The organism is Streptomyces sp. NPDC048002 (assembly GCF_040653275.1).
Classification (GTDB): Bacteria; Actinomycetota; Actinomycetes; order Streptomycetales; family Streptomycetaceae; genus Streptomyces.
In genome coordinates, this window is the sequence record NZ_JBEZNL010000004.1 from 1 (window position 1) to 115,343 (window position 115,343).

86 protein-coding genes and 1 pseudogene (1 of these 87 running past the window's edge) are annotated in these 115,343 nt (G+C 72.2%); 37 read left to right on the top strand and 50 right to left on the bottom strand.

Features of this window, described 5'->3' with window-relative positions; all coding sequences use genetic code 11:
• A pseudogene (locus AB0E07_RS07555) lies at nucleotides 1-88 on the top strand (glycoside hydrolase); the annotation flags it as partial.
• Here AB0E07_RS07555 and AB0E07_RS07560 read toward each other — a convergent pair.
• The 5 genes from AB0E07_RS07560 to AB0E07_RS07580 all read right to left on the bottom strand — a co-directional run bounded on the left by AB0E07_RS07560 (nucleotide 76) and on the right by AB0E07_RS07580 (nucleotide 3,106).
• Nucleotides 76-1,020 (bottom strand): hypothetical protein, encoded by a 945-nt coding sequence (locus AB0E07_RS07560; protein WP_362247399.1) that lies wholly within the window; start codon nucleotides 1,018-1,020, stop codon nucleotides 76-78. The pseudogene AB0E07_RS07555 and the gene AB0E07_RS07560 sit on opposite strands and share 13 nt — an antisense overlap.
• A gap of 1 nt (nucleotide 1,021) precedes the next feature.
• Complete coding sequence (locus AB0E07_RS07565) at nucleotides 1,022-1,780, bottom strand: hypothetical protein (protein WP_362247400.1); 759 nt, start codon at nucleotides 1,778-1,780, stop codon at nucleotides 1,022-1,024.
• A gap of 17 nt (nucleotides 1,781-1,797) precedes the next feature.
• Nucleotides 1,798-2,085: a hypothetical protein gene (locus tag AB0E07_RS07570; RefSeq protein WP_362247401.1), complete on the bottom strand. Its 288-nt coding sequence runs from the start codon at nucleotides 2,083-2,085 to the stop codon at nucleotides 1,798-1,800.
• Between the two features lie 86 nt (nucleotides 2,086-2,171).
• Nucleotides 2,172-2,447 (bottom strand): hypothetical protein, encoded by a 276-nt coding sequence (locus AB0E07_RS07575; protein ID WP_362247402.1) that lies wholly within the window; start codon nucleotides 2,445-2,447, stop codon nucleotides 2,172-2,174.
• Entirely contained in the window at nucleotides 2,444-3,106 is a 663-nt protein-coding gene (locus tag AB0E07_RS07580) for a hypothetical protein (RefSeq protein WP_362247403.1), read from the bottom strand. The genes AB0E07_RS07575 and AB0E07_RS07580 overlap by 4 nt, the downstream gene beginning before the upstream one ends.
• Nucleotides 3,107-3,478: 372 nt before the next feature.
• On the opposite strand from AB0E07_RS07580, the gene AB0E07_RS07585 reads away from it, so the two are divergent.
• The 3 genes from AB0E07_RS07585 (at nucleotide 3,479) to AB0E07_RS07595 (ending at nucleotide 5,864) form a co-directional block, all read left to right on the top strand.
• Nucleotides 3,479-4,273, top strand: coding sequence for a lytic transglycosylase domain-containing protein (locus AB0E07_RS07585; RefSeq protein WP_362247404.1), 795 nt, complete (start codon nucleotides 3,479-3,481; stop codon nucleotides 4,271-4,273).
• 40 nt (nucleotides 4,274-4,313) lie between these two features.
• A complete protein-coding gene (locus AB0E07_RS07590) occupies nucleotides 4,314-5,147 on the top strand; it encodes a hypothetical protein (protein ID WP_362247405.1) in 834 nt (277 codons plus the stop codon).
• A gap of 171 nt (nucleotides 5,148-5,318) precedes the next feature.
• Nucleotides 5,319-5,864: a sigma-70 family RNA polymerase sigma factor gene (locus AB0E07_RS07595; protein WP_362247406.1), complete on the top strand. Its 546-nt coding sequence runs from the start codon at nucleotides 5,319-5,321 to the stop codon at nucleotides 5,862-5,864.
• Nucleotides 5,865-5,875: 11 nt separating this feature from the next.
• On the opposite strand, the gene AB0E07_RS07600 is transcribed toward AB0E07_RS07595, so the two are convergent.
• From AB0E07_RS07600 to AB0E07_RS07655, 12 genes are all read right to left on the bottom strand, one after another.
• Nucleotides 5,876-8,755, bottom strand: coding sequence for a BTAD domain-containing putative transcriptional regulator (locus tag AB0E07_RS07600; RefSeq protein ID WP_362247407.1), 2,880 nt, complete (start codon nucleotides 8,753-8,755; stop codon nucleotides 5,876-5,878).
• Nucleotides 8,756-8,818: 63 nt separating this feature from the next.
• On the bottom strand, nucleotides 8,819-11,509 hold the full coding sequence (locus tag AB0E07_RS07605; RefSeq protein ID WP_362247408.1) for a hypothetical protein: 2,691 nt from the start codon (nucleotides 11,507-11,509) through the stop codon (nucleotides 8,819-8,821).
• A gap of 6 nt (nucleotides 11,510-11,515) precedes the next feature.
• On the bottom strand, nucleotides 11,516-12,616 hold the full coding sequence (locus AB0E07_RS07610; protein WP_362247409.1) for a hypothetical protein: 1,101 nt from the start codon (nucleotides 12,614-12,616) through the stop codon (nucleotides 11,516-11,518).
• A gap of 5 nt (nucleotides 12,617-12,621) precedes the next feature.
• Nucleotides 12,622-13,695, bottom strand: a complete 1,074-nt coding sequence (locus AB0E07_RS07615) for a hypothetical protein (RefSeq protein ID WP_362247410.1) — start codon at nucleotides 13,693-13,695, stop codon at nucleotides 12,622-12,624.
• Nucleotides 13,689-16,244: a hypothetical protein gene (locus AB0E07_RS07620; protein ID WP_362247411.1), complete on the bottom strand. Its 2,556-nt coding sequence runs from the start codon at nucleotides 16,242-16,244 to the stop codon at nucleotides 13,689-13,691. Before AB0E07_RS07620 ends, AB0E07_RS07615 begins: the two co-directional genes overlap by 7 nt.
• The gene (locus tag AB0E07_RS07625) at nucleotides 16,241-19,852 is read right to left on the bottom strand and encodes a tubulin-like doman-containing protein (protein ID WP_362247412.1); all 3,612 of its coding nucleotides are present in this window, start codon (nucleotides 19,850-19,852) and stop codon (nucleotides 16,241-16,243) included. Before AB0E07_RS07625 ends, AB0E07_RS07620 begins: the two co-directional genes overlap by 4 nt.
• A 112-nt stretch (nucleotides 19,853-19,964) precedes the next feature.
• Nucleotides 19,965-22,220 carry a vWA domain-containing protein gene (locus tag AB0E07_RS07630; RefSeq protein ID WP_362247413.1) on the bottom strand — a complete coding sequence of 752 codons (2,256 nt, stop codon included), beginning with the start codon at nucleotides 22,218-22,220 and terminating at the stop codon, nucleotides 19,965-19,967.
• 410 nt (nucleotides 22,221-22,630) lie between these two features.
• Nucleotides 22,631-23,827: a hypothetical protein gene (locus AB0E07_RS07635; protein WP_362247414.1), complete on the bottom strand. Its 1,197-nt coding sequence runs from the start codon at nucleotides 23,825-23,827 to the stop codon at nucleotides 22,631-22,633.
• The gene (locus AB0E07_RS07640; RefSeq protein ID WP_362247415.1) at nucleotides 23,824-26,838 is read right to left on the bottom strand and encodes an AAA domain-containing protein; all 3,015 of its coding nucleotides are present in this window, start codon (nucleotides 26,836-26,838) and stop codon (nucleotides 23,824-23,826) included. Before AB0E07_RS07640 ends, AB0E07_RS07635 begins: the two co-directional genes overlap by 4 nt.
• Nucleotides 26,832-28,586, bottom strand: a complete 1,755-nt coding sequence (locus AB0E07_RS07645; RefSeq protein WP_362247416.1) for a hypothetical protein — start codon at nucleotides 28,584-28,586, stop codon at nucleotides 26,832-26,834. Before AB0E07_RS07645 ends, AB0E07_RS07640 begins: the two co-directional genes overlap by 7 nt.
• A 340-nt stretch (nucleotides 28,587-28,926) precedes the next feature.
• Complete coding sequence (locus AB0E07_RS07650; RefSeq protein ID WP_362247417.1) at nucleotides 28,927-29,721, bottom strand: DUF6338 family protein; 795 nt, start codon at nucleotides 29,719-29,721, stop codon at nucleotides 28,927-28,929.
• Between the two features lie 93 nt (nucleotides 29,722-29,814).
• Nucleotides 29,815-30,288 carry a hypothetical protein gene (locus tag AB0E07_RS07655; protein ID WP_362247418.1) on the bottom strand — a complete coding sequence of 158 codons (474 nt, stop codon included), beginning with the start codon at nucleotides 30,286-30,288 and terminating at the stop codon, nucleotides 29,815-29,817.
• A 126-nt stretch (nucleotides 30,289-30,414) separates the two neighbouring features.
• On the opposite strand from AB0E07_RS07655, the gene AB0E07_RS07660 reads away from it, so the two are divergent.
• The 4 genes from AB0E07_RS07660 to AB0E07_RS07675 all read left to right on the top strand — a co-directional run bounded on the left by AB0E07_RS07660 (nucleotide 30,415) and on the right by AB0E07_RS07675 (nucleotide 44,663).
• Nucleotides 30,415-33,165, top strand: coding sequence for a CHAT domain-containing protein (locus AB0E07_RS07660; protein ID WP_362247419.1), 2,751 nt, complete (start codon nucleotides 30,415-30,417; stop codon nucleotides 33,163-33,165).
• A 71-nt stretch (nucleotides 33,166-33,236) separates the two neighbouring features.
• Nucleotides 33,237-42,659, top strand: coding sequence for a hypothetical protein (locus AB0E07_RS07665; protein ID WP_362247420.1), 9,423 nt, complete (start codon nucleotides 33,237-33,239; stop codon nucleotides 42,657-42,659).
• A gap of 93 nt (nucleotides 42,660-42,752) precedes the next feature.
• Nucleotides 42,753-42,989, top strand: coding sequence for a hypothetical protein (locus AB0E07_RS07670; RefSeq protein ID WP_362247421.1), 237 nt, complete (start codon nucleotides 42,753-42,755; stop codon nucleotides 42,987-42,989).
• Between the two features lie 102 nt (nucleotides 42,990-43,091).
• Nucleotides 43,092-44,663, top strand: a complete 1,572-nt coding sequence (locus AB0E07_RS07675) for an IS1182 family transposase (protein WP_362247739.1) — start codon at nucleotides 43,092-43,094, stop codon at nucleotides 44,661-44,663.
• 109 nt (nucleotides 44,664-44,772) lie between these two features.
• On the opposite strand, the gene tnpA is transcribed toward AB0E07_RS07675, so the two are convergent.
• Entirely contained in the window at nucleotides 44,773-45,189 is a 417-nt protein-coding gene (tnpA, locus tag AB0E07_RS07680) for an IS200/IS605 family transposase (protein ID WP_362247422.1), read from the bottom strand.
• A 25-nt stretch (nucleotides 45,190-45,214) separates the two neighbouring features.
• Between tnpA and AB0E07_RS07685 the strand changes: the two genes are divergently transcribed.
• On the top strand, nucleotides 45,215-46,438 hold the full coding sequence (locus tag AB0E07_RS07685; protein WP_362247423.1) for an RNA-guided endonuclease TnpB family protein: 1,224 nt from the start codon (nucleotides 45,215-45,217) through the stop codon (nucleotides 46,436-46,438).
• A 150-nt stretch (nucleotides 46,439-46,588) separates the two neighbouring features.
• On the opposite strand, the gene AB0E07_RS07690 is transcribed toward AB0E07_RS07685, so the two are convergent.
• Nucleotides 46,589-48,142, bottom strand: a complete 1,554-nt coding sequence (locus tag AB0E07_RS07690) for a M20/M25/M40 family metallo-hydrolase (RefSeq protein WP_362247424.1) — start codon at nucleotides 48,140-48,142, stop codon at nucleotides 46,589-46,591.
• Nucleotides 48,143-48,358: 216 nt separating this feature from the next.
• Here AB0E07_RS07690 and AB0E07_RS07695 point away from each other — a divergent pair, with 216 nt between their 5' ends.
• Entirely contained in the window at nucleotides 48,359-48,955 is a 597-nt protein-coding gene (locus AB0E07_RS07695) for a TIGR04222 domain-containing membrane protein (RefSeq protein WP_362247425.1), read from the top strand.
• Between the two features lie 33 nt (nucleotides 48,956-48,988).
• On the opposite strand, the gene AB0E07_RS07700 is transcribed toward AB0E07_RS07695, so the two are convergent.
• The gene (locus tag AB0E07_RS07700; protein ID WP_362247741.1) at nucleotides 48,989-49,915 is read right to left on the bottom strand and encodes a helix-turn-helix domain-containing protein; all 927 of its coding nucleotides are present in this window, start codon (nucleotides 49,913-49,915) and stop codon (nucleotides 48,989-48,991) included.
• 132 nt (nucleotides 49,916-50,047) lie between these two features.
• Between AB0E07_RS07700 and AB0E07_RS07705 the strand changes: the two genes are divergently transcribed.
• Complete coding sequence (locus AB0E07_RS07705) at nucleotides 50,048-50,641, top strand: MBL fold metallo-hydrolase (RefSeq protein WP_362247426.1); 594 nt, start codon at nucleotides 50,048-50,050, stop codon at nucleotides 50,639-50,641.
• 43 nt (nucleotides 50,642-50,684) lie between these two features.
• Here AB0E07_RS07705 and AB0E07_RS07710 read toward each other — a convergent pair whose 3' ends face one another.
• The 5 genes from AB0E07_RS07710 to AB0E07_RS07730 form a co-directional block, all read right to left on the bottom strand.
• The gene (locus tag AB0E07_RS07710) at nucleotides 50,685-51,029 is read right to left on the bottom strand and encodes a hypothetical protein (protein ID WP_362247427.1); all 345 of its coding nucleotides are present in this window, start codon (nucleotides 51,027-51,029) and stop codon (nucleotides 50,685-50,687) included.
• A gap of 146 nt (nucleotides 51,030-51,175) precedes the next feature.
• Nucleotides 51,176-51,595 (bottom strand): SRPBCC family protein, encoded by a 420-nt coding sequence (locus AB0E07_RS07715; protein ID WP_362247428.1) that lies wholly within the window; start codon nucleotides 51,593-51,595, stop codon nucleotides 51,176-51,178.
• 49 nt (nucleotides 51,596-51,644) lie between these two features.
• Nucleotides 51,645-52,655, bottom strand: a complete 1,011-nt coding sequence (locus AB0E07_RS07720) for an aldo/keto reductase (RefSeq protein WP_362247429.1) — start codon at nucleotides 52,653-52,655, stop codon at nucleotides 51,645-51,647.
• A gap of 143 nt (nucleotides 52,656-52,798) precedes the next feature.
• The gene (locus AB0E07_RS07725) at nucleotides 52,799-53,722 is read right to left on the bottom strand and encodes a squalene/phytoene synthase family protein (RefSeq protein WP_362247430.1); all 924 of its coding nucleotides are present in this window, start codon (nucleotides 53,720-53,722) and stop codon (nucleotides 52,799-52,801) included.
• Between the two features lie 76 nt (nucleotides 53,723-53,798).
• A complete protein-coding gene (locus tag AB0E07_RS07730) occupies nucleotides 53,799-54,245 on the bottom strand; it encodes a DUF6086 family protein (protein ID WP_362247431.1) in 447 nt (148 codons plus the stop codon).
• A gap of 220 nt (nucleotides 54,246-54,465) precedes the next feature.
• Here AB0E07_RS07730 and AB0E07_RS07735 point away from each other — a divergent pair, with 220 nt between their 5' ends.
• On the top strand, nucleotides 54,466-55,377 hold the full coding sequence (locus AB0E07_RS07735) for a calcium-binding protein (protein ID WP_362247432.1): 912 nt from the start codon (nucleotides 54,466-54,468) through the stop codon (nucleotides 55,375-55,377).
• Between the two features lie 69 nt (nucleotides 55,378-55,446).
• Here AB0E07_RS07735 and AB0E07_RS07740 read toward each other — a convergent pair whose 3' ends face one another.
• Nucleotides 55,447-56,397: a sigma-70 family RNA polymerase sigma factor gene (locus AB0E07_RS07740; RefSeq protein ID WP_362247433.1), complete on the bottom strand. Its 951-nt coding sequence runs from the start codon at nucleotides 56,395-56,397 to the stop codon at nucleotides 55,447-55,449.
• A gap of 29 nt (nucleotides 56,398-56,426) precedes the next feature.
• Nucleotides 56,427-57,617, bottom strand: a complete 1,191-nt coding sequence (locus AB0E07_RS07745) for an FAD-dependent oxidoreductase (protein WP_362247434.1) — start codon at nucleotides 57,615-57,617, stop codon at nucleotides 56,427-56,429.
• Nucleotides 57,618-57,838: 221 nt separating this feature from the next.
• Here AB0E07_RS07745 and AB0E07_RS07750 point away from each other — a divergent pair, with 221 nt between their 5' ends.
• Together AB0E07_RS07750 and AB0E07_RS07755 are read left to right on the top strand one after the other, a co-directional pair.
• Nucleotides 57,839-58,246, top strand: coding sequence for an antibiotic biosynthesis monooxygenase (locus AB0E07_RS07750; protein WP_362247435.1), 408 nt, complete (start codon nucleotides 57,839-57,841; stop codon nucleotides 58,244-58,246).
• A gap of 88 nt (nucleotides 58,247-58,334) precedes the next feature.
• Entirely contained in the window at nucleotides 58,335-59,174 is an 840-nt protein-coding gene (locus tag AB0E07_RS07755) for an aldo/keto reductase (protein ID WP_362247436.1), read from the top strand.
• Nucleotides 59,175-59,186: 12 nt separating this feature from the next.
• On the opposite strand, the gene AB0E07_RS07760 is transcribed toward AB0E07_RS07755, so the two are convergent.
• Nucleotides 59,187-59,687, bottom strand: a complete 501-nt coding sequence (locus tag AB0E07_RS07760) for a GNAT family N-acetyltransferase (protein ID WP_362247437.1) — start codon at nucleotides 59,685-59,687, stop codon at nucleotides 59,187-59,189.
• Between the two features lie 119 nt (nucleotides 59,688-59,806).
• On the opposite strand from AB0E07_RS07760, the gene AB0E07_RS07765 reads away from it, so the two are divergent.
• Nucleotides 59,807-60,685: an ABC transporter substrate-binding protein gene (locus AB0E07_RS07765; RefSeq protein ID WP_362247438.1), complete on the top strand. Its 879-nt coding sequence runs from the start codon at nucleotides 59,807-59,809 to the stop codon at nucleotides 60,683-60,685.
• Between the two features lie 24 nt (nucleotides 60,686-60,709).
• Here the strand turns inward: AB0E07_RS07765 and AB0E07_RS07770 are convergent, their stop codons facing one another.
• Both AB0E07_RS07770 and AB0E07_RS07775 read right to left on the bottom strand, forming a co-directional pair.
• The gene (locus tag AB0E07_RS07770; RefSeq protein WP_362247439.1) at nucleotides 60,710-63,442 is read right to left on the bottom strand and encodes a SpoIIE family protein phosphatase; all 2,733 of its coding nucleotides are present in this window, start codon (nucleotides 63,440-63,442) and stop codon (nucleotides 60,710-60,712) included.
• Nucleotides 63,443-63,561: 119 nt separating this feature from the next.
• Nucleotides 63,562-63,846 (bottom strand): pyrimidine/purine nucleoside phosphorylase, encoded by a 285-nt coding sequence (locus AB0E07_RS07775; RefSeq protein ID WP_362247440.1) that lies wholly within the window; start codon nucleotides 63,844-63,846, stop codon nucleotides 63,562-63,564.
• Between the two features lie 290 nt (nucleotides 63,847-64,136).
• On the opposite strand from AB0E07_RS07775, the gene AB0E07_RS07780 reads away from it, so the two are divergent.
• Nucleotides 64,137-64,802, top strand: coding sequence for a hypothetical protein (locus AB0E07_RS07780; RefSeq protein ID WP_362247441.1), 666 nt, complete (start codon nucleotides 64,137-64,139; stop codon nucleotides 64,800-64,802).
• A 30-nt stretch (nucleotides 64,803-64,832) separates the two neighbouring features.
• On the opposite strand, the gene AB0E07_RS07785 is transcribed toward AB0E07_RS07780, so the two are convergent.
• From AB0E07_RS07785 to AB0E07_RS07800, 4 genes are all read right to left on the bottom strand, one after another.
• Nucleotides 64,833-65,903: a polyprenyl synthetase family protein gene (locus AB0E07_RS07785; protein WP_362247442.1), complete on the bottom strand. Its 1,071-nt coding sequence runs from the start codon at nucleotides 65,901-65,903 to the stop codon at nucleotides 64,833-64,835.
• Between the two features lie 29 nt (nucleotides 65,904-65,932).
• The gene (locus AB0E07_RS07790) at nucleotides 65,933-67,009 is read right to left on the bottom strand and encodes a polyprenyl synthetase family protein (protein WP_362247443.1); all 1,077 of its coding nucleotides are present in this window, start codon (nucleotides 67,007-67,009) and stop codon (nucleotides 65,933-65,935) included.
• A gap of 87 nt (nucleotides 67,010-67,096) precedes the next feature.
• A complete protein-coding gene (locus AB0E07_RS07795; RefSeq protein ID WP_362247444.1) occupies nucleotides 67,097-70,933 on the bottom strand; it encodes a helix-turn-helix domain-containing protein in 3,837 nt (1,278 codons plus the stop codon).
• 325 nt (nucleotides 70,934-71,258) lie between these two features.
• A complete protein-coding gene (locus tag AB0E07_RS07800; protein WP_362247445.1) occupies nucleotides 71,259-72,812 on the bottom strand; it encodes a hypothetical protein in 1,554 nt (517 codons plus the stop codon).
• A 297-nt stretch (nucleotides 72,813-73,109) separates the two neighbouring features.
• Here AB0E07_RS07800 and AB0E07_RS07805 point away from each other — a divergent pair, with 297 nt between their 5' ends.
• The 3 genes from AB0E07_RS07805 to AB0E07_RS07815 are packed head-to-tail and all read left to right on the top strand — an operon-like array spanning nucleotide 73,110 to nucleotide 77,365.
• Nucleotides 73,110-73,892 (top strand): hypothetical protein, encoded by a 783-nt coding sequence (locus AB0E07_RS07805; RefSeq protein WP_362247446.1) that lies wholly within the window; start codon nucleotides 73,110-73,112, stop codon nucleotides 73,890-73,892.
• Complete coding sequence (locus AB0E07_RS07810) at nucleotides 73,889-75,661, top strand: hypothetical protein (RefSeq protein ID WP_362247447.1); 1,773 nt, start codon at nucleotides 73,889-73,891, stop codon at nucleotides 75,659-75,661. The genes AB0E07_RS07805 and AB0E07_RS07810 overlap by 4 nt, the downstream gene beginning before the upstream one ends.
• Before the next feature lie 60 nt (nucleotides 75,662-75,721).
• Nucleotides 75,722-77,365 carry a hypothetical protein gene (locus AB0E07_RS07815; protein ID WP_362247448.1) on the top strand — a complete coding sequence of 548 codons (1,644 nt, stop codon included), beginning with the start codon at nucleotides 75,722-75,724 and terminating at the stop codon, nucleotides 77,363-77,365.
• On the opposite strand, the gene AB0E07_RS07820 is transcribed toward AB0E07_RS07815, so the two are convergent.
• Nucleotides 77,310-77,840 (bottom strand): hypothetical protein, encoded by a 531-nt coding sequence (locus tag AB0E07_RS07820; protein WP_362247449.1) that lies wholly within the window; start codon nucleotides 77,838-77,840, stop codon nucleotides 77,310-77,312. The genes AB0E07_RS07815 and AB0E07_RS07820 overlap by 56 nt on opposite strands.
• 36 nt (nucleotides 77,841-77,876) lie before the next feature.
• Here AB0E07_RS07820 and AB0E07_RS07825 point away from each other — a divergent pair, with 36 nt between their 5' ends.
• The 5 genes from AB0E07_RS07825 (at nucleotide 77,877) to AB0E07_RS07845 (ending at nucleotide 84,224) form a co-directional block, all read left to right on the top strand.
• The gene (locus AB0E07_RS07825) at nucleotides 77,877-78,752 is read left to right on the top strand and encodes an AraC family transcriptional regulator (RefSeq protein WP_362247450.1); all 876 of its coding nucleotides are present in this window, start codon (nucleotides 77,877-77,879) and stop codon (nucleotides 78,750-78,752) included.
• A gap of 135 nt (nucleotides 78,753-78,887) precedes the next feature.
• On the top strand, nucleotides 78,888-79,760 hold the full coding sequence (locus tag AB0E07_RS07830) for an ABC transporter ATP-binding protein (RefSeq protein WP_362247451.1): 873 nt from the start codon (nucleotides 78,888-78,890) through the stop codon (nucleotides 79,758-79,760).
• A gap of 153 nt (nucleotides 79,761-79,913) precedes the next feature.
• Complete coding sequence (locus tag AB0E07_RS07835) at nucleotides 79,914-80,978, top strand: iron-siderophore ABC transporter substrate-binding protein (RefSeq protein WP_362247452.1); 1,065 nt, start codon at nucleotides 79,914-79,916, stop codon at nucleotides 80,976-80,978.
• Nucleotides 80,975-83,077 carry an iron ABC transporter permease gene (locus tag AB0E07_RS07840; protein WP_362247453.1) on the top strand — a complete coding sequence of 701 codons (2,103 nt, stop codon included), beginning with the start codon at nucleotides 80,975-80,977 and terminating at the stop codon, nucleotides 83,075-83,077. The genes AB0E07_RS07835 and AB0E07_RS07840 overlap by 4 nt, the downstream gene beginning before the upstream one ends.
• 37 nt (nucleotides 83,078-83,114) lie before the next feature.
• Nucleotides 83,115-84,224, top strand: coding sequence for a peptidase C39 family protein (locus tag AB0E07_RS07845; protein ID WP_362247454.1), 1,110 nt, complete (start codon nucleotides 83,115-83,117; stop codon nucleotides 84,222-84,224).
• On the opposite strand, the gene AB0E07_RS07850 is transcribed toward AB0E07_RS07845, so the two are convergent.
• The 8 genes from AB0E07_RS07850 to AB0E07_RS07885 form a co-directional block, all read right to left on the bottom strand.
• On the bottom strand, nucleotides 84,194-85,510 hold the full coding sequence (locus AB0E07_RS07850) for a xylan 1,4-beta-xylosidase (protein ID WP_362247455.1): 1,317 nt from the start codon (nucleotides 85,508-85,510) through the stop codon (nucleotides 84,194-84,196). The genes AB0E07_RS07845 and AB0E07_RS07850 overlap by 31 nt on opposite strands.
• A 35-nt stretch (nucleotides 85,511-85,545) precedes the next feature.
• Nucleotides 85,546-86,352 carry a polysaccharide deacetylase family protein gene (locus AB0E07_RS07855; RefSeq protein WP_362247456.1) on the bottom strand — a complete coding sequence of 269 codons (807 nt, stop codon included), beginning with the start codon at nucleotides 86,350-86,352 and terminating at the stop codon, nucleotides 85,546-85,548.
• Nucleotides 86,349-87,476: a GNAT family N-acetyltransferase gene (locus tag AB0E07_RS07860; RefSeq protein ID WP_362247457.1), complete on the bottom strand. Its 1,128-nt coding sequence runs from the start codon at nucleotides 87,474-87,476 to the stop codon at nucleotides 86,349-86,351. Before AB0E07_RS07860 ends, AB0E07_RS07855 begins: the two co-directional genes overlap by 4 nt.
• Before the next feature lie 24 nt (nucleotides 87,477-87,500).
• Nucleotides 87,501-88,571 carry a glycosyltransferase family 2 protein gene (locus AB0E07_RS07865; RefSeq protein WP_362247458.1) on the bottom strand — a complete coding sequence of 357 codons (1,071 nt, stop codon included), beginning with the start codon at nucleotides 88,569-88,571 and terminating at the stop codon, nucleotides 87,501-87,503.
• A gap of 11 nt (nucleotides 88,572-88,582) precedes the next feature.
• Nucleotides 88,583-90,016, bottom strand: a complete 1,434-nt coding sequence (locus AB0E07_RS07870; protein WP_362247459.1) for a lipopolysaccharide biosynthesis protein — start codon at nucleotides 90,014-90,016, stop codon at nucleotides 88,583-88,585.
• A gap of 14 nt (nucleotides 90,017-90,030) precedes the next feature.
• The gene (locus AB0E07_RS07875) at nucleotides 90,031-90,444 is read right to left on the bottom strand and encodes a hypothetical protein (protein ID WP_362247460.1); all 414 of its coding nucleotides are present in this window, start codon (nucleotides 90,442-90,444) and stop codon (nucleotides 90,031-90,033) included.
• Nucleotides 90,441-92,258: a glycosyltransferase gene (locus AB0E07_RS07880; protein ID WP_362247461.1), complete on the bottom strand. Its 1,818-nt coding sequence runs from the start codon at nucleotides 92,256-92,258 to the stop codon at nucleotides 90,441-90,443. Before AB0E07_RS07880 ends, AB0E07_RS07875 begins: the two co-directional genes overlap by 4 nt.
• 100 nt (nucleotides 92,259-92,358) lie before the next feature.
• Nucleotides 92,359-93,204 carry a glycosyltransferase family 2 protein gene (locus AB0E07_RS07885; protein WP_362247462.1) on the bottom strand — a complete coding sequence of 282 codons (846 nt, stop codon included), beginning with the start codon at nucleotides 93,202-93,204 and terminating at the stop codon, nucleotides 92,359-92,361.
• Nucleotides 93,205-93,579: 375 nt separating this feature from the next.
• Here AB0E07_RS07885 and AB0E07_RS07890 point away from each other — a divergent pair, with 375 nt between their 5' ends.
• A complete protein-coding gene (locus AB0E07_RS07890) occupies nucleotides 93,580-94,695 on the top strand; it encodes an AI-2E family transporter (protein ID WP_362247463.1) in 1,116 nt (371 codons plus the stop codon).
• 15 nt (nucleotides 94,696-94,710) lie between these two features.
• Here the strand turns inward: AB0E07_RS07890 and AB0E07_RS07895 are convergent, their stop codons facing one another.
• Nucleotides 94,711-95,556, bottom strand: a complete 846-nt coding sequence (locus AB0E07_RS07895; RefSeq protein ID WP_362247464.1) for a GntR family transcriptional regulator — start codon at nucleotides 95,554-95,556, stop codon at nucleotides 94,711-94,713.
• Between the two features lie 323 nt (nucleotides 95,557-95,879).
• Between AB0E07_RS07895 and AB0E07_RS07900 the strand changes: the two genes are divergently transcribed.
• From AB0E07_RS07900 to AB0E07_RS07920, 5 genes are all read left to right on the top strand, one after another.
• Nucleotides 95,880-97,145, top strand: coding sequence for an extracellular solute-binding protein (locus tag AB0E07_RS07900; protein WP_362247465.1), 1,266 nt, complete (start codon nucleotides 95,880-95,882; stop codon nucleotides 97,143-97,145).
• A gap of 3 nt (nucleotides 97,146-97,148) precedes the next feature.
• On the top strand, nucleotides 97,149-98,075 hold the full coding sequence (locus AB0E07_RS07905) for a sugar ABC transporter permease (protein ID WP_362247466.1): 927 nt from the start codon (nucleotides 97,149-97,151) through the stop codon (nucleotides 98,073-98,075).
• Nucleotides 98,072-98,926: a carbohydrate ABC transporter permease gene (locus tag AB0E07_RS07910; RefSeq protein WP_362247467.1), complete on the top strand. Its 855-nt coding sequence runs from the start codon at nucleotides 98,072-98,074 to the stop codon at nucleotides 98,924-98,926. The genes AB0E07_RS07905 and AB0E07_RS07910 overlap by 4 nt, the downstream gene beginning before the upstream one ends.
• 64 nt (nucleotides 98,927-98,990) lie before the next feature.
• Nucleotides 98,991-100,559, top strand: a complete 1,569-nt coding sequence (locus tag AB0E07_RS07915; RefSeq protein WP_362247468.1) for a beta-N-acetylhexosaminidase — start codon at nucleotides 98,991-98,993, stop codon at nucleotides 100,557-100,559.
• Between the two features lie 74 nt (nucleotides 100,560-100,633).
• Entirely contained in the window at nucleotides 100,634-102,064 is a 1,431-nt protein-coding gene (locus AB0E07_RS07920) for a cellulose binding domain-containing protein (RefSeq protein ID WP_362247469.1), read from the top strand.
• A 183-nt stretch (nucleotides 102,065-102,247) separates the two neighbouring features.
• Here the strand turns inward: AB0E07_RS07920 and AB0E07_RS07925 are convergent, their stop codons facing one another.
• Complete coding sequence (locus AB0E07_RS07925) at nucleotides 102,248-102,715, bottom strand: DUF6193 family natural product biosynthesis protein (protein WP_362247470.1); 468 nt, start codon at nucleotides 102,713-102,715, stop codon at nucleotides 102,248-102,250.
• A gap of 15 nt (nucleotides 102,716-102,730) precedes the next feature.
• The gene (locus AB0E07_RS07930) at nucleotides 102,731-102,985 is read right to left on the bottom strand and encodes a hypothetical protein (protein ID WP_362247471.1); all 255 of its coding nucleotides are present in this window, start codon (nucleotides 102,983-102,985) and stop codon (nucleotides 102,731-102,733) included.
• Nucleotides 102,986-103,064: 79 nt separating this feature from the next.
• Here AB0E07_RS07930 and AB0E07_RS07935 point away from each other — a divergent pair, with 79 nt between their 5' ends.
• The gene (locus AB0E07_RS07935) at nucleotides 103,065-103,955 is read left to right on the top strand and encodes an aminoglycoside phosphotransferase family protein (RefSeq protein WP_362247472.1); all 891 of its coding nucleotides are present in this window, start codon (nucleotides 103,065-103,067) and stop codon (nucleotides 103,953-103,955) included.
• 72 nt (nucleotides 103,956-104,027) lie between these two features.
• Here AB0E07_RS07935 and AB0E07_RS07940 read toward each other — a convergent pair whose 3' ends face one another.
• On the bottom strand, nucleotides 104,028-105,005 hold the full coding sequence (locus tag AB0E07_RS07940; protein ID WP_362247473.1) for a zinc-binding dehydrogenase: 978 nt from the start codon (nucleotides 105,003-105,005) through the stop codon (nucleotides 104,028-104,030).
• A 93-nt stretch (nucleotides 105,006-105,098) separates the two neighbouring features.
• On the opposite strand from AB0E07_RS07940, the gene AB0E07_RS07945 reads away from it, so the two are divergent.
• Together AB0E07_RS07945 and AB0E07_RS07950 are read left to right on the top strand one after the other, a co-directional pair.
• On the top strand, nucleotides 105,099-105,443 hold the full coding sequence (locus AB0E07_RS07945; RefSeq protein WP_362247474.1) for a helix-turn-helix transcriptional regulator: 345 nt from the start codon (nucleotides 105,099-105,101) through the stop codon (nucleotides 105,441-105,443).
• A gap of 97 nt (nucleotides 105,444-105,540) precedes the next feature.
• Entirely contained in the window at nucleotides 105,541-107,049 is a 1,509-nt protein-coding gene (locus tag AB0E07_RS07950) for a DUF4246 domain-containing protein (protein WP_362247475.1), read from the top strand.
• 86 nt (nucleotides 107,050-107,135) lie between these two features.
• Here the strand turns inward: AB0E07_RS07950 and AB0E07_RS07955 are convergent, their stop codons facing one another.
• Nucleotides 107,136-108,278: a S1 family peptidase gene (locus AB0E07_RS07955; RefSeq protein ID WP_362247476.1), complete on the bottom strand. Its 1,143-nt coding sequence runs from the start codon at nucleotides 108,276-108,278 to the stop codon at nucleotides 107,136-107,138.
• A 231-nt stretch (nucleotides 108,279-108,509) separates the two neighbouring features.
• On the opposite strand from AB0E07_RS07955, the gene AB0E07_RS07960 reads away from it, so the two are divergent.
• Nucleotides 108,510-109,469 (top strand): endonuclease/exonuclease/phosphatase family protein, encoded by a 960-nt coding sequence (locus tag AB0E07_RS07960; RefSeq protein ID WP_362247477.1) that lies wholly within the window; start codon nucleotides 108,510-108,512, stop codon nucleotides 109,467-109,469.
• On the opposite strand, the gene AB0E07_RS07965 is transcribed toward AB0E07_RS07960, so the two are convergent.
• The gene (locus AB0E07_RS07965) at nucleotides 109,466-111,061 is read right to left on the bottom strand and encodes a hypothetical protein (protein ID WP_362247478.1); all 1,596 of its coding nucleotides are present in this window, start codon (nucleotides 111,059-111,061) and stop codon (nucleotides 109,466-109,468) included. The two genes, AB0E07_RS07960 and AB0E07_RS07965, sit on opposite strands and share 4 nt — an antisense overlap.
• Nucleotides 111,062-111,222: 161 nt before the next feature.
• Between AB0E07_RS07965 and AB0E07_RS07970 the strand changes: the two genes are divergently transcribed.
• Nucleotides 111,223-111,957 (top strand): DUF429 domain-containing protein, encoded by a 735-nt coding sequence (locus AB0E07_RS07970; RefSeq protein WP_362247479.1) that lies wholly within the window; start codon nucleotides 111,223-111,225, stop codon nucleotides 111,955-111,957.
• Nucleotides 111,958-111,978: 21 nt separating this feature from the next.
• Here the strand turns inward: AB0E07_RS07970 and AB0E07_RS07975 are convergent, their stop codons facing one another.
• Complete coding sequence (locus AB0E07_RS07975; protein ID WP_362247480.1) at nucleotides 111,979-113,184, bottom strand: low temperature requirement protein A; 1,206 nt, start codon at nucleotides 113,182-113,184, stop codon at nucleotides 111,979-111,981.
• 218 nt (nucleotides 113,185-113,402) lie between these two features.
• Between AB0E07_RS07975 and AB0E07_RS07980 the strand changes: the two genes are divergently transcribed.
• Both AB0E07_RS07980 and AB0E07_RS07985 read left to right on the top strand, forming a co-directional pair.
• Nucleotides 113,403-114,233 (top strand): dienelactone hydrolase family protein, encoded by an 831-nt coding sequence (locus AB0E07_RS07980; RefSeq protein ID WP_362247481.1) that lies wholly within the window; start codon nucleotides 113,403-113,405, stop codon nucleotides 114,231-114,233.
• A 163-nt stretch (nucleotides 114,234-114,396) separates the two neighbouring features.
• Nucleotides 114,397-115,343: the beginning of an NB-ARC domain-containing protein gene (locus tag AB0E07_RS07985; RefSeq protein ID WP_362247482.1), read on the top strand. The gene runs 1,096 nt beyond the window's last position; 947 of the gene's 2,043 nt are visible here — the first part of the coding sequence; the start codon lies at nucleotides 114,397-114,399; its stop codon lies beyond the right edge, outside the window.

Sequence of the window (115,343 nt, forward strand, 5' to 3'; positions counted from 1 at the left end):
CGTCGCGACGTCCGCTCCCGCGAGCGGCAGCGTCGGCACGGTCATCGCCTTCCTCAAGGCGCAGTTGGGCGACGCCTACGTCATGGGGGTCGCACCCGACTGGCCGCCGGATCCGCCGCTGCCGCCACCGCCGCCGATCGAGCGGGCGCCGGTCGCCAGCGCGCCGCCGGCCGCCGAGATCGCGGAGCCCGCCGGGTTGCCGCCGCCGAGCGCGGCGGTCGCCGGCACCACGAGCTTCAGCAGCGCGGGCAGCGAGACCGCGGACAGCAGCATCAGGCCGATACCGGCGATGCGTTCGTTGATGTCACCGCCCTGACCGCCCTGGCTGATCATGGCCGACCCGGAGTACAGCACGAGACCGGCCGCGGGTTTGTACAACAGCCAGGCGATCATCCAGCCGATGTGCTTGCGCCACCAGCCCGAGCCCCAGTCGGTCATCGAGGCCGCCGCGGCCAGCGGCAGGGTCCCCAGGAGCAGGATCATCACACCGAGCCGGATGTACATCAGGATGGTGTGGATGATCCCGGAGATCAGCAGCAGGAACGCGAGCACCAGCAGCAGGAACGACTGCACGCTGTCACCGCTCTTGCAGGCCCCGACGTTCTGCAACTGCGCCTGCGCACCCGCGTTGAAGAGGTACGTGGCGTAGTCGTCGGCGACGGCCGCGGCCGCCGTGACGATGGTGGTGGCGGCACCGGAGACCACGATGACCCGCAGGATGCCCTTCAGCGCGGTCACGCCCGCGGTGCCCCGCCGCTCCAGCGCCATCCGGACCGAGGCGAAGATCAGCGAGCCGACGGCGAGATAGATCACCAGCCACTGCGTCTGGCTGCCGACGTCCTTCGCCGTCGCCGTCCCCGTCAGCGTCGGCACTCCGGTGATCAGGGCCCCGAACACCGCGATCGCGCCCGCGAGGATCGTGTTCGCGACCAGCTCGATGACGGTCCCGATCGGATTGCCGAGAAAGTCGAAGAAGCCCTTGATCAGATCGATGACCGGATTCCCGGTCGGGCAGTTCATGTCAGTCCCCCCACAGGGTGTAGCCGCTGGTGTTGCCCTGGACGGCCGTCACCGGCGAGTGCAGGGAGCCGTCCCCGCCCGGTACGACCTTCCAGTCGCCGCCGCTCCAGCGGAGCGCGATGGTGGTCGCCGAGTAGCCCTGCGTGGTCCGCAGGAGCAGCTTCACGTTCGCCGTCGTGCGCCGGTACGACGTCACCGTGAATCCGGCGTACGAGGCGACGGCCGTGTCACCGGTCCGCTCGCCGCTGTCGATGTCCTGGACGGTCGAGCGCTGGAACACGAACATGTCGCGTCCCGCCCCGGCGACGACCTGTTGCTCCGTCACGTCCCGCCAGCCCGAACCGCTCATCTGGGACGGGATGACGTGCGCCGCCAGCACGGCCCCGAGGGGCGTGCGGGCGAAACACCAGTGCAGGTCGCCCGTCGTACGGACGGGCCCCGCCGAGGCGGAGAACGGCACCCGGGTGACGCCGAGCGTCCGCCAGCGGATGTCCTCCGGCGGGGCCTCGGGCAGCGCGTCGCCGCCGCTGTCGTCCGTACTGCAGCCCGAGGGGCGGCCGTCGCGCAGGGCGGTGTCGCCGGACAGGGGGCCGGACTCCGACGCGCGCACGGGGTCCGCCCCGGTGTCCCGGCCGGACGTCAGCGCGACGATCCCGCCCAGCACCAGCACGACGGCGAGGAACCCCGCCGACCACTGCCAACTGCGCTGCTTCCAGTACGGCTCCGGCTCCTCGGCCCACCGCCTGCTGCGTGAGAACATCTCGACCGCCCGTCGGCTCAGGCGAAGACGAAGCTGACCAGCGGACCGGCGGTGGCCACCAGGACACAGCCGCCGAGGACCATGCCGAGCCGGCTCATGTGCTCCGAACTCTCGCCGCGCTTCAGGGAGATGGCCATCATCGCGCCGGTGATCAGCACACCGGCGACACCGGCGGCGGTGCCCGCCCAGGCCGCTATGCCGAGGACCGTGTTGACCTTGTCCTGGAGGACACCCGGGGCGTCGCTCTCAGGCTGGGGCACACCGGCGGCGATGACGTTGGACGCTTCGAGGAGCAGTGAGGACATGCGGTTCTCCGGGAAGTAGGCGCCGTGCGGTTGCGGCGGCGCGAGAGCGGGACCGGCCGGACTGGAGGCCGGGGACTGCGGGAGGTTCAGGGGCCCAGGAGCGACAGGTCGCCGAGGAACGCCACGAGGGGACCGGCCGACGAGGCGACCAGGCAGCCGAGGGTCACGAAGAAGACCCCGCGGAAGTGCGCGCCGCCCTCGCCGGGTTCACCCCGGTTGAGCTGGATGGCCATGTTCATCCCGACGATCAGCAGGCCGGCCACTCCGGCGGCCGTGGCGCACCAGGCGAGGATGCCGAGGATCTCCCCGGCGCCCGCGGGCGGGTTGTAGGCGCCGACGTACACGGCCAGGAACCGGCTCACGACGCGGCCCCTTCCTTGCGGCCCGCCCCCGCCACCAGCTCGCCCAGTGTGGCGAGTTGGCGGGGCGGGGACTTCAGCGGGGTGCCCAGGCGCCAGGCCGGGATCCACGGGACGCGGTGCACATGGGCGACGGAGCGCAGCACCCGGATGCGCCGCAGCAGGCGCAGCGGCAGCCGGCCGGGAGCGTCGGCCACGAGGACCACGCAGAGCAGGTCGAGACCCTGCGGGGCGTTGCCCTCCCGCAGCGCGCCCAACGCCTGGGACACGGAGCGCAGTCCGCCCGCGCTGGTGCGCCCGACGAGCAGGATCCGGTGCGGCTCGCCGCGCGTCGGCTGGGGCCAGCGGACGCCGAGGTCCACTCCGCCGAGCGCCTCGGCCAGGGAGGTCGCCCCGGCCCCGCCGTGCGCCTGCACCCAGCCGATCTCGCCGCGCGAGCCCCCGCGGCCGGTCGCCCCGCGCCGGGGCTCGCCCCAGGAGGGCTCGGCGGCGACGGGCGCCGTACGGCGGGCCGCGGCGGCGGGCGGGGAGACACGGGCCGCCGGGGCCGCGGCCCGCACCGGAGGGGCGGGGGCCGGTGCCGTGGGCCCCGGTGCCGCGGAGGCGGACGCGGCGGGGGACGGTGCCGCGGGGGCCGGGGCGGTGGTGCCGGTCGGTGACACCGGGATCGTGGCGGTACCGGTCCGCGGTGCCGGGGCCGTGGCGGTGCCGGGAGCGGCGGCCGCGCGGCCGTTCGGCCCGGAGGGCGCGACCGGCGCCGCCGCCGGCGTACCGCCCTGGGACGACTGCCCGTCCGGCCGGGGGGACTTCGGTCCCCGTACCCATCCTGACGGGCCCGACGGCGTTGCCGAAGGTGTGCCCATGTGCGCTCCGCCCCCCTCTTCGATCGTGCTCGGACTGCTCTGACTCATCTGGTTTTCCGGCGGTTTGAACTTATTTGCTCCCGGGCCCGTTTCGATCTGCCGAGCCCGTCGGACAGCACAACGGGCCGTCCGGCCGCAGCGGTTCAAGGTGAGGGGAAGAAGGCGCAGATCATGGGTTCCGCATCGGGAGACAACGCGGAGGGCGGCACGTCGACAGCCGTCCGCAACACCATCCTCGCCGGTACCGGCTGCGGCTGCCTGCTGTCGCCGGTCGCCCTCGTCGGCACCGTGATCATCGTGATCGTCATCGGCGGCCTCGGGGTGCTCCTGGCGCCGCTCATCGCGCTGATCCTGCTCTTCGGCGGCGGGGGCAGCGACTCCGACAACCAGAGCACCGCCGACGAGGTCATCGCCTCGCTCCAGGGCGACGGATCCGGCGAACTCGACCCCGACACGGTCCCCGACGACCTCGTCGAACCCATCGAGGACGCGGGCGAGTTGTGCGGGGCGATCGGACCGGTCGTCATCGCGGCGCAGATCGAACGGGAGTCGGGCTTCGACGCCGCGCTGGTCGGACCCGACGGCGAGCAGGGCATCTCGCAGCTCCCGCCCGACATCTTCACGCAGTACGGCGAGGACGACGACGACAACGACAAGGTCTCCGCCCTGGACGCGGAGGACTCGATCATGGCCCAGGGCCGCTACATGTGCGATCTGGCCGAAGAGGCCCAGCAGATGGTCGACAACGGCGAGATCATCCAGGGCGAGACCACCAACAGTGTCCTCGATCTGGCGCTGGCCGCCTACCACGTCGGCATGGACGCCGTCCGCGCGGCCAAGGGCGTGCCCAACACCAACGAGGCCCAGGGCTACGTCCTCGCGGTGCGGGCCCAGTTCGCCAAGTACGAGGGCATCGCCGCCCCGCCGGACGGCGCCACGCCCGGTGTCACCCCCGATGCCTCCTGACCGCCCAAGACCGTCCCCTTCCCGTACAAGGAGAGCAGCCATGGCCCACTTCGAGGTGCACATCACCGAGGAGGACCGCGCCGAGATCGACGGACACCCCCTCGTCCCCGAACCGGGACAGTCCGTGCACGACGCCGTACTGGACCGCCTCCAGCAGTACGCGCAGGAGCGGGAAACCGCCGTGCGGGCAACGGTCAACGAGGGCTACGACGCGGCCTACTTCGTGCTCCAGGTGCACCCGGACGGTTCGAGCCGCGTCCTCGACCCCGACGAGGTGCAGAACGAGGTGCCGGACGCGGACCTTCCGGACCTGGCCGAGCCGGAGGCGCCGGCGGAGCCCGCGCCGCGCCCCGTGTCGGCCATCGCCACCGCCGTCTCCCGGGCCCGCGCCCGCGCGACGGGCCCCGCCCCGGCCCCCGCACGGGCCGACCTGCCCACCGAGCACGCGGAACGGATCGCCCGCATCAACGCCCTCGCCACGACGGGCCGGCTCGACGAGGCGTACGCCGAGGCCGGAGCGCTGCGCGAGAGCCTGACCGGCGCGCTGGGCGCCGACCACCCGGACGCCCTGGAGGCCCGGTCGATGGAGGCGTACCTCGCCCATCTGCGCGGCGACCACCGGGAGGCCACCGTGCTCGCCCTGGGCGTGGCGCGCATCCGGTGCGGGGCCGGGGACGGCCAGGCACCGGCCGAGGTGGCCCGCGCCGCGGCGGCCTGGCAGCGCATCGACGACGACCGGGCCGCCTTCGTGCACGGACGCGAACTGCTGCACATGTGGGGTCAGTTGAACCTCAGGGGACTGTTGCCGCCCGCCGACGCCGCACTCGTCGGACAGGTGCGCAGACACGTCGACGCCCTGGCGGAATACGCCTGAGTCACCTGGCCGACCCCTCACGTTCACCCCCGCTGACCTGCGCGTCCATCGCGTCGTACAACCGGCGTCAAACGAACGTGCAACGCACCTGGCGACACTCCGTGCCCAGCAGACCCCCGGACCGCACAAGTCCGCGACGGGGTCGGTCATTTCACGGAGCGGGGAGCATCCATGAACACGACGGTCATCGGCTCGGCGGGCGCGACGTCCCAGGAGGAACGGGCCCTGCGCGCCCTGTACGAGGAACACGGCCCGGCGATCTACGCGTACGTGCTGCGCCTGCTGAGCGGGGACACGCACCGGACGGAGGACATCGTCCAGGAGACCCTGCTGCGCTGCTGGACCAAGCAGAACCTGGTCGACGACGAGGGCATGGCGGTGCGGCCCTGGATGTTCCGGGTGGCCCGCAACCTCGTCATCGACGCGCAGCGCACCCGCGCGGCCCGACCGCAGGAGGTCAGCGGCGCCACCTGGGTCAGCGAACTCGGCACCGAGGCCGACGACATAGACCGCCTGCTGTCGTCCATCGTCGTCCAGGACGCCCTGACCGTCCTCACGCCCGCGCACCGCGAGGCGCTCCGCGCGACGATCTTCGCCGACCGGACCACCCAGCAGGCGGCGGAGGCCCTGGGTGTACCCCAGGGCACGGTGAAGTCCCGCGTCTACTACGCCCTGCGCTGCCTGAGGACCGCACTGGAGGAGCGCGGGGTGCGGTAGTACCCGCCCGCCTAGCGGTCCAGCCCGTCCAGGTCCCGCCGTACCTCGTCCGCCTCGGCGTGACCGCCCGACTCCAGCAGGACGAGCGCCGCCTCCCACGCCTCGCGCGCCGCCTCCGTGGCGCCCGCGGCGTGCTGGGACTCCGCGAGGTGACGCAGCGTGTCGGCCTCCAGATAGCTGCTGCCGAGCTGCCGGTACAGCTCCACCGCCCGCTCGAACCGGGCGACGGCCGCGCCGTACGCGCCGAGATGATGGTGGGCGTAGCCGACGCTGTCCTGCGCGGACGCCTCGCCGTTGAGGTCTCCGGCCTCCTGCTGGAGCGAGACGGCCTTCTCGCAGTGCTCCAGGGCCTGTTGGTGGTCCCCGAGCAGGATGTACGTCCAGCCGATCTCGTTCATGACACCGGCCTCGCCGCTGCGGTGGCCGAGGGAGCGGTACAGCGCGCCGGCGTGCGCGTAGTGGTCGAGCGAGGTGTCGTGGCGCTTCGAACGGTTGGCCTGGTAGGCCAGGGCACGCCGGGTACGGGCCTCGCCGAAGGCGTCGCCCTCCCGACGGAACAGCTCCAGCGCCCGCCCCAGGTGGCGCAGCGCCTCCTCCTCGTGATTGAACCGGGTGTGGCCGAAGCCCAGGCTGCGCAGGGCGTGCGCCTGGCCGACGGGATCACCGAGGGCCCGGGAGGCGCGCAGCGCGGCCCCGCTGATCTCCATCAGGTCGTGCCAGTAGCCGAGCCGGTCGAAGTGCAGATCCAGGGCGTAGGCGGTGCGCCACGCGTGGTCGTGACGGCCGTGCGCGGTCGCGTGCTCCACGACCGAGCGCAGCACGAGGCGTTCGGAGCGCAGCCATTCCATCGCCTGCTTGCTGTCGTTGAACCGCAGCGGCTCGCAGTCCGTTGTGCCCTCCGCCAGGGTGATGGTCTCCCGGAACGGGGCGAGCACGGCGGAGGCGTGGTGGGCGGTGTGCAGATAGTGGTCGTACATGCGCAGCGCCACCGCCTCGCGCTCGGCCGCGCCGTCCTCGTGGGTGACGAGTTCGTGGGCGTAGGCGCGCAGCAGGTCGTGGAAGACGTACCGGCCGGGCGCGTGCTGGATGAGCAGGCTCGCCCCGCACAGCTCCGCCAGCAGCCCGCGCACGCGACGCCGGTCCACCCCGGCCAGCGCGGCCGCCACGACGGCACTGATGTCCGGACCGGGGTGCACGGCCAGGCGCCGGAAGAGCGCGGCCGCCCCCGGCGACAGCGCCTGGTACGACCAGGAGAAGACGGCACGCGCGTCGGAGCCGATGTCCTGGCCCCGGGCGAACGCGTCGAGACCACCCTGGCCGGCCCGCAGTTCCTGGGCGATGTCGGCGAGCCGGAACCCGGGGTGGAGGGCGGCCCTGGCCGCCACGATGGCCAGCGCCAGCGGAAGCCCGGCGCACCGGCCCGAGATGGCGGCGACCGCCTCCGGTTCGGCGGCGACCCGGGCACCGCCCAGCCGCCGCACCAGCAGCTCCCTCGCCTCCCCCTCGCTGAGCAGGCCCAGCGCGAACGGCCGCGCCCCGTGCCGGGCCACCAGGCTGGTCAGCCTGCTGCGGCTGGTGACGATGACGAGACAGCCCGACGAGCCGGGCAGCAGCGGCCGGACCTGCTCGGTGTCGCGGGCGTTGTCCAGCACGATCAGCACCCGGCGGTCCGCCAGCAGCGTGCGGTACAGCGCGGTCTGCGCGTCGAGCCCCTCGGGCACGGCCTGCGGAGCCACCCCGAGCGCCACCAGGAAGGTCGAGACGGCCTCGCCGGGATCCGTCAGCGAGCCACTGGGGTCGTAGCCGCGGAGGTTGACGTAGAGCTGGCCGTCGGGGAAGCGGTCGGCGACCTGGTGGGCCCAGTGCACCGCGAGGGTCGTCTTGCCGACACCGGCCATCCCGTCGATGACGCCGATGGCGCAGGTGCCGGGAGCGGGCGGGACGGTGCTCCCGCCGCCGTCGGTCAGCAGCGCGGCGACTCCGTCGAGTTCGGCATCGCGACCGGTGAACGTCGCCAGATCCGGAGGGAGTTGTGAGGGGCGAACCTTCAGGGCCCGTTCGCGGTCGGGCGGCGCGGCGGTGTTCGGCCCCGGCCGCCGAGCGGTGTCGTCTGGGGTGCCGGCGGAGGGGTCCAGCAGACGGGAGTGCAGGGCGCGCAGCGACGGCCCCGGTTCCAGGCCCAGTTCCTCGACCAGGGTGTGTCGCGTCCGCGTGTAGACCTCCACGGCCTCGGCCCGCCGCCCGCACCGGTCCAGCGCGACGATCAGGAGTTCGCTGACGCTCTCCCGCAGCGGGTGCCCGTCACGCAGCGCTTGCAGCTCCGGCACCACCGCCTCGTGCCGGCCGACCTCCAGTTCCATCCTGATCCTGAACTCGACCGCGCCGAGCCGCCGTTCGGCCAGATCGGCACGCGCGGCCTCGGCGAACGGGCCGGGCACCCCCAGCAGGGCCGGGCTCGACCAGTCCGCCAGCGCGGCGCTCAACGCGCGCAGCGCGAGGTCCGCCTCGCCGGAGTCGCGGTGCCGTTCCGCGCGCGTCACCGCACGCGCGCACGCGTCGAGATCACTGGAGAGCAGGTCCGTGCGCAGCGCGTACCCGTCCCCGGCCGAGACCAGGACCCCAAACGGCTGCCCCTTCTCCCGCTCGGGTTCGAGGAGCTTGCGCAGCCGGGACGCGTACGTCCGCAGCATCGCGACCGCGCGGGCCGGCGGAACCGGCCAGACTCCGTCGACGAGATCGGCCGAAGTGACCGCGTTCCCCCGCCGCAGCAGCAACATCGCGAGCACCGCGCGCTGTTGCGGCGAGCCGAGCGCCAGCTCCCGGTCACCGCGCCAGGCCCGCAAGGGCCCGAGCAGGGCGAACCGGAGGGGCCGTGTTTCTGTTTCCTCCACGGTCGTGGACCGTAGCGGTCGCGATTCCGAACGTCAGCTCGAACCGCCATTTCCCGCCACAGCTCACAGCAGCCACCAGATCAGCACGGGGAGAAGCACGGCCAAGGTGATCAGCGCGATGATCACCTTGCGGCTGTCGTCCGGTGGCGACCGGTGCATCGCGCCGGTGGCTCGCCGTTCATGGCCCGCCACGGGTCCGGCCGCTTCCGAAGGCGCAGGCACGGAAGGAGCCGGCACGGAAGGCGTCTCGGTCCCTGGTCCTTCCCAGGGGCCGAGACGGGCCAGCTCCCGCCAGACCGCCGCCGGGAGGTCCGGTGGGGTGTCCGCGGGCTGGAACGCCACGTGCCTCCAGAACCGGCGCGCCTCGCCGCCCGGTTCGTTCCCGCACGCCCGGACCACGGTGAGCAGGCCGGCCTTGAGGTGGGGCTCCCGGACGTACGGCTGCACGGCCCAGCGGAACATGCGGACCGCTCCCGCGGTCCCGCCGTGCCTGGTGTTCCCGTCGGCGTCGAGTGCGGCACGCCAGGAACGGTGCAGATACAGACGTTGCCCGAGCAGGCTCGCGGCCAGGTGCACGGCCTCGGTGAGCGTCCGCCACCTGGTGCGTTTCTCCAGCGCGGTCAGGATCAGGACGGCGTGCTCGGGGCGGAGAGCCTGGTCGTCGAGAGCCCTGCAGAGGTCCCGGTCGGGCATCCTCACCAGAATGTCCGCGAACTGTGCCGTCGTGACGCGTGAGGACCGGCCGTCGGGCCTGCGCATCTCCTCCAGGACCCAGTCGGCATCCTCGTGCGCACGCTGCCGCTGCCGGTACCACAGGGGTGAGACCCACTTGCCCAGCCTGCGCAACGTCCTCAGCCGGACCGGCAGTTGGACGAGGTCCAGGGGAGGAGCCGCGGGCTCCGCCCGCGGACCGGACGTGCCCCGGGCAAGCGGCGGAGGCTTGGCGGGCGGCCCTGCCGGGGAATCGAGAGGCGAGGCGAGGTGAACCGACGTACGATCCGCCGGGCCCTGCGCGGGGGCCGACGGCGGGGGAGGCGTGCCGGAAGCCGAGCCGCTGGGGGTGACCGGGCTCTGTGCAGACCCGGTCAGCCGCCCCCCACGAGCCCCGTAGGGGAAACCCCCGTAAAAGTCGGACGCCCCGGAGAGCGCGCCCAGTTCATCCCCGTCGGCCCGCCCCGGGGCTGCGACCCCGTCCTCCTGCGCCCTTCGGTGGGGCTGTCCGGCCGCGGATCGTGGCACGGACGCCGACTGATCCGCCCCGGCTGCGGGCGAAGGGGGCGGTTCTCCACCGAGGGAGGCGGGCGGTGTGTTCTGCCGGTGAGCCGAGCCGGGCGCGGGCTGCGACGGGCCGTCGGCGGCCCGAGCGGTGCCGGAACCGGCCAGGTCGGCTCGGTCCGGGGGCGGATCGGCCGGGAGGAGCGGTTCGGTCCACCGCTCGGGCGACTGCTCCGGCGGAGGAGACGTCTCGGGGGCGAGTGCCTCGGCCTCGTACGCGGTCGGTGACGTCGCGCTACCCGCGCCCGGGGCCTCGTACGCGGTCGGTGACGTCGCGCTACCCGCGCCCGGGGCCTCGACGGCGGGAGCGTGGCCCCGCTCGAACTCCTGGACGTCGGCCGCCGTCGGCGGCAGATCCCCGTACGGCCCCGACCCGGTCTGCCCCACGGGCCGCGCCGCGGGTCCTGCGGACCGCGGGATGGGGCCGGGCCGCTCGACCGGCCGGTGGAGCGGCCCGAGGCCGACGGGCCGGGCCGGCGCACCGGGGGGACGAGCGAACGGCGGATCCTCCTGCAGCCGGCCGGCGGCCGGCCCCAACCCTCCGGGCACCGCGGCGCGAGGCCCGGACAGGTCGCCGTTCAGCGCACGGGTCAGCGTGTCCAACCGGTCCCGCAGGCTGCGCGTGGACGGCGTGGGACACGTCCTGAGCACCTCCTCCAGACGGTCGGGACACGCCGGGTCGGCCAGGAACAGCGTGACCAGGTGGGCCGCCACCGTACGGGCCTGGTCCCGCACGGCGTCGTCGAACGTGATCCGCTGCGCCGCCGCACCGCCCACGGCCGAGCGCGGCCACTCCGGCACGCACACCAGCCGCAGCCCCGCGTGCTCCTGCGTGTCCAGACTCGCGAACGTGAACACCTCGTCACCCAGCCACGGCCCGAGCATCGAGCACAGGCCCCAGATCAGCAGCGCCGCGCCCCCCTTCTCCTCCGGGCCGCCCAGGTCCCGGCGCCGGAACGTCAGGCGATGGTTCGGCGTCCTGAGCAGCTGCGCGACCGCCACTTCGAGCTGGGGCGCGATACGCGGAACGCGCTCGACGTACCGGGGCAGCGCCGCCCGGGTCTGCTCCCGGACAGCCTCGACGGGGAGGGAGTCGAGCCCTCCCGTGGCGTCGTCGGGAACGTTCGTCCATTTCCAGTGGGACCACGCGAGGCTGATCGCCTCAGCTCCCGTCAGCAACGCGGGGCCGCCGACCAGAGCGTGCGAGACGGTGCTCTCCCGGCCCCGGGCGTCGTGGACGGGGCGACGGTGGATGAGCACCGTCTCCCGTGTGCCGGGCACCAGGCACCGCACCAGGCCGGCGTGTCGGCTGCCCGAGCCCTCCACCCGCAACAGCGGGGCCAGTAGCGTCCTGAGCTCCTCGGCCCGCTGCGCGTCGCACGAGTACGCCGCGGCGGCGATTCCGGTCACGTACTGGTTCTGATTGCCCTCCCAGCGGAACAGCAGCTGGTCGAAGGGTTCCGCAGAGGTGTCCGCCACCGCCGATCAGCCCCCCGCCGCCGCGGAGGACTGCCGGGCGTCCCTCGTGAGCATGCCGCACATCGCGAGCACCGACACCAGCGGGCCCAGGACCCGTCGCGACCGCACCCCGTGCGGGAACCTGCTGTCCTGGGCGCTGCCCCCGGTCGCCGAGGCGAAGTGCAGCGTGCAGCGCAGGGCGCTGTCGAAGGGACGCAGCCAGCCCGGATCGGCGTGCCGACGCAGGAACGCGTAGACGTCCCGGCTCTCCTCCTGGAGCAGACGCGGGTCGAACGTCGCGTTCGCCCCGTCGTCGGTGAGCCAGCGGTCCACGGGCGGCTCGAAGCGCAGCAGGTCCGCCTTGCCCACCACCAGGGCGGAGGCCACCTGGAGATAGCCGCCGCTGTGCGGCAGCCGGTCCAGGACCGTCTCGAACGCCGGGTCGTTGCCCGTGACCGTGAGCCGGGCCTGTCGGCGCGGCTCGTCGAACTGCGGCATACGCAGGGCCAGCAGCGGGTCCACCACGAAGATCAGGGCGTCCACACCGAGCAGGAAACGCAACAGGCTGTCCGTGCGCAGCAGATCCTCCCCGCCGAGGTCGAAGAAGGCCACCGGCCGCACCTGGCCGTCCGCGCCCGTGAGCAGCAGCGCCTCGACGAACTCCGCGAACGACGTCTGCCCGGTGGCCTCCAACTGGCGGCCCTGCCGCAGCCGCGCCACGCGCTCGCGCACGAACTCGGCGTGGTCCGCGGGGTTCACCGACTGCCAGCTCACTCCGTAGGGCTTCAGGCCGTTGTCGATGACCTCGGCCACCATCTGGGTCAGCAGATGGCTCTTGCCGCTGCCCGACGCGCCGATCATCGCCACGGTCAGCGGCCGGCCGTTCGTCAGATAGGGCACCGGAATGAAGTGCGGATCGGACTTGCCGTCCCCCGCGCAGCTCTGGAAGGCGCCACGCAGGATGTCGGCCCGCCGCAGCGGATTGGTCAGTTCGGAGGGGTCCAGCCGTTCGTACTGGAGGGTCTCCGAACGCCGGAACAGCCGTGCCTCGTCGTAGCGCACGGTCTCCAGGCAGAAGGGACACAGGATCTGCCCCGCCTCCGGCGTTGTCGCCGTCTGTGTCATCACGGTCCTCACTGTCCCCTCGTGTCACGGCCGCCGGCCGGCCCGCCGAGCCAGGAGGGTCTCCAGGCGCGGGTCTCCCGGGGTGGCGCGGCCGTACGGGTGCCGCCCGCGGCGGGCGCCTCGACCCCGTGTCCGTACCCGTACGGGCCCAGACCCGCGTCCCGGCGCTTGCGTTCCATCACCCGGTCGTAGTCCTGTCGGTGCGGTTCCAGCGGATCGGGCCGCGCCTCGACCAGGGCGGCCGGGTCCGGCCCCGGCATCAGCAGGGCGAGCACCTCGGCGGGCGCGGGGCGGTCCTCGGCCAGCGGCGCGAAGGCGGCGCCCAGCGGACGTTCCAGCGACCGGTAGGCGGACAGGTCGCGGGGCGGCCCCTCCGGATCGCCCTGTTGTCCGGTCGCCAACTGGTAGACGATCTGCGCGACGCTCCACAGGGCGTCGCGCGGGTCGGCGCGGCCCACCCCGTGCCGCTGCTCGGGCGCGGCGTACGGCGGCACTCCGGCGGGGACGCGCCGCGACCCGATCCGGGCCACCGCGCCGAGGTCCCAGATCTGCGCCCGTTTGCCGTCCCACCGCACCGCCGCCGGGACCAGACCCCGGTGGACCAGCCCGAGGCCCTCCAACAGCCGCACGGCCAGCACCAGATCACGCTCGATGGTGCGCTGCTCGGTGGTGGTGATCCCGTGGCCCAGCTGGGCCGCGGCGTCCCCGCGCGGCGCCTGGTACAGCACGAACGGCTCCTCGCCGTCCATGTCGTACCCGACGAGCGAGGGGAACAGGCTCTGGTAGGGGCTGCCGTGGAACGCCCGGTGCAGGCCCAGCGCGGCACGGATCTCGGCCTCCAGCTTCCGGGTGCCCTCGTCGTCCCCGGAGTCGACGGCGCAACTGAGCCGCACCGCCCGGACGCTGCCGCCGAGCAGCACGTCGTGCGCCACGAGCGGGGGAGGCGTCGTCCTGCGCCGCTCCGGGCCCACGCGGGAGAGCACGGTCTGGCGGGTGCCCTGGGGGCTGATGAAGGTCAGCCGGACCGGTGCGCCGTCGAGCTCGTCGAGCCCCGGCTGTCCTGTGCTGTGGTGGGTCACCATGTGCCGTCGTCCTCCCGGCGCCGCGGCCCGCCGCCGGCGCCTTCCGTGTGAAGTGCGGGGCCGTCCGCGGGGTCGTCCCACGCGTCGGCGTACTGGCGGACGCTCCTGATGACCCCGTGCCGCAGCGGCAGCAGCCGGAGCGTGCCGCTGTAGCGTCCGGGAAAGGTGGCGAGCGTGGTGGGTCCCCGCTCCTCGTGCGACTCCCGGCCCGCCTCGCCGCGTGCCGTCGCCGTGTGCGGCGCGAACCTGATCTGCCGGACCAGGGACGGGTTCTTGCTGAGCAGCGCCGACTGCTCGGCGGTGACGAGTTCGACCGGCTCCAGGCCCTGCTCGTCGTCGGGGTCGTCCGCCGGACGGCGGGGAGCGATGCCCAGCAACGCCTCGGTGTCCTCGGCACGTTCGCCGCGCCGGGCGAAGGGCGGGGGCGCGATCACACCGTGCCGGTCGAGGTGCCGGCGCGCCGTCGTGAACATACGGCGCAGCCCCGAGTCCACCGACTCCGTCTGGGCGGCCGCGCCCTGACCGCGCTGCGTGCCGCCCCAGTGCGGCTCCAGCGCGGCGAGGACCGCCGCGCCGAGATCGCCGCGCAGGGTGTCCACCAGCGCGGGGCCGCCGTCCCCGGCCTCCCGGCCCAGCCAGCGCGGTCCGCTCAGCGGGTCGAGTTCCTCCCCGCCGCTCCAGCCCCCGTCGACCGGTCCGGGTACGTCGGCCAGGAGCGCGTCTTGCCAGCCGTCGTCCGGCTCGGGACGGGTCCGCGGCGCCCCCGCCTGCTCGGCGAAGTGCTCGGCGGTCTCGGCCGCCGCCCGCAGTGCCCCGGCGGTGGTACGGGCCAGGTCGGCCGTGTAGGTGCGGTGCTCGGCCGCCCACCAGCGCCGCCAGGCGCCGTCGGCGAGCAGCCGGTCCAACTCCCCGAGCAGCGCGGTGGCCTCCGGGGCACCGGTCTGCCGCCACCAGTCGTCGACCGCCTCGCGCCAGCGGCGCACCACCAGGAGCCAGGACAGGATGAGTCCGACGCCGAGGCCGACCGGCGGCACCCAGGCCGGCAGCGGCTGCGTACCGGCCAGCAGCACCCCGGCCGCGACTCCCGGCACCAGCGCGCAGAGCACGCCCAGCGCGGCGGGCAGCGGACTGCCGCCCAGGCCGCCGGGGCGGTGCAGTGCCGCGCGCAGGCAGCCCCCCACGGCGACCAGCGCCACCACCAGCGCGCCCAGGGTGCCGGGCCAAGGGGCGAGGGCGCCGAGCAGCCCGGCGCCGAAGGCCAGGGGCGCGGTGCGGGAGAGGGAGGCCCGGACCGTGAAGGGGCGGCGGGGCGAGACACCGTCCAGGCGCTCCGGCGGCACACGCTGTTCCGCCTCGGTCAGCACCTCCGCACCGGACGCCGGAGCGACCTCCTCCGACAGCGCCACCAGACCGGCCGACACGTCCCGCAGGGCGCTGCCGTTCTCCAGCAGGCTCTCGGCGCGGGCGCGCAGCGCGGCACGCAACTCCTCGCGGCTGCCGCCGTACTCGGGCAGGACCACCTCGGGCCCGGACGGACCGCCCTGCCGGTTTCCGACGGCGGTGTCCTGGGGGGTGTCGTGCTGGAGCGCCTCGATGACCAGCCCGCGATGGTGCAGCAGCGCCGCCGCGGTGTCCTCCACGGCCGTGGCCGCCCGGCGCCCCGGCCCGGCGTCCAGCAGCCCGCCGGGACCGCGCAGTCGCAGGTGCGCGGCGCGCAGGGCCTTGATCGCCTCGGCGCAGCGCCGGTGCGAGGCGTCGAGGCGGCCCCCGGGCAGACAGCGAGGCCGGTCGCTCTCCGCGCCGGGGCCGGTCAGCAGGGTCTCCACGGGTGCCGGAAGTTCCGGGCGCGCGGGCCCGGCCGGCGGATCGGCGGAGCCCGCCAGGCGCTGGAGCGCCTCGGCCCAGGCCCGCGCGCGGGCCGCCGGCGACAGGTCGTGCTCCAGGAAGCGGACCGCGGGCACGGCGACGGAGTCGTCGAGCCCGGACAGGGCCGCCAGCACCGTGTCGAACAGTCCGCCCAGCACATCGACGAGCACGGCGAGGGCGCCCGGGTCGTCGGCGGCCACCTCGGGATCACCGGCGATCCGGGCGGCCCGCAGATCCCCCGCCCACAGCAGTCCGCAGTCCCGGTTGCGCAGCGCGGCGGGCCGGGTGAGCCGCGGGCCGAACTCCGGGGACGGAACGTGCACCGGCTCCGGAGCCGCCACCGCCAGCGGATCCCAGGCGTCGGCCTGCCGAGGGATCTCGGGCTGCCGCGTCTCGGGCAGCGCGCCGACCGCCAGGGCGAGGACCGACGCCTTCCTGCCGTAGCCGATGGCCTGCTCGTACACGCCCTGGTGCGAGGCGAGGCCGTCCGGGGTGTCGATGAGCAGGAAGCGGTAGTGCCCGCTCGCGGGTTCCGGCCGGCCGGCGTCCCGCAACTGTCCGTTCACGGCGGTACGGAGCCCCTCGGGGCCGGAGAGCCCCGCCGTGCCCGCCCGCAGGTCGAGGACGATGAGCGGACCGGCGGGGGAGCCGTCCTCGGCGATGGTGTGCTCGGGCCGGTTCACTCCACGTCCTTCCAGGGGTCGCCGGTCTCGCCCGGGGTGTACGGGGTGCCGTCGGCCGGCCTGTCCCCGAGGTGTCCCGGAGCGCGCCACGGGGTGTCCGCTTCCTCTCCGGGCCAGCCGTCGGGTCCGCCTCCGTCCGTGCCGTAGGCCGGGGCGAAGGGTGGCAGCGGCAGGTCGGCCGGGTCCGTCCCGCCCGTGTCGCCGTTCACGCCGCCGGTGTGCGGGCGGGTGCCGTTGTCCCCGAGGTCCCAGGGGAAGGCGGCCCCGTTCGGGGCGCCGCGCGGCTCGGTGGGCTCGGCGCCCGACCAGTACTGCGTGGCCTGCGTCTCGTCAGCGGTGTCCCGCCGCGGTCCCCGGCTGCCGTTGGCGGCCGCTCCGTACGCGTGCTGTCCGGGCAGGGTCACCTCCGGCCCGCGCGGAGGCCGGCCGGCACCGCCCGCCGGGCCCGACGCCGGTGTTCCGGGACCCCGCTGCTCCGCCGCCTCCGCGTCCATGTCGAGCACCACCTCGCGCAGCGTGCGCAGGGTCGGGGCCAGCGCGTGCTTGTCGGAGAACGGCGTGTCCAGCGCGGCCGGAAGCAGTTCGGTCCAGAACTCCAGCAGCGAACTGGCCCATTCCGTGGAGGGGCCGGTGGAGCGGGCCATCCGCTCGTGGATGAAGTCCACCTGACGCTGCGCCAGGCTCTCGACCAGGTGCACGTAGAGCGGGTCGGGCGCGTCCCCGGAGGTGGTCATCGCTCCGTAGCCGCCCTCCATCAGCGCCTTGCAGTACGTCTCCACGATCTCGCCCTCGTCGAGCAGCGCGACCTGTTCGTAGGCGTGCAGCAGCCGCGCCCAGCCGGAGATGCCGTGCCGGGAGGAGTCCCCGAGCCGCAGTTCGATGCCGGGGAGGTTGGCGCCCTCGCCCACGTGCAGCCGGACGAGCACCTTGCGCGGGTTGTCCCAGTCGCCCTCGACGACCTCCACCTGGCCCTTCCACAGCGCGCACAGCAGCCGGTGCAGGATCTCCCTGCGGTCCTCCGGGGTACTGGCCAGCCACTCGCCGCCGTAACCGAGGCGCTGTCGCCAGTCCAGGTAGTCGGCGGCCTCCTCGACCTCCTTCGCCTTGGCCCAGCGCGACAGCACCTTGCGGACCTCGGGCACCTCGGTGAGGCTCATCTCCCGGCGGAACAGGACCACCGTGATGGAGTCCGTGTCGACCCCGTTGAACTCGACGGTGCCGCGCGGCAGCGAGAGGTTCTTGTGCAGGAACTCCTCCACGGTGTCCTTGGCCTGGGAGACGGGGTACACGACGAGCACCTTCAGCGGGCCGCCGCCCTCGGGCACGAACCCGTGCGGAATCAGCCCGGCGATCTTCGACCGGAAGTCCTCAAGGGCCCGCTTGCCGACCTCGTCGGCGGCGCTTCCGACCCCCGCGGCCGCCTCCAGCAGCATGCCCATCGACGGCAGCAGCGGACGTTCGTCGTGCCGGATGCCGCTCTCCGCGAAGAGTTCCTTGACCCGCTGCTCGATCGCCGCCTTCACCGGGGCGACGGCCCCTTCGGCGTTGCGGCGCCCCAGGACGCGGGCCGCCTGCCACTGGTCGCCCGCGACCATGGAGTGCACCAGGCCGGCCTCGTCGTCGGTGTCCCGCAGGTTCTCCCGCTTGGTCAGCCGTTCCCGCACGTCGTCGTAGAAGTCGGTGAGGCTGTTCTGCGGCGGCAGCAGGTAGGAGACACCGGTGCGGTCGTCGTACAGCTCCAGCAACTGCTCCTTGTACGAGCGGGGTTCCTCCTCCTTGTGCTTCTGGAAGGTCTCGACGAGCTGGGCGATCTCGGCGACGAGTGCCGCGGCCCGCGGACGCCACCGCTGCTCCTCCTTGCGCCACGCCTCGTGCCAGATCACCTTGGCCCGCATCGCGTACCACTGGTCCTGGGCCTCCAGGACCCGCACCACCTCGGGGTCGCCCCACTGGCGGCGGGTCAGCGGGCCGGCCAGACCGTCCTTGATCCGGGGCACGCCCGGGGGCTGCACGGCGCGCTCCCCCGCGGGTTCGCGGCTGCGGTTCTCCAGCATGCCCAGCACTCCGTTGCGGGTGACCGGGTCGGAGTCGCCGGGAACGCCTCTGACGATGCGTTCGACCTGGAAGGGGTCCATCGTGCGCAGCGCCCGCTCCAGCGCGGTCTGCGGGGAGAACTGTTCGGCGAGGACCGGCGCCCGGCGGGCCACCCGGCGGCGCAGGTCGTCGAGGAGCGCCTGCATGTCGCTGAGGCGGGTGCGCAGGGCCTTCTCGATGGCGGGGCCGCCGCGGGGCGGGGTGCGCGCGTCGGGCAGCGGCAGCGACTCCCGGTTCCACAGCTCCTCCAGGCCCGCGTCGGCGAACATCCGGCGCACGGTGCCCGCGTACTCGTGACTGGGCTGCGCGGAGGAGTCGGCCAGCCGGCCGACACCCTGGGCCAGCAGGCGTGCGGAGACCAGGTCGGCCAGGGGTTCCAGCGGCACGGTCATGGAGGCGACCAGCGCGGTGGACACCCCCCGGTGCCCGATGCCCGACTTGGCGCGGATACGGCGCTTGGCGTCGCTGTTGATGAAGCTGGAGGCGAAGGTCTGGTGCTCGTCGTCGCGGTGCGGTGTGTCGCCGAGTTCGGCCCCGATCAGCGACATGACCAGGGAGACCATGGACCGGCGCAGGTCGTCCGGCCGGATGCCCGCGGTCCTGCTGAAGAGGAAGGCGGTCGGCATGACTCCGGGGTCGAGGCGGACGGTCCGGTCGTTGGGGTAGTGGATCGTCGTGGTCGAGGCGTGGTCGGTGTCGCCGATGACGTCGTCGGCGGTCGGCACGTTCTGTTCGTCGACCAGCCGGAAGAGGTCCACCACGGCCCGCGCCGCGTTGAGTTCGGCGTCCCGGCCGCCGCCCTTGGCCGGCGGGAAGGCCGAGGGCATCACGACGAGCGGGTAGATGCGGACGCCGGAGAAGTTCTTCTCCTTGAAGGCCTGTCCGATGAAGTGCAGGTAGTCGAGGAAGATGCCGGTGCCGGTGCCGCCCGCCACCGAGAAGGCGACGAAGACGTCGCATCCGGTGATCGGACCGCCGCCCAGCCGGCTCAGCTCGCCCCCGGAGCGCCCGATGATGTCGATGGCCTGCTGCAACGGCCCCATGACGGGGGTCAGGTCGTCGCGCAGCAGGGTGCCGAAGAGGGCCGCGCGCCCGACCGTGGGCAGCGCGCCGGCGCCGTTGCGCAGCGGGGTGATCTTGGGTTCGGCGTTGCGCGGCGGCAGCCAGTCGTGGGTCTCGCGCGGCAGGGCCGCCCGCAGTTCCCGGGTGACGCTCGGGGAACTGTCGTACCCGGGCAGCAGGTCGTGGGTGGCGCGCGCCGTGCGCCGGTACGCCGCCTGGAGCGACGGTTCCACGCTCATGTGCGGCAGCCGGGCCAGTTCGGCCTCGCTGTAGTCGGCGTAGACGAACTGGAGGCATTCGGGCAGTTGGTAGCGCTGGGTGATACCGACGCGGTTGAGGGCGGTGCCGTCCGGCCCGCACAGCTGCGCCCGCAGCCGCCGTTCCAGTTCGGCGCCGACCAGCCCTCCGGTTCCGCCCAGGCCGACGAAGAGCATCGGCTGGTTGATTCTCATGGTGTGGCCTTCCGCCAGCCGGGCCGTCGCGGGCCCGGTCCGTGGTGGTCGACACCCGGCCGCCGGGCACCGGTGCGGTGCACCGTGCCGTGCGGCGGCCGGGGTCGTGGTGTCAGAGTTCGGGGTGCTGCGCCTCGGCCGCGTAGGGGGACCACAGCGCCTCCGGATCGGACGGCACGGTGTCGTCCTCGTCGACGGCCTTCAGTACGAGGTCGTCCTCGATGCGCAGCCCCTGCCCGGGAGCGAGGTTCTTCTCGACGTTCCCGTCCGGCATCCGCAGGTCGGCGCCACCGTCGGGGTTGCGGCGCATGCCCCAGGCACCGACGTCGGAGCGCTGGATACGGGGGCTGTCGCTCTCGGTGTCGACGATGTCGAACCGGTACCAGCCCTCCCGTCCCGCGGTGACCCTGTGACGGGCCAGTTCCCTGCCCCAGGCGTCCTCCAGGACCAGCGTGCCCCGCGGCCGCCGCGCCGCCCTGCGGCGCAGCCACAGGAAGGCGAGGACGACGCCGACGAGCGCCAGGAGAGCGAGAACGAGGGCGCCGAGGCGGCCCCACCGGTCGAGCGCGTCCGGCTCGCTCCGCACGGTCACGGTGTCCAGGAGCCGTCCGTCCAGCACGGTGCCCTTCTCGTCCGTGACGAGGATCTTCCCGCCGAGCGCGCTGCCCTCGTCGGTGACGGGGAAGCTCAACTGCCCCGCCTCGCCGACCGACAGGCGGACCGTCACGCGGTGGCCGGCGGTGCCGGCGGGCACGGTGACCCGCTGCGGCGTCAGACGCAGTCCGGCCCCCTTGGTGTCCGCGAAGGCGAGGGACACGGTGTGGGCGCGGGAGTCCCGGTTGTCGACGGTGAGGCGTGCCTCGTGGGTGTCGCCGGGGTGCAGCCGCGCCCCGCCGAGCGCGAGGACCGCTTCCAGACGCTGGTTGGGCGTGGAGACGGCGGCCGGCTGGGACCGCAGATCGGGCTCCAGGCCCACGGCCGACACCCGCGACTTGAAGGTGAGCGCTCCGGTCGCGCCGTCCGGTACGGAGACGGTGCCGGAGAAGCGTCCGTCACCGGCGGTCTCGTCGGCGCCGCGGCCGTCGTCGGTGAGCCCGATCGGCACGGGCTGTGCGATGCCCTGTCCGGTGAGGCTTCCGCTGACCTTGATGCCCTTCAGGTCCCGCTTGTCCAGCCGGGTCTCCTGCCGGGTGAGGATCGGCACGTAGACGTCGACCTCGCTCCCCGGTGCGGGGGAGTAGGCGCTCAGCGAGATCGTCGAGCGGACCGAGCCGTGCCAGAGCACGCTGATGGAGGCGGAGTGCTCGCGGTGGTCCTCGGGGGCGTCGAGCTTGACCGTCCAACGGCCCGCCAGGGGACGGGTGATGCGCAGCGACTCGGTGGCCCTGCCCTGTCCGGAGAACGTGTAGGTCGAGTCCTCGTCGCTGTCGGCGGGCTTGATCTCGCGGCCGTCGGGCGTGTAGTAGGACGCGGTGACGGCGGGGTCTCCCTTGGAGACGACGATGGTTCCCTCGGTGGCGAGCGGCGAGATACGGACCGTCAGGTCGCCGGGCGGCCGCCCTTCGTCGCCCTCCTCGTGGTAGAGGCAGCGGGCGGTGGCGAAGGTGCTCTGCAGCTCCGCGTCGAGGTTGTCCCCCTGTACGACCCGAGCCTGCGGGCGTGCTCCCGGGATGCTGGTGCAGCCGGCCTGGTATCCGGCGGCGGCCATCCTCCGCAGCGCGCCCTCGCTGGCGTCACCGAAGCCGAGGGGCCAGATCTGCACCTGGGCGTCGGCCGCGGCGGCGAGAACGTCGTCGAGGTCGGCCTGCGCGGCTTCCTCGGCGCTCTTGGGGTCGAGATCCTTGTACTTCAGGCTGTCGTCGACATCGAGGATGCCGTCGGTCAGCAGGAACAGCACGCGCGGGGTGCCGGCGGGGCGGGCACCGAGGTCGGCGACCGCCTGGCGCACCACTTCGATGAAGTCCGTCCCCGCGCCCTCGGTCTCCTCGCGCTGCCGCAGGCGCGCCGCGCACTCGGCGATCTTCTCCCGGCCGACCGTGTCGAGCGGCCGGGTGGGGCAGACCTTGTCGACGGCCGTCTGCCCGACCTTCTCGGCGCTGGCGAAGCCGAGCACCTCCATCGTCGAGTCGTTGGACGGCTCGCCCATGGCGATGGCGTTGACCGCCTCGCGCTCCCTGTCGATCTCCCCTTCCCTGAGGCTGCCCGACTGGTCGACGGCGACGACGTAGTCCACCGGTTTGTCGGCCGCGGTGCTGCCCGGTGCGGGCGCCGCCGGAGGTGCCGCCCCCACGGTTCCCGACATTTCCGCGGTGGCCAGGACCACCCCGACGAGAAGTGCGGCCAGGCGTCGGAGCGCCGGCCGGCTCATGGTCGTTCTCACTCTTGCTGTGCTCCCCACGGCCTCGAACCGAGGCCTCCCTCGTGAGCCGGGCCTTCCGGGTGGTCCTTCCGGAAAGGCCGCGTGTCCTGCCGGTACGCGCGGCCTCGGGCCGCTGTCCACAAGATGACGCCCTCTCCCCAGGGGCGGCTCGTGTGGCGATCACTTTAATTTCATTGGCCGATCGCCATGTTGTATTTCGGCGACATTGTTTGAAAAATGCCCGATGCCGCTCTGAAAGAATCGCGGATGAATTCCAGTGGGCCCATTGTGATCGCTCGTGATCGCATTCGATCGCCACAGCGTGAGCGCCTGCGCCGCCAGGCGATGCCGTTGCGCCAAATCCGTCCCACGGTTTTCCCTGTTCGCGCGAAGGCGCCCCTTCGCGCGGCAGGCCGCGGTCAGCTCTTGGTCAGGATGAGGCGCAAACGGTCAGCCAACGCTCGGCTTCCTTCCGCGACGGCCAAGGCGCAGAGCGCTTCGTCGTCGAGCGGCCCCGGCTCCAGCTGGGCCCCGAGCAGATCCAGCCGCGCCCGTACGGCCGTCGGCTTGCGCGAGGCGCCGAGGAACACCTCGACCTGGCGCAGCAGTTCCCGGCGCCGTGCGCGTACGTCCTCGCACCACACCTGGAACAGGCCCCCACTGGGCAGGACGACCAGCGACCCCATCGCGGGCGGCGGCCGTTCGCCCGAGGTCCGGAAGGCGTCCTCGGGCAGTCCCACCCGGTGCGGACCGCCGTTGGACCGGCGCGGCTGACAGTCGGACAGGCGCAGGCAGCTCAGCCAGCGGCCGGACTCCTCGGCGAAGTTCGACCGCGCCTCCTCGTGCGCCGCCTCCAGGGCGCTCAGACAGGAGGCCGAGGTCTCCAGCGCGCGGGCCAGCCCGGGGTCGTGCTCGCCGCGCAGCGGACGCGGGCAGAGCACGTACCGGGCCCCGTCCGGCCCGCCCGCGACGGGCACGACGCACACGGGTACGTACTCCGCCTCCCAGCCGAGCACCGCGTCGCACTCGATGGCCGCGGGCAGGTTGTACCGCTCGCGGTCCGGGAGAGCGGCCAGTTCCGCCACCGCTTCCCGGCGGAACTCCCCCTCGTGGCACAGCAGGGGGATCGCGGCCTCGTACCGCCGCGCCGATCCGGCCGGGCCGCCGGCCGTCCGCTCGTAGTAGGCCCCGGTCAGCGGGGCGTGGGAACAGCCGTCGAAGCGCAGCACCCGCCGGTCGTCCAGTTCGACCGTGTAGAGGGTCCCCTCCTTCAGCGACCGCCTGCCGAGCGGGCTGAGCGCCAGGGAGCCGTCCTCGCCCTCGATATGACCGACCACGCGCAGGAAGGCCAGCGCCTGCCGGACGAGCGCCGGGTCGAGGGAGAGGAAGTCGGCGAGTTCCGCGGATCCGGTGAGCCCGGCCTCGGCGACGCACCGGATCAGGTAGTGGTCGATGAGCTGGTACGGCTGTGCCTCGGTGACGGTCGCCCGCACCTCGACGCGCCAGACGGGAAACATCACGGTGTGCGCCGACAGGGGCACGGCCTTGAGCGTGAAGGCGGCGTGCTCGGCTGCTTTGGCGGGGTCGAATCCCAGCGCCGCGGTCCGTGGGTTCATCGCCCGGCCTCCAGGACCCGCGCCCGCGGGAGGAAGGTGCCGAGATCCCGGCTGGGCACGATCCGCCCCTGCTCGGCGACGTGTTGGCGCAGGGCGCGGGCGAGGCCGCGGAAGGCGGGGTCCGCGGCCCGGGTGAGCGTGTCCAGGTCCCCGACCAGCACGAGTTGCTGTCTCGCCCGGGTGAACGCCACATTGGCACGCCGGAGTTCGTCCAGGAAGCCCACCTCGCCGGAGGAGTTGCTCCGGGTGAACCCGTAGAGGACGACGTCCCGTTCGCCGCCCTGGAAGGAGTCCACGGTCGCCACGTCACCGCGTCCGGCCGTCGGAGGGGACAGCCGTGAGCGGACCAGCGCGGCCTGGGCGCGGTAGGGCACGATGACCGCCCATTCCTCCTCGTGCTCGGCGTAGTCCTCGGCGAGGTGCGCGAGCAGTTCGGCCTCTCGGGCGTTCACCCAGCCCCGGGTGCCGTCCGCGGTGCGGGGCGGCGGGCTCTCGCCGCGGTCGCCGATCGGCAGGTCCGAGGTGTCGATCAGGACGAGAGGGCTGCGGAACAGCCGGGAGCGCACCGGACGGCGCCGGGCCGGAGTGACGAGCCGTCCTTCGTAGAACGCCCGGGAACAGAAGTCGGCCACCTCCCTGGGCATGCGCCGCTGTTCCCACAGACAGGCCACCGCGTGGCCGGGCAGACGTCCCTGGACGCGTTCGAGGACACTCGTCCCGACCAGTTCGGCGGCCTCGGGCCCGCGCTGGGCCCGCGCCCATCGCAGGACGCCGTCGTCCTGGAACGGGGGCAGCTGCCGGTGGTCGCCCACGAGCAGGCCGCGCCGTGCCCGCACCAGCGGGACCAGCGCGTCCGCGGTGGTGATCTGCCCGGCCTCGTCGACGACGGCGAGGTCGAACTCGATCCCGGTGAGCAGCGCGGGCCCTGCCGCGCCGGTGCTGGTCGCGCCGACGACGTGGGCGTAGCGGATCAGCTCGGCGTGGAGCTGGTCGGTGGCGGCCGAGACGTCGTCGTGCCACTGCGCGAGCAGTTCGCGGCGGGCGCCCAGCAGCGGTGCCGCCTGCCGCGCCCAGCGGGCGAACTCCGCGAGCGGCCGGTCGTCGGGCGGCTCCGGCCCGTCGGGCACCGGTTCCACGAGCGGCGGCCCCGCGGCGACGGGGGCCAGCAGCCTGCGACAGTGCCGGGCCCGGTTGAAGGCGTCCTCGCGCAGTGCCCGGCACTCCTCGTCGGCTGCCCGCAGGGCCTCGCACCGGGGCCGCACCGCCGGATCGTCGCGGGTCGCCGCCTCCAGCGCCTCCTGCGCCGCGCGCCGGGCGGCGTCCGCGCGGACCGTCACGCCCTTCTGCGTCTCCAGAGCCGTCGTCGTGCGGGTCAGCAGCCGCGTCCACCACCACAGCCGCAGCCGGCCCGGCACGATCACCGGCCTGCCTCGGGCGTCCCGGCACCTGTTCCGGCGGTCCGTCAGGGCGGCATGACGGCGGGTGAGGCGCGCCTGTCGGCGCCGGGCGCGGGTCAGGCGTTCCGCGAGGCGGTCCACCCGGCCCTGCTCCGGGCCTGCGACCGCGCGGATCGCCGTGCGGTGCGCCGCACGGGCCGCCTCCCGGTCCCGCACCGCGGACGCCAGCCGCTCCAGCGAGTCGTCCAGGGCCCGCACCCATTCCGCGGCCCGGCCGTCGTCGTGGTCGCCCAGCCGGGCCCCGACGCGGTCGAGGATGCCCTGGCGCAGTGTGGTGGCGCGGGTGTGGAGCAGGTACGGGCGGGCCGCCTCCGACACCCTGCCCTCGTGGCCGACCCGCACGACCAGCAGGTCCTCGCCGAGCCTACTCAGCACGTTGTCCACGGCCGCGTTGCTGTGCGCCGTGACCAGGACGCGTCCGGCACGGCCCTCCTCCCGGGCCACCGCGCGCACCACCTCGGTGATCACCCTGGTCTTTCCGGTGCCGGGCGGGCCGATGACGACGGACAGGTCCTCGGTGGCGAGCGCGGTGCCGAAGGCGGCCCGCTGCCAGTCGTCCAGCGGCTCGACGGGGTTGCCGCGGGCCCGGCCCGTACGCGGGGCGCGGGTCCCGGCCAGCACCGACAGCAGCATGGGATTGCGGGCGGTGCCCTCCCGCAGGGCGCCAAGGGCCTCGGAACGGCGTTTGTGGACGGTGCTGTTGGCGACCCGTTCCAGCTCCCCCTGTTGGGGCACCAGAGCCCAGTCGACGGCACGGTCGAAGGCCACCGTGACCCGCGCGTCGGGGCCGACGGCCACCACCTGACCGCGCAGCTGCGGCCGACCACGCACCTGCACCACCTCGTCGGGCACGGGCGCGCCCCGGCCGTGCAGGTCGAAGACGTACACCGACCGACTGGTCAGCCGTCGTTCGGCCGCGGGGCTCACGGCTCGGTACACGAACGGCGCAGCGGCGGCCACCTGATCGCGCTGGAGGGCGAACTCCTTGTCGACCACGCGCTGGAGGGTGCCGAGCAGCCGTTGCTCGCTCTCGTCCGGCGGCGAGGCCCCTTTGCGGCGCGCCACCTCCTTGCGCAGTGCCTCCCACTGCTCGGTGAGCGTCTCCCAGTGGGCGTCGGCGTCCTCCGGGAGCGCGCGGGAGGTGTAGCGGGGGATCCAGGCCGTGGGTTTCAGCAACAGGCAGCCCTGGGCCAGGGTGTGGTGGTCCTTGAAGTGCAGCGGCCGCACGTCGATCACCCGGTAGCAGCGGCTCGAACCGGCGCCTGGACGCGCGCCCGAAGGTGTGCCCGTACCGGTGCCGGGTCGGGTGCCGGGTCCCGTGTCGGGATCCAGCACGGCGAGGAAGCCGCGCCCGTACACCAGGAGCCGGCGCCGGCCCCGGCGGTCGTCGAACACGGCCGGTACCGCGCCGCGTTCACGGAACTCCCCGGTCAGATCCTCGACGCTGTGGGGCAGGCGGGTCCGCGTACGGTGCAGACGGCTGAACTCGGCATCCACGGAGTCGGTCGGGACGAGGACCACGGGACCCGGCAGGGCGACGGTACGGGTCAGCATGCCGGTGCGCCTCCGGCCGCCATCCCGGAGGCGTCCGTACGGACATGACGGACCTCGGGCCGCAGATCGGCCGCGCTCCCGCGGAGCCCCTCGGCCAGTTCCGGCCCGGTGGGACGTGCCGACGGGTCCGGATCGAGTGCCGCGGCCAGCACACGCTCCAGGCTCGGGGGCGTGGCCGTCACGTACGCGCGCACGGGCAGGGCGGCTCCGGTGTCCGGCGTCACACCGCTGACCAACCAGTAGACCAGCGAGGCGAGTTGACGGACGTCCGTGGCCGCGCCCACCAGGTGGGAGCGGAAGGTCCCGTGCCACTGCTCGGGAGCGCGGTGCGCCGCGGGCCCCTCACCGGGAACCGCCGGCCGGAACGCCAGCCCGAGGTCTCTCAGGCGCAGGGTGGCACCGTCGACGAGCAGCACCGCGTCCGGCTCCAGGCAGCGGTGGGCGAACCCCGCGCCGTGCAGGACGTCGAGGGTGTCCGCCAGGTCGGCGAAGGCGGGCAGGACGCGGTACAGGACACTCCCGGGAAGCGGATCCGACCGCCCGTACGCCTCGGTGAGGGTCGGCGCCGCCCCGATCGCCTTGCGTCCGGCGACCGGCCAGGGCAGCGACAGGAGCGCGCCGCGCGGCCCCAGGGCGCGGTGGACGCCGGCCGCGGGCAGTCCGGGCCGCGGGGCCAGTTCGCCGAGCAGGTCGTGCTCCTGGCGCAGGGCGGACAGCGCCGCCCGCGCGGACTCGCTGTGACCGTCCAGGACGTCGACGCGGCGGAGCCAGACGAATCGCTGCCGGCCGCGTGCCTCGGCGGGGCCCACCCGCAGGGCGCGGGCGCGGAACTCCTGGACCGGGCCGTCGGCGGGGGAGCGGTACGCGGGCCCCTCGTCCTGCAACAGGTAGTCGGCCCCGGCCACGTCCACGACCTCACCGGGGGACCAGGTGTCCCGGCGCGGCGGTCGGGGTGCCCGATGGGCGGGGCGGGGGACGGCGGGGCGGACGGTAGCGGCGTCCGGTGGGGCGTGGTCCCGCCCGGGACCCTGGCCGTCCAGCTCCCGGATCATGCCGATCGCGAACGCCGCGGCATGCCGCGCTGCCGTGGTCTGGCCACCGCGCCGGTCCGCGAGGTGCTTGCGCCCGTCCGCCTTGTCGCTGATGCCGCGGACGGTCACGGGACAGGCCCCGGCCATCTGCACCGCCCGCGCCATCCCGGCGCTCTCCATCTCGATGGCGACGGCGTCCTCGTAGTGATCGCGGAGCTGGTCGCGCAGTGTGGCGGAGGCACTGTTCAGCACGACCTCGCCGGCGGCCACCGGTTTGAGGTGGACCTCGGGTGCCGGTGTGCCCAGGGCCCCGGCCCAGTCGCCCCGGCGGGTCTCCACGGCGAGTTGGCTCAGGTCGTGGGCCAACGGCCAGGCCTCCGGCCGTGCCCGGAAGCCCCCGTCCTCCTCCTTGCCGCCGTGGATGGCGTACACCTTGGTGGCCACCACGACGTCCCCCAGCGCGATGCTGTTCTTGAGGGCGCCTGCCACCCCGACGAACATCACCATCCGCGGTCCGAACAGTTGCACCGCCTTGGCCGCCACGACGGCGGCGCCGTGGTTCCCCGGTCCGATCTCCGCGAGGGCCACCTGCCAGGGAGTGCCGTCGACCCAGCCCATCCGGTAGGCCGTGCCGATGTCGTCCTTCGGCCCCCTGCGGCACCCGCCCAACTGGCTCTCCACCGCTTTGAATTCCACGTCCAGCGCGGTGAGCACCACGACGGTCCCGCCCTTGTGAACTGACGTTCGCGAATCTCGCACTGTTCCCCCCGGTGCTTTTCCGTCGAAAGCACGGTCACTTTATCGACGGCCGGGGAGGGGCAGGGCGGAATTCTCTTAACGTGCCGTTTCGCGCGTTGAGCAGACGGGGTTCTCGATGTTGCAGGTGATCTCCGGTCGCCTGCCGCAACGTTGACGCCGCTCGATTAGGCTCGCTGCGCGGCCAAGGTCCTTGCTGGTGACGGCTGGATATCCAGGAGCCAAGTCTTCAGGATCTGCGGCGGCCTTGACGTCGAGCTGGGTGTGTTCCATACCCGGCCCTTGGGCAGGCCGTAGCACCTCAGGCAGTTCCTCCCTGCCCGTGTGACGGGTCCGGCGAAGGCGCGGGAGGAACTTGGGGCGCAGCGTGTGCCTGCGGTCCGGACTGCGGGGAAGGGGGGAACGAAACCGACGGCGGGGCGGTCGCCCCGGGCGGGGCCTCGGGAGGTACGGAGGTACGTGCCGGAGGAATCATGTAGAGGCCGTAGGCCAGGACGATCTGGGAACCGGGCAGGGCCACGAACCGCGCCGGGTGATGGTGCCGGCCCTGTCCAGGAACGGTCACGGCGAGCGGCCCCTGAAGGACGAGGTCACCTTCACCGAGCGACTCCCGCTCACCGTCCAGGCTGAGCAGGAATCCCTCCCACAACCGGCCGTCGGCCAACTGGACAGCCAGCCACAGGGAGTGCCCCGCTGGTGTCATCCCCACGACCCTGCGCATCGGGGAGGTAGGGGTGTGGCGCACCTCCGGGTGCCCGCGGCGAGCAACAGCGAAAGCCGCGGTCAGCGCACACAACACGCTGACCGCGAAGGCAAGGACGGCGGACCAGACGGCCTGCCAAGGATGGCGGATCAGATAGCCAGTGCCCTCCAGCAGGCCTTCCAGCGGTAGCAGTGCGGGCCAGTACGGGGCCAGCAGCAACACTGCCAGCGCGGCCACGGCGCTGCCCAGGGCCCCCACACAGACCAGGTCCACGAGTTCGAGGAGCGAACTGCGTCGGCGTCGGGGGCGCCGAACCTCCACGATGCGGACGTAGAGGTATCCGGGTGCGGCAGACACGAGCAGTACAACCAAGGCGAGCATGCTGGACGGCATCGTTGGAGAACCCCACCCTTTTCGCTCGTTCTGCCCCTGTGTCAATCTCGCGGGCCAGCACCTACGGGCCGGTCGCAGCGGCCGGCCCGTGTATCAGCCTCTCCCGTCGGAGGCGTTCGAATCACTTGCCCCGGTGGGCAGCGCCGTCCCGTGGCCTTCGGATGCGGGCTGCCGCAGAAGTGCCGCGTCGGGCGTCGCGAACGGATCGGGAACCTCGCCATTTCCCGGATCACCCACCACCGGCAGATCGACGCCTCTTGGGTCCGTCCTGGTCTGGTCGTTGAGTTCATAGCGCTGCACAAGGCGCTGGAGATCTTCGTGGCTGTCGACGATCCCCTCAAGCTGCTCGTCGAAGTCTTCGTCGTCGAGGTCGCCGGAGCCACCATAGAACTCGGCTAGAGCGGCACGGGTTTCACCAGAGAGTTCAGGCCACCCAAGGCCGTGAACGGCGGCTCGGACCTGCGCGTCGCTGACGGTGCGCGACGGTCCGGGAAAGATCAGATCCCGGGCATCGAAAGGGTTGGGACACACGGCTGCTTGCACCTCCGGGTGGGACTGGATCAGCACGTCCGGTCATCGTGTCAGCGTTGGTGCCGGCAAGAAGCGCCTTTTCCGTACGAACCCGTTCATCGGTATGTAACGTGAAAGACGAACTTGGGTCCCGCCTTGGCCATCGCCAGGTGAAGGCGGGTCTTGGCCAGGGCGGGGAGCACAGTGATCGGGTACACCAGGCCTTGTGAGTACCGGGACTTCACAGTTCGTCTGGTGAAGAGGGACGACGCGGCGTCGGTCCGCTTCGACGTCTGCGCAGTGGAGCACGGAACGTGGGTGAGGGACCAGTCCGTTTCTGTCGTCGACGCACAGAGTCTCGCTGCGGATTTCACCCGCCTGGCGTCCACGGAGTCCACCATCGCGCTTCGCATGGGCCGGGCGCTGCTTCCGGGGGCGGTCGGTGACCTCTTCCGATCAGCCCTGTCAGACGCCGGGCAGGGAAGCGACGGGATCCGGTTGTGCATCGAGACCGATGACGCGGAACTGGCCGCGGTGCCCTGGGAGGTGAGCCGCGTGGACCTGAACGGCGGGGGCGGCATCAAGGACCGTGAGTTCCTGTTCCGGCACTCTGCGCTTTCCGTTGTCAGGCGCCCCGTCCCGAGATCCCGGCCACCGCAGGCCGGGCCGCCCTCCGACCCGGTCGGCACCGTAATCCTGTGCACTGCGCTGGACATCTCCGACCCGGAGAACCGATACGGGCTTCCCGTGCGCAGCGCGAACGCCCCGAAGCATCTTTCGCGGCAGAGCCTTGAGGATGTGGCCAAGAAGATCGACGCTCGTGGCCACGAGGTCGTGGTATCGGCCGACCCCATCAAGAACGACACCCTCTGCGACGAACTCCGTCCGCCTGCCACGGTGTTCTGCTTCGGGGGCCACGGGACGACCGGCGGCATCGTGATCGCCGGTGCGCGGGGCCGCGAGAATCCGACAGTGATGCCTCCCGATGACCTAGCCCCGTTGCTTCGTGACGCAGGCGTACAGATCGCCCTGCTCGCCGCCTGCGACACCGCCACCGAACAGGGCGTGAGCCGCGAGGGTGCCTATAACGGCTGGAACAGCGTGGCAGGGGCACTCGTCGACGGCGGAGTGCCCTGGGTCATTGGAATCCGTGGCCCGGTGGCCGACAGCGTGGCGGCAGATCTGACCAGGGAGTTCCTGCTCGGACTGAGTGAAGGGGAATCGGTGGAGAACGCGTTGGCTCGTGCCCGGGGCGGTATCACGACTGGTGGATGGCTTCCCGTTCTCTACACCTCCGAATGCCCTCCCCACGTTCGAATCCGACCGCGAGCACCTGCTGCCGGGTCACCTGAACTGAGGGCCTTCCCCGTACGGATCGAGGAGGAGAGAGATCTGTTCTCCTGGGACAGCCGACCGTACCGACTCGACGTGTTGTGGGGGCTCGACAGAGGTCCGTTCCGCGGCGTGCTGGCCGATCGCCCCGGAACCGACCTCGTCAGTGAACTCCAGAACATCGAGTACGGCCCGCTCAGAGCGGTCACGAGACCGCTGGGACGCTCGGCGGCCGTCGGGGAACACAGCGCTCCCAACGAGCGGGCGTTGGTACGACGGCAGTGGTACGGGGTGCGGTGCGAGAGTGGTGAGCAGCCGCGGTCCGTCGGGAGTCTGGCGCGCATGGTGACCAGTCGGTACGACTGGTCGTGGCACCTCAAGCACGACCCCGACGGCTCCTCGCTGGGGTTCGTGGTGTCCCACGAGGCGACGGGCTCCGGAGCGGGCGCCGGCCGTCACAGCGAACTCCGAGACGAGGCGAGCGACGTCCGTACCGCTGTCGACCTCGTGCGGGCCATCGGTGCGCTGCTGCCTGCGGCGGCGGCCGTACTGCATGTCACGGGAGCCGACGAGGACGCCGTTCTTCGAGCCGCGGCGGAGGCCGGCCGCATGGTGCGGTTGATGTACACCGATGTGTCTGTCCAGCCCACGGTGCTGAAGCGCGTCGGGCGCAGGGACGTCGGACGGCCTTCGGCGGCACCGGGACCGCGGGACAGCCGCCCGCACCGGTTCGCTGGGACGTCGAGCCCCGACGATCCGTTCGACGAAATGCTGGAGCAGGAGGCATCCGGGCAACCCGAGGACCCACGAGAGGCCCAGGCGAGAGAGAAGGTGGAGAAGCTGGCCGCAAAGCGGATGTCCACACGGGACGAAGCCGGTTGGCTGGCGAAGTACTTCCACAAGGGGCCACCGGCCGATGTCGAGGCATTGGTGCGGGTCCTCGCACGGGACGACCGGGACGGCGAGGCGCGCTACGCCTCCCTGGCCGCGGCTGCTGTCCGCGACGACCATCTGGACATCTGGCTGGATGCAGCGGAAGGACTCCGCACCGCCTCCGGTGGTCCCGCCAGGGCGGCCCGACCGATCAACCCCCTTCGGCTTCCCCTCGACCTCTTCCCCGAGTCCGTCCGGACCCGGGTGGCCCTCGGCCTGCTCCGACGTGATCCCGACCCCGCGCGGGCCGTGCCCCACCCGGACTGGGACTTCCTGGTCGCCCCCGACCTGCGTCTGGTCCTCAGCTACCTGCGCTCCGCTCCCGGCGAACAGGCCGACGCCATCCGAAATGAAGCCGATCTGAGATTCCTGCTCCGCCTAGACACACTTGCAGCGGCGGCGACCGCGCTGCGGACCGGCATTGGTTCAACGATCCCCATCGACCGGCTGACCCTCGCGGAGGAGCTGACCCCCGCAGGCTGGGCGGCTCTCGCGACCCGTCCTCTGGAGGAGGCATCCGCGCGGCAGCTGCTCCAGGAGGCGGGGTGGAGGCGCCGCGCCATCGGCTTCCACAAGCAACGAGCCGAACACGAAGGTGATTTGGTCTCCGCCGGAGCGGACCTTCGCGCACTCTTCGTGCCGGGCCGCCCTCTGTTCGCCCCTGTCTGACATGGTCCTCACCATCCAGCCACTGCCCTTGCCGCCCTTGCCGTCCCCGTGACGGAAGACGAGGAGAGTCCGTGCTCGCCGCCTGGTATTTCTGTTCCTCCGTAGGTCTCACCATCCGGCAGAGCGCCGACTACCTGGAGATCCTCGAGATCCTGCGATCGCCGAAGAGCGACTCCGAGCAGCTGACAGCCGCTGTGGAGAAGTTGGCGGACTGCGAGCACGCCGTGAGACTTCACGGACTCAGGTATGTCCTCTCGGCAGCCCAGCGCGAAGCCTTCATGAACATTGCCACGCTCTCCGCTGCGACCGAACTCTTCAACGGGCTCGTCGAATGGGCCGCTCCTGCCAACCGGCGTGACCGGAAGGCACTTGGCGCACTGCTGGTCGATTCCCTGAGCATCCCCCGTCCGTCCGGATACTCCAAACGGGTATCCGAAGCACTCCGTGCGTGCAAGGGGCGAGCCGCCGCGACGCGTACGGAGACGACGCCCTATCAGGACATCGGCGACAGCGCGCACGAGATTCTCGCGCTCACGCTGTTGGCGTTCGCGGCGGAAGTCGAACCGGCGGACGCCTCGGCGGACTGCGTGGGAGACGACCGCCCCGAGGTCGTGGCGGATGCCCTGGCCAACCGCCTGGGACGACTTCCCCTAATGCTGGCAGCCGGCGCCCTGCTGTCCGTCTCTCCCCAAGAGGCGGGTGACGAGGTTCGAGCGGCCCTCCGACGCGCCGGAGGGAACTCAGCCGATCTTGAACCCGATCTACTGACCGCCACCGCCCGATCGTGGTTTGTCCCATCCGCCGACAACCAGAACGACTTCGCGAGGCGGATCGAGAACGAACTGGCGACCGGGCTGCTGCTCCGTGGCTGGGCGGGGGAGCCCTCCAGAGAGCGGCGACAGACCATGTCGAACCTGCTCGGCGACACCTCGAAGGACATCCCCGAACTTCATGTGCGTACCGCCCTGTGGCAACTGGTCCTCTGGGAATGGTTCGCCGAGAGCGCGTCGGCGCCGGCTCTTGAAGCGGCGGCACGCTGGTGGGGCGCACCCGCCAGGCACGAGAAGAGAACCCTGCCCGATGACGCGCTCGCCGTCCTGCCCTCCGCCGGGGCGACCGACTCCGAGCGTCAGGCAGCCATCGACTGGATCAGCGCGACGGTGCGGAAGGACTACCCGCACGACAGCACGCCCTCGGTCACCAGCTACGACGATCCGAGCGGCGCTCCTCCGTACACGGTGTGTTCTCCGTGGCTGTGGCGGAACGGGAATCACTTCTACGTCAGCCGGGAGACATCGAGGCCGGACGAGAGGGGGTTCAGCCGGTCGTGGTACAAGGGCTGGAACGCTTTCGACGTGCTGCGCGTCGCAGCTCTCGTCCCGGTGGCCGTAGGGCTGCTGCGGGAAGCCGGTGTGCCCACCCTGGCACTCGACGGGCGGCGTACGACCGACCCGGCCGTGGCCTTCCTGTTCCACGCCAAGGACGTGTTCACCGACAAGCCCTGCATCTCCTTTCTCAAGGCCCTGTCGACCCAGTCACGCCCGGACAACCTGACTGTGGACACGCGCGTCGCGGCGCTCGTCTGGCATGCGGATCGCACGTTGGGACGAGCCGGGCGTGGCCTCTACGCTGAAATCCCCGTCGCCCTGTTCGCGGACTTCCTGATCAGCGGGCCCGGCGCCATGAACGGACCGCCGGAGCTGACGGCTCGGCAACCGAAGCCCAGCCGGCCTCAGCAGCAGAGGAAGAAGCAGAAGGAGCAGTGGTATCTGCTCTTCTCACGTCCTGCTCTCAACGGTGCCCGGGACTGGATCCACGAGTCCTCGGCCGCTGCCCGGCACACCGGAACCGACGCGGCTGACGGACCGGGCTGGTTCGACGGCAGTGCTTCCCACGCGCGCAGGGTGTTGATGACGGCAGCCGAGCGGCTTCTCGTGCTTGACAGGGACGAACACGAGAAGGAGGTGAACAAAGACAGAGAAAGAGGCAAAAAGACGCCGCCGATCAAACACGGCTCCACAAAACCGTTCGTGCGCGCGCTACGAGAGCACTTCACGTCGAAGGCCGTCCCGACCACCTTCGACGAGATCGATCGGGACTGGATGTCCCGGCTGTCGAGACATGTCGATGAGACGGGTACGCCGGTGATGCCGGGCTTGGAAACGAATGACCTGCTCGTGGCCGACCCCTATCCGGCTGCCGAATGGCAGCGCCTGCAGGAGTCGATCGAACGGCTCGTACCCGACCCCTATGACCCGGAGACATGGCGACACCACGCTGCGCCGTTCGAGGAGCTCTTCGCCGCGGTCGGCCCCGCGCCGCTGACGGTTCAGACACTCAGGGTGGCCGCTCTGCTGAACGCGGAGGACCCGGCCGCGATCCGTGACGGTGAGAAGTGGATTAGCTCGTGGCGGCGGCTGATGTCCGGCGTCAATGACAGAAGGCACCTGGGCCGTTTCATCCGTGGCGTGGCACTCGACATGTTTGCGACACCGGATCGAGGCGTGGACGCCCAGGACCGTGTCCGTGGAGTCCTGGAGGTGGTCGTCGACAGCATCGTGGCCTTCAGCGCGGACGCACCGCGCTACTACCAACGCCTTCTGGGAGCTGAGGCGTTGCGCCCCGAGGGTGACGGGGCACGTCCACTGCCGCCTGAGGGCATGAACCGGCTCCGGGTACGGGCACTCGAAGCAGTGCGCCGCCGCCAGTGGCACACGCAACGGGCCCCGGAGCCGACCACGGCTCCCTGGGAGGCCCTCGGTAAACGACGTGCACGTGCCGAGATCGACGCGCAGATCCGCGCGTTCGTCGCCGTGGCGGCCATCGAAAAACTTACCTCCAGCCCCCGCCAGACCCTGGGCAGGACCTTCCTCAGAGCCTGGGAGCAGCAGGCTCTGAGCCTGCCGGGCCGGCGGACCGACACCGAGAAGGACCACAGACTGGTCGTCGCGCAGGGATTCCGGCATCGAACAGGGGAGTCGTGGTCGGATCTCGGGCCTTGGCAGGCCGGGCGAGGAAAGAACGGCACCAAGGCCGATGATCTCGGCCCGCTGTCGCCGGAAGAACGACATCGGCTGCTTGAGCAGTGGCGGACGAAACCAGCGCCCCGGAGCGTGTTCGGTATGGTCTGCTCGCTCGGCCGTTCGGATGCCGGAGCACGAATCAACTGGGGCACGGGTATACCTCTGAGTGCCGCCGTCGAGGGAAGCCTCGCCGTCGGGGACCCATGTGTCGTGCAGGTGGTTTGGGACGAACCTCTGCAGGTCTGGCGGCAGGCCAACGGTGACACGGCCTACCGGGCGGGGCGCGCGGATCCGCGCGACGGCGAGGTCCGCGAGGCCCGGGTGGAGTACGACAACGGCGCACTCCGAGTGACGGTGGACGGGGTAGCCGGCAACGTGCTCGACAAGGACCCGCACACCGCCCTGCACTGGGAACTCGACCTCTCACAGGTGGTGGCAGTGCGGGACCCGCTGCCTTCCTCCTCCACTGTCACCCCCGCACGTTGGGCCGCGGCGGTACAGCGGTGGCTGCCGGTCGACCGGACGCTGACCGAACTCGTCGCGGACGACCTGCCGTACGAGGGGCCGGACGGCACGCGGGCGACGGTGCTGGTGTACGCGGGCCAGGGAGGGGCGGACCGACCCGAGGAGTGCGGAGCATGGCGCTTCTCGACCGACGCAGGACGCACGTACCTGCTTTGGCCGCAGGACTGGCAGGACCCACAGCGATTGGTGGAGAAACTGACTCCTCCGATGCGAGGCGCGGACACCGCCGCCGGGGGCGACGGGGCGGGGCGGGTCGAGGAACCGGCGCAGGGAATGCTCGTCTACGCGGGCTTAGGCAAGGGGCTGGCCAATCCACGGCTGGAATTGCTCCCGGATCCGCCCCGGGGGGCGGACGCCAAGTGGCCGGCCCTTGCTTCGGGCGACTCCAGGGACACCCGCAACGTGGATTGGCTGAGGCTCTTCGAAGATCCTGAAGCGCGGCCGTGGCGGGCCTTGATGGGTGAGGGCACCTGGAAGGTCAGAGTCGACGACCTTCCCGGCTATCCGAAGGACGCGTGTTTCCCGCCCGAGGTGGATGTCGAGGGTGTGGAGGCCGGCGAAGGTGCTGCTCGGCCGTTCGAGCCGGTTCCCTGGAACGAGGTGTCTGCTCGCCGGGCAACGGTGACTGGGCGGCTCCTGCGTGTGCAACGACTGAGTGACGCCCATGACGACCCCGCCGGCGAACGCTTTGATGAGTTCTGGCGGGTCGGCCCGCAGGACGTCTTCCCGGTTCAGTCGATGTGCAGCCCGGGACTTAAGACGGGCGGAACGATCAGCGCCTCGGCCGGTGAGGGCTTCCCGGTCCAGTTGGAGCGCGCTGGTCTGCTCTTCGAGGAATTGCCTGGTGACGGCCTGGAGGTGCGGATCAAGAGGGTTTCCGTCTCGCGCAGGCCCCAGGAGCCGGCCTCCACGCCGGTCCCGGACCGGGACCTGCGCGCACTGTTCGGCGCGACGACCCTTGCGGGCGTTGAGCTGGAAGGGGTCGTTGTCGAGTTGATCCGGAGGCCCGACGGCAGGATCGACTCCTACGGGGTATGGCTACGTGCGCGGGGCGACGTACCGCGTCGCTGCTCGGTGCCCGCAGGTGCGTTCTGCCACCCCGTCTTTGAGACCGGCGCGACGTTCTTGGGCACGTCCATCGATCAGGGCTGGCACTTCACGCCGCGGCGCGTGTACGGGGTTCCCCTTTACCGGGTCAGCCAGGAACCACACCCCACGGCACCTTCCGGCGGGAACTGGCAGTCGATGGGCCTTGTCGACCGCGGCGGCGACCGGGAGTCCATGCTGTACGCCCGGCCCGGCAGCGCCGACGTCGTCATCGCCCCGTCTCCACCCGAGCATTCACCGGTTCGGGGCACGCTGCGGGCCTTCCTGGGTACGGAGTCCGGCCGATCTGACGGGGTTCTGGCACTGGCCGTGATCGGCGCATCCAACGTGGTGGGCACCCTGCCCAGGGTGCCGGACGGGAAGGGTGTGACGGCAGGGCGGGTTCCCGTGACGGGTACGCATTTCGAGATCGTCTCCACCCGTCCCGCACCCGGACCGAAGGGTGTGGAACTGATCGGACTCCGGCGGAGTTTCGATGTTGGCCCACTGACCGGAGCCACCGCAGGGAGGACCCCCGGTCGGCCGCGGAACCGGGAGCAGGAGTGGCGAGCCGCGATCGAGGCCGGGGAGCCTGTGACCGAGACGGGCAGCCTTGAGAACGGTCAGTTCCGTGTGTCCGGTCACCGTATTCCGGTGCACCCGGACGACGGTCCCTTCGTCGATGCCGTCAGCTACTCGACCGACGGTGTCAGGGCACTGATCGTCGAGCACGAGGGTGGGCTGAGAGCCTCGACACGCCTCGCGCCACCACTCGACGTTGCCGAGTTCGCCGATCACTTCGAGGGGACGGCGACTCGCAAGGGCCGGAGTACGTGCTACCTGCGCCCCTGGCTCCACTACGTGGGTGCCATGGAGGAGAACGGGGAGAACAAGTGGCGGTTCGAGTGGGGTCTGGGCCACACGGTCGTGCTAGGGCACGACGAAGTCACCTACGAGGGAAAACCTTGCGGTGAGGAGTTTCCCCTCTTCCACGGTGACCGGTTGAAGCGCGTGACGTTCGACAGGGACGCCGGGACAGGTCGTGTCACGGTGGACTTCGGGCAGGGGGACATCGGTATCCAGGCGGGAACGCGTGCCGCCCGTGAGGCGGCGGACCACGGTCTCGTTCACCAGATCACCGTCATCGCCGATCCCGGTTCGGGCACGGTGCGAGTCGAGCGAGTGAGGCTGACACGGCTCGGCTCACGGCCCGACAGCGACCAGTTCGAGGACCGGCGGATCGCCGCGCGGCTCGCCCCGGACGACGTCTCCCGGGTGCTGCGCTTACTCGGGGACAGTGCCGCCGCGACGGAGTTGTGCGTGCTGGCCCGCTTCGAACACGGCGCGTACTTCCCCAGCGAGGGCAGAAAGCGGGTCTTCCATTACGTGGAACCCAGATTCGCGGGGCCCGAGAACGCCGGGGGCCACTCAAACAGCCGCCTGTTCATGGTTGCCGACCGGATTGAACACGACGCCGAAGGGCTCTGCCTCACCCTGAAACTTCCCGGCTCGGTACGACAGCCTCCAGGCGCCGAGCCTCTGACCGTGCGTGTCAGCCCGCGCGACTTCTCCGTACGGCCCTACCTGCTCCGCCGGATCTACAACGACAAGCTCGACAACGAGAGCGACAGGGCCCTCCGGTACAGCGGGGACGTCTTCCTGGTCGAGGTGAGCTGGGACGAGGGGGCCGGTACCTGGCGGGGCAAACTGACCTCCGCACCCGCCAGGGACCCGCGGACCCTCGTCAGCGCCGTGAAGCTGGCGGGCTCGGTGCTCGCCGTGGTCGCCGACCAGGGACAGACAAAGGTCGAGGTAGTGCCCGGCGTCGTCTTCCGACTGCCGCCGAAGTCCAGGAAGTTCGCGCGCCGGGGCGCGATCGTGCGGCTGACCACGCGGGACAGTGAATTGCTCGTGCACGAGGCACAGCGCCCGGACCACACCTTCGTCCTGAGCGGGCGTGCGGCGCTCGTGCGCGCCACGGCCACACATTCGGTCTCCGCCGGTGACGGCTGCACCGTCGACGGCCTGCCCTCCCTCGACTTCCGCGTCCTGGGAGACCTCGCGGGCCGCCTGCGACGGAAGGCGCCGAATCCCCAAATCGCCGTCCTGGTCTCCCGCAGGAACGGCGTGCAAGCCGTGTCCCCCGATGGGAGATCCGCCGCCGGCGTTCGGGTATCGGCCGCGACGGTCGACACCCGAAGCCCTGAGGCGGCCCTGAGGCCCCTGCCCATCCAGGGAAACAACGCTCTGGGGCCGTTCCCCGTCCCTTGGGCACAGCTCGGTTTCGCCGACGGCACGGCTGATGAGATGCGCAAGCGATGGGGGCAGCGGGAACAGTACGAGGACACGGAGACCAGTGGGACACACCAAGGTCGGGCTTCCCGCGCACCGTGGACTCCGGCCCTGTTCCACCAAGAGGGCGGCCACCCCTGGACGCTGCGCTACCCATCCGAACGCCTGAAGGACTTCGTGCTGCCGGCCACCACGCTGACGGAGTCACCACGGGGGACCGGTGGTCCTACTTGGTACACCGTGGCCGGACCGGCCCGGAACAGGCACGGCACGGCCATCGGTCTGTACCTGGAGTTGGCGCCCGGCCGGATCATCGAGGTGAACCGTCATCTGGTTACGGGACCGACCGACCACCCGATGGACGATCTGGCGTGGGACCGGTTCGGCCAAGGGGACGAGGTATGCCTGGAAGTCGTCCGGGGCGGGCGGGCCGCACCCCGCCGCCTTCGGCTGCTCGACTGGCGGCCCGGCGCCCGCGGCGCATGGTCCGCCGGTCAGAAGAGCAGGGTATGGCTACCCGTCGGCCGGATCAGCGGCCAGGACGGGGTCGCACTGGGCGCCGGTCACTTTGGCTGTTCCTACCCTCTGGCCGACACGGCCACCTGCTTTGAACCCGGAGGCATGCTGCACGAAGCCAAGTGCGTGGTCTTGGACTGCGCCACCAACACGCTCGCCCCCGCCGCGGACACCGGCCCGGAAACCGGAGACTGCGCCCTGCTGGGCCTGCACGTGGATGGCACGCCGACGCTCCTGGGATTGCCGCACCGGCACGTCGAGTTGAGTGTGGCAGCAGAGGGGTGGCCGGGCAGCGAGTGGCTGTCACGCCTCCTCGGTGAGGAACCATGCGCGTTGCTGGAGCAGATCGGCGCACTGCCAGTGACCGTCGAGCACTGGGGCGAAGACTCAGTGACGGTGTCGCGGAGGCTCCAGCCGGACGGGACGATGCCGGAACGGGCAACGATGCACTGCTCCGCGCTCGCCGCGGTTGACGGCGGGCTGGTCGTCCGTATGGGCGGAGCACTCCACGTGCTGTCCATGAGCACTGTGGTTCCGGGGCTGCCCGAGGAATCGGCCGTGGAGGCTGCCCTGTTCCTCTGCCGTCAACCGGCGGGTCGTCTGTGGTGTCGTACTGCCTCCTCCGAGCACGGCGCGGAGCCGGACTCCGGCCCAGTACTGCACGTCGGTCTGAGGAGATTCTCTTCACCGTCGCCCTTCTCCGACGAGGTACAGGTCATGTGCCGAGGGGTACTGGGACCGGAGGACCGCCCGAGCGGTCTGCTTCTGGAGGCGGAACACGATCGCCGCTGGCATTGGATGCCCGCAGAACGGGCATCGTGGCTGATGGACCCGAGGGCCGAGGAACTGCGCGACGCGTTCGGCGAGGGCGACACGGGAGTGACGACGCGCGTTCGCCTCTTGGAAGACGGCACAGTGTCGGCGCTGGAGGTGCGTGATGTGGAGCGGACCCGACGCGGTCTGCACCTGGGGGCACGGCTCAGGGTCACCCCGGTCGTGGAGCGGAAACTGCCCCCTAGGGACGGCCTGCAACCGATGGTGGCGCGCATTCTGCCCACCGAGGTTCTGGTGCAGCTTCGTGCCGTGCGTATGAAGGGCGGAGTCCGAACAGGAGAGTCGATCAACTGCGAGGTGGAACAGCTGGACACCGTGTCCAGCCAGGGCGTGGTCGGATTCGTGACGGTCGGTCGCCGACGACACCGAGTCGACCTGCCGCAGCGCCTCGCCGAGAAGTTCGCCAGGGACGCGGCCGAACGGCAGAGCTCGCTCCGCGAAGCGTGGCTCAGTCGGCCGCCGGCAACTGTCGGCGAAAAGGTCGTGTCCGCCGCCCACCGATCGACGACGCAGAACGAGCCGCTTACGCCCGAGACCGATGACGCGTTGAAGCGCTGGCTGGCTGATCACGGGACGAGCGCGTTCCACCTGACATCCGATCAGGAGGCATTCGCCGGGCATCTGGATCTGGAGCTCACGGAAGTCCTGGCTGTGACGTTGCTGCTGGAGAGACACGGCCGATCCAGTCCCCTGCATGCGCGGGGCGCGGTTCTGCTCGCTCACCAGCTGGGACTGCGCGCGACGCGATCCCTCCATGTGGAGCCACTGGTGCGTTCCTGGGCCTCACTGGACAGGGTGAGCAGAGACCCACGCCTGGCGCGACTGCAGTTCCCCGCCGAAATGGACGACGACCAGTTGCACACGGCTCGTTCCTACGGAAATGGGGTGCTGGGCCAGACCGACGGCCGCGCAGGCGAACACAGGGACGCGCCTGTCGCCCGCGCCGTGCTCGCCGCGGTGGGGGCTCTCCCGCCGGGCGAGGACCTGGCGGGAGGTGCCGATCTCCTGTCCCGGCTCGGAGCCCTTGGCCGGTCCCTTCACCCGCCGGAGGGCGAGGCGACTGCCCAGGCCAAACTCGACACGGAGCAGTACCTGCTGTTGCACACCACCCTGCTGGGCGCGCTGGAGACCCCGATACCACTCCTGCCTCTCCCCTGTCCCGCGCCGTCGCCACAGCGACGGCTCGCCGGGCTTGTCCTTGCCGAAATCAACAGATGACCAGATGGGAACGATCCTCGTGGCCCTCCCGTGCGTGCACATGATGTCCGCGTCTTCTCGCGGAGGGCCGGACGCTGTAAGGGGTTTGATCACGTGGGGTGCCAGGGTGCTCTCAGTCTCGCCACCTGGGCGCTGGGCGAGATCCTGCTGAAGGCGCGGGCGCTCGGTCTGGACCGGGTTCTCGGCACCTGCGACGACGCCAACACCGCGTCGGCGCGGACCGTCGAACGCAACAGCGGCGTGCTCGAAGACGTCCGCCGTGTCGATGGCGGGCTCAAGCGCCGCTACCGGGATTCATTCGCAGTGTTCCGGCCTTCGGGACTCTGCTGAGGAATGCGTGATTCGAGCTGGGCTGGGTCGGTGATTCTCGTTGTGGTTGTGGTTGTGGTTGTGGTTGTGGTTGTGGTTGTGGTTGTGGGCGGGCCGAGAAGGATGTCGCTGGAGTCGCGGGTTGATCAGGGGGTGCCGGAGCTGACAGCCCGGGTGGTGCGGGCAGCGTTCCCGAAGGGAACGCTCGCGGTGCGGATCCGGGAGGCGTTGGGCCCGCTGTTTGAGGATGAGGCATTCGCCGGGGCATTCGCTGCTCGGGGACGTCCGGCTGTCTCGCCTGGGGCGTTGGCTTTGGTGTCGGTGTTGCAGTACGCGGAGGGGCTGACCGACCGGCAGGCCGCCGACCAGGTGCGAGCCCGGATGGACTGGAAGTTTCTGCTCGGCCTGGAACTGGATGATCCAGGGTTTGATGCCTCCGTGCTGAGCCTGTTCCGCGCCTGTCTCGTCGTGCACGGGCTGGAACAGACGACGCTGGACCTGGTGCTGGAACGCCTGCGCGGGATGGGCTTGTTGCAGGCCGTCGGCCGGCAGCGGACCGGCTCCACGCATGTGCTGGCGGCCGTGCGGACGCTGAACAGGATGGAGTTCGCTGGCGAGACGCTGAGGGCAGCGCTGGAGGCGCTGGCGGTCGTGGCTCCGAGGTGGCTGTCCGATGTGGTCACGGCCGAGTGGGCCGAGCGCTACGGGCCGCGCGTGGACGACTACCGTTTCCCAAGGGGTGAGGAGGTGCGCGAGATCGAAGCGGTTCAGGTCCTGCGAGTCTCCTGGGTCCAGCAGTACCACCGTGACGAGAAGGGGGTGCGCTGGCGGGAGAGCAAGGATCTCACGCCGGTTTATCACCGGTTGTGCTCGCCCTATGACACTGATGACCGATACGGAACCAAGCGTGGCTCCGGCTGGACCGGCTACAAGGTGCATCTGACCGAGACCTGCGAGCCGGATGCACCCCATGTGATCACGCAGGTGGCCACCACCGACGCCGTTGTGGCCGACACAGAGATGACTGACCCGGTCCACCAGGCCCTTGCGGGAAGGGAGTTGCTTCCCAACGTGCATGTTGTGCATGCCGGCTGTACCACTGCTGCTCTGTTCCTGGCCGCGACCGAGGGGGGTAGGGAACTGCTCGGCCCAGCCCCACACGACAGCAGCCGTCAGTCCCGAGAGGACCAGGGCTTCTCCCGCGCTGATTTCAGCATCGACTGGAGTCGCGAGAGCGCTGTTTGTCCAGGTGGGCACCGAAGTTTCGAGTGGTGGAAGCAGAAGCACCACCGCAACGGCACTCCGGTGATCAAGGTGTTCTTCTCTGCCGAGCGCTGCCGCCCCTGTCCGAAGCAGACGTCGTGCACCAAGCCCCCGTCCGGTCGCCGCGGCTGCGGCATCACCTTCCTGCCACGAGAACAGCACGAGGCCCTCGAAGCCGTCCGCCAGACCCAGCAGACCGACGAGTGGAAGGACCGATACGCAATCCGGGCCGGAGTCGAAGGCACGATCTCCCGGGCCAGCCGCGTCACCGGCCTCCGCCTCACCCGCTACCGCAACCTCCCCGCCACCCGCCTCGGCCATGTCTTCGCCGCCACCGCACTCAACCTCATCCGCATCGACCGATGGCTGACGGGCGCCCCACTCGGCGCCACCGGCACCTCCCACATCGAAACCCTGAACCTCGCAGCCTGACCACCCGAATCACGCCTTCCTCAGCAGAGTCCTGAAGGCCGGGGGGGTGAAGCGAGTCTGCCGGTGTGACGCGGAGCGTTGCGGGGCTCCCGGCGGAGCTGTGCGCGGCTCACCCCGGCCGGTTCTGCTGCTCGATGTACTGCCTGACCGCGGACAGCGGGGCGCCGCCGACGGTTCCGGCGAAGTAGGAGCCGGACCAGAGTTTGCTGGCCCGCCAGTAGTGGGGCACCAGGTCGGGGAACTCCTGGCGCAGGCGGCGGGAGGAGACGCCCTTGAGGGAGTTGACCAGTTTGGTGACGGCGACCTTGGGCGGGAAGTTCACCAGCAGGTGGACGTGGTTGTCCTCGCCGTTGAACTCCACCAGTTCGCACTCGAAGTCCCCACACACCGCCCGCATGATCTCCTCCATGCGCCGCAGGTGGGCATCGGTGAACACCTTGTGCCGGAACTTGGTCACGAAGACCAAGTGGACATGCATCGCGAACGTACAGTGCCGACCAGTTCTGATCTCCTGCACCTCATCCATAAACCAAGTATGTAGCGTGGCCGGTATGCAGCTTCGGTACAGCTTCCGCCTGTACCCGAACGCCGTCCAGCAGGCCGCGCTGGCGAGGGCGTTCGGGTGCGCCCGCGTCGTGTTCAACGACGCGGTCCGTGCCCGCGAGGACGCCCGAGCGGCCGGGGAGCCTTTCCCGAAGATCGGGGAACTGTCCACACGGCTGATCACCCAGGCCAAGACCACCCCGGAACGCTCCTGGCTGGGCGAGGTCTCCGCCGTGGTGCTCCAGCAGTCCCTGCGGGACGCCAAGACCGCGTACCGCAACTTCTTCGCCTCCCTGGAAGGCACCCGTAAGGGCCCGAGACTGGGAGCACCCCGGTTCAAGTTCCGCAAGGATCACCGGCAGTCGATCCGGTTCACCGCGAACGCCCGCTGGAAGATCACCGCCAGCGGCCGCCTGGACCTGCCGAAGATCGGTACGGTGAAGGTGAAGTGGTCCCGTACCCTGCCCGTCACCCCGTCCTCGGTGACCGTGGTCAAGGATGCGGCGGGACGGTTCTTCGCGTCCTTCGTCATCGACACCGACCCCGCCGCCGACCAGGCCCGGATGCCGCAGACCGAGAACACCATCGGCATCGACCTCGGCCTGACCCACTTCGCCGTTCTGTCCACCGGCGAGAAGATCGACTCCCCGCGCTTTCTGCGGCGCGCGGAGAAGAAGCTGAAGAAGGCCCAGAAGGAGCTGTCCCGCAAAGAGAAGGGATCGAAGAACCGGGCCAAGGCACGGGTGAAGGTCCCCCGGGCCCATGCCAGAGTTGCCGATGCGCGCCGTGAGTTCCACCACCAGCTCTCCACCCGGCTGATCTCCGAGAACCAAGGGATCGCTGTGGAGGACCTGTCGGTGGCGGGACTGGCCCGTACCAGGCTGGCCAAATCCGTGCACGACGCGGGCTGGTCGTCGTTCATCGACATGCTGACCTACAAGGCCGAGCGGTACGGCCGGACTCTGATCAAAATCAGCCGGTTCGAGCCGACCAGCCAGATCTGTTCGACCTGCGGCCACCGCGACGGCCCCAAACCCCTGAGCGTGCGGGAATGGACCTGCAGCGCCTGCGGCACCCTCCATGACCGGGACACCAACGCCGCACTCAACGTGAAGACGGACGCCGGACTGGCGGTGACAGCCTGCGGAGCGCCGGTAAGACCAGGAGCGATCCCGGCACAGCGCGAAGAAACAGGAAGCCACGGATTCCCGACCGGAAACCGTGCCGCCTAGCGGCACGGCAACCCGTCAGGGAAGGCCAGAATCCTCGCCCTTCAGGGCGAGGAGCATGTCAATGGATCACCCTGGCCGACGCCGGTCACCGCGACTGACGCGGCCGCGGCCCCCGTGCGGGAGCCGCGGCCGCTTCGGTGGGCGGGGTTTCTACTCCGTCACGTGGTCGTGGCCGTCGTGGAGGCCGCCGCCGCTGCCGGTGTCGCCGTCCGTCGGGACGGAGACCACCGGTTCGCTGAGCGGGGCCAGGTCGTACGCGTAGTGGCCCACCGCGTCGGCGATGACGTCGATGTTGATGTCGAACGCCCGCATGTTGATGTTGGTGATGTCGTCACCGGGGGCGTGGTAGTTCACGTCGTACGCCACGCCCGCCTGGCCGCCGAACTTCGCGGCCTGCGCCTCGCTCTTGATGCCCTCCGCGCCGGTGAAGGTGCCGCCGGAGGGGATGCCGACCTCGATGAACGGGCCGTAGTCGGAGCGGCCGGTGAAGTCGGTGCCCTCGTGCGGGATGCTCCTGGAGTCGAGGAAGTCGTTGATGCCCTTCTCCAGCTGGGCCGAGCCCTCGGGGCCGGGGCCGGCTCCGACGGCGTCGGAGTCGTCGCCGTCGTAGACGAAGTACGCGGCGTTCGGCGAGGCGATCATGTCGAAGTTCAGATAGAGCTTGATCTGCTTCTTCTGCTCCTCGGTCAGCGAGGCGACGTACGCCTCCGAGCCGACGAGGCCGAACTCCTCGGCCGACCACCAGGCGAACTTCACCTTGTTCTTGACCTTGCTCTTCGACTTGGCCAGCTCCTGCGCGACCTGGAGGATGCCGGCCGAGCCGGAGCCGTTGTCGTTGATGCCGGGGCCGTCGGAGACCGAGTCCAGGTGCGCCCCGAGGAAGACGGTGTTGTCCGCGTCGCCGCCCCGGGTCTCCGCGACGACGTTGTACGTCGTGCGGTCCTCGCGCAGTTCGCGGATGTCGAGGGTGACCTTCACCGGGCCCGCCGCGGCCTCGGCGGCCAGCGCCTCGCCGTCGGCCTGGGTGACGCCGCCGGTGGGGATCTTGCCGAGGGTCGCGTCGCCGATGGTGCCGTTGAGGGCGCCCTCGGTGTTGTTGTAGATCACGGCGCCGACCGCGCCCGCGGCGGCGGCGTTGGTCTGCTTGACGGCGAAGGTGCAGCCGCCGCGCTTGATCAGCGCGATCTTGCCGGTGAACGCGCCCGCGGCGAAGTCGGTGGCCTCGCAGCCGTTGGTGCCGTCGGCGTCCACCGGAGCCACGGCCACGTCCGCCGTCACCCCGCCCTCGGGGCCGCTCGCGGTGTACGTCATCAGCTGGACCGGGATGTCACGCGGGGTGGGGGACACCACCGACAGGGTCTCGGCGATCTCTTCCGTGTAGACGAAGTCGAACGCGTGACGGGTCGTCTTGTAACCGGCGGCCTTGAGTACCGCCTCCACGTACAGGGCGGACAGCTTGTGACCGTCGGAACCGGCCACTCGGGTGTCGCCGTTGCGGTCGGCTATCGCCTGGAACACCTTCAGATGGCGGTAGGCGTCCTTGGCGGTGGCCTCCTTGACGAGTTTCCTCGCCAGTGCGTCACCCTTGTTCGCCCAGCTCGGGTGGTGGTTGCCCGCGGTGGCGGGGCCGGCGATGAGCAGCGGGGTGACGAGCGCGGCGGTGGCCAGGGTGGCGGTCACCATCGCTCTGTGACGTGCGGACATAGAGGTCCTCTCACGGCTGGTCAGCAGACAGATCAACAGATCGGGAGAACACGGTGGAGGCACGTTAACCCTGTGACTGCCCGCTGCCAAGGAGGAGTTCGACCGACACTCGCCCCCGGCAAGCTCAAGTGTTCCTCTGAAATGGCGGGATAGAGGGTTGCGCCGTCCGTCGCGGGGCGACACTCCCGGCAGACGAGGCGACGGGGGGAGGTCCGCATGGGCAGGGTGTTCCGGCGATCGACCGCGGTGCCGTCCGAGTGCGCGCCGGACACCTACGAGGTCGCCTTCCTCGCGGGCGGGGCGCCGCGGGTGGCGGACGCCGCGCTGATCGCGCTGGCGGAGCGCGGACTGCTCAGGCTGAGCGGCCCCCGGGTGCGCGCCGTCGACGGGGCGCCGCCACCGCACCCGGTCGAGCGCGCCCTGTTCCTCTCGTGCCTGCGCAACCGGAGCATCGTCTCCGTCCACACCGCGCTGCGGCGCTCGCCGGAGGTGGAGGAAATCGGCCACCGACTCGCCGGGCGGGGCTTGACGACCAGGTTCCGACGCCGCCCGACCCGGCTGGGCCGAGCGTGTCTGCGGCGGGCCGCCGAGAGCGGGGGCCTGCCCCCGTACGTCCTCGGCGGCGCCGCGGTCCTCCCGGACGGCCCGGTCCGGCGCCGGGTCCTCGGGGCGCACCCGATCCCGCAGGGTCTCGGCCGGTCCCTCACCCGTATGGGCAGGGCCCTGGACCGGGACTCCGAGCGTGACTCCGACCACGACTCCGCCTCGGACGGCGGCTTCGGCTGCGGTGGCGGCAGCGGAGGCGGTGACTAGGGCGGGTTTCGAGCACGCCCTGGTGCCGCGGCACTAGCCTCGCCGCGACGACCGGTCGCCGCGGGCGAACGCGCGGCGGTAGGAGCGGGGCGGGACGCCTCGGCGGCGCACGAACTGCTCGCGCAGCACGGACGCACTGCCGTACCCGACCCGGCGGGCCACTTCCTCGACCGGCAGTTCGGTGGTCTCCAGCAGTTCCTCGGCACGGCTCAGCCGCAATTCCCGCAGCCAGGCGTGCGGTGTGGTCCCGGTGGCCGCGGTGAACCGGCGCGCGAAGGACCGCTTGCTCATCACCGCCCGCCGGGCCAGCTCCACGACCGGCAGCGGCTCGTGGAGGTGCTCCCGCGCCCACGCCAGCACCTCGGCGAGCCGCTCGTCCTGACCGTCCTGAGGAACGGGCGCGGCCAGGTACTGGGTCTGTCCGCCGTCGCGGTGCGCGGGCAGCACGACATCGCGGGCGATGTGATTCGCCCGCGCGGCTCCGTGCTCGCGCCGGATCAGATGCAGACAGAGGTCGAAGCCCGCGGCCGCACCGGCACCGGTGGCGATCCGTCCCTCGTCGAGGTAGAGGGCGTCGGCCTCGACGGTGACGGTCGGGTGGGCGCGGGCGAGGAGGTCGGCGAACCGCCAGTGCGTCGTGGCCCGCAGGCCGTCGAGGAGCCCGGCGGCGGCCAGGGTGAAGGTGCCGACGCAGTGCGCGGCGACCAGGGCGCCCCGCCCGTGCGCGGCCCGCAGGGCGTCGAGGACGGCGGGTGCCGGCGGCGTACGGAACGCGGCCCCCGGCAGGACCAGGACGAGATCGGCGCCGGCCAGGCGGTCCAGCCCGTGCGTGACCGTGAGCGGTACGCCCACGTCGGTGAGGACCGATCCCGGGAGGTCTCCGCACAGGGCGAGGTCGAAGCCGGGCGCCGCCGGGCCGTGCGGCGCGAACACCTCGGCGACGATGCCGACGGCGAGCATGCCCACCCCCGGCGGGGCATAGGCGGCGACGGTCGTGAAGGGGGCGGTCACCCGCGGAGTCTGGCACATTTCCTGCGATCAGTGGCATCAGTGCCACTCGTACAGGCTCCGTCGGCTCGCAAGGATGGAGCCATGACAGAGACTCAGCTCGCCCGAAGCGCCAAGTACCAGGTCCTGACCGTGGGTTACACGCTCTCCACCGGCCCCGGAGTGGCCGCCACCGTCTCCTACGTCGCTGACGCGGACCGGCATGTGATCATCGACCCCGGCATGGTGGCGGGCCGCGACCGCATCCTCGGCCCGCTCGCCGAACTGGGCCTGGGCCCCGACGACATCACCGATGTGGTCCTCAGCCACCACCACCCCGACAACACCATGAACGTGGGGCTGTTCGGCCGGGCCCGGGTCCACGACCACAAGGCGATCTACGAGGCCGACCAGTGGACCGACCGGGACGCCGAGGGCTACGAGCTGACGCCCTCGCTGCGGTTGATCCGCACCCCCGGACACAGCCCCGAGGACATCACGCTCCTCGCGGGCACGGACACCGGTGTGGTGGCCTTCGTCGGCGATCTGTGGTGGCGGCCGGACGGACCGGCCGAGGACCCGGTGGCCCCGGACCGGGAGACCCTCAGGACCTCCCGGCTCCGGGTGCTCGACGCGGCCGACCGGATCGTCCCCGGGCACGGCCCGGAGTTCAAGGCGGACGACGCGGCGCCGCGATGACCCGAACGGGCCGGTGGGCCGGGCCACTTCCCGGTCCTCGGTGTCACGCGAAGTGGTGGATCCACCGCTGGAGCGCGGCGTGCGTGGAGTCGTCGAGCCGGCACAGGACCGCGATGGCGTCGAGGTCCCCCGGCATGGGGGCGATGCCCGCGGTGGTGAGCGCCGCGTGCAGTTCCAGACGTCGGCGGTCGGCCGGTTCGAGGGGAATCGACAGCCGGCTCGCCGGGTCGGGGGCGGGCAGCGGGTAGTCCCCGTCGACGTCCGTGCCGCCGAGAGCTGCCGACGCCGGCTCGGGAAGGTCCTCGCCCAGGCGCGCGGCGGGGAAGCGGTACGGGTCGAGGTCGTGCAGCGCCGTGGTGCCCACGGTGAAAGCCTGAAGTCCGGTCACTGGTGCCTCCTCGGTCGTGATGCGTTGGAGGGGTGGACGGGCAGGCGGGCGCGGGCAGTTGCGGCTCGGCGGTCGGTCCACCCGAATGTCCCCTACGGCATCTCGTCCTATGACAGATGAACCAACAGGCCGGGTCGCCGCCGGGATCAGGCGGAGAGCGCCCGGTGGAGGGCGTCGAGACCGTCGCGGTAGATCCCGGCGAAGAGGGACTCGGCCTCGCCGTCGCTCACACCGTCCGGGGTGAACCGCCCCGACCACTGGACCTCGGCGAGGTCCTCGCGGCCGGGTACGGCGTGGACCCGGAGGGTGGAGAGGTAGCCGGTGACGGGGAACGGCGCTTCGAGGATCGCGTACGTGTAGTGGCGCTCGGTCTCGTTGAACGCGATGAGACGTTCGATGATCGTGTCCCCCTCGGGGTTGGTGAGCCGGCGGATCCGGCCGCCTTCGAGAGCGGTGCTCTCGGGGATGTACGGGAGCCAGTCGGGCAGGGCGTCGAAGCCGCCGACGAGGTCCCAGACGTGCTGGGGCGAGGCGGGCAGGACGCGGCTGACGGACGTGGAGGCCATGGTGTCTCTCCTGGGGCGATGCTGGTGGGGCTGGTGGGGCTGGTGGGGCTCAGGCGTTGTTCGGGAGCGGGGCGGCGGCGCTGACCAGGCCGGCTGCTCGGAGGTCGGTCCAGAAGGCGGCCGGGATGCTCTCGGTGAGTGCGGCGGTGTCCTCGGCGATGCGGCTCGGGCGGGTGGCACCGGGGATGACCGCGGCGGAGGCCGGATGGGCGAGGGAGAACTGGAGCGCGGCGGCCTTGATGCCGACGCCGTGCCGGGCGGCGAGCGCCTTGAGCCTGCCGACACGCTCGACGATCCCGGCCGGGGCCTGCTGGTACTCGAAGTGGGTGCCGCCCGCGAGGACGCCCGAGCTGTAGGGGCCGCCGACGACCATGTCGACGTTCTGCTCCTCGGCCATGGGCAGCAGGCGCTGGAGGGCGTGGTCGTGGTCGAGGAGGGTGTACCGGCCGGCGAGGAGGAAGCCGTCGGGCCGCGGCTCGTCCAGGGCGAGGGTCAGTTCGACGGGCTCGGTGCGGTTGACGCCCAGGCCCCAAGCCTTGATGACGCCCTCGTCGCGCAGCCGGGACAGCACGCGGAAGGCGCCGGTGCGGGCCTCCTCGAACTTCTGGAGCCACTGGTCGCCGTGGAAGTCCTGGGCGATGTCGTGGACCCAGACGATGTCGAGCCGGTCGGTGCCGAGGCGCTTGAGGCTGTCCTCGACGGAGCGCTCGGTGGCGGCGGCCGTCCACTCGTGGACGATCCGGTTGGGGTTGCCGTGCTCGAAGAGCCCGCCCTTCTCGCCCAGGTCGCGGGCGGCCGGCTCGTGCTCGTCGAGGATGACCCGCCCGACCTTGGTGGAGAGTACGTAGGAGTCGCGCGGCTTGGCGGACAGGACCTCGCCCAGTCGGGTCTCGGCCAGTCCGGCGCCGTAGAAGGGGGCGGTGTCGTAGAAGCGGGTGCCGTGTTCCCAGGCCGCTTCGACGGTGGCGCGGGCCTCGTCGTCCGGGATCGCGCGGAACATGTTGCCGAGCGGGGCGGTGCCGAAGCCGAGACGGCCGGGGAGGATTTCCTTGAGGGACATGACTGCCTTCGGGGTGCGTGGCGGGTGCAGGGGGCCTGAACCCGCCGGTCGTGCGACGCCATCCATTGATTGCTGACGCGCCTTACGTGCAATGACAATACTTGCATGCGCGGGCTAATGCAAAGAGTGGCGTCCCGGTCCCGTCAGCGGCCACGCAGCGTCCTGGCCCGGAGGCCCTGTCGTGCCAGCACCCCGACCGACCTCAGGAGAGGTGGCCGTACCTCGCCCGCGAGCACGGCGCCGCCCTTGCGGCGCAGCGCTTCCAGCCGCAGCTCCTGAACGGCGACGAGCGTCGTGACGAAGGGCCGGAACTCCTCCTCGACCAGCTCGGGCAGCGCCCGGGACTCGTCGAGCGCCTTCCCCGCGAGCCCTGCCTGGGCACCGATCAGCCGGCCGACCGCCGCGAGGTCCGCCGCGGGCCCTCGCAGCTCCTCGGGCGTCAGCCCGTGCTCGGCGAGCGTCAGGCGAGGTACGCCGATCTGGCCCGCCGCGACGTCCTCGCGCAGGTCGGCGAGGTTGTCGATGCGCTGCCACCCCTCGATCAGGGCACGGCAGTGCTGCTGGAAGAGCGCGGACCGCTCGGACTCGCCCGGCGGGGCGATGAGCGAGGCCGTGAGCATCAGGGCGGGCAGGGAGTACTGGTCCACGTAGACCTGGAAGTCCTTCTCGCTCTCGAACCCGGTCCAGGCCGCCTCGACGGCCGCCCCGTCGAGGAACTCCCGCACCCGCGCGGCCAGGTGCGGATGCCGCCGCACGGTGTCGGCCAGGGCCCGGAGCGTGGGGTTCGCCGAGGGCTGTTCCAGCGCGGCGAGGACCTCGTGGCCCCACGACCGCAACGCCCGCTGCCGGAACTCCACATCACCGGAGTCGATCAACTCGTCCGTGCCGTGCATGAAGGAGACGGCCGCCATCACCGGAGGGTGGAGCCGCGCCGGAAGCAGCAGGCGCGCGGCGAGATAGGCGTGCGGGTCGAACCGCCGGACGATCCGGCGCTGGGCGTCGTAGTCCCGACGCAGCTCGGGATCCCGAATGCCGGCGCGGTCCAGGGCCACGGACCATCGCGTCATGATTCTCCTTGGCGGGTCGGGTCGGGTCGGAACGCGGGCGGTGCCGGTAGGTCGGACGCGCCGCGGGGGCGGGGCCTCAGCGGGCCATGTGGCGGTCCAGTTCCCGTGCCCGGGTGTCCAGCGCTGCCACGGCGGCCTCCGTCAAGGTGCGAGCACCGTCCGGCAGTTGGACGTCGTGCCCGGTGGCGTCCCCGACAGCTCCGGACTCCGGTGCCGGCGGCAGTACCTCGACTCCCGCCCGCCGCGCGAGCGCGACCGCCGTGGCGACGAAGCCCTCGGAGAGGGCGTGGATCACGAAGTGCCCGGTACGGCAGTGCCGTTCGACGAGGGCGCGGGTGAACTCCGCGTACCGGCGCGGGTCGATCTCCAGCGTGTCGGGGTCGCCCCAGTGTCTGCCCTGGCCGATGCCGGAGGGCAGGCCGAGTTCCGCCTCGAAGACCTCGACCTGCCGCAGGAAGAGGCGGCCCGCACCGCCCGACGGGTTCCACAACGTCTCGTCTCCGACGTCGAAGTACATGCTCATCGTGGATCCCCCGGTTCGCCGTGCCGGCAGCCCACAGTAGAAGATCGGCCGCGGTCGGGGACGGCCCCGTCCCGGATGCGAGTGCCGCCCGGTCGTGGGCAACGATCGGGCCGGTTCGGTAGTCGTACGGGGTGAGCGCGGCTTTGAGAAGGCGCGCGCACCGCCAACACCCCTTGATCCAAAGGGAGTTGGTGTCCTCAACGCATCCCGGGGAGGGGCCATGAGCCGCTGCACCGCATCATCGGACGACAGACGAGGCGGCGCGCACGACGTCGCGACACCGCCCACCCGTACCGAACGGGCCGAGCGAGCCGAACGGACCGAACGAGCCGAACGGACCGAACGAGCCGAACGGGCCGCACGGCGGTCCGCCGCGCGGTTGGCGAGCCGGGGCGCCGTGGTCGGCGCCGTCGTGGCCGCCCTGGCGGGAGTCGGCACCGCCGCCGACGCCACCCCCGGCGACCCGGTGGTCAGTGGCGCCACGGTCAACTCCGGGCGCGACGTCATCGTGGGGATCACCCAGGACGTGACGTTCCCGGTCACGGTCACCGGATCGGACGACTCCGGCCTGGCCTTCGTCGACGTGGACCTCAAGGGGCCGCACGGCGGCTTCTACACGACCGACGCGTTCTGCCAGTCCGCCACGGCCTGCACCACCGCCTTCACCGTCAACGCGCACCTGCGCCCCGGCGGCGACGACCCCGTGGACCTGGCCAACGCCAACGCCGGTACCTGGTCGGTGGACGCGCTGGTGGACGCCCACGACGGCGCCTCCGTCTTCGCCCCCGGCGTCGCCTCCTTCGCCCTCAAGCGCGCCGCACGCCTCACCGTCAACGCCGCGCCGGAACCCGTCGCCAAGGGCGCCGCCATCACCGTCACCGGGAAGCTCGTCCGGGCCAACTGGGACACCTACCGGTACGCGGGTTACACCGGCCGGGCCGTCAAACTCCAGTTCCGCCCCAAGGGCAGCGACACCTACACCACCGTCGCCACCGTGAACACGAACGGCACCGGCAACCTGCGCGCCACGGTGAAGGCCGTGAAGGACGGTTACTGGCGCTGGAACTTCGGCGGAACCACCACCACCGGACCGGCCAAGGCCGCCGGCGACTACGTCGACGTACGCCCCTGACCGAGCGGGCGGGCGAGCGGGGCGTGGCGTGCCCCGCTCCGCCTCACCGGTGCGCGGAGATCCGCGCGCTCACCACTCGGCGACGAGGGGCGCCTCCGGCTCGTGCTGCCGCCAGGCTTCGGTGAGGCGGGCCAGGCGGGCGGGCGCGGCGATACCGCGCACCGTGGCGATCCGGTCGTCGACCAGGTCGAACGTGACGGAGCCGGAGACCTTGTCGCCGATGACGAACAGCAGGGCGGGGGCGCCGTTCACGAGCGCGTAGTGGACGGCGGGCGTACCGCCGGCCAGGCGTCGCTTCGCGGGCGTCGACTTGAAACCGGCGCGCGCGACCGCCGCGATGCGCTGCGCCGTGTCGTACCGCAGCAGCTTCTCGGTCAGTCCGGCGCCGTCCGAGATGGCGGTCGCGTCGTCGGTGAGCAAGGCCACCAGCCGCTCGGTGCGGCCCGAGGAGGCCGCGGCGAGGAACTCCTCCACGATCCGGCGGGCGGACGCCGGATCGGTCGCGGCACCTTGGCGCGCGGCGGTGACGCGGCGCCGGGCCCGATGGAGGTGCTGCTGGCTCGCGGACTCGGTGATGTCGAGGATCTCCGCGATCTCGCCGTGGCTGTAGGAGAACGCCTCGCGTAGCACGTACACCGCGCGCTCCTGCGGCGACAGCCGCTCCATGAGGGTCAGCACGGCCAGCGACACCGACTCGCGCTGCTCGAAGGTGTCGGCGGGACCGAGCATCGGGTCGCCGTCGAGGAGGGGCTCGGGAAGCCAGGCGCCCGCGGTGCGTTCACGGCGCGCCTGCGCCGAGCGGAGCCGGTCCAGGCACAGGTTGGTGACGACTTTCGTCAGCCACGCCTCCGGCACCCTGATCCGCTGCCGGTCCGCCGCCTGCCAGTGCAGGAACGCGTCCTGCGCGGCGTCCTCGGCGTCGGCGGCGGAGCCCAGCAGCCGGTAGGCCAGCGAGGCCAGGCGGTTCCGGTTGGCCTCGAACCGGCTGGTGTCGAAGCGATCGGCGACAGTCTCGTCCACGTGGATCACCCTAGGCAGTTCGCGGGTCGTTACGCGACCGCCTTCTCCGCGGTCCGCTGCGGCTCGGCGGCCAGGCGGTGCTTGCGCCTGGGCAGGCCGAAGGTCGGGTGGGAGTTGGCCCACAGCGACATCCTGAGAATGCCCGCCTTGATGCGCGCGGCCTTCCGCCCGCCCATGTACTTGGGCTTCGCCCGTCCCTCGGCGTCGACCATCTGGATAATGCCGTCCAGCCGCCCGAGGCTGATGTGGTTGCCCAGGTACTCCAGCTTGGTGTGCGCGGCCTTGCGGCCGGTCAGCTCTCCGAGGACGGCGGCCGTGGCCCGCAGGGCGGTGTATCCGGCGGAGGCGCAGGACATCGGCAGGGGGTGGCCGTTGTCACCGACCGCGTGGGCGCTGTCGCCGACGGCGTAGATGTCCGGGTGCGACACCGAGCGCATGGAACCGTCGACGACGACCCGGCCCTCCTCGGTCACCTCCAGCCCGCCGGCGGCGGCGAGCGGGCCGACGGTGAAGCCGGCCGTCCACACCGTCGCGTCGGACGCCAGAACGGTGCCGTCGGCACACAGCACCCGCTCGGCCTCGACGGATTCGACGACCGTGTGCTCCACGACGGCGACCCCCAGCCGGTCGCAGGCCCGGCGGAGGTGGTCGCGGGCCCCGGCGGAGAGCCGGGCGCCCAGCTCGCCGCGGGCGATCAGCGTCACCGACAGGCCGGGGCGGGCCTCGGCGATCTCGGTGGCGGTCTCGATACCGGTCAGACCGTCGCCGACGACCAGGACGGCGCCGCCCCGGCCGAGGCCGTCCAGACGCTCGCGCAGGCGCAGCGCGGAGGGCCGGGCGGCCACGTCGAAGGCGTGCTCGGCCACACCGGGGACACCGTGGTCGGCGCCGCGGCTGCCGAGGGCGTAGAACAGCGTGTCGTAGCCGAGCTCGGCACCGCCGTCCGTGTCCGCCACGGCGACGGTCCGCCGCTCGGGGTCGACGGCGGTGACCCGGGCCACCCGCAGCCGTACCGGAGTTCCCGCGAAGACCTCGGTCAGTCGCGGAGCGGCGATCTCCCGGCCGGCCGCCAGCTGGTGCAGACGCAGCCGCTGGACGAAGTCCGGCTCGGCGTTGACCACGGTGATCTCGGTGTCGGCCGGGGACAGCCGGCGGGCCAGCAGTCCGGCCGCGGCGCAACCTGCGTAGCCGGCGCCGAGGACGACGATGCGGTGCTTCATGGGTTTCTCCCGTCGGTTCGCTCGCTGTCTGCGGGTTGAGCGGGACAGCGCCCCGATTCCTGACAGGAATGGCGTGTGACGTGGGTCACATGGTCGTCCGAGGGGTGCTCGATGCTTGTCAACGTCACTGACAACGGCTTTGGTCAAGAGTTGGATCCCGTACGTCTCCCGTTCGGGAAAGACGCTCGCCGGGCGGGTGTGCGGCGCCGTACGTTCTCGTCATGAGCGATCACGTGGATGTTCCTGTCATGCCTGTTCCGGCGTATGAACCCCCGTACTACGCGGCTGTGTTCGTCGCGGTCCGCACCGGGGAGCAGAGTGGCTACGGCGAGACCAATGAACGGATGGAGGAACTGGTGAAGGACGTCCCGGGCTACCTGGGGATGGACTTCGCCCAGACTCCCGGAGGACTCGGCATCAGCGTCGGCTACTTCCGCGACGGCGATGCCCTGAGCCGGTGGCGTACGGACGCCGAGCACCGCGCGGCCCAGCGGCGAGGGCGGGCGGAGTGGTACGAGAGCTACACGCTGCATGTCGCGAAGGTGGAGCGGAGTCACGGGTTCGTGCGGGCGGAGGGGTCGGAGGGGTCGGACGGGTCGGACGGGTCGGAGGGGGTGGCCGAAGGCTGAACGGCCTTCTGTCGAAGTGTGGTTCAGCGCCCCGTACGCAACCGCTGTTAGCGTGAGTCCCTCGACGGCGGGGGCGGAGCGCAGCGCGATGACATCGGACACGTTCAGGATCGGCGGCGAACTCGGCGTGCGGCGGCTCGGGTTCGGGGCCATGCGCCTTCCGACCGAGCCCGCCGACGACCGCGAGAGGGCGGTCGCGGTGGCCCGGCGGGCGGTCGAACTGGGCATTACCCTCATCGACACCGCCCACCTGTACGGAGGCGGGGCCAATGAGGAACTCCTGGCCGAGGCCCTGCACCCCTATCCGGACGAGCTGCTGATCACCACCAAGGTGGGTGTCGCGAGGACGGGACCCGGCGGTGACTGGCGGCTGGACGGGCGGCCGGAGATCCTGCGTGACCAGGTCGAACAGGCTCTGCACCGGCTCCGCGTCGAACGGATCGAGCTGCTGCAACTGCACCGCATCGATCCGGAGACCCCGCTCGCCGAACAACTGGGCGCACTGCGCGAGCTCCAGGACGAGGGCAGGATCGGCCGGCTCGGCCTGTCCGAGGTCACGGTCGACGAACTCCGGCGGGCCCGCGAGATCGTCGAGGTCGTCAGTGTGCAGAACCGGTACAACCTCCTCGACCGCGAGCACGAGCCCGTACTCGCCGCCTGCGAGGCGGCGGGCATCGCGTTCCTGCCCTGGCGGCCGGTCGCGTGGGGAAACGCGGGGGAGCGGGCCGAGATCGCCGCCGTGGCGGCCGAGTCCGGTGCCACACCCACCCAGGTCGCCCTCGCCTGGCTGCTCGCCCGCTCACCGGTCGTCCTCCCGATCCCCGGCACCGCCCGGATCAGCCACCTGGAGGAGAACCTCGCCGCGGAGGGCGTCCGGCTGACCGAGGCGCAGTACCAGCGCCTGGACCGGCTGAGCGAGCCGACGTAGGGGTCCGGCGGGTCACCCGGAGCGCTCCATGCAGACCAGGTCGCCGCGCTCGTCCCACGAGTCCGTGACGGCGAAGCCGAACCGTTCGTACAGCGCGATGGCCGCCGTCCGCCACTTCCACACCGACAGCCGCACGGTGTCCGCGCCGCTCTCCGCGCTCTGCGCGAGTGCCGCGGAGAGCAGGTCCGAGGCGATGCCCCGGCCCCGGAACGCCGGGTCCGTCCAGAGTCTCTTGATCTCCGACCGGCCGTCGGCGGGCGCGGTCACCACCAGGCAGCCCACCGCGGCACCCCCGCACCGAGCCACCAGCACGACATCGTCGGCGAACGCCGACCGCGGGTCCGAGATCTCCGCCCGGTAGCGGTCCGGCAGCGCCTCCGCGCCGGCGACGGCCGCCCCCTTCTCGGCCTCCGTCCGCAGGTGGTAGGCGGCCAGCAGCCCGGTCAGCCCGTCCTCCCCGGAAACGGCCCGGCCCGGTCGGCGAACGACGGACACCTCGCGTTGATCGGTCATGGCCCCAGCATCACACGGCGCGACAGGCGTCCCGGCCCACTCCGCGCCGCTCCGGCAGTCGTATGGGACGGGTTGATTTATGGTGATTCAAGGAGGATGCCCCTACCGGAGGTGCAATGATGCGCGCCACGGCAGCGACCGTCTCTTTTGCTGTCGGCATGGCGCTGCTCGTCGCGACAGCGGCTTGTGATCAGGGCGGGTCGAAGTCCGCGGAGGCCAAGTACGGCGACTGCCCGGTGTCGGGGAAGTACGGAGAGTTCGATCTGTCACCCGAGACGGCGGGCGCCCTGACGGTGAAGACGACCCTTCCGGCGCCCGGCTGGTGGAACGGGTACACCCCGGCGTCCGTCAAGAGCGGCTACGAGTACTGCATGGCCGCCAACATCGCCTACCGGTCCGGACTGGACCGGGTGAAGGTGGAGAACGCCCCCTTCCCCGAGGTCGTCTCCGGCCGCACCGACGACTTCGACCTGGCCCTCGCGCAGATCACGATCACTCCGGCACGGAGGGAGGTCGCCGCCTTCTCCCCGCCCTACCTCTCCTCGACCCTGGGCGTCCTGATCAGGGACGGCGAGACGATCAACGCGGAGAACCTCCGGGAGGTCCGGATCGGAGTCGCCGAGGGCACCACGGGTGAGGAGTTCGTCGAGAACCGCCTGAAGCCGACCAAGCCGGTCACCGCCTTCGCCAACGACCCGGAGATGGTCACGGCCCTGGAGGACGGGCGCATCGACGCGGTCGTCCACGACACGACCATCCTGCTGGCGTACCCCCAGGACGCCGAACGCAAGGTGCGCATCGTCGGTCAGTACCGGACCGACCAGGGCTACGGCGCCCTGTATCCGAAGGGGTCGCCGAACAAGGCGGAACTGGACCGGATCATCAGGCAGCTGATCGACGACGGGACGCTCGCCAAACTCTCGGCCGTCTATCTGGGCGCCGCCTTCGGCCAGGACCCGGCCAAGATCCCGTACCTGAAGGTCGAGGACGGCAGCTGAGCGCCCCGCCGCGCCGCTCCCGCTTCACAGTTCCGCCATCAGCAGCGCTCCCAGCTCCCCGGCGGCCCCGCCGTCGAGCGCCTGCTCGGCCCAGATGATCTTCCCTCGGTCGGTGTACCGGGTCCCCCAGCGGCGGGACATCTGCGCGACGAGAAACAGGCCACGGCCGCCCTCGTCGGTGAAGGCGGCGCGCCGCAGGTGGGGGGAGGTGCTGGTGCCGTCACTGACCTCACAGATCAGGCTGTCGCGGTCGTGCAGCAGGCGCAGCCCGATGGGGCTCGCCCCGTACCGGATGGCGTTGGTCACCAGCTCGCTGAGGATCAGCTCGGTCGTGAAGGCGGCCTCGCCGAGCCCCCAGGTCTCCAGCTTGCGGGTGGCATCGGCGCGGATCCGCGGGACGGCGGCCGGGTCCGCGGGCACCTCCCACTCCGCGATGTGCGCCGGGTCGAGCAGCCGGGTGCGGGCCACGAGCAGGGCCACGTCGTCCCCCGCCCTGGTCCGCAGCATGGCGTCCAGGACGACCCGGCAGGTGTCGTCGGGACCGGCGCCGCGGGTACGGGTGAGAGCCTCCCGCAGCATGTCGAGGCCGACGTCGATGTCGCGGCCCCGGGCCTCCACCAGACCGTCGGTGTAGAGGACGAGCCTGCTGTCCGCGGCCAGGGTCAGCTCGGCCGTCTCGACCGGGAGTCCGCCTCCCACGCCGAGCGGCGGGGCCACGGGGATGTCCGGGAAGCTCACGGTGCCGTCGGGTGCCACCAGCGCCGGACCGGGGTGGCCGGCCCGGGCCAGCACGCAGCGCCCGGAGACCGGGTCGTAGACCGCGTACAGGCAGGTGGCGCCGCTGACGGTGTCGGTCTTGCCCTGGGCGGCCGCGTCCTGGTCGATCCGGGTGATCAGCTCGTCCAGGTGCGCGAGGAGCTCGTCCGGTGCCAGGTCGAGGGCGGCGAAGTTGTGCACCGCGGTGCGCAGGCGGCCCATCGTCGCGGCGGCGTGCAGCCCGTGCCCGACGACGTCCCCGACCACCAGGGCCACCCGGGCGCCCGGGAGCGGGATGACGTCGTACCAGTCGCCCCCCACGCCCGCCTGGGCGGGCAGGTACCGGTGTCCGACGTCCAGGGCGGACAGCTCCGGGAACGACCCGGGCAGCAGGCTGCGCTGGAGGGTCACGGCCGTGGTGTGCTCGCGGGTGTAGCGGCGCGCGTTGTCGATGCAGACGGCCGCGCGGGCGGCGAGTTCCTCGGCGGGGGAGAGGTCGTCCGCTTCGAACGGGTCCTGTGCCGAGCGCCAGAACTCCACGACACCGAGCAATTGCCCTCGGGCCTGGAGCGGCACCGAGATCATGGAGTGGATTCCGTAGTCGATCACCCGCTGGGCCTGCGTCGGGTCCTGGGCCCGCCATCCGCCGGCGGCCGCCAGATGGGTCACCAGGATCGGCCGGCCGGTCGACATGGCGATGGTCACGGGGTTGTCCGGTACGTAGCGCACCAGCTTCCCGACGCGGTGCAGGGGGGCGTCGTCGCGGATGCCGGCGGCCGCGATGCGCCGCATCTCCAGATCGGCCCCGGTCGGCTCGTCCCCGAGCAGGACGGGTTCCACCAGCTCCACGGTGGCGAAGTCGGCGAACCGCGGGACCGCCACCTCGGTCAGTTCCTCGGCGGTGCGGTGCATGTCGAGGGTGGTGCCGATCCGGGTGCTGGCCTCGTAGATCAGCTGGAGCCGCCCGCCGGCCACGTCCGCCTTGCCCGCGAGGGCGCGCAGCTCCGTGGTGTCCCGGAAGGTGGCCACGCTGCCTCCCCTCGGAGTCACCGGCCGTACGTTCACCGCCAGCAGGGTGTCCCCGGCGAGGAAGACCTTGTCCGTGGCCGGGCGCCCCGAGACCAGCAGCCCGGCCAGGTCCTGGCTCAGTCCCAGTCCGGTGACCGGCCTGCCCTCGGCCCGCGGCGGCAGCGCGAGGAGCCGGCGCGCCTCGTCGTTGACCAGGAGCAGCGTTCCGTCGCCGTCCAGGATGAGCACGCCTTCGCGTACGGCGTGCAGCACCGCGTCGTGGTGCTCGTACATGCGGGTCATCTCCACCGGCCCGAGGCCCCGGGTCTGCCGGCGCAGACGCCCGCTGACCAGCGCCGACCCGCCGGCGGCCAGCAGCAGGGCGACCCCGCCGGCGGCGAAGATCACCGGCAGCTGGTGCTCCACCACGCTGGTCACCTTGTCGACCGTGACGCCCACGGTGACCAGACCGACGGCGGTCCCGTCCGCGTCGAAGACGGCCACCGTCGAGTCGACCGCCTTGCCCAGGCTGCTGTCGAAGGTGGTCTGGTGGGGCTCACCCTCCAGTGCCTCGCCGTAGGAGGTGGAGACGTGCTTGCCGATCTGGTCGGGGTCCGGGTGGGTCCAGCGGAAGCCGTAGGGGCTCAGCGCCACCACGTAGTCGACACCGGTCTCCTTGCGGACCGCCTCGGCATGGGGCTGGAGCGCCGCCGTCGGGTCGTCGCTCGTCATCGCCTCCGCCGTGCCCGGCGCGTTCGCGAAGGTCTCCGCCGCCACCAGCGACCGGTCGCCGGCCTCCTGGATTGCCCGGTTGCGGTCCTGGATCACGAGGAGGATCAGGGCCGTGGAGATGAGCAGCAGGACGACCACCAGCTGGGCCAGGAACACCTGACCGGCGACCGTGCGCGGCCTCAGCCGCGCCAGCAGGCGCCGCCCGGCCGAGTCATGACGGGGCTCCGGGCCGGTCTCCGGCGGCACGGCCTTGGGCTGCACGCGGTCACCCCGTCGGATCGACGGGGGAGATTGCCCAAGTTTGCCCATTTTCTCAGTATCGGTGACCGGACCGGCGGGCGCGGCTCAGGGCGGGGCCGCACCCTCCGCCGTACGACAGCTCAGTCGAGGTACTCGCAGAGGTACGCGGTGTCGACCGCGACCCGGAGCTGGAACCTGCTGTCGGCCGACACCGAGAACCTGCTGCCGGCCCGGAACTCCTCCCAGGTCTCGGCGCCGGGCAGCCGCACCGTCAGGGCGCCGGAGACCACGTGCATGACCTCCCGCTTGCCGGTACCGAACTCGTACTCCCCGGGAGCCATGACACCGACGGTCGCCGGGCCGCTCCCGCCGGTGAAGGCGATCGACTTGACCGTGCCGTCGAAGTACTCGTTGACCTGGAACATGGGCATCCTCCGGAGAACTGGACAGGGAGTCGCCGACCTGCCGTGCCGGCGCCCGGCCGGGCGATGCTAACGGCAACGATCACGGTCCGGCGCCGACGTTCCACGCAGCGGGACGCCACCGCGGCACGGCGCCCATAGGTGACAGGGCGGCGCGGTGGGTCCGTGGCCCGGCGTGTGCGCGGTGGTTCCGCTCGGTCCGTGGGTTTCGTGACCGGCGCTGTCGGCCCGTCGTTGGGGTCCTGGGTGCCGCACGTGGCGGCACCACCTCACGGAGGGGTGGGACATACCGGGTGACGACGTCCAGCGACACTCCGACCGTTCCGCCGGGACTGTCCGACGACGCGTCGGCCGAGGCGTCCGCGAGGGGGCCGGTGCCCCGTGGTGAGGCGCGCGGGGCCCGGCTGCTCAGTGACGTCGGCGAGCCGCGGAACTGGATGCTCGTCCTCACCCCGCTGTTCGGCTGGCGCGCGGCCGGTCCGGCCGGCCTGGGCTGGGCGATGTTCGCCGCGGTGTTCACGGCGGTGCTGCCCACGCTGATCCTCCACCTCGGTGAGCGGCGCCGGTGGTGGCACGACCGGCGGATGCGGCGCCGGCAGGACCGCCTGCTCGCGGCCCCCGCCGTACTGACCTCCGTCCTCGCCGGTGCCGTGCCGCTGTACGTCTACGAGGCTCCCGTACCGGTGTCGGCGTTCGTGACGGCCATGGTCGCCGTCCTGCTCGCCCTGCTGCCGGTCACCTTCCTCTGGAAGGTGTCGGTGCACTCGGCCGTCGCTTCCGGCGCCCTCGCCGTCCTGGCGGCGGAGTTCGGCCCCTGGGCGCTGGTCACCGCCCCTTTGGTGGTGCTGATCGGCTGGTCCCGTGTCCGGCTGCGCTGCCACACCCCGGGACAGGTCGCAGTGGGGCTGTTGATCGGCGCGGCGGTCGGCGCGCCCGTCCACGCGATCCTCAGCCGATAAGGCAACCAGCCTCGCAGGCAGAGGAGTTGGTCACTTGTCGCGCTCCACGCTCCACACCGGCAGCAGCTCGAAGAAGGCGACCGCGTCCTCCCGCCAGCGCGGTCGCCACTCGGAGGCCACCGCGGACGCCATCCGCGCGTACCGGCGCATGTCGTCGCGCAGGCGGTCCGCCACGCCACGGCCCTCACCGATCTCCCTGATGGCGGCGATCGTCTCGGCCGGGCAGGTCGCGTCGCCGAACGCGGCCTCCACCGTGCGGCGTTCGGCCCCGTCGACCGTCGCCAGCAGGGCGTCGACGGTGTAACTGCGCTTGCCGTCACGGATGTCGGTACCGGTCGCCTTGCCCAGCCTGTCCGGGTCCCCGAACAGGTCCAGGTAGTCGTCGCGCATCGTCTCGCTGATCCCGGCCAGCCGCGCGTACTCGCGCAGTTCCTTCTCGAAGCGGCCCGGCTGTTCCCCCGCTGCCAGCAGCCCCAGCTGAATCGGCGCGAGGATCGAGTAGCGGGCGGCCTTGTAGTCCGCCACGGAGTGCAGCACGTCCGCCCCCGGAGCGGGCATGAAGTCCCGTTCCACGTCCATGATCTGCCCCATGAAGGTGTCGGCCGCGGCGCGCGTCTGCACCTCGACCATGGCCTGCCGCACCGCCGTCGGCGCGTTCGCCGCGAGGAGGACGCGCAGGGAGAGAGCCAGGGCGAGATCGCCCGCGAGTACGGTCAGACCGACGGCCGTGCGGGGACGGTCGGGGAACGCCTCGCGGTAGGCGTAGTAGGTGGAGGGGCCGCCGCGGCGGACCGGGCCGTCGTCGATGAGGTCGTCGTGGATCAGGCCGGAGATGTGCAGCAGTTCGACACTCAGCGCGGCGGCGTCCAGGCCCTCGACCGGCGCGTCGGTCACCAGACGGGCGGCCTCGTTGACCAGTACGACGCGCAGCCGCTTCCCGCCCCGCAACGAGATGTCCCGCAGCAGCCCGAGGCAGTCCGGGGTGAAGCGGCTGAACGCCGGCACGTCCAGGGCGGCGCCCAGGGTGTCGAAGTACTCCTCGAACAGGGCGTTGAAGTGGCGCTCGTACCCGGCGACTCGGCCCAGTACTTGTTCGGACATCGCAGTTGTTCTCCGTTCGGGGCGCTGTCTCACGCGGTGTACCGGGTGGCCCGGGCGGCGAGGCCGCGCAGGGCGCGGTCCGCGGCGGGCGGGAGGCCGGCCCGGTCCAGGACACGGAGTACATGATCGTAGCGGGCGGCGATCATCCGCTCCGTCTCCTCGCGCGCCCCCGTCACCCGCAGGATGTCCCGGATCTCAGCCGCCTCGTCTTCCCCCAGGTCGGCGCGGCCCACGAGTCGGCACAGCCGCTCCCGCCGGACCGGATCGGCCGACCGGAGTCCCAGCGCGAGCAGAACGGTCCGCTTGCCCTCGCGCAGATCCCCGAGCCCCGGGGCGCAGGCGTGGTCCGGGCTGCCGAAGACGTCCAGCAGGTCGTCCCTCAGCTGGAACGCCTCTCCCAGCGGCACGCCGAGCCCGGTGAACGTGTCCGTCACGGTCTCGCCCGCGCCCGCGACGGCGGCTCCCAGTCGCAGGGGGCGTTCGATCGTGGCGGTGGCGGTCTTGTGCCGGACGATGCGCAGGGCCGCCTCGACGTCGTCGGCGCCCCGGCCCGTCCCCATGACGTCCAGGTACTGGCCGTACATCACCTCCTCCAGCATGGCGTCGTACAGGGCGTGCACCCGCCCGCGCCGGCCCGCCGCGAGCGGGGTGGTGTGCAGCAGTTCCTGTGCCCACATCAGCGCGAGGTTGCCGACGAGCAGTGCGCCGCCCGCGCCCAGCCGTTCGGCCCGCTCGTCCCGGCCCAGGCGGGCCCGCATCGCGCGGTGCACGGCGGGACGGCCTCGGCGGCTGGGCGAGTCGTCCATGATGTCGTCGTGGATGAGGGCGAAGACCACGAACAGTTCCAGGGACGCCGCCACCCGCAGGACGGAGGACGTGTCCCCGTGTCCGCCGGCCGCGTGCCAGCCCACCACGCACAGCAGGGCCCGGATGCGCTTCCCGCCCGCCGCCAGGAAGTCCCGCACGGTCCGCACGACCTCCGGCGGGTGCCCCCGGTCGGCCGCCGCTCCGGCCTTCTCGGCGAGGAACTCCTCCAGTACCGCGTCCACCTGGCGTCGCAGCGTGCCCAGGTCGATCGCCGGGACGTCGACGACACTCACCGTCACCGGACCACCGCTTCCTTGATCTGCATGATCCTCTCAACGACCCGGAGCGCCGAAGAGCACGCGGGAGCGCCGGGCGGTCGTCCGCCCTCACGTGCACAACGACACCCGCGGCGACGTGGGCAGGAAGCGGCGCCACTCCGCCGCGCTGAGCGGGTCGCCCCGGGCGGCGCACAGGCGCCGGGCGATGAGGTCGGTGTCGGTGCTCCACAGCCGTACGGTGTGGTCCTCGCCGCCGGCGGCGAGCGTCCGGCCGTCGGGGCTGAACGCGACCGCGTAGACGTGGCCGGTCGCCGCGGTGAGGACGGCCTGGAGACCGGGGCGGTGGGGGCGGGTGACACCGAAGAGCCACACCGTGGAGTCGGTGCTGCCCGCGGCGAGGGTCCGGCCGTCCGGACTGAAGGCCACCGAGTAGACGTAGCTGGTGAACCCCGTGAGGTCGGGTCCCACTCGTACGGGACGGTTCGGATCGTCGAGGGACCACAGGCGAACGGTGCGGTCGGCGCTTCCCGCGGCCAGGAGCCCGCCGTCCGGGCTGAAGGCGACCGACCAGACGTAGCCGGTGGGCCCGCGGAGCGTCACCGAGGGGCGGGTTGCCGCACCGTCGACGGCCCAGATCCGGACGGCGCGGTCGATGCTGCCCGCCGCCAGGTGCCGTCCGTCGGGGCTGAAGGCCACGGACAGGACGGCGTCCGTGGCGCCCTCGTACGTCCGCAGGGCCACCGCACGGTCCTCGCCCCGCACGTCCCACAGCCGCACCGTGGCGTCGTCCGCGCCGGTGGCCAGCACGGTTCCGGTGGCGTTGAAGACGAGGGACTGCACCGAGCCGGTCGCGGCCGCGCGGAAGGGGGAGCCGCGCAGCCGCAGGGTGCCGTCGGCGGCGACGGAGAAGAGCTGGATACGGCCGTTGCCGTAGCCGACGGCGAGCAGCGAGGTGCCGGGGGAGAACGCCACGGACTGGACGAACGTGTCGCCGCCGGGTTTCCACGAGGTCCCCACGCGCTCGTGACGGGCCAGGTCCCACAGGTGCAGTTCGAGGGTGCCGACGGCGAGGAAGCGGCTGTCCGGGCTGTAGGCGAGGGCGTTGACCCCCTGGGCGCTGGTCAGGACCGGGGAGGGGAGGTTCCACAGCCGTACGGTGCCGTCCGAGCAGCCGGTCACCAGGGTCTTCCGGTCGATCCAGGTGAGGGAGGTGACGGCCCCGGGGTGGGGCAGGGTGCCGGAGACGTAGCCGGCGTCCAGGTCCCACAGCCGGACCGCGTCGTCGCTGCCGCCGATGGCCAGGGTGTCCCCGCCGGGGCTGAAGCCGACGGCGTTGATCCAACTGGTGGCCTTGTCACCGGCGTCGCGGGGCCGGCGCGGGGCCTCGGGCCGGGAGATGTCCCAGACGCGGGTGGTGCGGTCCTGGCTGCCCACCGCGAGCCGTCGGCCGTCCGGGCTGAAGCCCACGGCCAGGGCCGCCTCGTCGAAGGCGTCGAGGGTGGTCAGCGGACGTACGGTTCCGGACCCGCGGACGCGCCACAGCCGGGCCTGCCCGTCGAGCCCGGCGGCGGCCACCAGAGTCCCGTCGGGGCTGAAGGCGACGGACTGGAGAAAGCCGGTACTGCCCCGCAGCACGGCCGGGTCCGCGGTGGGCACCGCCCGCGCGTCCGGCCACACCCGGACGACCCGGTCGGCGCCGGCGGCGGCCAGGGCCCGGCCGTCGGGGGCGAAGGCGAGCGAGTAGACGGTGGCGTCGGGGGAGGAACGCAGGGCCGGCAACGGCCGGGGATGCCGGGCGTCGGCGACGTCCCAGCGGCGCAGCAGTCCCATGCCCCCGCCGGCCACGAGCGTGCGTCCGTCGGGGCTCAGGGCGACGGCGAACACCGCCAGTTCGGACGAGACCCGCACGGTCGCCAGATGGCGGGGCCGGGCCCGGTCGGCGATGCTCCACAGCCGCACGGTGCCGTCCGAGGACCCCGCGGCGAGCAAGGTGTTCGCCCGGTCGACCGTCACGGACTGCACCAGACCGGTGAACCCGGTGATCCGGGCGGCCGTCGGAGCGGCGGACGAGTCCATGAGCGCGGCGCGCGCCTCGTGGGTCGGGGCGGTGCGGTACGCCGCGAGCGCCAACTGGGCGCTGACGGAGAGATCGTGGGTGCCGATACGGTCGGCCTCCGCGGCCAGGGCGCGTGAGACGGCCTCGGTGCGGGCGCGTTCGGCGCGGTCACGCTGGTGACGTGCGTACAGGGACAGGCCGCAGGCGATCAGGAGCAGGGCCAGGGCCGCGCTCAGGGCCTGGGCGAGGCGGCGCGTGCGCTGCCGCGCCATGCGCCGTTCCGTCTCCTCCAGCCGGGTCGAGGCGTCCAGACAGGCGTGTTCGGTGGTGTTGAGCGCCGCCCGGCCCGCCCGGTCCTCGGCCCACTCACGGGTGACGGCGAGCGCGGTGCCGCGCAGCAGTTGCCCGGGGTCCCGGCCGGACTCCTCCCAGCCGCGTGCCGCTTCCGTGAGCCGTCGGTGGATCCTCAGCCCGCCGCGGCCCGTGTCGATCCACTCCCGCAGCCGCGGCCACGCCGTCAGCAGCGACTCGTGGGAGATCTCGACGGTGTCCTGGTCCACGGTGATCAGCCGCTGTTCCACGCAGGCGGCGAGCACCGCGACCGGTTCCGCCGCACGGGCACCGCCCGCGGCGTCGACCAGTTCGCTCCTCGCCACGCGCCGCCGGGTCGTCGGCGCGTCGTCGGTGACATGGACCAGACGGAGGAAGATCTGGCGGGCGATCTCCCGCTGGATGTCGGGGAGTTCGGAGAAGACCGCCTCGGCGGTGCGGGCGACCGCGTCGTGGATGCCGCCGCCGGCCCGGTACGCGGCGACGGTGAGGCGACCGCGCTCCGCCCGCTGCCACGTGGCGTGCAGCGCGTGCGACAGCAGGGGCAGGGTGCCGGGCTCGTGGGCGGCCGCGGGGCCGGGGACGGTGTCGGGGGAGCGGGGCGCGAGGTCCCGGAGCAGGAGTTCGACCAGGCCGCTCTCCACCTCCAGCCGGGCCTTGCGGGCGGGCCCGGTGACCGCCTGCCGCATCTCCTCCGTCGACATCGGCCGCATGACGACCTGGTGGTCCTGCAAGGCCCGGGCCAGGGCCGGGTGCAGCAGGGCCTTGGGGTAGAAGTCGGCCCGCAGTCCGATGACCGTGACGACGGGCGGAGCGGTGAGCAGGGCGATGAAGTGGGCGTGTGCGCTGTCGTGCGGTGAGGAGGTGAACAGTTCCTCGAACTGGTCGACCACCACCAGCGGTTCGGGTCCCGCCGCCGCGAGCCGCGCGGTGAGTTCCTCGGCGGGACTCTCGCCCGGCGTCATGAGGATCACCGGACGCGGCGTGTGCGGCTGCCGTGTCGTCGGGAGTGTCCCGTTCCGTACGGCGGGGATCAGCCCGGCGCGCAGCAGCGAGGACTTGCCGGAGCCCGAGGCGCCGACCACCGGGAGCAGTCCGCCGCCCGCCTCCGTGAGCTTCGATAATCGGAAGGTCAGCGCGGCGGTCAGCTCGTCCCGCCCGAAGAACCACTCGGCGTGCTCCTCGTCGAAGACGCGAAGACCCCGGTACGGCGGGACGGCTCCGGCGGGCTGCCGGCCCGGCGTCATCCGCACCCGTACCAGTGCCTCGTGCCACAGCTCCAGCGTGCCGTGGTCCTCCACGCCGCAGGTCCGCAGGATGCCGGTGAGCAGCTCCGGAGCGCGCACGGGCGGGAGATGACGGCCGGAGAAGTAGTCACCGACGGTGCTGGGAGCGAGCCGCACCGAGCGGGCCACGTCCCGGACGGTCCGCCCCGCCCGCTGCCGCAGCACCGTCAACGCGTGGGCGAACTCCGCTACCGAGGTGACTTCCCGCGGATCGGCTCCGCCGTGCGATCCGTGTCCACCCTGTCCCCCCTGTCCTCCCTGACCCTGTGACACGCGCTCTCCTCGGATGTCTCGGATGCGTGGACGCCCGCGCCGTCCGGGCTTGTCCGACCACTGTCCGGGTCGGCACGGGAAGGCGGCAACAGGGTGTCCGGGCCGCCCCGCGACCGCTGTCCTCGGAAGGGGGCCGCGTCCGCACGGCACCGAGGGGAGCCACCGCCGTGCGGACGCGCCACCACTGTCCAGACAGCCGAGCACGAGGCGTCGTCCTCGTGGAAGGAGGAGCACGGCCCATGAGGATTGCGACAGTGCGCCACGCCGGCGATCCCGAGGAACCCGACGACCGGCGCTGACCTCGGCGTCCGCTGCGCGCGGCGCGTCAGTACGCCTTGAGAGCGGACACCTGGCCATCACGGTCGAGAGTGGGCGCCCACTCCTTCAACTGTCCCGGACCCAGGCATTCCGCCAGCCTTGGACCCCGGCGATTGACCGTGCGGTCCAGCCAGTCGAGCACCGCTCGGGCGAGCCGCGGCTGGAGATCGGACACGGCGGCGGGCCATCCCCATCCGCTCACCGGTAGCGGGGTGTCCGGTTCGGGAACGCGCAGCAGCAGCGTCCGGTCCGCCGGACGGTCGCGCAGCGTTTCCTCGATCCTCGCGTACAGACGCAGTTCCCGCTCCACCCAGCCCTCCGGGCCGCCTTCCGAGTCGACCCCGTTGTCCGCCTGCCGCGCCGCCCACCAGTGCAGCATCGCCGTCGCGGGCCGTACGAACACGACGTGCGCGGGCAGGTCCAGCAGGGCACGCAGGGCCCGGTCGTCGCTGTCCCCGGAGCCGCACCCCGGCCCCGCGAACACATAGGGGCGGGCCAGGACGACGGCACGCCAGGGTGAGGAAGTGCGGTGACGCACACTCAGATGCTCGGACGTCTTCAGCCAGCCCTCGACACGTCCCGCGAGCCTCTCCCGGCGCACCGGCACCACGAAGCCGTCCGGTGTGACCTCGGCTCCGGACCTGGGCAGCACGTACTGCATCCCGAGCCCTTCGGCGAGCAGCGCCGCGGCACCGCCGGCGAGCGGTCGCCGGCCGATGACGACGAGGGGCGGGACGGCGGGCCCCGGTGCGGCCGCGTCCACCGCGCGGGCGGACCGTTCCACCGCGGCCAGCCGGTCCTGGACGAGGAGATGACGTGGGCGGTGCCCGTCACGCGGATCCAGCCACAGGCGTGCCCCCGGCCGACCCTGCCAGCTGTACTCCCCGCGCTCCTGGAGCGCCGGGTGGGCCAGCGCCGTCAACTCCAGCCGCGTCGACCAGTAGTCGTGCGCCGGACCCGGCTCCGGGGCTTCGGGTCCGGGCGCCGCGTCCCAGACGCGCTCCCGCCTGAGCAGTTCCACGGCGTCGGTCAGGGGCAGCGGCTTCTCACCGGGCCGCAGCCGGAACTCCGCCACGTCGAGGACGACCGTCGGGTACGCCTCGCCCGACCGCACCGCCGTCAGCTCGGCCGTGAACCTGCGCGCCCCGTGGTCGCTGGAGAGCACGGCCGTGGCCGCCGCGACCGGGGCACGGTCGAACCAGGGGGCCTCCCAGGCGCGCGGCAGCCGCCCGAGCGCCGTGATGCCGTCCCGCAACTGGCCCATCAGGGACGCCACATCGGGGCCGGACACCTCCTCCGCGCGCAGCCAGCCCAGTTCCACGAAGACGTCGGCGACGGAGACGCCCGCCAGCCGGGCCAGCGCCCCCATGAACTCGGGCCCCGGCTTCCGGGTTCCGTTGAGCCAGGAGCGGATGGAAGCCTCCGCCCAGGGCAGTTCGCCCAGGTCCTCCTTCAACGCCCGCACCACGGCGTTGGGTCCCTGGATGTTGCGGTGCCGCAACGCCCTCAGACACGTCTCCACGCCGGGAGGCGTCCTGCCTCCGCTGTCGCTCCTCGCCATGCGCGGCTCCTCCCGTCCACGGGCAACGGCCGCACGGTAGCGGCGAATCGGGGCGTTCCGGCGCCGAATCGGATGATTCCTCCGCGCCGCCCGCCGACCGCGCCGCCCGCCGTCCGCACCGCCCGCCGTCCGCACCGCCCGCCGACCGCACCGCCCGGCGTCCGGGACTCGACGCGCGGCGCGCGGATACCGCATTGCTCGGAACGGATACGCGGACGTCTGTCGCGCGGCCGTCGCCATCCGGTTCAGTCGGGTCCTCAGCGTCGCATCGGACCTTTCTGAAGTGAGGAAACGCGAGTGAACCGCCCGCTCCGACGGCTCCGTCCGGTCCTGCACGACATCCGCCGGGGCCGGCACCTGGAGTCGTACGCCGTCTTCGTCGCCGGCCTCGTCCTCTTCGTCCTCGGGCTGTTCGACCGCGTCGGTACCCAGGTTCTGCTGACCTTCACGGTCGCGGCCCTGGCCCTGTTGGTGTTCAGAACCGCCGCGGTGCCCGGCCGCCCCGCACCCGCGTCCCCGGACGAGGTGCTCCGCGAGAGGCAGGAACTCGGCCCGCTGCGCGACCTGCTGGAACGCGCCGAGGACCTCCGGGTCTACGGGCCGACCGCCATCAACGTCCTGGCCAACGCCGAGGACCTGCGCCGACGCGTCCTCCAGCGCGGCGGCACCGCGCGCTTCGTCGTCCTGCAACCGTCGCCGACCGCCCTCGCCCAGGCGGCCGTTCAGCTCGACGACAACCTCGACCTCGAATCCGCCCTGCGTGGCTCCCTGATCACCCTTCGCCGACTGGCGCGGCACGAGCGCTTCGACTGGCGCGGCCTGCCCTTCAACCCGGGATTCAGCCTGCTGATCGTCAACGGCGACCGCACGGACGGGACCGTGGTGGTGGAGTTCCACGGCTTCGGGGACGACACGATCAACACCCGGATGCACCTCGTGCTGGACCGCCGGACCTCGCCCCACTGGTACGCGTACTGGCTGCGCCGCTTCGAGGCCGTCTGGGAGGCGGCCGAGCCGGAGCCGACCCACCTGCCCGGGCCGGCCGTGGGCGACCCCGACGCGGACGCGGTCGCGCGGTGAGGCCACAGGGCGTCACCGACGCGGTGCGGCACCTGGACGGCCTGTCCCCGGCCGAGGTCCTCGTGTGGTCGGGAGCGGGCGCCTCCGTCGAGGGGCCGTCGAGCCTGCCGACCGGCCCGGAGCTGACCCGGAGGGTCTTCGACACGTTCTTCGAGGATGGGTCGCTGGACCGGGTCATGACGTACCACCAGGTTCTCGGCCTGGGCGCGTACGGCGCGTGCCCGAGGGACGCGGGTCTGCCCGCCGCCCGGCCGCCGCGCCTGGAGACAGCGCTGGAGGCCGCCGTACGGGCCAGGGGCGACACCTCCCCGTCCGTGTTCGCGCTCCTCGACGACGTCAGCAAGGCGGCGCCCAACCGGCTGCACGCCTTCGCCGCCGACCACGTCGCCTCCGGCGGGCGCCATGTCACGGCGAACTTCGACACCTGCGTGGAGCGTGCCCACGAGGAGCGGTACGCCGGCCCCGTCCCCGACCGGGCGGTCCACCACTTCCACGGCTCCTTCCTCGACGGACCCGACGGTGAGCGCCTCGGCGCCACGCTCGGCCGTCTCTCGGCGGGCTTCCCGAAGCGGGAGGCCGCCCGCCTGAGGTGCGAACTGCGCGGCAGCCGGGGCATGGTGGTGGTCGGCTACAGCGGCAGCGACTACTTCGACGTGGACCGGCTCGTGGCCGCGCTGCCCCCGGAGGAACTGCGGGGGCTCCGGGTGCTCTGGATCTCGCACTCCGGTCACGAGCCGCACACCCTGGGCGCCGACGCCGTTCCCCTCCAGGCGCTGCTGCGGGCGGCGGGCGCCGACGTACGCGTGGTGTGCGCGCCCACCGCCGAGGTGCTCGACGCGCTCGCCGACTCCTGGGGTCTGCCCGCGCTGCCGGGACCGGTGCGACGCACCCCGCGTACCCCGCCCCTGAGCGTCACGGACGCCGAGCGGGACCACGCCACCTTCCTGCTGTACCAGTCGCTGGGCCTGCACCGGGAGGTGCGGCGGTTGCTCCGCGAGGGCCGGACCGGCACGGACGACCCCGACGAACTGCGCCGGGCGCGCTCCCGGATCCTGTGGGAAGCCGGCCGGTGGAACACCCTGCGCGGCCTGTGGCGCGGTGCGCCGGCGCGCGGGCCGCACGCGCTGGAACGAGCCGAACGCATCGGCGCCGCCCTGTGGGCGCAAGGACGCCTCCTGCCCGCGTGGTGGTACCTGCGCCGGCACGCCCGGCGGGCCGACGCGGGCAGCAAGGACTCCTTCGCGCTGGAGGAGACCCTCGGACGGGTGGTCGAGCACATGCACCGCACCCCCGATCTGCGCCCCCTCGCCCGCCGCCTGCTCAGCCGTGCGCCGGCGGAACCCGCCGACGCGCCCGTGGAGTTCCGGGCCCTGCACGACGTACGCGACAGCCTCGACGGTCTGCGCCGCGGAGTACCGCGTTCCCAGGCCCACGCACGCGATTCCACCGTCTGGTTCCAGGAGACCAACGACCTCCAGGGCATCCTCAGTTACCGTCACCGGCTCCTGCGCGACGGCTACGACGCCGCCGACCCGGCCCTCACCGACGAGATCCTGCGCGACCGTTACGACGAGTTGACCGCAGCGAACCTCTTCCTCGGGTCGGCCGCCGGAGCGTGGCGCACCGCGCTGCTGCCGGGCGCACACCGCGTCTACAGCGTGCGCGAGTACCTCTTCGCCCTCTTCGCCCTCCAGTACGGCTGGTGGCATCGCTTCCGGCTGCTCGCCTGGTTCCTGCCCCGCAGGGCCCGGCACCGACGCCGCGGATGACCGTCCCCCTGCCTTCACCGACCTGTACGGCCCGACCTCAGCACTCAGGAAGCCAAGACCGTGGACACGACCGGCCGCGCCGCCCGGCGACGCACCGCACCGCACCCCCGCTCACCCCAGGACCCGCTGCCCCCGCACCCGCGGCCCCGCCGCGCACCCCGGCCCGCCCGCTCCTGGTGGCTGCTGCTCGGGGCCGAGACGGCGTCACCGCCGCACGGCTGCTCCACTCCGGAAGGGCCCGCCCTGGACTGCGACGTCCGCAGGATCCGGCCCAGCGACCTGTACTGCCGCACCCACGAGGCGTTTCTGCCGCTGCGGAACGTCCGCAAGCAAGAACACCCGCTCAACCCGGTGGGGTTGCTGCCCCGGCTGCTGGTGGCCGCGCTGGTGTGGACGGCGCAGTTCGGCTCGCCCTGGCCCATATGGGTGCTCGGCCTCCTGCTCGGTGCCGCGGTCCTGCTCCTGCCGCTGCGGCGCTGGGCGGTGACCTCGCGGACGGCCGCGGTCGCCTGGTTCGTCACCTGCGTGCTCGTGGTGGCGCACCACTGGACGAGCCGGCCCGTCGACCGGATCGCGGCGACCACGCTGCTCGTGCTCACCGCGGTCGCCGTGGCCGCGCGGTGCGCGGGGGAGGCGGTGACCGGCGACTCCTCCGGCGACCGGCGCGAGGCGTCCGCGCGGCGCGTGACGGACGCGGTCACTCCCGGCGTGGGATGGGTGCGGGGGACCCGCGCGGCGGGCCCGATCGCGGCGGTCCTCGCCCCCGTTCCCGCGGCACTGCTGTTCCTCGCGGTCGAGCGGCTCGCGCCGGAGGGCCGGCTGGCCCGGCTGCCGGACTGGGCCCGGCACTGGATCGATCTGGCGGCACCCGGCGCGCTGATCGGCGCCCTGCTCGCCACCTGCGTCGCCGGCGCGCTCCAGGGCGCCGGACGCATCGACCGGCGCGTCGTCCCGTTGACCCGACCCGTGCCCAAGCCGCGCCGCCCCGCCTGGGCGCACCCGGGCCGGACCCGCTACAGCACGGGGACCGACGACCTCGCCGCCCGGCTGATCGGCGTCTGCCTGAGCGTCGCGGAGCACACCCTCGACGTGCTGCTCCGCACCGCGGCCTTCGCCGCCGGCGTGCTGCTGGCCTTCGGGCACCTGTGCCTGGCGACGGTACGGGCGGGAGCCGAGTGGCTGTGGCGACAGACCGTCCTCCTCCACCGCCGGGTGGTGCTGAGCCTCGTGATGGCCAAGGACACCCTGGTCGAGGCCGTGCCCGTCGCCTGGGTGAGCACGGGTGCGACGCTGCGCGCGGTGGTTCTCCCGGTCGCCGGTCTCGCGGTCGCCGGGGCAGCGCTGAGTCTGCTGGGGGAGGAGGTGCCCGGCTATCTCACGGACAGTGAACTCTCGTCCCTGTGGCCGCTGTCGGCGTCCGTGGGCTGTGCGCTGCTGGGGCTGACGGCCGCGTGGACCGGCCTGGCCGGACAGCCGGTCGGGGTCTCCCTGGACTCCGCCCGGCGCACCGCGGAGACGGCCCTGCCGCACGCCCTGCTGACGGCGGCCCTGACCGGCTGGGCGATCAGCCTGCCCTCGTTCCTCGGCTTCGGGCGTATCGAACCCGGCTGGCTCACCTTCGCGCTGACCGCGTGGCCGGTCACGCTGGTCACCGTTCACCTTTTCCGCCGCCGGCGGTCCCGTTCAGCAGGGCGGCGACGCTGACGGCGGTCCTCTCCCCGGCCCGCTGCCTGATCAGCCCCTCCTTGGCGGCCGCCCGAAGCCACACCTCCGTGCCGGCCTCGGCGCCGCTCAGCACGCGCGCGGTCACCACCACGGGATTCAGCCCACCGACACCGCCACCGGTGACCACGCGCACCGTCGCCCGACCCTCGCCCTGGCTCTCGCCCTCGCGTTCACCCTCGGTCTCGCTCTCGCCGGATCCGACCGGGACCACCCGGCCCACCCGCCCCAGCACCTCGGAGACATGCCTCAGCGCGTCCTCGAACGGCAGCGGAACGAGCAGATCGACCTCATGGACGTTCTTCCTCATCACCTTGGCCACCATCCGGACCAGGCCACCGCTCGCCCCACCCGTCGCACTGAGAGCGGCAAGCTCCTCCGCCAGGATCCGGTCCTCGCTGCGGTCCTCGCTCCAGTCCATGACCCCCACCTCCATCGTCACCACCCCGACCTCCATCGCCCGACCGTACTGCCCCTCGATAGAATCGCCCACATGATCGAACCGGACCGCGGCGAGGCCGGGCCCGGGATGTGGCGGCGTGACGCGGGCACCGTGGTGGTGCCGCCCGCCGCCCTTCAGGAGCAGGCGGTGGAGCCCTACGCCATCGTCGCCGGGCTGCACGTCCCCCGCGTCGCCACGGAGTGGTCCGCGCACACCCACCGTCGGCACGAACTGGTCTGGGTGCGGGGCGGCACGCTCACCTCCCGGGTCGGCAACCGGATCTTCACGGTGTCCGAGGGGAACGGGCTGTGGATGCCCGCCGGAACCCTCCACGCCGGCCGCGCCACCGCGGGAGCGCGCTTCTACGGCGCCTTCATCGCCCCCGACCGCACCCCCGTGGCCTTCGAGGAGCCGACGGCGATCGCGATGACGCCGTTGCTGGAGTCGCTGCTGACGCATCTGTCCGGCACCGATCTCGATCCCGGTGCCCGGGGCCGGGCGGAGTCGGTGGTGTTCGACGTGCTGCGTCCCTCGGAGCGCCAGTTCGCCCTGCGGGTGCCGGGCGACGCACGGATCGACGTGATCGCCGAGGTCCTGCTGGACGATCCAGCGGATCCGCGTTCGCTGGAGGAGTGGGCGCGGGAACTCGACGTCAGCGACCGCACGCTGACCCGGGCGTTCCGGCAGAGCACGGGTCTGTCCTTCGCGCAGTGGCGTCAAGCGCTGCGTGTGCACCGGGCGTTGATGCTCCTCGCCGAGGGCTTCGACGTCACGACGGTCTCCGCGGTCCTGGGGTACACCCGCCCCAGCACCTTCATCGCCGCCTTCCGTCGGGTCATGGGGACGACTCCCGGCGCCTTCCACGCTCCGGCCGATCCCGTGGAACCGGGTGTCCCGAATCGCGTATCGGCTGTCCCGAACTGCTGATTGTCGACAGCGGAAGCGAAATATAGCCTTCGTCGAGTTAGGCAACCCTTAGTTGATGCTCGGTCGGTGAGAGCCCGTCGAGGACCGGCCCAGGGCTGCCCCAGTCGTGCCCCTTCGACGGTCCGGACCAGAACGATGCCCCTGAGCCCCATCCGCCGCGCCGCCCCCGCCGCGGACGTGCCCGCCCCGACGCGGGCCGCCCTCGCCGGAACCGGCCTGCTGCTGCGTCACGGCGGCCGGCCCGTGGTCCACGGCGTCTCGCTCACCCTCCGGCCCGGCCACGTCACCGCCCTGGTGGGACCGAACGGCAGCGGCAAGTCCACCCTGCTGCGCGCCCTGTGCCGCCTGCACCCGATCGGCGGCGGCCGGGTGACCCTCGACCGCACCGGCGAAGCGGCCTCCGAGCGGGACACGGCGCTGCTCGGCAATCGGGAGTTCGCCCGTGAGGTCACCCTCTTCTCCCAGTCCAGGCCCGCGCCGCAGGGACTGACGGTCCAGGAGGTCACCGCCTTCGGCCGCCACCCCTACCGGCGCGGCTTCGCCGGGCCGTCCGTCGAGGACCGCGAGGCCGTCGAACGCGCCATGGCACTCACCGGAGTCGGCGACATGGCGGACCGGCCGGTCGGCGAACTCTCCGGCGGTGAGATGCAGCGCGTGTGGCTCGCGGCCTGTCTGGCGCAGGACACCGGCGTCGTCCTGCTGGACGAACCGACCAACCACCTGGACCTGCGCTACCAGATCGAGACCCTCGACCTGGTGCGCGACCTCGCGGGACGGCACGGCACCGCGGTCGGGATCGTCCTGCACGACCTCGACCAGGCCGCCCGCGTCGCGGACACGCTCGCCCTGATGGCGTCCGGCCGGATCCACGCGGTCGGACCACCGGCCGCCGTACTCACCGCCGAGAACATCGGCGAGGTCTACGGCATCGAGGTCGAGGTGGACACCAACCCGCGCACCGGACGCCTCCGTATCGACCCCGTCGGACGGCACGACCCGGCCGGCTGACCCCTTCCCGCACTCCGGCGGCACCCCGGCCGCCTCCGCCCACCACACGCCACGGTGTGGCACGTGTCAGCGCACACGCGCCACGCACCGTCCGCGTGCCGGAAAAGCACGCCCACGCGACACACACGCACACCAGAAGAAGGAGAAACCCTCATGAATCGCGTCCACCGCCTCGCGGCGGCAGCCTCCGCGGGACTCATCGTCCTCGCCGCCACCGCCTGCGGCACCACCGACGTCGACGAGGCCACCGGCGCCGCCACCACCAGCGCCTCCCCCGCCTCCGAGGACTGCGCCCAGGACACCACCACCACGTCCACCGGGCCCGTCTCCTTCACCGACGGCGTCGGACGCAAGGTGGAACTCGACCAGCCCGCCCAGCGGATCGCCGTCCTGGAGTGGCAGCAGATCGAGGACGCCCTGACGCTCTGCGTCACCCCCGTCGCGGTCTCCGACCCGAAGGGATACCGCACCTGGACCAGCGCGGAGGAGCTGCCGAGCGGCGTCACCGACATCGGCACCCGCGAGGAGCCCGACCTCGACACCCTCTACGCCGCGAAGCCCGACCTGATCGTCGTGGAGGCCTTCGACGCCGACGACGAGACGATCGCGAAGCTGGAGAAGCGGGGCGTCCCCGTCATGGCCACCAAGGGCGCCGACCCCGAGGACCCGATCGGCAACATGCGCCAGGTCTTCAGCATGATCGGCGAGGCCACCGGCCGCTCCGAGCGCGCGGACCAGGTGCTCAAGGAGTTCGACGACCACCTCGCCCAGGCCAAGCAGCAGGTCACCGACGCCGACCTGCCGACCGACAAGTTCGTCTTCTTCGACGGCTGGCTCGAAGGCGGCAACCTGACGATCCGCCCGTACGGACAGGGCGCCCTGTTCACCGAGATAGGCGAGGAACTCGGCCTCAAGGGGGCGTGGACCGACGCCGTGAACAAGGAGCACGGCGACGGCGGCGTCGACCCCTCCTACGGCCTGGCGCAGACCGACGTCGAGGGACTCACCGCGGTCGGCGACGCCAACCTCTTCTACGCCAACGACGAGGGTGCCGGCGGCTACGTCGAGGCGCTCGGCGAGAACCCGATCTGGAAGTCCCTCCCGGCCGTGAAGGAAGGCCGCGCGCACTCCTTCCCGCCCCAGGTGTGGGGCGCCGGCGGCCCCCGCTCCTGCGAGCAGGCGATCGACGCGTACGTCGACGTGCTCGACCAGAAGTGACCGCGACGCACACCGCGGCGCCCACCGGGGCCGAGCCGCCGCGCACCGGGCGCGGCGGCCGCCTCTCCGGCGCCGCCGCCCTGGCGGCCCTCCTCGCCCTGACCGTCCTGGTGGGCCTGTGGCACCTCACCCAGGGCACCTCGGGCGTCGGCGTCACCGACCTCCTGCGCCACTTCGCCGGAGTGCGGGACGAGTCCGCCGGGGCGACGGTCGGCGACATCCTCACCGGCTCACGGCTGCCGCGCCTCCTGGCGGGCGTGGCAGTGGGGTTCGCCCTCGGCTGCGCCGGCGCGCTGCTCCAGTCCGTCACGCACAACACGCTCGCCTCACCGGACACCCTCGCCGTCACGGCCGGGGCCTACTTCACCCTCTCGCTCGTCGCCGCCCTCGGCCTGACCGTGCCGCTGTGGGCGTCGGGAGCCGTGGCCTTCGCGGGCGGTCTCGCCGCGGCGGTCCTCGTCCTGCTGCTGGCGGGCCGGGCCGCCGGGACCTCGTCCACCCGCCTCGTCCTCGCCGGCTCGGCCATGGCCATGGCCCTGGACGCGGCCACGGGGACGCTCCTCATCCTGTTCCGCGAGAACACCACCGGCCTGTACGCCTGGGGCAGCGGCTCCCTCGCCCAGCTGAACATCGACGCGTCGACGCGGGCCGTCCCGCTCGTGGGCGTGCTGTTGTGCGCGGCGCTGGCGCTGTCGCGGAGGCTGGACGTGATGCGCCTGGGCGACGACGCCGCGACCACGCTCGGCGTGCCGATCCGTACCACCCGGACGGCCGCGGTGCTGTGCGCGGTGCTCCTGACCAGCACGGCGGTGACCCTCGCCGGCCCGATCGGCTTCGTCGGCCTGGCAGCGCCCGTACTGGCCCGGCTGATCGCCGGACGTGTCCACTCCCTGCGCCGCCATGTGTACCAACTCCCCGCCGCGGGCCTGTCCGGGGCGCTGCTCGTGCTCCTCGCGGACGCGGTGCTGCGCGCGGTGCAGGGCGCGGACGGAGCGGCGTCGATCCCCACCGGGGTTCCCACCGCGCTGCTCGGCGCCGTCGTGATCGTCGTCCTCGCGCTGCGCCTGCGCGACACCGGCCACCTGCGGCAACCGCCCGGCGCACAGGTCGCCGTCCGTTCCCGCCGCGCGTTCCTCGCCGTCGCCGTCGGCGCGCTGGTGCTGCTGACGGCGACGGTCGTGGTGGCCGTCCTCGCCGGAAGCCTCTGGCTGCGGACGGGCGACCTCGTGCTGTGGGCGCGCGGCACCGCCCCGCCGCTGATCGGGCAGGCGCTCGACGACCGGGTACCGCGCGTGCTCGCGGCGGTCCTCGCGGGCGCCGCCCTCGGCCTCGCCGGATGCGTCGTGCAGGGCACGGTGCGCAACCCGCTCGCCGAGCCCGGCGTCCTCGGCATCACGGCGGGCGCGGGCCTCGGCGCCACGGTGATCGTGACCTCGGACCTGCCCGGCGGGCGTCCCGTGCTCATCACCGCCGCCGTCGCCACCGGGCTCGCCACCTTCGCCCTGATCGCCCTGCTGGCCTGGCGCGGCGGCTTCCTCCCCGACCGGTTCGTCCTGATCGGCATCGGCTGCGGTTACGGCATCAGCGCCGTCACCACCTTCCTCCTGCTGCGCGCCGACCCGTGGAACACCCCCCGCATCTTCACCTGGCTCTCCGGCACGACGTACGGGCGCACCTTCCCCGACGTCGTTCCGGTCGCGGTGGCCCTGGCGCTGGCCCTTCCGCTGCTGCTGGCCATGCGCGGCAGGCTCGACCTGCTCGCCGTCGACGAGGACACCCCGCGCGTCGTCGGCGTCCGGGTGGAACGCACCCGTTTCGTCGCCCTGTCGATCGCCGCGGTGCTCGCGGCGCTCAGCGTGATCGCCGTCGGTGTCGTCGGCTTCGTGGGGCTGGTCGCCCCACACCTCGCCCGCACCCTGGTTGGGGCCCGGCACGGCCGTGTCATCCCGGTGGCGATGCTGCTCGGCGGGCTCGTCGTGTGCGTGGCCGACGCCCTGGGCCGCACGGTCGTCGCCCCGTCCCAGGTCCCGGCCGGCCTGATGATCGCGCTGGTCGGCGGCCCGTACTTCCTGTGGGTGCTGCGCCGCTCACGGGCATGACCCCGAACACCCCGTCCGTTCCCCAGGAGTTCCTGCCGTGCCCGCGCATGCCGAAGATCCCCTCCGGAGCGTCGTCGTGCCCTTCGACGCCGACACCCCGCCCCCTGAACTCGGCCGGCTCGCCGCCGAGACGCCCGAGCGGTGGCGCACCGTCGACCGCTCCCGCCACGCACCGCGCCTGGTGCTCGTACCGGACGACGCGGGGGAGGGCGTGGCCGGGGCCGCCCTGGTGACGGCCCGCCCGGACACGGCCTACCTGAAGATCGTGGACGCCATCGGTGACGTGCGGGCCGCGGTCCGCGCCGTCGTCGCCCACGCCCGGCGTCTGGCGCTGGCTCAGGTCAAGTGGGAGGGCTGGACGGTGAGTCCGGCCGTGGCCGAGTCGGAAGGGTTCACCGCGCTGACCCCACCCCTCGCGCAGCCGCAGGACGCGCCGGGCCCGCCCGCCGGCTACGTCCGCTGGCTGTCGGGGGCCACGGTGCCGGAACCGCGCTACTACGGTCAGAGCACCCACTTCACCTGCGGTGCCGTCACCGCCCTGGTCGCGCGGGCGCACGCCGGGAACCTGCCGTGGACGGCCCTGGACCGCCGGGCGGAGCTGACGCTGTGGCGCGACGCCACCAATTTCCCGTCCTGCGAACCGGTCGGCCTCGGCCTCGCCGTCCACCGGGCCTGGCCGGAGTCCGCCGTCACCGTCCACCTCGACAGCGAAGACCCCCTGTTCCTGGACCACTTGACCGACCCCGAACGCGCCTGGCGCACCGTCCTCCAAGACGTCTCCCGCGAGGAGGCCGCGCGGGCCGGCGTGCCCGTGCGGTCCGAGCGGCTGACCCTCGCCGCCATCCTGAGCGGACTCGACCGACGGCAACCGACCCTGCTCCTGCTGTCACTCGACCGCATGCAGGGGTACGACGTCCCGCACTGGGTGCTCTGCCACGCGGCGGTGCCGGGCGCTCTCGTGATCGACGACCCGTGGGCCGAGACGTCCAGGGGCGACACCTGGGTCGACGCCCACCTGCTCCCCGTACCCGAGGACTCCCTCGACGCGATGTCGACGCTGTCGCCGGGCCCGTTCCGGGGCGCGGTGACCCTCGGCGCCGGAGCGGCTTACCCGGGTCACCCGCCGTCGAGCCAGCGCACCTGGTAGGCCTCCAGGTCGACGGTCCGGCCGTCGACCTCGACCCGCACGGGCCGGTCCAGGGTGTTGACGAGCAGGGCGGTGTCGTCGTCGGCGAGCGTCAGCACGGCGGCCGCGTCGCGCCCCTCCACCCGGACCGGCCGGTACTCCGTCCCGGGCGGGAACCCGGCCGCGAAGCGCTGGATCAGTGCCATCATCGGCAACGCCCGACCGGTCGTGCCGGTGCCGGTGTCGACGTCGGTGTTCGGCCAGAGGCAGCTCACACACCGACCGTCCCGTGTCTGCGCGTTCCAGAAGAACGCCGTCTCGGCGCCGCCCTTGGCGATGGCCATCATCCCGGCCGCCTCGACGGCGAGCCGGTGCTGCTCGCTCCAGTTCCGGTAGGAGCCGTCCTCCTCGCCCGGTTCCGTGTAGTACTCGGCCCACCAGAGCGGCAGCGAGGTGTGCTGCCGGAGCCACCGGCCCACGGCGGTGAACTTCTCCGTCGCGCCGAACTCGTCCGGCACCGCGACACCGCCCCGGGCGTAGCTGGAGCCGTCGACCACGACGAAATCGGCGCCGACCTTGTGCTCGTTCCAGTAGTCGAAGGCGTCGAGCACCCGGCGGTCGACCGTGCCCCACGGGCCCGAGAGGGAGGAGGCGTGGCGGGTGGTTCCGGGCGGCAGGCTGTCCATGTTCAGGTACGGCCCACCGACCAGAATCCTCTTGTCCACCTTCTTCAGGGCCCGGTGGACGTGGTTGTAGAGCTGGGTGTACCCCTCCTGGTTCCAGCGCTGCTTGCTCTCGTCGAAGAAGCCCTTGAACTCGTTCCAGACGATGAAGTGCTTCACCTCCGGATAGCGTCGGGCGACGGTCGCCGCGAGGTCGGCGAAGTCGTCGTAGTGCTCGGGGCTCGGGGCGGTCTCCAGGGACCGGCGGGACCAGTCCGTGCGGCCCGGTGTGCCGCCCTTCATCCAGTCCGGAGCGCAGCACAGGGTGACGACGGGTGTGCCGCCCGTCGCCTCGATCAGGTCCATGCGCGCGTCCAGGGCCGCGAAGTCGTAGCGGCCCGGGGACGGTTCGGGATTGTCGGCACCCCAGCCCATCATGTGCTGGTTCTGCGGAAGCGACTGCGCGGACAGGGTCCGTACCGCCGTGTCCACGGAGGAGGAGCCGAGTTGGTCACCGACGCTGTACTGCGTGTGGGTGACGCCCCAGCCGAGCGAGGCGGGGACGGCCTCGTCCCCGCCGGACTGGCTGCCGCACAGCGCGACGAGCAGGGCCAGGGCCGCGATCACCGAGAGGGCGGCGCTCACACGCCACCTCGCCTTCGCCCTGCCCGCCCGGCGCGTCACTCCCGCACACCTGCCCCGACCGTCCGGCGCGCGAGCCGTCGGGAGCCGCGGACCAGGGCGTAGCCCTTCGTCAGCGTCCGGTCCACGGCGAAGGTCCGGCCCACGGCCCGTCCCTCGACCAGTCGCGCGAACTCCTGGAGTCCGGTGCCCCGTCGTACGGTCATCCTGCGCAGGGCGAGCGGACCCTGGCGCGGGTCGGCGAGCGCGTTGCCCACGGCCAGGGACTGGGCGAAGCCGGCCCGCCGCACGGTCTGCCGCACCCGGCGGTCGGAGTAGCCGAACGGGTAGGCGAAGGACGTGGGCGCGGTGCCGGTCCGTTCCTCGATGATCTCCTTGCAGCGCTCCACCTCGAACCGCAACCGCCCCTCGGCGAGCTGGTCCAGCTGGGGGTGGGTGTGGCTGTGGCCGCCGATCTCGACTCCCTGTGCCGCGAGTTCGCGCACCTCGTCCCAGTCGAGCATGGTGTCCAGGGCGGCCCCGTCGATCTCGTGCGGGCCGCGCAGCCAGCCCGTGGTGACGAAGACGGCGGCGGGAAAGCCGTACCGGCGCAGGTCCGGCAGGGCGTAGCGGTGCACGCCCCGGTAGCCGTCGTCGAAGGTGATCAGCACCGGCCGCGGGGGGAGCGTCGCACGGCCCCGCCAGGCCTCGGCGAGGTGGGCGGTGGTGACGGGGGTGAAGCCGCGCTCGTTCAGCAGCGCCATCTGGTTGGCGAACATCCCGGGTGTGACGGAGAGCGTCCGGATCGCGGCCGCCGGCGCGTCCGAGACGCCGTGGTACATGAGGATCGGTACGGGACGGGTCATCGTGGACTCCTCGCACGGGTGGCGGTCCAGGTGCGGGCCCTGCCCATGGACCTCAGGAGCCGGTCGGCCGGCGCGCGCAGTTCCGGGTGGGACACGACCGTGTTGCGCAGGGCGCGCACCGGGGCCCGGCGCGCCCAGTGGGCGGCGGCGACCGGATGGCGTCGTGTCGTCCAGCCCTCGGAGACCTGGACGTCACCGGTCTTGAGCACGTCCTTGTGGTCCCGCTGCCCGCGTCCGAGGTCGAGGTGGGAGAGGCCGTCCTCGGCCGCTCCGCGCGCCATGCGCAGGTGCTGCACGACGCCGGGGGAGTACTTGGCGAAGGCCGGGTCGTAGGCCGGGAACCAGCAGGCCAGGATGTGCTCCGACCGCACCCCGAAGTGCGCGGCCACCGGCCGGTCGCCGGCGTACAGCACGGAGAGGAGACCGGCGAACGAGTCGGTGCGGGTGTGGAACAGCTGCTCCGTCAGCTCGCGGATCCACGGGTGCGCGAAGCGGTCGCTGCGCCCGGTCCTGCGGTACTGGGCGGACTTCCACTCCATGAGGGTGCGCAGCATCGCGGGATCGCGTTCGTCGTGCACGTAGTGGACGTCCCCGGCGACGCGCGCCAGCTTGCGTTCGTAGCCCAGCCGGACACGGGTGCCCCGGCCCGATCGGGCGCGCAGCCGGGCCACGTAGGCGTCCCAGCCGTCCGCCACATCGATCACGGGGGAGGGGAAGGTGCCGAGCAGGGACTGCTCGAACGGCTGCTGCCCCTCGGCGAGGTGGTCGAACTCCCAGATGACGAGACCGCAGGCGCGCAGCAGTTCCTGCGCGTCCCACCGGAAGCCCGGCGCGTGCACGAGGCCCTGGCAGTCGGACAGGCCGAGCCCGACGGCGCGGCCGACGCCCACCGCGTTGCGCTGGTAGGGGAAGAACGCGGCCGGTTCCCCGGTGGAACCGTCCTCGCGCAGCACGGCGACCCGTACGTCGCGCCGGCACCGTCCGACGGCCCGGGTGAACTCCGGTGCGAGGAAGGGGTTCGCCAGCTGCGAGGCGCCGCCCGCGTACGCCTTCGACTGGAGGGTCCGCCACGCGGTTCGGTCGGCTGCGGTCAGCTCTTCCGGCCGGTACACGCTGATGTCCATGGTGGGTGTCCTTCAGTTCGCTCTTCAGGTCGCGGCGGGGTGGGCGCGGTGCCGCTCACCGGGGGGAAGGGGCGCGGACGGACGGGGACCGCCGGTCCGGGCGGGGGGTTCCACCACCCAGGACGCGGAGCGGCCGCGGCGGGCGCGGACGACGCCGACCGTGTAGCCGAGGGCCGCGCTCGACACCCCGGCCACGATCGCCGCCGCCCGCCCGGCGCCGCCACGCTGTCCGAGCAGACAGTCACGGACCCCGCGGAGCACACCGGCCGGCAGGACGCGCGTGGTGTAACGGCGCTCGGACTCCAGGCCCTTGCGCACCCCCACATGTCGGGTGACCTGGGCCTTGGAGAGGCCCTCGGCGTACGTCCGGCGGCGGAAGTAGGCGAAGCGCTCCCGGACCGGGGGCACCTTGTGGTGGATGACGGCGCGGTGGTCGAGGAGGAGCACGGCGTCGGGGAGCCGCTGGGTGAGCCGGATGCACAGCTCGGTCTCCTCGCAGCCCAGGGGGTGCTTGTCGCCGTCCCGGCCGATACCGATGGCGAAGCCTCCCACCTGGTCGAAGACCGTCCGGCGGAAGGAGGCGTTGCCGCCCAGCACGTTGCGGACGGGGGTGCGTCCCGGGGGCATCCCCTTGTAGGCGCAGCCCACGACCCAGTCGAACTCGGCCGGGAACCAGGCCGGGCGGTGCCCGGAGGCCCACGCCGGGACGGTCCGGCCGCCGACGGCCATCACGTGCGGATCGTCGTAGGCGTCGGCCATGTGCCGCAGCCAGTCGGGTTCCGCGACGGCGTCGTCGTCGAGGAAGGCGACGACCGAGCCCCGGGCGGCGGCGATGCCGGTGTTCTTCCCGGCGGACAGGCCCTGGGGGCCCGCGTTGGGCATGATCCGGAGCTCCGGTCCGCCGTCCAGCGGTCCGGCGCCGGCGCCGTACTGCTTGCGGAGCCGGTCGAGCAGGGCCGGATTGTGGTCGACGACCAGCAGGGTCTCCACGGCGGGCAGGGACTGGTGCCGTACCGACGTGACGGCGGCGAGGATGTCCTGCCACCGGTCCTCGGTGTAGACGCAGATGACGACGGAGACATCGGTACCGGGCACGGCACTTCTCCTTACTTCCGCGGGCCGGGCTCGGGCTCGCCGGGCCGCGGCTTCTCGGGCGTGGGCGGGGCCGGCGTCCTCCGGGACCGCGCGGGCAGCCACTGGGATCGCCGGATCATCAGGTACAGGGCGAGCAGGGTCAGCGCCACCAGCCAGGCCACGCCTCCGCCGGCCAGCCCCATACGGGGCAGCAGGACGGCCGCGAGGCCCAGCACCAGGGCGCACAGGGCCAGTTGCAGACCGACGACCGTGCGCATGCGCCGGCGCATCCGGGCCACGTCGACGGCGAGGCTCACCACCAGGTTGGGCACGGCGGAGAGGGCCAGCAGCCGCAGCAGGGTGGTGCCGTGCTCGGCGTACTCGGGTCCGAACAGGGCCAGCAGCCGCGGCGCGACGACGATCATGAGCAGGGCGCCGCCCGCCATCAGGAGCGTCGAGTGGCGCAGGACGCGGACGGTGTGCTCGGCCAGCCGTCCCGGCTCGTGGGCGGCCTCGACGATCAGGGAGCTGCCCATGTTCGTCGCCAGCAGGTAGGGCAGGTAGCCGACGATCCACGCGAGGGAGTAGTTGGCGCTCTGTTCCGGGCCGAGCGTGTTCAGCACCAGCAGCGGCGGCAGGCTGTAGGCGGCCATGCGGAACAGTGAGCCGACGTAGTCGGCCGTCGCGTACCCGACGAGGCGGGGCGGGCGGGCCGCCCGGGGCGCCTGTCGTTCGTGCCGTGGCACGGCGCGGCGGAGCAGGAAGACGTTGGCCACCAGGAGGGCCACGATCAGCGCGCCGGCCCAGGAGACGAGGATGCCCATGAAGAGCGTGAGGGCGGCCGCGGCGGCCAGCAGCAGGATCTTCACCACGGCGAAGATCACGTTCTCGGTCGCCACCCAGCCCGGGTGCCGGACGCCCGTCAGCGCGCCGTCCTGGAGTGCGAAGATCGCGTAGGCCGCGGTGTAGGTCACGAAGAACAGGCCGGTCAGCGGGGAGAGCAGGAAGTCGAGACCGGGACTGACGGTGGGCACCAGGAGCAGGAATCCGACGGACACCGCCACGCTGCACGCGATGCTGGCGCCGTAGCACGTCAGGATCAGGCTGCGGGTGTGGCGCCCGGCGGCGGGGACGAACCGCACCAGGAAGTCGGAGAGGTTGAGCTGGCCCACCGTGGACAGCAGGGTGGCGGCGGACACCGCGGCGTAGTTGAGGCCCACCGTCCGGTCGTCGTACCAGTGGGTGGCCAGCACCCAGAAGACGGCTCCCAGGACCGCGTTGACGATCGAACTCAGGGCGAGCAGGTGGCCGTTGCGCAGCAGGGGCTCGCTCGGCAGCAGTCCGGCGCAGCGGGTGCGGACACCGGAGAGGCGGGGGCGCGGGGCGGGTGCCACCTCCGCCGCGGCCGCTGTCCCCGCTTCGTCCGGGGGCGGTCCTTGGTGTCCGCTGACCGCCTGGGTGGCCATGGCGTCTCCCGGGCTCACTTCGTGCTGCCGGACAGCGGGCCCTGGCGCGAGGGCCAGCGCGGGGGCGCGACGGTGTCGTTGCGCGGCAGCCGCAGCCGGGGCGTCAGCACGAGGGCCGAGGTGAGCGCGGCCAGCGCGATCAGGGCCCGTACGGGGCTGAACACGCCGAGGACGAACAGGGCTTCCGCCACCAGCGCGCACAGGGCGACGCTGACGGCTCCCGCGATGACCACGGGGGCCAGCAGGGCGGCCGTGCCGTCCCCGCGCCGCGGTCCGGGCCCGGTGGCCCACCACAGGGCGGCCAGCCCGGGGCACACGAGGAGGAAGGCCACCGTGATCACCACCCGTACCGGTGAGCCGTCGGGGAGCGCGGTCGCGGCGAGCGCCAGCCATCCGGACAGCGCCACGCACCCTCGCAGCCGGGTCATCGTGTCCTCCCTTCCGAGGGCGGGTCGAAGCGGTACACGACCGCGTCCGCGCTGCGGTACACGGCGGTGAAGCCGGGGGCGCCGGACAGGGCGGTCTCCAGCCTGCGGGTGAAGTCCGCGGGCATCGAACCGTTCAGCCGGACGTCCGCCTCCTGGGCACGGCTGAGCACGATGTACGCGGGCCTGCCGCCGGCCCGGCCGAGGATCGGTTCCAGCCCGGCGAGCGGGTCCCGGCCCATCAGCCGCCGCGCCTCCAGGCCCTCACTGGTGAGTTCCGCGCGCTCGTGCTGGTCGTAGTGCATCTCCAGGCCGGGGGCGGCGAACGTGACGGAGACGATCAGCGACCCGGGGGGCGTCCGCGTCGTGACGTACCGGGTGGCGGCGACCTCGTCGGCGGAGAAGCGGTTCATCGCCTCCTTGCTGTAGTAGCCGAACATCAGGCCGCCGAGCATGGCCAGCAGGACCACCACGACCACGGGGGTGCGGAAGGAGATCCGGGAGAGGTGCGGTATCAGCAGCGCCGCGATGAGGAAGGCAGCGGCCGGCAGGGCGAACATGTAGGCGCGGAAGGCCATCTCACCGCCGTAGGCGTTGATCAGGGCGAGCGGCAGCGGCGACAGCGCGAGCAGGGGCATCGGGGTGCGCCGGGTCCAGCGGTGGACGACGTAGGCCGCGGCGGCGAGCAGGAACACGCCCCCTGACAGGCCCCGGTCGATCCAGGAGACGACGACCTGGCTGGGCGCGGCGTCGGCGAGCCGGTTCAGGCCGGACCAGACATTGGCCTCGGGGCGGGTGACCGCCTTCACGAAGCTGCCGAGGTTCTCCACCACGTACGGCCTCGCCACGGTCGCGTACCAGGCCAGGTTGAGCAGGACCGCCGCGGCCAGCGCGGGCAGCACCACCCGCCGGTTGGCCCGGGGGAGGGCGAGCAGCAGCAGCGCGCTGATCAGCATGAGCGGCGACAGCTGGTGGGAGGTGATGATCGCGGCCTCCATCACGACCAGCACGACGAACAGACCGGGCGGCCACCCCCAGGAGCGTGGCACGCCGCGGTTCGGGGTCCGCGAGGAGGGCAGCTGCCGGACGACGACGGCGATGACGGCCGTGTAGAGCAGGAAGGTGAAGGCCTGCGGCGCGAAGTAGTCCTGCCCCACCCAGGCGCACGAGTAGTAGATCCACACGGCGCCCCAGATCAGCCGGCGGTCGGTGGTGAGCGACCGGTAGATCAGCAGCAGGGGGCCGAGGGTGAGGACGTTGACCAGCACCTGGGACCACAGCGCGTACGCCAGGGCGGACTCCAGGCCGGCGGCCCGCAGGAGCAGCGCGTTGAACTGGAAGAACCCGGGCCACTGGTTGTAGATGCCGAGGCCCTCGGCGTCCGGCACCTCACCGTTGTGCCGGACCATCGCGTCGATGACCGCGACGTGCTTCCACGCCCAGGCGTAGCGCAGCTCCGAGTAGAGCAGGGGCGGGGTGGCGTGGATGACGGCGATCAGGGCCAGCGTGTACAGCGCGTAGCAGCCGTGCGGGGTGCGCCGGTCGCCCGCCGCCACGCAGAAGCCGACGACGAGGAGGCCGAGCGCGACCCAGAAGGTGACGGGCAGCACCTGGAGCAGGCCCAGGTCGCCCATCGCGTCCAGGCGTACCTCGCGCAGGGAGGTCACCCACAGGGCGACGGCGGCCGGCAGCAGGAAGGCCGCGGCCCGGACGCCGCGGCCCGAGGCGCGCAGCCGGATCCGGCCGCGGGCGGAGACGGGCCGCGCGAGCGGTGCGAGGGGGGAGACCTCGGGGGTTCCCAGCGTGTCGCTACCCACGCGCGGCATGGTGTCCTCCTGCCCCGCGGGTGTTTCGCGGAGCGCTTCGGGTTGCTGCCGGCTGAACACGGGTGACTCCGTGTGGACGGGGCGGCCGGAATCAGTCCGGCGTGCTCGGGTGCGGTGCGGGTGCGGTGCGGCTGCCCGGCCGCTCGGAGAGCAGGGTGCGCAGCACTCGGCGGCCGTCGGAGACCGCGTGCAGGTTGGAGTGGCCGCTGCGGCGCGGCAGCTCCAGACTCGGCACCTCCGCGATGCGCAGGCCCGAGTTCAGGGCGTGCGCGATCATCTCGGTCTCGATCTCGAAGCCGGTGCTGTGCAGGTCGAGGTCGTCGAGGAAGCTGCGGCGGAAGGCGCAGTACCCGTAGCAGAGGTCCGTCAGGTGGGCGCCGTACAGATGGTTCACGGCCGCGAGCAGTGCCTGGTTGCCCCAGCTGCGGATCCGGGTGATGTCGAGGGAACCGCCGCCCGCGATGAAGCGGGAGCCCTTGACGAAGTCGTACCCGTTGTCGAGGAAGTGCAGGTAGTGCGGGATCTCCCCGGGCAGCATGCTGCCGTCCGCGTCGATCATCACGATGTAGTCGCCGGACGCGGCGAGGAAACCGGTCCGCAGGGCGTTGCCCTTGCCCGGGCCGCTCTGCTCGACGTGGCGGACGGTGGGCAGGCAGTGGCGCGCCATGTGCACCGTCGAGTCGTGGGAGTCGCCGTCGACGAGGATGACCTCGTCCACACAGTCCGGGATCTGCTCGAAGACCCAGGGGATGTTGCGGGCCTCGTTGCGGGCGGGGACGACCAGACTGACGGTGGCCCTCGGCGGCGGGCGGTCCCCGGCGCGGCGCAGGGGGTGCCCGGCCGGGCGGTCGCCGGTCCGGCCAGCGGGAGTCCCCGGGAGAGTGCCGTTGCGCGAGGGAACGGTGCTGGATTCGCTCAGCTGTGAAGGGTGAATCATGATCTCGGCGCTCCGAAACTCGATCCGACGGCGGATTCCCGAGCGGTGGGCGACGTAGTCGACGGTGCGGCGGAAGCCCTGCCCGACCCCGTATGTTTACGACGTATACGTACATGGTCACCACGTTTCTTCCGGCAGGTCAAGTGCAGGAGTCCGGGGCGGTGGGCGCGGACGGAGCACGATCCGCCGACGACGGGGCCGGAGCAGGCCGCCTTCGCGGTGGCGAACGAGGAACACGAGGCCGGGTTCCGGGCCGTGGCCGCCCGCCACGGGAGCCCCACGCACGGGCTCCGACCGCGGAAGTCCCGCCGCCCGCACCGGAATTCCCCCGCCTCACGGACGAGGGGCGCGGGGCCTCGCCATAGGGTGTGCCCCATGCCTGCCATGGTCAGTTCCGCGAAAACCCGCGCCGCGTTGCGCACATCGGCCCGTGTCTCGGCCGAGTTGCTGTTGGTCCTCGTGATGCTCGGGGTCGCCCTCTGGCTGCTCGACTGGATGTGGTCGGTGGTCTGGCCGCTCGTCATCGCGCTGCTCCTCACAACGCTGACCTGGCCTCCGACACGCTTCCTCCGCTCCCGCGGCTGGCCCGCCGCGCCGGCCGCCTCGCTGGTCACGGTGCTCTTCCTCGTCGTGGCCGCGGGGGTCGTGGCACTGATCGCGGTTCCGGTGGCGTCCCAGTCCGGCGACCTGACCGACGGCGTGGTCGAGGGCGTGCAGAGGCTCCGGGAGTGGGCCGCCGGGCCGCCGCTGAACATCGGGGACGCCGAGATCGACAAGGCCTTCGACAGCGCGGTCGACCGTGCGCAGGACGGTCTGGGCAGCGCGGTGGGTGCCCTGGTCACGGGCGTGAGCAGCGTCGTCAACGGCGTGATCACCGGCGTGCTGGCCCTGTTCCTGATGTTCTTCTTCCTCAAGGACGGCCCGCGGTTCCTGCCCTGGCTGTCCCGTCAACTGCCCGGCCGGCTCGCCACCGACGTCCCCACGGTCGCCGCCCGCAGCTGGGACACCCTGGGCTCGTTCGTCCGCTCGCAGGCCGCCGTCGGCATGCTCGACGCCGTGCTGATCGGACTCGGCCTGTGGATCCTGGACGTCCCCCTGGTCCTGCCCCTGGCGGTGCTGACGTTCGTCACCGCGTTCGTGCCGATCGTGGGCGCGCTGTTCGCCGGCTTCGTGGCGGTCCTCATCGCGCTGGTCTCCAACGGTCTGACCGACGCGCTGATCGTGCTCGCCATCATCGTGGTCGTGCAGCAACTGGAGGGGAACGTCTTCCAGCCCATGATCCAGAGCCGCGGCCTCGGCCTGCACGCGGCGGTGATCCTGCTGGCGGTCACCCTGGGCGGCAACCTCGCGGGCATCGTCGGCAGCCTCCTCGCCGTCCCGATCACCGCCCTGATCGCGGTGATCTGGACCTACATCCGCGAACAGCTCACCGACCCGACGCAGGAGCCGGGGGAGGGGGAACCGCTGCCCGGGGCTGCGGTTCCGTCATAGGGGACACCTGTCGCCTCAGCCGTCCTGCTGCACAACCCCCCGGGTCGAGAACGACACCGGGTCGCCGGTCGTGAAGTCGCCCGGGGGGAAGCCCGGATGGTGGCCCTCCGTCGGTGCGGGGGGCTCGTCGTGGGCGCTGAGAGTGAGGCGCGAGACGATGCGGTAGCGGTCGCCGCGGTAGAGCGAGTGGACATACTCCACCGCTCTGCCGCGGCTGTCCGTGGTGAGCCGCTCGAAGAGCAGCGCGGGGGACAGTTCCGGTACGTGGAGGAGTTCGGCCTCGGCGCGGGTGACGACGGTCGGCTCTATGGACTGTACGGCCTCCCTGACCTGGACGCCGTGCCGGTCGCGCAGGTGCTCGTAGAGGTCCCCCTGCTTGAGTTCGTCACTGGTCAGGCCGGGGGCGAGATCGGCCCGGACGTGCAGGTGCTCGATGGCCGTCGGGATGCCGTCGACGAGGCGCAGGCGGGCGACGTAGAAGATCTCCGCGGCCGGTGAGACGCGGAGCTTTCTGCTGATCCGGGCCCCGGCCGCAATCGTGCTGAACTCCAGCAGCCGGCTGGTCCACACACCCGAGGCCCTCGGCAGACTGAAGGCGTTGCGGTCCGAGACCAGTTCCTGGGTGATCTTCTCCGCGGCCACGAACATGCCCCGGCCGTGCTCCCGCACGAGCAGTCCCGCGACGACCAGTTCATCGACCGCCGCCCGCAACGTCGGCCGGGACACGCCGAGTTGTGAACAGAGGGCGCGCTCGGAGGGGATGGCGTCCCCGGGGCTGCGGGCCTCGATCAGTTCGAGGATCGCGTCACGGACCCGCTCTCGCTTGAGCATCGCGCCGGAGGCGGCCGCGTCGATCTCCATACGGGGCTCTCGTTCGTCGTCGGGACTTCGTCGGGACTTCGTCGGCAAGGGGTCGGGAAGGGGGCGCAAGGGGTCGGCAAGTCGTGGGGAACTCGCTGGTCAACTATAACTGGCCAACTGGTCAACTTGCAGGTGTCCGGGCAGGTCCGGGGTGGGATGGCTCCCGGAGACCTTGGGTTCAGCAAACTGACATGTCAGCAAGGGGGGTTGACGCCCGCATTGGTCTATGCCACCTTCATGCCGCCACCAACTGGTAAACACTCGGCCAGAGATTGGTCAGGTCAGGGTTTGCCACTCGTTCCCAGGCTCCCCAGAGGTGAACCGTGAACCACCGCCCCCTTGCCCTGCTCGGCGCCATGCTACTGAGCGCCGGACTCGTCGCCTGTTCCTCCTCCTCCGACCGCGACCAGAGCGACGGCGGACCGACTTCCCTCGACGTGTGGCTGATGCGCGACAGCGTCTCGGCGGACTTCCAGACGGAGTTCGAGGCCGGCTTCGAGAAGGCCCACCCGGACATCGACGTGAAGATCCAGATCCAGGAGTGGGAGGGCATCGGCGAGAAGGTCACCGCCGCCCTGGCCAGCAACGACGCCCCCGATGTCATCGAGGTGGGCAACACCCAGGTCGCCCAGTACGCCCAGAGCGGCGGACTGACCGACTTCACCGACCAGGTCACCGACCTCGGCGGCGACACCTGGCTCAAGGGCCTCGCCGAACCCGGCGCCTGGGAGGGCAAGCAGTACGGCATCCCGTACTACGCCGCCAACCGCGTCGTCATCTACCGCACCGACCTGTTCGAGAAGGCGGGCATCGACGCCACGCAGATCAAGACACGTGACCAGTGGCTGGCCGCCACCGAGAAGCTCAACAAGGGCGGCGTGCAGGGCATCTACCTGCCCGGCCAGAACTGGTACACCCTCGCGGGCTTCGTCTGGGACGAGGGCGGCGACCTCGCCTTCCAGAACGGCGACCGATGGACCGGGGGCCTGGACAGCCCCGAAGCGCTCAGAGCGATGGAGTTCTACAAGCAACTCCAGGCCCTGGGCAAGGGACCCAAGGACTCCGACGAGGCCCGCCCGCTCCAGGCCGAGGTCGTGGCCAAGGGGCAGATCGCCCAGGTCATCGCCACCCCCGGCGGAGCCAACGTCATCGCGCAGAGCAACCCCGACCTCAAGGGCAAGCTGGGCTTCTTCCCCATCCCCGGCAAGACCGCCGACACCCCGGGCGCCGTCTTCACCGGCGGTTCCGACCTGGTCGTGCCCGCCGTCGCCGCCCACCAGGAAGCCGCGTACACCTTCATCAAGGAACTCACCGGCGACGCCTGGCAGGAGAAGCTCGCCCTCGCGATGAGCTACGTCCCGAACCGGACCAGCCTGGCGGACGCCGTCGCCTCCGACCCCGGTGCCGCGGCCATGGCGGTCGGCGCCGCCCAGGGACACGCCACGCCCAACACACCCCAGTGGGCGGCGGTCGAGGCCAAGAACCCCATCAAGGACTACATGACGGCCGTCCTCACCGGCCGGGACATCAAGTCCGAGGCGGCCAAGGCGTCCGAGTCCATCACCGCCACGCTGAACAGCGGCTCCTGACCCATGCCCGCCACGCCCTTCCGACCCCCGTCCCGCGGACGCCCCGCCGCCCTCGGCCCCTACCTGCTGATCGCGCCGGCCGTCCTGGGCATGCTCTACCTCCTGGTCTATCCGTTCGGCCGGGCCCTGCTGATCTCCTTGCAGGACTTCCGGCTGCGCGAACTGATCAAGGGCGACGCCGAGTTCGTGGGACTGCGCAACTACCAGACCCTGCTCAGCGACCCCAGGTTCTGGGACGTCGTCCGCCGCACGTTCCTGTTCATGGCCGTCAACGTCGCCGCCATCATGGTCCTCTCGACGCTGGTCGCCCTGATGATCGAACGGCTGCGTACCGTCGGCAGGGCCGTGGTCCTCAGCTCACTGGTCCTGGTGTGGGCGGTGCCCGTCGTGGCCGCCACCACCGTCTTCCAGTGGCTGTTCCACTCGGAGTTCGGCATCGTCAACGAAACGCTCACCAACCTCGGCTTCACCTCCTACGAGGCGTACCCCTGGTTCGCCAACGGCACCGCGGCCTTCACGATCATCGTCGTCCTCATCGTCTGGCAGTCGGTGCCGTTCGCCGCGATCACCCTCTACTCGGCCCTCACCACCGTGCCCGAGGAACTGTACGAGTCCGCCCGCCTCGACGGGGCCGGCGCCGTACGGATCTTCCGCTCCGTCACCTTCCCCCTGGTGCGGCCGATCTTCATGCTGGTGCTCTCCCTCGAAGTCATCTGGACGTTCAAGGCGTTCGTGCAGATCTGGGTGATGACCCGGGGCGGCCCCGGCGACGCGACCACGATCCTGCCGGTGTACGCCGTGCAGACCGCCCTCGCCAACCAGCGCTACGACCTCGGCTCGGCCGCCTCCATGGTCACCGTCCTGCTCATGAGCGGCGTCCTCGTCCTGTACTTCCGCCAGTTGTTCCGCCAGGAAGGGGAGCACCTGTGAGCACGCCCCGAACGGCCGCCCGTCGACGCGCACTTCGCCGCCTGCCGCTCGGCGCGGCAGCCACCCTGACCGTGCTGATCTGCCTCTTCCCCGTGTACTGGATGATCGCGACGGCCTTCAAGCCCTCCCGTGACATCCAGTCCTACGAACCGCGCCTGATCCCCCGGGAATGGACCCTCGAACACTTCCGCACCGCCGTCCAGGCCGACAGCTTCGCCCTGTTCTGGCGCAACAGCCTCCTGGTCACGCTGAGCGCCGTACTCCTCGCCCTCGTCGTCGCGCTCGGCGCCGCCTACGCCGTGGCCCGGCTGCGCTGGCGCGGCCGCCGCCAGTTCATGCTCGCGGTGTTCATCGCCCAGATGGCGCCCTGGGAGTCGCTGATCATCCCGATCTACATCATCTCCCGCGACACCGACATGCTCGACCGGCTGCCGACGCTCACCCTCATCTACTTCATGATCACCCTGCCGTTCACGGTGGTGGTCCTCAGGGGCTTCATCGCCGGCATCCCGCCCGAACTGGAGGAGGCGGCACAGGTCGACGGCTGCACCCGGCTGGGCGCCTTCCGCCGGATCGCCTTCCCGCTGCTCGCCCCGGGACTGATGGCCACCTCGCTCTTCGGATTCATCACCGCCTGGAACGAGTTCACCTACGCCAACTTCCTCATCATCAAACAGCAGGACAGCCGCACCCTGCCGGTCTGGCTCTCCTCCTTCCAGACCACCTTCGGCACGGACTGGGGCGCCACCATGGCCGCCTCCACCCTCTTCGCGCTGCCCGCGCTGATCGTCTTCCTCGCCCTGCAACGCCACGTGACCTCGGGCCTCACCGCCGGAGGCGTCAAGGGCTGACCTCCACCTCCACTTCCGCACCCGCACCCCCGTACCGTGCCCGCCGAACCCCGGAGTCAAGCCCGTGGACCTGCCCCCGCCCACACCGCCACGCCCTGAACTCGCCCTCGTTCCCCGGCCCGTCAAACTGTCCGCCCGCTCCGGCCGGTTCCGCCTCGACGCCACCACACGACTGCGCGTCACCCCCGGCGCCGAGAGCGCCGCCGACCTCCTGCGCACCTACCTCCGCCCCGCCACCGGACCGCGCCTGGAGCACGCCGAGGACGGCACCTTCGTCCTCGCCCTCGACCCCGCCCTCCGGGGCCTGGGCGAGGAGGGCTACGGCCTGACCGTCTCCCCCCACGGCGTCCTGCTGCGCGCCGCCCGCCCGACCGGACTCCTGCGCGGAGTCCAGACGATCCGTCAACTCCTGCCCTACGAGGCCCTGTCGGCACCGTACGAGGGCGCTGAGCTGCCCGGCGTCGAGATCACGGACGTCCCCGCACACCCCTGGCGCGGCATGCTGCTCGACGTGGCCCGCCACTTCCAGCCGGTCTCCTACCTGCACCGGTTCGTGGACCTCCTCGCCCTGCACAAGCTGAACACGCTGCACCTGCACCTCACCGACGACCAGGGCTGGCGGATGCCGGTGGCCGCCTACCCCAGGCTCACCGAGATCGGCGGCCGACGGACGCAGTCCATGACCGGCCCCGCCGGCAGCACCCACTTCGACGGCCGCCCGCACGGCGGCTCGTACACCCGTGCCGAACTCACCGGACTCGTCGCCCACGCGGCCGCGCGCGGCGTGACCGTCGTACCGGAGATCGGGGTGCCCGGACACGTACGGGCCGCGCTCGCCGCCCACCCCGAACTGGGCAACGACCCCGGCCGGTCGCTGGACGTATGGACCCACTGGGGCGTCTGCCCGAACGTGCTCGGCGTCGGCGACCACGTCCTCGACTTCTTCCGCACGGTCCTCGACGAGGTGATGGACCTCTTCCCCTCCCCGTACATCCACATCGGCGGCGACGAGGTTCCCACGGAGGAATGGGAGACGAGCCCCGAGGCCGTCGCCCGCGCCGCGCAGGAGGGGCTGCGGGGCCCGCGGGACCTGCACGGCTGGTTCATGTCCCGGATGGCCGACCACGTCCTGCGGGCGGGCCGGCGCCCGGTCGCCTGGGCCGAGGAAGGCAGCACACTGCCCCCCGACTGCACGGTGATGAGCTGGCGCACACCCCGGCACGCCTGGGCGGCCGCCCGCCGCGGACACGACGTCATCCACGCCCACTACCGCGCCACCTACTTCGACTACGCCCGCGACCCCGGCCCGCTGGAGCCACCCGCGCAGCCGGGCCGCCCCGTCGACCTGCGCACCGTCTACGGCGTCGACCTCGCGCCGCCGGCCGGCGAACCACTGCTCGCCGGAAAGGTCCTGGGCACCCAGGGACAGCTGTGGACCGAGTTCGTCCCGACCCCCGAGCACATCGAGTACCTCACCTACCCCCGCCTGTGCGCGCTCGCCGAACGCGCCTGGGACCCCACCGACGACTGGCCGGACTTCCGGACCCGGCTGGACGGGCACCGCGCGCGGCTGACCGCGCTCGGCGTACCGCACGACACCCTCCCGGACCGGACGGCGCACGCCCCCGCGTGACGGGGCCGCGGCCCTCCTCGCACACCCCCACGATCCCTCCCGCGGCCGGCGGGAGCGACGAAAGGAACTGTCGGATGAGCAATCGTGCCCACCGCCGCGGTCTCCGCGCGGCCCTCGCCCTGACCGCCGTCACCGGATGCGCGGCCCTGGCTGTCGTCCCGCTCGCCACCACCTCCGCCGCCGCGGGCGACGGAGTGGCCGTCCAGTACCGCACCAGCGCCAGTGGTGCCACCGCCGACCAGAGCGAGCCGTGGTTCAAGGTGCGCAACACCGGCACCACCACGGTCCAGTTGAGCCAGGTGAAGATCCGCTACTACTTCAAGGCGGACTCCCCGGGCGCCACGTACCGCTTCGCCTGTTCCTGGGCGGTCAAGGGCTGCTCGGCGATCACCGGCACCTTCGGCACCCTCGCCAACCCCACCGCCACGGCCGACCGTTACCTGGAGATCGGCTTCACCTCCGCGGCCGGCTCCCTCGCCCCCGGCGCGGACACCGGCGACATGCAACTGCGGTTCTACCAGTCCAACTGGCAGAGCCTGACCCAGAGCGACGACTACTCCTTCAGCGGCTCCCAGACCGCCTACGCCGACTGGACCAAGGTCACCGCGCAGATCGCCGGCGCCAGCGTGTGGGGCACCGCCCCCGGCGGGAACGAGCCCACCGACCCGCCCACCCCGACCGACCCGCCCGGGGGCGGCGGCCAGACCCTCTTCGACGACTTCTCCTACACCTCCCACACCGACCCTGCCCTGTCCGGCCACGGCTGGAGCGTCCGCTCCAACTCCGGCGGACCGGGCGTCCCCGGCGCCACCTGGGACCCCTCCAAGGTCACCTTCGTCAACCAGAGCGGCAACACGGTGATGAACCTGGAGACCTCCAGCGCCGGCACCGGCTCCACCACCACCCACACCGAAGTCCTCACCAAGGCGACGAAGTTCAAGAACGGCACCTACGCGGCCCGGGTGAAGTTCTCCGACGCGCCCAAGTACGGCCCCGACGGCGACCGCATCGTCCAGACCTTCTTCACCATCAACGACCTCAAGGCGCCGATGGCCGACGACTACGCCGAGTACGACTTCGAGTACCTCCCCAACGGCGGCTGGGGCGAGCCCGCGAACATCCTGTACACGACCTCCTGGGAGACCTACAACCCGGACCCGTGGCAGGCGGTGAACCAGCACAGCGAGAGCCGGACCAGCTTCGCCGGCTGGCACGACCTGGTCGTGACCATCGACAACAGCAACATCACCTACTACGTCGACGGGCAGCTCTTCGGCACCCACGACGCCGCCTACCTGCCCGAGCGGCCCATGTCGATCAACTTCAACCAGTGGCTGATCGACCTCAACGGCCAGCCCTCCACCACGCCCCGCGCCTACGACCAGCAGGTCGACTACGTCCTGCACGTCAAGGACCAGGTCCTCACCCCCGCCCAGGTCGCCGCGAAGGTCGGCGCGCTGCGCGGTGCCGGCACCGCCTTCGTCGACGAGGTCCCGGCGTCCTGAACGCGACACCGCCCCCGAGGTGTGCGCACACCTCGGGGGCGGAGTCACGGGTCGGTCCAGCGGCTCGATCCGGATGTCGCGTCACCGCACCTTGTACAGGGGGACGCGCTGACCGGACCGGTGATGGTTCGGGCGCGACGAAGTCACCGCACCCGCAGGGCGGATGAGGTGCTGTGTGCCGGGTCAGGAGGGCGGGACGGCGTCAGCCGGAAGGGCCGCCACCATCATCGCGACGGCCTCGGCCGCGGTGGCGGCGTCCCGCGCCGGGCTGCCCGGGACGTGTACCCGGTAGCGGCCGTCCTTGGCCGGCATGGCCTTCGGCAGGTCGTGGCAGATGGGCGGCGCGGCGCGGCGGCTGAAGGTGAGCCAGTAGATGCTCCGGCCCGGCGACAGGGCCCGCAGGCGCGGCTGTTCGAAGGCGGCCTCGACGAGTGCGTGCCTTGCGTGTTCCTGGCCGCGGGCGGTGGATTCGCGCATGAGTCGCCATCGCACCGACACCGCCTCGGCCTCACCGCGTTCGTGGGCCTCCGCCAGCTCCCAGGTGCGCAAGTAGGGCCACTGGGCGACGAGTTCACGTACAGGCCCTGCCCGCAGCCAGGAGTCCGTCGCCCCGGCGGCCCGGGAGAGGTCATCGGTGTCGCCGGTGGCCATCCGAACGCCGTCGGCTCAGCAGTCCACGAGGAAGGAGCGTTCTTCCAGCGCCATGTGCACGTACACCCGACGCCCCTCACAAGCCGCCTCCGCCGACTGGTGACGCCACCCCGGGGCGTCCGGCAACGTGACCTGGATCCGGTACCCCGCCTGATCGGCCACTGCCTGGAGGGCGTTCGGAAGCGACCCGGCTCGGACCACGTCGGGATAGTGGGCAACATACTTGCGCATCGGATCGCTCGACGCTGCGGCGGGGTGCGGTTCGGGCATGTGATCGAGTGTGCCAGGTATCGCGTTTGACGCCCCTGCGCGGGTGACGGTCGGATGGCGTGCCATGAACTCAGGGCACATGCATGCCGGTACGCACCCCATCGACGACGCCTTGGTGCGGCGGCTGGTCGCCGGGCAGTTCCCGCAGTGGGCGGGGCTGGGGGTGGCGCGGTTCGCGTCCGGCGGCACCGTCAACGCCATGTACCGGCTGGGCGAGGACATGGTCGTACGGCTTCCGTTGGTGAAGGGCGGGGCCAACGACGTCACGGTGGAGCGGACTTGGCTTCCGCGACTGGCGCCCCTCCTGCCCACGCCGATTCCCGAGGTACTCGGCGAAGGGCGCCCGGCGGAGGGCTACCCGTGGCCCTGGTCGGTGTACCGGTGGCGTGCCGGGGAGAACCCCGAGGCGGGGGCGCTCGGCGCACCGGCGCTGCTGGCCGAGGACCTCGCCGGGTTTGTAGCGGCGATGCGGAGCGTCACCCTGCCGGCCGCGCCGCGGGCCCATCGCGGCGGACCGCTCACCTCCCTCGACGCCGAGACCCGGGCGGCCATCGAGCAACTCCGCCGGATCCCGGAGGAGGGCGTCGACTGCGACGCGGCCGCCGCCGTGTGGGAGGAGGCGCTGAGGGCTCCCGCCTGGGACGGACCGCCGGTGTGGCTGCACGCCGATCTCATGCCGGGCAACCTGCTGGTGGAAGCCGGCAGGCTCACCTCGGTGATCGATTTCGGGTGCCTGGGCGTGGGGGATCCGGCCTGTGACCTGTTCCCGGCGTGGAACCTGCTGCCGACCGGTGCGCGCGAGGTCTTCCGCGAGGCGCTGGGCGTGGACGGGGCGACGTGGATCCGAGGACGGGGGCGGACCCTCTCCCAGGCGCTGATCGCCCTGCCGTACTACCGGCGGACGAACTCCGCGATGGCGAGCAACGCCCGTCATGTGATCCGGGCCGTGCTCGGCGAGTCCGACGGGTGAGAGGTCACCCGGGCCACCGGGCACGCGCAGGGGACGGCTCGCGGGCGGACGCACGGGACCGGACCGCTGTCGTCAGTCCGTGACGCGCAGCAGCAGCTTGCCCGTGGAGGTGCGGCCGCCGAGGAGGCGGTGGGCCTCGGCTGCCTCGGACAGGGGGAACTCGGCGGTGACGGGCAGGGCGACCGTGCCGTCGCGCACCGTGCGCAGGGCGCGTTCGGTCAGCGCGCGCAGGGCGTCGGGGGACGACTGGGCGAGGCCGAGCACGGAGAACCCGGCGACGGATCTGCCCTGCGCGTACAGCTCGCCCGGCCCGGCCCGCCAGGGCTCGGCGCCACCGGCGTTGCCGAAGGAGACCAGGCGCCCGAAGACGGCCAGGGCCTCCAGACCGCGCCGCAGGGTATCGCCGCCGACGGGGTCCAGAACCAGGTCGACGCCCCGACCGCCGGTCACGCGTCGGACGTCCGTGTCGAAGGTGCCGGGCCGGAACACCTCGTCGTAGCCGTACTTGAGGGCGTGGTCGGCCTTGGCGTCGCTGGACGCGACCCCGTACACCGCCCCGGCACCGGCGGCGCGCGCCAACTGGCCGACCGCCGTGCCGATGCCGCCGGCCGCGCCGTGCACCAGCACGCTCTCCCCGGCCCGCAGCCGCCCCACCTCGTGGACGAGGGCGTGCGCGGTCGGCAGCACCGTCGGCAGGGTGGCTGCCGTGCGCAGGTCCATGCCGTCGGGCAGCGGGAACACCCTCGCGGCCTCCGCGAGGACGACCTCGGCGTACCCGCCGCCGTCGACGAGCGCGGCGACCTCCTGCCCCTCCCGCAGGCCCACGACGCCGGCGCCGACCGCCCGGACGCGCCCGGCGACTTCGAGACCGGGACGGTAGGGCAGGGACGCCACCCGGTACCCCTCCGCGCGGGCCTTGACGTCCGCGAAGTTCACCCCGGCCCACACCGCCTCGACCGTCACCTGACCGGGCCCCGGCGAGGGGGCCGCGGTCTCGACGATCCGCAGCACCTCGGGCCCACCGAACTCCTGGAACTCCATCGCACGCACGCGCAGCCACCGCCCCGTCCCGTCAGTGTTCAACCGTCATCGAACACTAGCACTGTACGATGGCCATCGAACACTGGATGAGGGAGGGCCGGAATGGCGGACCAGGTCACGGGAGCGAGTCACCGCGCCGCACCCGTGCACACGCACCCCGACGACGTACCGCTGCTGACCGCGCTCTCCGCGCTCGCCGACCCCGTGCGCATCCAGCTCGTCCGCGATCTCGCGGATCACCCCGACTGGACGCTGAGCTGCAGCAACTTCGACGTCCCCGTGGGGCGGGCGGCGAAGAGCCACCACTTCGCGGTCCTGCGCGACGCCGGGCTGGTGGAACAGCGCGACCAGGGCCCCAAGCGCCTCAACCGGCTCCGCCGACCGGAGTTCGACGCCCGCTTCCCGGGCCTGTTGGACCTGACCCTGCGCACCGACGACGTCGAGTAGGGCGGGGCGTGGCCGACGTACGGCCACGGGAGCAGTGCTGTCAGTGGGCTGAAGTAGTGTTCCCGCCGCTGAACATCGACTGTGAGGACCCAGAGAATTGACCGGCCTGACCGCATTCCCCCTGCCCTTTCACGCGTCACGCTCCCTGGGGCTGGCGGAGCCCCGAACGCTGCGGGAGATCCAGATGATGCGGTGCAGCGCAGGGATCCGGGCGAAGACGGCGTGGTTCGAGAAGAGGAACGACCCCGCCGTCGTGGCCAGGTGGACGGAGGAAGCGCTCGCCCAGGGCATGACGGAGGCGCAGATCCGTTACGTGCTCGCGGAACTCGCGCACTACGCCGCACTGCGCGATCCACGGACAGGGGTCGAGGCATCGGCCGTCGACGGGGTCTGGCACTCGGACGCTCTCATCGACGACGCACTCCGGTCCCGCCTGCGCGCGGCGGTCCGCGTACTGGAGCAGGTCCCCGAGGACGAACTGGACTGGCATCCGGGATCCGACGGCCAGGTCCTGGACCTCGTCCACCCCTCACTGTTCTGCCTCGTGCGCGACGCGAGCGGCGGACCGGAGCGGGCCTGGCGGAACCCGACGACCCCGTACTCGCGCTACGAGTTCTCGGAGAAGTTCCAGTGGCTGCCCACGGATGTGGACGTCCACGAGAACGGCGATGTCGCGTTCCGTTCGTACGTGAACAACGTCCACCCCGAGGAGCACGGCGAACTGGCCGCCGTTCTGCCGGACTTGTTCGCGCGCCTGCGCCCGCTGTTCGAGAACGTGCTGACCGACCTGCGTCATCCGCGCCCCCCGCGGATCGACGTCGATCCCTACGGGTGGTACGACTCGGAGCCGCAGCGCCCGGAGCGCGCCGCCCACCATGACGACGCGTCGTACGAAGAGGCCGTCGACGCGTGGGAACGGGCCCAGGACGACTGGTGGGACAACCGGCGCCCGGTGGTCCCGGACGCCCCGGTCTTCACGACCCCGGAGCCGCCCGACGACTCCGCCCGGGTCGACCTGCGCGGCCGCCGGCTCCAGGTCGTCGTCAAGCTCGCCACGATTCACCTCACCCCGGAGAAGCCCGAATACGACGGCGGCTCCTGGCACGTCGAGGGAATGATGAACGAGCGGATCGTCTCGACCGGCATCTACTACTGGGACAGCGACAACATCACCGAGAGCCGCCTGGGCTTCCGCGCCGCGCTCGACGACCCGAGCTACGAGCAGAACGACGACAACGGTCTGCGTGACGTCTACGGCCTGGAGGACGAGGACGCCCTGAACCAGCCGCTCGGCTCGGTCTCCACTCCGGCGGGCCGCTGCCTGGCCTTCCCGAACGTCCTGCAACACCGCGTCGGCGCGTTCCGTCTCGCGGACCCCACCCGCCCGGGGCACCGCAAGATCCTCGCGTTCTTCCTCGTCGACCCGTCGCAGACGATCGTCTCCACGTCGGACATACCCCCGCAGCAGCCCTGGTCCGACACCTCCACCATGACGCTGGAAGAGGCCAGGAGCTACCGCGAACAGCTCATGCGGGAACGCAAGTTCTTCGTCGACGAACACAACGAGCAGCTCTACGAACGCGAGTTCTCCCTCTGCGAACACTGACCGGGGTTTCAGCCCGGGTGGCGGCACCGTGGAAGTGCCGCCACCCGGGCCGGCCCGGCGAGGTCCGGCCTACGCGGCCCGACCGGTCACGCCGTGTGCAGACGCAGACCGTAGCGGGTCAGGATCTCGTTGACCGGCTGGTACCAGGTCTGGCCGCCGCTGGAGCAGTTGCCCCACCCACCGGAGGTCACGCCCTGAGCCTGGTCGCCGGAGATGAAGGAGCCCCCGGAGTCGCCCGGTTCGGCGCACACGCTGGTCTTGGTGAGCTGCTGGACGGCTCCCTGGCTGTAGTTCACGGTCTCGTTCTTCGCCAGGAGCGTCCCGCAGTGCCAGCGGGTGGTGGAACCGGAGCGGCAGATCGAGGCACCCACGGGAGCCTCGTTCGAGCCGCGCACCAGCTGGTCGGGCACCGTGCCCCAGCCGAGCACCACGGGCACGGTCCACCAGCCGTTGCCGACACTCACCCAGGCGTAGTCGTTGCCGGGGAAGGACGAGCCCTGGAAGTTGCCCACGGGGCTCTGGTCCCAGCCCCGCACCGCGGCGCCCGCCTGTCCGCAGTGCCCGGCGGTGACGAAGCCGCCGTGGACCGAGAAGCCTATGGAGCAGCGGACGTTGCCCGTGTAGTAGGGGTCGCCGCCGACGGTTCCGGCGGCGAACGTCTCCGGAGCCGCGTTCACTTCGCGGATCTCGACGGGACCGGCCTTCAGGGCGCGCGCCACGAACGACCTGACATCGTTATCAGCGCGCTGGTCCGCGACGATGTCGACCACCACGCGGTTGGCCTTCTGGTCCACCCGCCACGCGGCGACGCCCGCGGGTGCCGTCACCTTGTCGAGCTTCTCCTTGGCGGCGTCCAGCCGGGCCGCGGCATAGGTGGCGTGGCGGACGTCCGCGCCCGCGGCACGGAGTTCCGCGGTGAGGGAGGCGTCGGTCGTGGCGACGGTGAGTCTGCCGGTCCCGGCGTTGAACCAACTGCCGGCGTAGGAGCCGCCGGCCAGCTTCCTGACGCGCTGTTCCACCGTGATGGCGTCCTGCTCCGCCTTCAGCCGGTGCTCGGCCTCGGACTTCGTCAGGTTCAGGTCTCGCTGCATCGCCTGCACGAGCCCCGGTGACATCTCGGGCGCGGCGGGCGCGGCAGACGCGGCCTGGGCGGTGGGGGCGAGGGAGGCGACGGCCGCTCCGAGGGTGACCAGTACGGAGGCGGCGGCATGGGTTCGCATGCGACGCATGGGGGTGCTTCCTTCCGTTCGCAGTGGGGGAACGCCGACCGGTGACGGGCGGCGCGCGTACGGTGAGAGCGCTCTCAACGCTAGCCGGGAGGTTACGCGGACAACGCCAACTGGTCCAGACCTAGGTGGGGTTGCGTGGAACTTCGCGGACGGCTCGGTTCGTCCTGAGTGACAGGACCAGCGGATGGGAAGCACGTGGAACAGGCGAACAGCGGTGCGGCATCGACCTTGATGCGAAAGGCGGCGGAGGTGCCCCGCCGGGCGCGCGGGCACCTGCTCGCCCCGTCCGCGGTACTGACGGCCGTCCTCCTGATGTTCCACCGGGCGGTGCCCAACTCGCCGGGGCGGCTGGGGAGTCTGCTGGAGACGTTCCTGCCCTGGCTGGGTCTGGTCGTCCTGGCGCTGGTGGGTCTGGCCCTGCTCCGTCGTTCGAGCGCCGCCCTGCTCGCCGTACTCCTGTCGGTCGCGGCGTGGACCCATCAGTTCGGCGGGCTGCTCCTGCCCGGCGACGCGCAGGGCGGCCCGCGCGAGCTGGTGGCGGTGCAGCACAACGTCAGCGACGAGAACACCGACCCCGAGGCCACGGCCCGCGCACTGGCGGAGGCCGGACCCGACCTCATCGCCCTGGAGGAACTGGTGCCCCGGGCGCTGCCGGACTACGAGCGGACCCTGGCCGCGCGCTACCCGCACCACACCGTCCACGGCACGGTCGGCCTCTGGTCGAAGTACCCCCTCACCGGAGCGCGCCCGCTGGACATCAAACCGCGAGGCATCACGGAGAGCTGGAACCGCGCCCTGCGGACCGTGGTCCGGGCACCGCAGGGCGAGATCGCGGTGTACGTCGCACACCTGCCCTCCGTCCGCATCGGCGCGGGCGGGCTGGCCTCCTCCTGGCGTGACGAGAGCGCCGGCCTCCTGGGCAGGGCCGTGGCCGCGGAGCCGCTGAGGACGGTGCTCGTGCTGGGGGACCTGAACGGCACGGTCGACGACCGCGGGCTGGCCCCGCTGACCTCACGGCTCGGTGTGGCGCAGCGGGGCTTCGCCCTCAGCTTCCCGGCCGGGTTCCCGCTGGTCAGGATCGACCAGGTCATGGCCCGCTCGGCGACCGTCGCCCACCTCGCCACCCTGCCCGCGACCGGCAGCGACCACCTCCCGGTGATCGCCCGGATCATCCTGCACCAAAGGTCCTAGCAGGGTCGGTCGCGGATCGCGCAGTCCAGGATCCGTCCGTCCAACGTCCCCACCACCAGGCGCTGTTGGTCCGCCCGGTACGCGGCGGACGCCGGCGTCACCGGGTGGCCGTGCGCGCGCAGGGTGTGCCGTGCCCGCACCTCGCCCGTCGCCGGGTCCAGCACCTCCACCTCGCCGGTGCGGTACACCACGTACAACTCCCGCTCGTCACCGTCGAGATCGGCGAGCGGCAGGTCGGTGCGGTGCACCCAGAGCGCCGCACCGTCCGGCAGCCTCCGGCTCACGACGTATGTGCCCTCGCGGGAGTCCGCGTAGGTGGCGCCGCGCTGGTACGCCCGGCCGCTGTGGACGAGGCTGTGCGTCAGCTCGACGGCGGGACCGTACCAGGGCTGGAGCGCGGACTCCGGGTCCCAGTCCAGCGGGAAGAGGGGACGTGGGATGGCGGGGCCGTGGGCGGACGGCGGGTCGATCGCGTGGATCCAGGGCGTGTCGTCCGGGCCCGGGGCATCGACGTAGAGCAGGCGAGTGCTGTGCCGGACGCGCAGCGGCGGGGAGTTGGTGCGGGTGGGGGCGAGGTCGAGGCGTGCGGCCTCCCGGTGGGTGGGGAAGAGCAGCAGGGTGGCGTGCGGGTCGCGGCCTTGCGGGCGCAGCGCGAGCCAACCCTCGTCCGTCGAGCACAGTGCAGGGGCCGACGGCAGGTCCAGCCGGTCCAGGACGGCTCCGTCCGCAGTCGAGACCCGCCGCACGGTGGTCGCGCGGTTGACCAGCTTGCCCTCGGCCTCGTCGCGCCGGTAGCCCTGGTACGTCACCCACGCGGACTCGCCGTCCGGTGCCGCCTCGACACGGACGCTGCCCTCACCGTCCGGAGGGAGGGCCCAGGCCGACGCCCCCGCGGCATCCCAGCATTCGAGGTCCGTGGTCCGCCCGGTGGCCAGCACCCGGCCGTCCGGCAGCACCGCCAGGTCCCGCACGTCCAGCCGCCGTTGCCACCCGCCCCCGGTGAGCCGCGCGAGGGCGTCCTCCACATCGGGGTCGTAGAGGAGACCGCTCGCAACCTTCGGGCCGCGCGCGGTGTCCGGGTCGACCAGACCGGCCGGCGCGGTCAGCCAGTCCTCCGCCGTCACGGCCAGCTCGTAACCCTCGCGGAAGCCGCCGTCCTTGTCCTCGGGGGAGAGCAGCATGGCGAGTCTGCCGTCCTCCAGCCAGCGCAGGTGGCGGACCTGGCGGGTCCTGCTCAGCAGGTCCGTCACCCGACCGGTCTCCAGGTGCAGCAGGAGCAGCTGGCCCTCGAAGTCCCACGAGCCGTCGTAGCGGCCGGTTCCGACAGCGACGAGCGGCAGTTCGGGATGGGGTTCGATCGCGCACACGTGGTGGCGGGTGGCGATGACGTGACGGGGACGCAGGGTGTCGGCCTCGTACACGACGATCCGGTGCGCGAGCCACTCGCCGGTACCGCGCCAGGAGAACCGGCCGAGGTCCCCGGCGGCGATGACGCAGCCGTGGCGCGCGTCGGGCACCGCCCACACCGGTCGGCCGATCTCGGCGAAAGGCTGGTCCCCGAGTATGCGGCGGACGGTCAACTCGTGCGGCATCGCGGTCTCTCCCCCCTCAAAGGTGGCGCACAGTCTGCCAGGACCGCCCCGGCCCGGTCCGCCCAGCCTGTGACCGGCGGTATCAGGACGAACGCCTGCCTGGTTGCCCGGGAGATTCGCGGAAACCACGGCCGTCGCCCGAACCTGCCACCATGGGCGGCGTGCGCACAGTGGGAATCGATCTCTCGGCCGACCGCTCGAAGACGGCGATGTCCGTGGTGGAGTGGACGGACGGGGCGGCGACGGTGGGCCCACCCGCCCTCAAGTGCACCGACGACGAACTGCTCGACGCGCTCGCGGCCTTGCGTACCGGTGATCGGGCGGGAGTCGACACACCCTTCGGATGGCCGGTCGAGTTCGTGCGCGCGGTCGGAGCCCACCTCGCCGGGAACCCCTGGCCGGGGCGCGGCCAGGACAGCGAGCGGTACCGCAAGGACCATCTGCGGTACCGGCTGACGGACCGGATCGTGGCCGACGCGATCCGCCCCCTCCAGGCCCCGCTCCCCGCGCCCTTCGACCGCATCGGAGCGATGGTGGCGCGATGGGCCCATCTGGAGGACGAGTTGGGCCGGCGAGGCGTTCGGGTCGACAGGACGGGAGGCGGCCGGATCGCCGAGGTGTACCCGAAGGCATCCCGGCACCGCTGGGGCCTCCTCGGCACCCCCCGAAACATGGACACCCTCCTCGCCACCGTGCCCTGGCTCCACTGCGACCCGCCGACGGCACGGGCGTACGACGCGAGTGAGCACGCCTTCGACGCGCTGATGTGCGCCCTGACAGCGCGAGCGGTGGCACGCGGCCTGACGGCACACCCCGGGGCCACGGAGCTCGACGCCGCCAGGGCCGAGGGCTGGATCCACCTGCCGGAACCGGGCTCGTTGACGCGGCTGGTCTGACCTTCCTCGCCCGGGGTGGGGTCAGCCGGTGGCGGCCGGCTGGTGGGGGCGGATGCCGGTGTCCTGGACCAGGACCAGGGCCGTCACCAGCGCGGCCAGCAAGGTCAGTGCGACGAGTGAGGGGACGAGGGCGACGGCGGGTCCGGCGACCAGGCATACCGTTCCCGCGCCGAGGAGGAGCGGCGAACGCCGGCCTGTGGTGCGCAGGAGAAGGGCCGCCGAGGCCAGGAGGAACACGCCGACTCCGCCGGGCAGCGCCCAGGCGACGACACCGTGGAGGGGCTCGGTCAGGTCGTAGTGGGCGGTATCGGCGATCTGCGTGAGGGACTTCTTCATCCCGAGGGCCGTGATGACGATTCCGGCGACGAGCGGAAGGTGGAGGAAGGTGTACGCGTCGCGGGCCAGCCGCGTGCGGTCGTCGCCGGTCAGGGAGGTCAGCCGGTGTTCGGCCGCCTCGGCCAGTTGACGGAAGTACAGGCGCCACAGCCCCGCGGAGACGAGCAGGCCGAGGGCGGCTCCGCCGACCACCGGCGTGCTGAGCGCGAAGCCGGAGACGCCGACGCCGATGGCGACGATCGATTCGCCGAGGGCGATGATGACGATCAGCCCGTGCCGTTCGGCGAAGTGGCCGGGTGAGGCGACCCGCCATCCCGACTTCCCCGTGAGGAAGATGCCCAGGTAGTCGATGACCACAGCGGCGAGCCAGATCAGCACCTGCGTCGTGCCGGTGAAGGCCGCGCCGACGAGGAGCAGCGTGAAGGGCGGCGCCACCGAGAACAGGGCGGTACGGCGCAGGACGCCGTGGAGTGCCTGATCGTCGGGGGCGGAGAGCCAGTACGTGATCAGGTGGAGGGCGCGGACGGCTCCGTAGCACAGGACGAAGACCAGGGGTGCGGGCAGTCCGCCGGGTGCGTCGTCGTAGATCTCGGGCACGGTCAGCGACACGATCAGGACCACGGTCATGACGGCGACGAGTACGGTGAACATCGCGCCGGTGTCGGCACGTACGACGTTGCCGAGCCAGGCGAAACAGCACCAGCACCACCACAGCAGGGCCAGCGCGACCATGCCGCCGAGCAGGCGCAGCCCACTGGGATCGGCCGCCATCAGCGCGGTGACCTGGGTGATCGCGTACACGAACACCAGGTCGAAGAAGAGCTCGGCCGGTGTCACCCGGTGGCCGCCCCCGGTGGCGACCAGCCGTGTTCCGTCGCTATTCGCTGTCACAACTCCCCCTCTGGGCCTCCCCGTTGGCCACGCGCGGAACGATAGCCCGTCGGCCCCGGCGACCGGCAAGGGTCGTTGTCCCGTACAAGTGTTCGCCTTCCGTGTACAGCGCGGGACCTGGTTCCGGACAGTTCGCCGACGCGCCCGCGGCCCTGGCTACTTGCCAGTAGGATCCGGCTCGGTCAGGAGACAGCACCCGCCCGGACGCTGGAGGAAGCGTGACCGACGACCTGCTCGCGGATTTCGTACGGGAGCCGTTCACGCACGCGGGCCGCGCGCACGCCGTGTTCCGCTCCGGCAGCGGCCCCGCCGTGATCGTGATGGCGGAGATCCCCGGTATCACCCCCAAGGTCGCCCAACTGGCCAGGCGGGTCCGTGACATCGGCTGCACCGTGGTGATGCCCGACCTCTTCGGCCTCGCTGGACGGGATCCCGATCCCAAGGCCCACGGCTGGACCGGAGCGGCGATGACAGGCGCGCGCGCTCTCGCCCACATCTGCGTGAGCCGGGAGTTCACCACCCTCGCGGCGGGCCGCACCTCACCCGTGGTCACATGGCTGCGCGCCCTCGCCGGCCACGAGCACGAGCGCTGCGGAGGCCCGGGCGTCGGCGCGCTCGGCATGTGCTTCACCGGCGGCTACGCCCTCGCCATGGCCACCGACGAGCGCCTCCTCGCCCCCGTGCTCTGCCAGCCCTCGCTCCCGCTCGCCGTCACGGCACGGAAGCGGCGGTCCCTCGACATCTCCCCGAGCGACCTGAGCACCGTCCAGCAGCGCTGCGAGGCCGGACTCACCGTGCTCGGCCTGCGCTTCCGGGGCGACCGGGTCGCACCGGGCGAACGCTTCGCGCTGCTGAGGGAGAAGCTGGGCGAGGCGTTCATCGGCATCGAACTCGACGACGGCGCCGCGAACCCCGCCGGCCTGCTGCCTCCGCACTCCGTCCTCACCGAGCACCTGATCGACGAACCGGGCCAGCCCACCCGCCAGGCCCTGGACCAGGTCCTCGACCATTTCCGAGCCCGCCTGCTGTCGGTGCCCGAGACGGCGTAGCGTCACCGCCGGTCAGCAGGAAGGCGAGGCACCCGGTCCCGCGGTGCTCCCCGAGCCCGGTCGTCTCGTAGAGGATTCCGTGTGGACCGGGGGCGCCGCGTCCCCGGTGTTCGGTGCCGCCGATCGGGTCCCCGTGTCGCCGTCCGTGCGAGAGGATGGCGCGATGGACAGGACGCTTCCGGACGATGAGGGCTCCTTCGTCGGGCGGGTCGAGGAACTCGCCTCGATCCGGTCGGAGTTGTCCGCCGCCGGCCTGGTCACGCTCACCGGGCCGGGCGGAGTGGGCAAGACCCGGCTCGCCCGCCGGATCGCCGCCACCGACGCGCCGGGTGCGTGGGACGGTGTCGCCTGGGCGGATCTCGCACCGCTGCGCAACGCCGAACTCCTCGCGGCCACCGTCGCCGACGCGCTGGACCTCCAGGACCACACCCCGCGCATGCCGACGGAGGCGATCTGCGGATGGGTGGGCCCACGGCGGATCCTCCTCGTCCTCGACTCCTGCGAGCATCTCCTCACGGAGTGCGCGGGACTCGTGGACGCCCTTCTGACGGCGTGCCCGAACCTCCGCGTCCTGGCCACCAGCCGCGCACCCTTGCGGGGCGGCGCGGAGTCGATCGTCCGGGTGGAACCACCGGCCTCCACGGACGAGGCGCTCGCCCTCTTCGCGGATCGCGCCCACGCGGCGGGACACCCCCTGCGCACCAACGAGGAGCGAAGGCTGGCCACGGGTCTGTGCGACGGGCTGGACCGCCTGCCGCTCGCCCTGGAACTGGCCGCCGCCCAGCTGCGGATCATGCCGTTGCCCGAGCTGTGCCTCGGCCCGCGCGCGGCGGTGGACCTGCCGCCCATGACAGCCCGCACCGAGTTGCCGCGCCATGCGGCCCTGCGCACGACGATCGGCTGGAGCCACGAACTGTGCACCCCCGTGGAGCGGCTCCTGTGGGCGCGGCTGTCCTACTTCCCCGGCCGCTTCGACGAGCACATGGCCCGCGAGGTGGCCCGCGGCGGACCGCTCACCCACGACCGGGTCGCCGACGCCCTGGCCGCGCTGCGCGACAAGTCCGTGGTCTCCGAGCGCGACGGCACCTACCGGATGCTGGACACGGTCCG

Bases quoted from the DNA above. Each gene is read 5' to 3' on its own strand.
- AB0E07_RS07885 (WP_362247462.1), bottom strand. From the start codon at position 93,204: ATGATTCACCCTTCACAGCTGAGCGAATCCAGCACCGTTCCCTCGCGC.
- AB0E07_RS07875 (WP_362247460.1), bottom strand. From the start codon at position 90,444: ATGACCCGGCTGCGAGGGTGCGTGGCGCTGTCCGGATGGCTGGCGCTC.
- AB0E07_RS07935 (WP_362247472.1), top strand. From the start codon at position 103,065: ATGCATGCCGGTACGCACCCCATCGACGACGCCTTGGTGCGGCGGCTG.
- AB0E07_RS07560 (WP_362247399.1), bottom strand. From the start codon at position 1,020: ATGAACTGCCCGACCGGGAATCCGGTCATCGATCTGATCAAGGGCTTC.
- AB0E07_RS07565 (WP_362247400.1), bottom strand. From the start codon at position 1,780: ATGTTCTCACGCAGCAGGCGGTGGGCCGAGGAGCCGGAGCCGTACTGG.
- AB0E07_RS07715 (WP_362247428.1), bottom strand. From the start codon at position 51,595: ATGGCCTCCACGTCCGTCAGCCGCGTCCTGCCCGCCTCGCCCCAGCAC.
- AB0E07_RS07895 (WP_362247464.1), bottom strand. From the start codon at position 95,556: ATGGAGATCGACGCGGCCGCCTCCGGCGCGATGCTCAAGCGAGAGCGG.
- AB0E07_RS07615 (WP_362247410.1), bottom strand. From the start codon at position 13,695: ATGGTGACCCACCACAGCACAGGACAGCCGGGGCTCGACGAGCTCGAC.
- AB0E07_RS07730 (WP_362247431.1), bottom strand. From the start codon at position 54,245: ATGAGCATGTACTTCGACGTCGGAGACGAGACGTTGTGGAACCCGTCG.
- AB0E07_RS07685 (WP_362247423.1), top strand. From the start codon at position 45,215: ATGCAGCTTCGGTACAGCTTCCGCCTGTACCCGAACGCCGTCCAGCAG.
- AB0E07_RS07830 (WP_362247451.1), top strand. From the start codon at position 78,888: ATGCCCCTGAGCCCCATCCGCCGCGCCGCCCCCGCCGCGGACGTGCCC.
- AB0E07_RS07890 (WP_362247463.1), top strand. From the start codon at position 93,580: ATGCCTGCCATGGTCAGTTCCGCGAAAACCCGCGCCGCGTTGCGCACA.
- AB0E07_RS07775 (WP_362247440.1), bottom strand. From the start codon at position 63,846: ATGTTCCAGGTCAACGAGTACTTCGACGGCACGGTCAAGTCGATCGCC.
- AB0E07_RS07930 (WP_362247471.1), bottom strand. From the start codon at position 102,985: ATGCCCGAACCGCACCCCGCCGCAGCGTCGAGCGATCCGATGCGCAAG.
- AB0E07_RS07960 (WP_362247477.1), top strand. From the start codon at position 108,510: ATGCGAAAGGCGGCGGAGGTGCCCCGCCGGGCGCGCGGGCACCTGCTC.
- tnpA (WP_362247422.1), bottom strand. From the start codon at position 45,189: ATGGATGAGGTGCAGGAGATCAGAACTGGTCGGCACTGTACGTTCGCG.
- AB0E07_RS07720 (WP_362247429.1), bottom strand. From the start codon at position 52,655: ATGTCCCTCAAGGAAATCCTCCCCGGCCGTCTCGGCTTCGGCACCGCC.
- AB0E07_RS07700 (WP_362247741.1), bottom strand. From the start codon at position 49,915: ATGCTCGCCGTCGGCATCGTCGCCGAGGTGTTCGCGCCGCACGGCCCG.
- AB0E07_RS07705 (WP_362247426.1), top strand. From the start codon at position 50,048: ATGACAGAGACTCAGCTCGCCCGAAGCGCCAAGTACCAGGTCCTGACC.
- AB0E07_RS07695 (WP_362247425.1), top strand. From the start codon at position 48,359: ATGGGCAGGGTGTTCCGGCGATCGACCGCGGTGCCGTCCGAGTGCGCG.
- AB0E07_RS07785 (WP_362247442.1), bottom strand. From the start codon at position 65,903: ATGTCCGAACAAGTACTGGGCCGAGTCGCCGGGTACGAGCGCCACTTC.
- AB0E07_RS07820 (WP_362247449.1), bottom strand. From the start codon at position 77,840: ATGGAGGTCGGGGTGGTGACGATGGAGGTGGGGGTCATGGACTGGAGC.
- AB0E07_RS07725 (WP_362247430.1), bottom strand. From the start codon at position 53,722: ATGACGCGATGGTCCGTGGCCCTGGACCGCGCCGGCATTCGGGATCCC.
- AB0E07_RS07735 (WP_362247432.1), top strand. From the start codon at position 54,466: ATGAGCCGCTGCACCGCATCATCGGACGACAGACGAGGCGGCGCGCAC.
- AB0E07_RS07635 (WP_362247414.1), bottom strand. From the start codon at position 23,827: ATGAACCCACGGACCGCGGCGCTGGGATTCGACCCCGCCAAAGCAGCC.
- AB0E07_RS07835 (WP_362247452.1), top strand. From the start codon at position 79,914: ATGAATCGCGTCCACCGCCTCGCGGCGGCAGCCTCCGCGGGACTCATC.
- AB0E07_RS07800 (WP_362247445.1), bottom strand. From the start codon at position 72,812: ATGGCGAGGAGCGACAGCGGAGGCAGGACGCCTCCCGGCGTGGAGACG.
- AB0E07_RS07750 (WP_362247435.1), top strand. From the start codon at position 57,839: ATGAGCGATCACGTGGATGTTCCTGTCATGCCTGTTCCGGCGTATGAA.
- AB0E07_RS07965 (WP_362247478.1), bottom strand. From the start codon at position 111,061: ATGCCGCACGAGTTGACCGTCCGCCGCATACTCGGGGACCAGCCTTTC.
- AB0E07_RS07870 (WP_362247459.1), bottom strand. From the start codon at position 90,016: ATGGCCACCCAGGCGGTCAGCGGACACCAAGGACCGCCCCCGGACGAA.
- AB0E07_RS07955 (WP_362247476.1), bottom strand. From the start codon at position 108,278: ATGCGTCGCATGCGAACCCATGCCGCCGCCTCCGTACTGGTCACCCTC.
- AB0E07_RS07905 (WP_362247466.1), top strand. From the start codon at position 97,149: ATGCCCGCCACGCCCTTCCGACCCCCGTCCCGCGGACGCCCCGCCGCC.
- AB0E07_RS07650 (WP_362247417.1), bottom strand. From the start codon at position 29,721: ATGCCGTCCAGCATGCTCGCCTTGGTTGTACTGCTCGTGTCTGCCGCA.
- AB0E07_RS07855 (WP_362247456.1), bottom strand. From the start codon at position 86,352: ATGACCCGTCCCGTACCGATCCTCATGTACCACGGCGTCTCGGACGCG.
- AB0E07_RS07745 (WP_362247434.1), bottom strand. From the start codon at position 57,617: ATGAAGCACCGCATCGTCGTCCTCGGCGCCGGCTACGCAGGTTGCGCC.
- AB0E07_RS07595 (WP_362247406.1), top strand. From the start codon at position 5,319: ATGAACACGACGGTCATCGGCTCGGCGGGCGCGACGTCCCAGGAGGAA.
- AB0E07_RS07585 (WP_362247404.1), top strand. From the start codon at position 3,479: ATGGGTTCCGCATCGGGAGACAACGCGGAGGGCGGCACGTCGACAGCC.
- AB0E07_RS07590 (WP_362247405.1), top strand. From the start codon at position 4,314: ATGGCCCACTTCGAGGTGCACATCACCGAGGAGGACCGCGCCGAGATC.
- AB0E07_RS07570 (WP_362247401.1), bottom strand. From the start codon at position 2,085: ATGTCCTCACTGCTCCTCGAAGCGTCCAACGTCATCGCCGCCGGTGTG.
- AB0E07_RS07945 (WP_362247474.1), top strand. From the start codon at position 105,099: ATGGCGGACCAGGTCACGGGAGCGAGTCACCGCGCCGCACCCGTGCAC.
- AB0E07_RS07755 (WP_362247436.1), top strand. From the start codon at position 58,335: ATGACATCGGACACGTTCAGGATCGGCGGCGAACTCGGCGTGCGGCGG.
- AB0E07_RS07825 (WP_362247450.1), top strand. From the start codon at position 77,877: ATGATCGAACCGGACCGCGGCGAGGCCGGGCCCGGGATGTGGCGGCGT.
- AB0E07_RS07925 (WP_362247470.1), bottom strand. From the start codon at position 102,715: ATGGCCACCGGCGACACCGATGACCTCTCCCGGGCCGCCGGGGCGACG.
- AB0E07_RS07920 (WP_362247469.1), top strand. From the start codon at position 100,634: ATGAGCAATCGTGCCCACCGCCGCGGTCTCCGCGCGGCCCTCGCCCTG.
- AB0E07_RS07760 (WP_362247437.1), bottom strand. From the start codon at position 59,687: ATGACCGATCAACGCGAGGTGTCCGTCGTTCGCCGACCGGGCCGGGCC.
- AB0E07_RS07630 (WP_362247413.1), bottom strand. From the start codon at position 22,220: ATGAGCCGGCCGGCGCTCCGACGCCTGGCCGCACTTCTCGTCGGGGTG.
- AB0E07_RS07860 (WP_362247457.1), bottom strand. From the start codon at position 87,476: ATGGACATCAGCGTGTACCGGCCGGAAGAGCTGACCGCAGCCGACCGA.
- AB0E07_RS07640 (WP_362247415.1), bottom strand. From the start codon at position 26,838: ATGCTGACCCGTACCGTCGCCCTGCCGGGTCCCGTGGTCCTCGTCCCG.
- AB0E07_RS07690 (WP_362247424.1), bottom strand. From the start codon at position 48,142: ATGTCCGCACGTCACAGAGCGATGGTGACCGCCACCCTGGCCACCGCC.
- AB0E07_RS07765 (WP_362247438.1), top strand. From the start codon at position 59,807: ATGCGCGCCACGGCAGCGACCGTCTCTTTTGCTGTCGGCATGGCGCTG.
- AB0E07_RS07675 (WP_362247739.1), top strand. From the start codon at position 43,092: ATGTCGCTGGAGTCGCGGGTTGATCAGGGGGTGCCGGAGCTGACAGCC.
- AB0E07_RS07625 (WP_362247412.1), bottom strand. From the start codon at position 19,852: ATGAGAATCAACCAGCCGATGCTCTTCGTCGGCCTGGGCGGAACCGGA.